86 protein-coding genes and 1 pseudogene (2 of these 87 running past the window's edge) are annotated in these 115,343 nt (G+C 56.3%); 42 read left to right on the forward strand and 45 right to left on the reverse strand.

Annotated features, from left to right (window positions below):
- A protein-coding gene (locus ACNO8S_RS17415; protein WP_420182994.1) for a universal stress protein crosses the window boundary here: on the reverse strand, nt 1-838 show its 5' portion. Its footprint begins 65 nt before the window's first position; only the first 838 of its 903 coding nucleotides appear in the window; the start codon lies at nt 836-838; its stop codon lies off the left edge, out of view.
- A 220-nt stretch (nt 839-1,058) separates the two neighbouring features.
- Complete coding sequence (locus ACNO8S_RS17420) at nt 1,059-1,541, reverse strand: DUF2267 domain-containing protein (RefSeq protein ID WP_014031044.1); 483 nt, start codon at nt 1,539-1,541, stop codon at nt 1,059-1,061.
- Nucleotides 1,542-1,764: 223 nt separating this feature from the next.
- Between ACNO8S_RS17420 and ACNO8S_RS17425 the strand changes: the two genes are divergently transcribed.
- From ACNO8S_RS17425 to ACNO8S_RS17445, 5 genes are all read left to right on the forward strand, one after another.
- Nucleotides 1,765-2,244, forward strand: a complete 480-nt coding sequence (locus ACNO8S_RS17425) for a pyridoxamine 5'-phosphate oxidase family protein (protein ID WP_014031043.1) — start codon at nt 1,765-1,767, stop codon at nt 2,242-2,244.
- Between the two features lie 170 nt (nt 2,245-2,414).
- On the forward strand, nt 2,415-2,837 hold the full coding sequence (locus ACNO8S_RS17430; protein ID WP_008311793.1) for a universal stress protein: 423 nt from the start codon (nt 2,415-2,417) through the stop codon (nt 2,835-2,837).
- Nucleotides 2,838-3,024: 187 nt separating this feature from the next.
- A complete protein-coding gene (locus tag ACNO8S_RS17435) occupies nt 3,025-3,300 on the forward strand; it encodes a DUF7471 family protein (protein WP_004595131.1) in 276 nt (91 codons plus the stop codon).
- Nucleotides 3,301-3,358: 58 nt separating this feature from the next.
- Complete coding sequence (locus ACNO8S_RS17440; protein WP_420182995.1) at nt 3,359-3,919, forward strand: nitrous oxide reductase accessory protein NosL; 561 nt, start codon at nt 3,359-3,361, stop codon at nt 3,917-3,919.
- A 70-nt stretch (nt 3,920-3,989) separates the two neighbouring features.
- Complete coding sequence (locus tag ACNO8S_RS17445; protein WP_050038369.1) at nt 3,990-4,517, forward strand: winged helix-turn-helix transcriptional regulator; 528 nt, start codon at nt 3,990-3,992, stop codon at nt 4,515-4,517.
- Nucleotides 4,518-4,519: 2 nt separating this feature from the next.
- Here ACNO8S_RS17445 and ACNO8S_RS17450 read toward each other — a convergent pair whose 3' ends face one another.
- Genes ACNO8S_RS17450 through ACNO8S_RS17460 form a run of 3 tightly spaced genes read right to left on the reverse strand, consistent with a single transcriptional unit; the run spans nt 4,520 to nt 7,964 of the window.
- Nucleotides 4,520-5,332 carry an ABC transporter permease gene (locus ACNO8S_RS17450; RefSeq protein ID WP_146417825.1) on the reverse strand — a complete coding sequence of 271 codons (813 nt, stop codon included), beginning with the start codon at nt 5,330-5,332 and terminating at the stop codon, nt 4,520-4,522.
- Complete coding sequence (locus tag ACNO8S_RS17455; RefSeq protein ID WP_014031038.1) at nt 5,329-6,054, reverse strand: ABC transporter ATP-binding protein; 726 nt, start codon at nt 6,052-6,054, stop codon at nt 5,329-5,331. Before ACNO8S_RS17455 ends, ACNO8S_RS17450 begins: the two co-directional genes overlap by 4 nt.
- On the reverse strand, nt 6,051-7,964 hold the full coding sequence (locus ACNO8S_RS17460) for a NosD domain-containing protein (protein WP_420182996.1): 1,914 nt from the start codon (nt 7,962-7,964) through the stop codon (nt 6,051-6,053). The genes ACNO8S_RS17455 and ACNO8S_RS17460 overlap by 4 nt, the downstream gene beginning before the upstream one ends.
- A gap of 204 nt (nt 7,965-8,168) precedes the next feature.
- Between ACNO8S_RS17460 and fdhF the strand changes: the two genes are divergently transcribed.
- Both fdhF and ACNO8S_RS17470 read left to right on the forward strand, forming a co-directional pair.
- Nucleotides 8,169-10,220, forward strand: coding sequence for a formate dehydrogenase subunit alpha (fdhF, locus tag ACNO8S_RS17465; protein ID WP_420182997.1), 2,052 nt, complete (start codon nt 8,169-8,171; stop codon nt 10,218-10,220).
- Nucleotides 10,221-10,374: 154 nt separating this feature from the next.
- Nucleotides 10,375-10,653, forward strand: coding sequence for a hypothetical protein (locus tag ACNO8S_RS17470; protein ID WP_420182998.1), 279 nt, complete (start codon nt 10,375-10,377; stop codon nt 10,651-10,653).
- Nucleotides 10,654-10,812: 159 nt separating this feature from the next.
- On the opposite strand, the gene ACNO8S_RS17475 is transcribed toward ACNO8S_RS17470, so the two are convergent.
- Nucleotides 10,813-12,198 carry a permease gene (locus tag ACNO8S_RS17475; RefSeq protein ID WP_050038375.1) on the reverse strand — a complete coding sequence of 462 codons (1,386 nt, stop codon included), beginning with the start codon at nt 12,196-12,198 and terminating at the stop codon, nt 10,813-10,815.
- Nucleotides 12,199-12,376: 178 nt separating this feature from the next.
- On the opposite strand from ACNO8S_RS17475, the gene ACNO8S_RS17480 reads away from it, so the two are divergent.
- Nucleotides 12,377-12,751: an SHOCT domain-containing protein gene (locus tag ACNO8S_RS17480; protein ID WP_007188436.1), complete on the forward strand. Its 375-nt coding sequence runs from the start codon at nt 12,377-12,379 to the stop codon at nt 12,749-12,751.
- Nucleotides 12,752-12,812: 61 nt separating this feature from the next.
- Here ACNO8S_RS17480 and ACNO8S_RS17485 read toward each other — a convergent pair whose 3' ends face one another.
- Entirely contained in the window at nt 12,813-13,922 is a 1,110-nt protein-coding gene (locus ACNO8S_RS17485; protein WP_420182999.1) for a guanosine monophosphate reductase, read from the reverse strand.
- A 159-nt stretch (nt 13,923-14,081) separates the two neighbouring features.
- Between ACNO8S_RS17485 and ACNO8S_RS17490 the strand changes: the two genes are divergently transcribed.
- Nucleotides 14,082-15,326, forward strand: a complete 1,245-nt coding sequence (locus ACNO8S_RS17490) for an ABC transporter substrate-binding protein (RefSeq protein ID WP_014031033.1) — start codon at nt 14,082-14,084, stop codon at nt 15,324-15,326.
- Nucleotides 15,327-16,258: 932 nt separating this feature from the next.
- The gene (locus tag ACNO8S_RS17495; protein WP_064289069.1) at nt 16,259-16,975 is read left to right on the forward strand and encodes an alpha/beta fold hydrolase; all 717 of its coding nucleotides are present in this window, start codon (nt 16,259-16,261) and stop codon (nt 16,973-16,975) included.
- Between the two features lie 167 nt (nt 16,976-17,142).
- Here ACNO8S_RS17495 and ACNO8S_RS17500 read toward each other — a convergent pair whose 3' ends face one another.
- Nucleotides 17,143-19,089 carry a response regulator gene (locus tag ACNO8S_RS17500; protein ID WP_050038458.1) on the reverse strand — a complete coding sequence of 649 codons (1,947 nt, stop codon included), beginning with the start codon at nt 19,087-19,089 and terminating at the stop codon, nt 17,143-17,145.
- A 241-nt stretch (nt 19,090-19,330) separates the two neighbouring features.
- Here ACNO8S_RS17500 and ACNO8S_RS17505 point away from each other — a divergent pair, with 241 nt between their 5' ends.
- Entirely contained in the window at nt 19,331-23,230 is a 3,900-nt protein-coding gene (locus tag ACNO8S_RS17505) for a PAS domain-containing protein (RefSeq protein WP_420183000.1), read from the forward strand.
- A 70-nt stretch (nt 23,231-23,300) separates the two neighbouring features.
- Here the strand turns inward: ACNO8S_RS17505 and gdhB are convergent, their stop codons facing one another.
- The 3 genes from gdhB to ACNO8S_RS17520 all read right to left on the reverse strand — a co-directional run bounded on the left by gdhB (nt 23,301) and on the right by ACNO8S_RS17520 (nt 27,736).
- A complete protein-coding gene (gene gdhB / locus ACNO8S_RS17510) occupies nt 23,301-24,596 on the reverse strand; it encodes a glutamate dehydrogenase GdhB (RefSeq protein ID WP_420183001.1) in 1,296 nt (431 codons plus the stop codon).
- A gap of 2 nt (nt 24,597-24,598) precedes the next feature.
- Complete coding sequence (locus ACNO8S_RS17515; RefSeq protein WP_014031028.1) at nt 24,599-24,742, reverse strand: rubrerythrin-like domain-containing protein; 144 nt, start codon at nt 24,740-24,742, stop codon at nt 24,599-24,601.
- A gap of 126 nt (nt 24,743-24,868) precedes the next feature.
- Entirely contained in the window at nt 24,869-27,736 is a 2,868-nt protein-coding gene (locus ACNO8S_RS17520) for a bacterio-opsin activator domain-containing protein (RefSeq protein ID WP_420183002.1), read from the reverse strand.
- Nucleotides 27,737-28,493: 757 nt separating this feature from the next.
- On the opposite strand from ACNO8S_RS17520, the gene ACNO8S_RS17525 reads away from it, so the two are divergent.
- From ACNO8S_RS17525 to ACNO8S_RS17545, 5 genes are all read left to right on the forward strand, one after another.
- Complete coding sequence (locus ACNO8S_RS17525) at nt 28,494-29,747, forward strand: Glu/Leu/Phe/Val family dehydrogenase (RefSeq protein WP_050038380.1); 1,254 nt, start codon at nt 28,494-28,496, stop codon at nt 29,745-29,747.
- Between the two features lie 101 nt (nt 29,748-29,848).
- Nucleotides 29,849-30,388: a ribbon-helix-helix protein, CopG family gene (locus ACNO8S_RS17530; RefSeq protein WP_014031024.1), complete on the forward strand. Its 540-nt coding sequence runs from the start codon at nt 29,849-29,851 to the stop codon at nt 30,386-30,388.
- Nucleotides 30,389-30,574: 186 nt separating this feature from the next.
- Nucleotides 30,575-31,783, forward strand: a complete 1,209-nt coding sequence (locus ACNO8S_RS17535) for an Nramp family divalent metal transporter (RefSeq protein WP_050038381.1) — start codon at nt 30,575-30,577, stop codon at nt 31,781-31,783.
- Complete coding sequence (locus ACNO8S_RS17540) at nt 31,784-33,778, forward strand: hydantoinase/oxoprolinase family protein (RefSeq protein ID WP_420182883.1); 1,995 nt, start codon at nt 31,784-31,786, stop codon at nt 33,776-33,778.
- Nucleotides 33,775-35,403, forward strand: coding sequence for a hydantoinase B/oxoprolinase family protein (locus ACNO8S_RS17545; RefSeq protein WP_420182884.1), 1,629 nt, complete (start codon nt 33,775-33,777; stop codon nt 35,401-35,403). The genes ACNO8S_RS17540 and ACNO8S_RS17545 overlap by 4 nt, the downstream gene beginning before the upstream one ends.
- A gap of 155 nt (nt 35,404-35,558) precedes the next feature.
- Here the strand turns inward: ACNO8S_RS17545 and ACNO8S_RS17550 are convergent, their stop codons facing one another.
- On the reverse strand, nt 35,559-36,086 hold the full coding sequence (locus ACNO8S_RS17550; RefSeq protein ID WP_420182885.1) for a PAS domain-containing protein: 528 nt from the start codon (nt 36,084-36,086) through the stop codon (nt 35,559-35,561).
- Nucleotides 36,087-36,248: 162 nt separating this feature from the next.
- On the opposite strand from ACNO8S_RS17550, the gene ACNO8S_RS17555 reads away from it, so the two are divergent.
- Nucleotides 36,249-36,653, forward strand: coding sequence for a DUF4864 domain-containing protein (locus ACNO8S_RS17555; RefSeq protein ID WP_014031018.1), 405 nt, complete (start codon nt 36,249-36,251; stop codon nt 36,651-36,653).
- Nucleotides 36,654-37,071: 418 nt separating this feature from the next.
- Here the strand turns inward: ACNO8S_RS17555 and nhaC are convergent, their stop codons facing one another.
- Nucleotides 37,072-38,538: a Na+/H+ antiporter NhaC gene (nhaC, locus tag ACNO8S_RS17560; RefSeq protein WP_014031017.1), complete on the reverse strand. Its 1,467-nt coding sequence runs from the start codon at nt 38,536-38,538 to the stop codon at nt 37,072-37,074.
- A 361-nt stretch (nt 38,539-38,899) separates the two neighbouring features.
- Here nhaC and ACNO8S_RS17565 point away from each other — a divergent pair, with 361 nt between their 5' ends.
- The gene (locus tag ACNO8S_RS17565) at nt 38,900-39,700 is read left to right on the forward strand and encodes an IclR family transcriptional regulator (protein ID WP_146417840.1); all 801 of its coding nucleotides are present in this window, start codon (nt 38,900-38,902) and stop codon (nt 39,698-39,700) included.
- A 2,001-nt stretch (nt 39,701-41,701) separates the two neighbouring features.
- Here the strand turns inward: ACNO8S_RS17565 and ACNO8S_RS17570 are convergent.
- The 8 genes from ACNO8S_RS17570 to ACNO8S_RS17605 form a co-directional block, all read right to left on the reverse strand.
- Nucleotides 41,702-42,085, reverse strand: a complete 384-nt coding sequence (locus ACNO8S_RS17570; protein ID WP_014031015.1) for a hypothetical protein — start codon at nt 42,083-42,085, stop codon at nt 41,702-41,704.
- A complete protein-coding gene (locus tag ACNO8S_RS17575) occupies nt 42,082-42,927 on the reverse strand; it encodes a ParA family protein (RefSeq protein ID WP_420182886.1) in 846 nt (281 codons plus the stop codon). The genes ACNO8S_RS17570 and ACNO8S_RS17575 overlap by 4 nt, the downstream gene beginning before the upstream one ends.
- Before the next feature lie 100 nt (nt 42,928-43,027).
- A complete protein-coding gene (locus ACNO8S_RS17580) occupies nt 43,028-44,239 on the reverse strand; it encodes a tyrosine-type recombinase/integrase (protein ID WP_014031013.1) in 1,212 nt (403 codons plus the stop codon).
- A gap of 571 nt (nt 44,240-44,810) precedes the next feature.
- Nucleotides 44,811-45,248 carry a chromosome partition protein gene (locus ACNO8S_RS17585; RefSeq protein WP_023842983.1) on the reverse strand — a complete coding sequence of 146 codons (438 nt, stop codon included), beginning with the start codon at nt 45,246-45,248 and terminating at the stop codon, nt 44,811-44,813.
- A 280-nt stretch (nt 45,249-45,528) separates the two neighbouring features.
- Nucleotides 45,529-46,227 (reverse strand): DUF2270 domain-containing protein, encoded by a 699-nt coding sequence (locus ACNO8S_RS17590; protein ID WP_014031012.1) that lies wholly within the window; start codon nt 46,225-46,227, stop codon nt 45,529-45,531.
- Complete coding sequence (locus tag ACNO8S_RS17595; RefSeq protein WP_023842982.1) at nt 46,224-46,514, reverse strand: sulfurtransferase TusA family protein; 291 nt, start codon at nt 46,512-46,514, stop codon at nt 46,224-46,226. Before ACNO8S_RS17595 ends, ACNO8S_RS17590 begins: the two co-directional genes overlap by 4 nt.
- 226 nt (nt 46,515-46,740) lie before the next feature.
- Entirely contained in the window at nt 46,741-48,390 is a 1,650-nt protein-coding gene (locus tag ACNO8S_RS17600; RefSeq protein ID WP_225308153.1) for a histidine kinase N-terminal 7TM domain-containing protein, read from the reverse strand.
- Between the two features lie 167 nt (nt 48,391-48,557).
- Nucleotides 48,558-49,499, reverse strand: a complete 942-nt coding sequence (locus ACNO8S_RS17605; protein ID WP_023842980.1) for a UbiA family prenyltransferase — start codon at nt 49,497-49,499, stop codon at nt 48,558-48,560.
- A gap of 517 nt (nt 49,500-50,016) precedes the next feature.
- On the opposite strand from ACNO8S_RS17605, the gene ACNO8S_RS17610 reads away from it, so the two are divergent.
- Entirely contained in the window at nt 50,017-50,973 is a 957-nt protein-coding gene (locus ACNO8S_RS17610) for a bile acid:sodium symporter family protein (protein WP_050038460.1), read from the forward strand.
- 216 nt (nt 50,974-51,189) lie between these two features.
- On the opposite strand, the gene ACNO8S_RS17615 is transcribed toward ACNO8S_RS17610, so the two are convergent.
- From ACNO8S_RS17615 to ACNO8S_RS17625, 3 genes are read right to left on the reverse strand one after another with little or no spacing between them, the layout of a single operon-like run.
- Nucleotides 51,190-52,149 carry an ABC transporter ATP-binding protein gene (locus ACNO8S_RS17615; RefSeq protein WP_014031007.1) on the reverse strand — a complete coding sequence of 320 codons (960 nt, stop codon included), beginning with the start codon at nt 52,147-52,149 and terminating at the stop codon, nt 51,190-51,192.
- On the reverse strand, nt 52,149-53,261 hold the full coding sequence (locus ACNO8S_RS17620; protein ID WP_014031006.1) for a FecCD family ABC transporter permease: 1,113 nt from the start codon (nt 53,259-53,261) through the stop codon (nt 52,149-52,151). The genes ACNO8S_RS17615 and ACNO8S_RS17620 overlap by 1 nt, the downstream gene beginning before the upstream one ends.
- A gap of 4 nt (nt 53,262-53,265) precedes the next feature.
- Nucleotides 53,266-54,477, reverse strand: a complete 1,212-nt coding sequence (locus ACNO8S_RS17625) for an ABC transporter substrate-binding protein (RefSeq protein ID WP_044952784.1) — start codon at nt 54,475-54,477, stop codon at nt 53,266-53,268.
- Between the two features lie 545 nt (nt 54,478-55,022).
- Here ACNO8S_RS17625 and ACNO8S_RS17630 point away from each other — a divergent pair.
- Nucleotides 55,023-55,679, forward strand: a complete 657-nt coding sequence (locus tag ACNO8S_RS17630) for a lactate utilization protein (RefSeq protein WP_008311726.1) — start codon at nt 55,023-55,025, stop codon at nt 55,677-55,679.
- A 265-nt stretch (nt 55,680-55,944) separates the two neighbouring features.
- Here ACNO8S_RS17630 and ACNO8S_RS17635 read toward each other — a convergent pair whose 3' ends face one another.
- The 3 genes from ACNO8S_RS17635 to ACNO8S_RS17645 all read right to left on the reverse strand — a co-directional run bounded on the left by ACNO8S_RS17635 (nt 55,945) and on the right by ACNO8S_RS17645 (nt 61,141).
- Nucleotides 55,945-56,541, reverse strand: coding sequence for a TetR/AcrR family transcriptional regulator (locus tag ACNO8S_RS17635; protein ID WP_014031003.1), 597 nt, complete (start codon nt 56,539-56,541; stop codon nt 55,945-55,947).
- Between the two features lie 145 nt (nt 56,542-56,686).
- Nucleotides 56,687-59,179 carry an efflux RND transporter permease subunit gene (locus tag ACNO8S_RS17640; protein WP_151104058.1) on the reverse strand — a complete coding sequence of 831 codons (2,493 nt, stop codon included), beginning with the start codon at nt 59,177-59,179 and terminating at the stop codon, nt 56,687-56,689.
- A 27-nt stretch (nt 59,180-59,206) separates the two neighbouring features.
- Complete coding sequence (locus tag ACNO8S_RS17645; protein WP_014031001.1) at nt 59,207-61,141, reverse strand: COG1361 S-layer family protein; 1,935 nt, start codon at nt 61,139-61,141, stop codon at nt 59,207-59,209.
- A 483-nt stretch (nt 61,142-61,624) separates the two neighbouring features.
- Between ACNO8S_RS17645 and ACNO8S_RS17650 the strand changes: the two genes are divergently transcribed.
- Entirely contained in the window at nt 61,625-62,224 is a 600-nt protein-coding gene (locus ACNO8S_RS17650) for a TetR/AcrR family transcriptional regulator (protein ID WP_008311719.1), read from the forward strand.
- Between the two features lie 28 nt (nt 62,225-62,252).
- On the opposite strand, the gene ACNO8S_RS17655 is transcribed toward ACNO8S_RS17650, so the two are convergent.
- Nucleotides 62,253-62,669, reverse strand: a complete 417-nt coding sequence (locus ACNO8S_RS17655) for a hypothetical protein (RefSeq protein WP_236627531.1) — start codon at nt 62,667-62,669, stop codon at nt 62,253-62,255.
- A 550-nt stretch (nt 62,670-63,219) separates the two neighbouring features.
- On the opposite strand from ACNO8S_RS17655, the gene ACNO8S_RS17660 reads away from it, so the two are divergent.
- A complete protein-coding gene (locus tag ACNO8S_RS17660; RefSeq protein WP_014030998.1) occupies nt 63,220-63,576 on the forward strand; it encodes a HalOD1 output domain-containing protein in 357 nt (118 codons plus the stop codon).
- A gap of 537 nt (nt 63,577-64,113) precedes the next feature.
- Here the strand turns inward: ACNO8S_RS17660 and ACNO8S_RS17665 are convergent.
- Nucleotides 64,114-65,358, reverse strand: a complete 1,245-nt coding sequence (locus ACNO8S_RS17665; RefSeq protein WP_004594978.1) for a Cdc6/Cdc18 family protein — start codon at nt 65,356-65,358, stop codon at nt 64,114-64,116.
- Between the two features lie 1,102 nt (nt 65,359-66,460).
- A complete protein-coding gene (locus tag ACNO8S_RS17670; RefSeq protein WP_420183004.1) occupies nt 66,461-67,066 on the reverse strand; it encodes a helix-turn-helix domain-containing protein in 606 nt (201 codons plus the stop codon).
- A 140-nt stretch (nt 67,067-67,206) separates the two neighbouring features.
- On the opposite strand from ACNO8S_RS17670, the gene ACNO8S_RS17675 reads away from it, so the two are divergent.
- On the forward strand, nt 67,207-67,893 hold the full coding sequence (locus ACNO8S_RS17675) for an NADH-quinone oxidoreductase subunit B (protein ID WP_420182887.1): 687 nt from the start codon (nt 67,207-67,209) through the stop codon (nt 67,891-67,893).
- A 32-nt stretch (nt 67,894-67,925) separates the two neighbouring features.
- Here the strand turns inward: ACNO8S_RS17675 and ACNO8S_RS17680 are convergent, their stop codons facing one another.
- Nucleotides 67,926-69,140 carry an ABC transporter substrate-binding protein gene (locus ACNO8S_RS17680; RefSeq protein ID WP_420182888.1) on the reverse strand — a complete coding sequence of 405 codons (1,215 nt, stop codon included), beginning with the start codon at nt 69,138-69,140 and terminating at the stop codon, nt 67,926-67,928.
- Nucleotides 69,141-69,982: 842 nt separating this feature from the next.
- On the opposite strand from ACNO8S_RS17680, the pseudogene ACNO8S_RS17685 reads away from it, so the two are divergent.
- A pseudogene (locus ACNO8S_RS17685) lies at nt 69,983-70,165 on the forward strand (IS5/IS1182 family transposase); the annotation flags it as partial.
- A 24-nt stretch (nt 70,166-70,189) separates the two neighbouring features.
- Here the strand turns inward: ACNO8S_RS17685 and ACNO8S_RS17690 are convergent.
- A complete protein-coding gene (locus ACNO8S_RS17690) occupies nt 70,190-71,419 on the reverse strand; it encodes an HAD-IIA family hydrolase (protein WP_050038462.1) in 1,230 nt (409 codons plus the stop codon).
- Nucleotides 71,420-71,811: 392 nt separating this feature from the next.
- A complete protein-coding gene (gfo6, locus tag ACNO8S_RS17695; protein WP_014031334.1) occupies nt 71,812-72,882 on the reverse strand; it encodes a D-xylose 1-dehydrogenase Gfo6 in 1,071 nt (356 codons plus the stop codon).
- Between the two features lie 622 nt (nt 72,883-73,504).
- Between gfo6 and ACNO8S_RS17700 the strand changes: the two genes are divergently transcribed.
- The gene (locus ACNO8S_RS17700; RefSeq protein ID WP_079980864.1) at nt 73,505-74,650 is read left to right on the forward strand and encodes an alpha-D-ribose 1-methylphosphonate 5-triphosphate diphosphatase; all 1,146 of its coding nucleotides are present in this window, start codon (nt 73,505-73,507) and stop codon (nt 74,648-74,650) included.
- Nucleotides 74,651-74,709: 59 nt separating this feature from the next.
- Here the strand turns inward: ACNO8S_RS17700 and ACNO8S_RS17705 are convergent, their stop codons facing one another.
- Nucleotides 74,710-75,345, reverse strand: a complete 636-nt coding sequence (locus ACNO8S_RS17705; protein WP_420182889.1) for a DUF7344 domain-containing protein — start codon at nt 75,343-75,345, stop codon at nt 74,710-74,712.
- 790 nt (nt 75,346-76,135) lie between these two features.
- On the opposite strand from ACNO8S_RS17705, the gene ACNO8S_RS17710 reads away from it, so the two are divergent.
- From ACNO8S_RS17710 to ACNO8S_RS17725, 4 genes are all read left to right on the forward strand, one after another.
- Nucleotides 76,136-76,417, forward strand: a complete 282-nt coding sequence (locus tag ACNO8S_RS17710; protein ID WP_004515801.1) for a winged helix-turn-helix domain-containing protein — start codon at nt 76,136-76,138, stop codon at nt 76,415-76,417.
- A 400-nt stretch (nt 76,418-76,817) separates the two neighbouring features.
- Nucleotides 76,818-78,659, forward strand: coding sequence for a CARDB domain-containing protein (locus ACNO8S_RS17715; protein WP_064289055.1), 1,842 nt, complete (start codon nt 76,818-76,820; stop codon nt 78,657-78,659).
- A gap of 334 nt (nt 78,660-78,993) precedes the next feature.
- The gene (locus ACNO8S_RS17720; protein WP_420182890.1) at nt 78,994-79,836 is read left to right on the forward strand and encodes a glycosyltransferase family 2 protein; all 843 of its coding nucleotides are present in this window, start codon (nt 78,994-78,996) and stop codon (nt 79,834-79,836) included.
- Nucleotides 79,837-79,938: 102 nt separating this feature from the next.
- On the forward strand, nt 79,939-80,874 hold the full coding sequence (locus ACNO8S_RS17725; protein ID WP_064289054.1) for a DUF1616 domain-containing protein: 936 nt from the start codon (nt 79,939-79,941) through the stop codon (nt 80,872-80,874).
- A 150-nt stretch (nt 80,875-81,024) separates the two neighbouring features.
- Here the strand turns inward: ACNO8S_RS17725 and ACNO8S_RS17730 are convergent, their stop codons facing one another.
- Nucleotides 81,025-82,194 (reverse strand): glycosyltransferase, encoded by a 1,170-nt coding sequence (locus tag ACNO8S_RS17730; protein WP_420182891.1) that lies wholly within the window; start codon nt 82,192-82,194, stop codon nt 81,025-81,027.
- Nucleotides 82,195-82,458: 264 nt separating this feature from the next.
- On the opposite strand from ACNO8S_RS17730, the gene asnB reads away from it, so the two are divergent.
- The 7 genes from asnB (at nt 82,459) to ACNO8S_RS17765 (ending at nt 92,648) form a co-directional block, all read left to right on the forward strand.
- Complete coding sequence (gene asnB / locus ACNO8S_RS17735; protein WP_191449581.1) at nt 82,459-84,348, forward strand: asparagine synthase (glutamine-hydrolyzing); 1,890 nt, start codon at nt 82,459-82,461, stop codon at nt 84,346-84,348.
- 130 nt (nt 84,349-84,478) lie between these two features.
- Nucleotides 84,479-85,669 carry a glycosyltransferase family 4 protein gene (locus tag ACNO8S_RS17740; RefSeq protein ID WP_420182892.1) on the forward strand — a complete coding sequence of 397 codons (1,191 nt, stop codon included), beginning with the start codon at nt 84,479-84,481 and terminating at the stop codon, nt 85,667-85,669.
- Nucleotides 85,670-85,904: 235 nt separating this feature from the next.
- Nucleotides 85,905-87,695 (forward strand): hypothetical protein, encoded by a 1,791-nt coding sequence (locus ACNO8S_RS17745; RefSeq protein ID WP_014031325.1) that lies wholly within the window; start codon nt 85,905-85,907, stop codon nt 87,693-87,695.
- Nucleotides 87,696-87,755: 60 nt separating this feature from the next.
- Nucleotides 87,756-88,712 carry a glycosyltransferase family 2 protein gene (locus ACNO8S_RS17750; protein ID WP_044952851.1) on the forward strand — a complete coding sequence of 319 codons (957 nt, stop codon included), beginning with the start codon at nt 87,756-87,758 and terminating at the stop codon, nt 88,710-88,712.
- Nucleotides 88,713-88,824: 112 nt separating this feature from the next.
- Nucleotides 88,825-90,021, forward strand: a complete 1,197-nt coding sequence (locus ACNO8S_RS17755) for a sulfatase-like hydrolase/transferase (protein ID WP_014031323.1) — start codon at nt 88,825-88,827, stop codon at nt 90,019-90,021.
- Between the two features lie 76 nt (nt 90,022-90,097).
- Nucleotides 90,098-91,279: a glycosyltransferase gene (locus tag ACNO8S_RS17760; RefSeq protein WP_014031322.1), complete on the forward strand. Its 1,182-nt coding sequence runs from the start codon at nt 90,098-90,100 to the stop codon at nt 91,277-91,279.
- 70 nt (nt 91,280-91,349) lie between these two features.
- The gene (locus tag ACNO8S_RS17765; RefSeq protein WP_014031321.1) at nt 91,350-92,648 is read left to right on the forward strand and encodes a hypothetical protein; all 1,299 of its coding nucleotides are present in this window, start codon (nt 91,350-91,352) and stop codon (nt 92,646-92,648) included.
- A 43-nt stretch (nt 92,649-92,691) separates the two neighbouring features.
- Here the strand turns inward: ACNO8S_RS17765 and ACNO8S_RS17770 are convergent, their stop codons facing one another.
- The 10 genes from ACNO8S_RS17770 to ACNO8S_RS17815 form a co-directional block, all read right to left on the reverse strand.
- Nucleotides 92,692-93,951, reverse strand: a complete 1,260-nt coding sequence (locus ACNO8S_RS17770) for a hypothetical protein (protein ID WP_014031320.1) — start codon at nt 93,949-93,951, stop codon at nt 92,692-92,694.
- 12 nt (nt 93,952-93,963) lie between these two features.
- Nucleotides 93,964-96,132 (reverse strand): carbohydrate-binding domain-containing protein, encoded by a 2,169-nt coding sequence (locus tag ACNO8S_RS17775; protein WP_420182893.1) that lies wholly within the window; start codon nt 96,130-96,132, stop codon nt 93,964-93,966.
- Nucleotides 96,133-96,821: 689 nt separating this feature from the next.
- Nucleotides 96,822-97,322 (reverse strand): hypothetical protein, encoded by a 501-nt coding sequence (locus tag ACNO8S_RS17780; protein ID WP_050038463.1) that lies wholly within the window; start codon nt 97,320-97,322, stop codon nt 96,822-96,824.
- Nucleotides 97,323-97,380: 58 nt separating this feature from the next.
- Nucleotides 97,381-98,886 carry a lipopolysaccharide biosynthesis protein gene (locus tag ACNO8S_RS17785; protein ID WP_014031317.1) on the reverse strand — a complete coding sequence of 502 codons (1,506 nt, stop codon included), beginning with the start codon at nt 98,884-98,886 and terminating at the stop codon, nt 97,381-97,383.
- 238 nt (nt 98,887-99,124) lie between these two features.
- Nucleotides 99,125-100,261: a Gfo/Idh/MocA family protein gene (locus tag ACNO8S_RS17790; protein WP_050038394.1), complete on the reverse strand. Its 1,137-nt coding sequence runs from the start codon at nt 100,259-100,261 to the stop codon at nt 99,125-99,127.
- A gap of 796 nt (nt 100,262-101,057) precedes the next feature.
- Complete coding sequence (locus tag ACNO8S_RS17795) at nt 101,058-101,864, reverse strand: glycosyltransferase family 2 protein (RefSeq protein WP_151104070.1); 807 nt, start codon at nt 101,862-101,864, stop codon at nt 101,058-101,060.
- Nucleotides 101,865-102,509: 645 nt separating this feature from the next.
- Nucleotides 102,510-103,238 carry a UTP--glucose-1-phosphate uridylyltransferase AglF gene (aglF, locus tag ACNO8S_RS17800; protein ID WP_064289048.1) on the reverse strand — a complete coding sequence of 243 codons (729 nt, stop codon included), beginning with the start codon at nt 103,236-103,238 and terminating at the stop codon, nt 102,510-102,512.
- Between the two features lie 1,791 nt (nt 103,239-105,029).
- On the reverse strand, nt 105,030-105,572 hold the full coding sequence (locus ACNO8S_RS17805; RefSeq protein ID WP_044952849.1) for a DUF7344 domain-containing protein: 543 nt from the start codon (nt 105,570-105,572) through the stop codon (nt 105,030-105,032).
- 535 nt (nt 105,573-106,107) lie between these two features.
- Nucleotides 106,108-106,371, reverse strand: a complete 264-nt coding sequence (locus ACNO8S_RS17810) for a HalOD1 output domain-containing protein (protein ID WP_014031309.1) — start codon at nt 106,369-106,371, stop codon at nt 106,108-106,110.
- A 70-nt stretch (nt 106,372-106,441) separates the two neighbouring features.
- Entirely contained in the window at nt 106,442-109,606 is a 3,165-nt protein-coding gene (locus tag ACNO8S_RS17815; RefSeq protein ID WP_146417856.1) for a GAF domain-containing protein, read from the reverse strand.
- A gap of 541 nt (nt 109,607-110,147) precedes the next feature.
- Here ACNO8S_RS17815 and rdfA point away from each other — a divergent pair.
- The 6 genes from rdfA to ACNO8S_RS17845 all read left to right on the forward strand — a co-directional run.
- On the forward strand, nt 110,148-110,795 hold the full coding sequence (rdfA, locus tag ACNO8S_RS17820) for a rod-determining factor RdfA (RefSeq protein ID WP_420182894.1): 648 nt from the start codon (nt 110,148-110,150) through the stop codon (nt 110,793-110,795).
- Complete coding sequence (locus tag ACNO8S_RS17825) at nt 110,792-112,582, forward strand: archaea-specific SMC-related protein (RefSeq protein ID WP_420182895.1); 1,791 nt, start codon at nt 110,792-110,794, stop codon at nt 112,580-112,582. Before rdfA ends, ACNO8S_RS17825 begins: the two co-directional genes overlap by 4 nt.
- 153 nt (nt 112,583-112,735) lie before the next feature.
- On the forward strand, nt 112,736-113,560 hold the full coding sequence (locus tag ACNO8S_RS17830) for a hypothetical protein (RefSeq protein ID WP_420182896.1): 825 nt from the start codon (nt 112,736-112,738) through the stop codon (nt 113,558-113,560).
- A gap of 409 nt (nt 113,561-113,969) precedes the next feature.
- Nucleotides 113,970-114,818 carry an NAD(+) synthase gene (gene nadE, locus ACNO8S_RS17835; RefSeq protein ID WP_420182897.1) on the forward strand — a complete coding sequence of 283 codons (849 nt, stop codon included), beginning with the start codon at nt 113,970-113,972 and terminating at the stop codon, nt 114,816-114,818.
- A 146-nt stretch (nt 114,819-114,964) separates the two neighbouring features.
- Nucleotides 114,965-115,162, forward strand: a complete 198-nt coding sequence (locus ACNO8S_RS17840) for a 30S ribosomal protein S17e (RefSeq protein ID WP_008312056.1) — start codon at nt 114,965-114,967, stop codon at nt 115,160-115,162.
- Between the two features lie 119 nt (nt 115,163-115,281).
- On the forward strand, nt 115,282-115,343 hold the 5' portion of the coding sequence (locus ACNO8S_RS17845) for a 5'-deoxyadenosine deaminase (protein WP_420182898.1). It continues 1,273 nt past the right edge of the window; 62 of the gene's 1,335 nt are visible here — the first part of the coding sequence; it begins with the start codon at nt 115,282-115,284; its stop codon lies beyond the right edge, outside the window.

Here is a 115,343-nt window from a genome sequence, read left to right on the forward strand (position 1 = left end):
TGATCCGTTCTGTCGTACTTCCCACGAGGAACCGATTGAGACCGGTCCGACCGGCCGTCCCCATGGCGATCAGATCGATGTCGTTCTCGTCAGCGTACTCAAGGATATCTGCCGCCGGGAATCCACTGACGACTCGTGTGACAGTTTCCACTCCGGATTCGCGTGCCCGTGCCGCAATCCGCTCTGTCACTTTCTCCCCTTGCGACTCCAGGGACTCGATCAGGTCTTTCGGTAGCGTGTATTCGGAGCCGGTTGCGATATTGCTGAGATTGACGACGTTCAGGGCATGAACGCGGGCATCGAACTGCGCCGCAATCTCGCATGCGGGCTCGATTGCGGCCGCTGCGGGCGCGCTTCCATCCGTCGGGACAAGGATATCGTCGTAGGGAGCGGTGTCGCGACTCCGGTCGGTTGCGCGCACGGTGAGAACAGGGACGTCAGCCTGCCGAACGACGCTCTCTGTCACGCTCCCGGCGAGATATCGCCCGACACCCGTGCGGCCGTGCGTGCCCATCACAATCAGTTCCACATCGTGGTCGTCGCGGTATGCGCAAATCTCGTCAACTGGATCTCCCTTGCGGATAGTCGTCTGTATCGCTCCGGCGGCGTCCACCGCGTCCGTGATAGCCGCGACTGTGTCTTCGGCGTCGGCCGTCATGCGGTCGAGTGTCTCGTCTTCGAGATCGTCGCCGCTGAACGGCCCGCCTGCTGTTCGCGTATCGATGACAGCGATGACGTGCAGGCTCGCGCCGAATGCACGAGCCAGCGCTGCCCCGTGCTCGGCGGCCCGGGTCGCGTGTTCGCTGCCGTCAGTCGGGACCAGTATTGAATCGAACATTGCTGTGTTTACGAATTGTTGCTGTCAGTAAATAAACTGTAGTCGCGATTCTCACACTATTAGAAATCCGGCGGTTGAGATCGGCGTCTCGAATAGTTAGACTGCGTTGCCAGCAGTCCTCGCCGGTACACCCCCAAAGTATGAGGGGAGGGCGTAACAATCGTACAGTTATTACCAGATTATGTCAAGGCATATTCGTTTGAAAACGACATGAGAGCTGCTACTGATTGTCCCACTGAGGGGCTTCAGCAGACTTTTGTGGACCACCACCGGTTTGCGCCTCTTCCGCCTCGCCCCAGCCACCGGCATCGACTATGCTGAAGAGTTCGCGCCAGTTTTCTTCGTCCGCACTTTCGGGGAGTTGGCCGCGGAGGTCCTGAAAATCGGCGGCCGGGACCGCCGTATGCATCAGGTCAACAACGACGCGTGCGTGGTACGCTGCGTCCGACGGTTCAACGCCTTCTATTTCGGCGACACGGTCGACGAACTCCGTCCAGTCAAACCGCTGCCCGTGGTCGCGGACGGCGCCGGTCATATACCACTTGATTTCCATCGGGAGGGAGGCAGCGAAGTCCGCGGCGTTCTCCGCGGGTATGCGCTGTCCCAGGGGTAGCAGTGTCGCGCGGGTCGCCCGAACGGCCTCACCAGTACCGGGTAGTTCAAGCCTGTGCTGTATCTCGCCGGTGAACTCATCGAAGTCCATGTACTCTTGTTGGCAGTGCAACAATATAGCGTCCGGTGGGACTTCTCACTGGCTGAAAACCAGCAGGCATACGTACTACCGTCCGACGAGTATCGGTCGATTTCATAGATATAACAGTATCTGTGCCGTATTGTGAACAGCCACACCCTCTGAGAAGTCCGCTCTACTTTTTTTAGCGTGGGGTTGCATTCGTGATACGTAACTGGATGATCAGACGCGACCTATGACACTCGACCAATTAGAAGAGTACGGACTCGAACAGATGGACGACGAAGCGATTCGGGAATTCCTCGCCACACACTCGACCGGAGTCTTGGGGCTGCCGACGACAGACGTCCCGTACCTGCTACCACTATCGTACGGCTTTGACGACGGAGCCTGCCTCTATTTCACCTACCTCCTCGGCGAATCGAGCCGGAAAGCGGAACTGACTGAGCGAGCCGGCCGTGGCCGGTTTCTCGTCTACGACATCGACACCGCGTTCGAGTGGCAGAGCGTGATGCTCGCCGGCGATATCAGCAGTGTGCCTGAGGACGACTGGTCGGATATCACGGCGATGACACAGAACGCCTGGCGACCCAACACGCTCCAGACTGCCACCACCTCCGGCGGAGTCGCACTCTACGAGTTCGAGATAACGGATCTTGCCGGGATCCGACAGACCGGACTGGCACCCGACTTCCGGGAGAACATCGAACCGTGATTGCCACCGACTTTGGACGGGAATGACGTTTTAGCCGTTGTAAATACGATACGCGACACCTCCAAAAATCGAACGGATCGATATGTGGACGGGTACCCAATACAACAATAGATTATTAGCTTTTGATAATGGTCAGCGGATTGAAATAGGAAGCGGTGCATTCTTTTAGTATGTACGACACGATTGTGGTCGCGACCGACGGCAGTGCTGACGCGAACCGCGCAGCGACACACGCGCTCGAACAGGCCGAGCAACACGGTGCCGAGCTTCACGCCGTCTTTGTTGTCGATACGGACCGACACGCCGAGCCAGCCCTCAGTAGTATGGAACTGGAGACCATCGAAATCGAGGAATGGGGGAACGATGAACTCGCAGAGGTCGCCGAGAGGGGTGACGCGCTCGGCGTCGAGGTCACCACTCGCTGCTGTCACGGGAAACCGTACGTGGAGATCATCAGCTATGCCGACGAGGTCGACGCCGACCTGATCGTGCTCGGATACCACGGCCATTCTCACACGAAAACTGGCCAAATGGGAAGCGTGACCGACCGAGTCGTCCAGAACGCGGGACGACCGGTGCTGGTGGCTACCTGAGAGAGTTACACAGAGACCCTTTCAAACGGTCATACACCGGCGGAACTGTCTCAGAGCACTCACCTCGGCGTCAGGTACGGGCACAGCTACGACTGCGACCGAAACCGATTCCAGTGTCACCGTCTGATCTATGATCTGAGCGATGCTCCAACCGACGGCTGACTGGATTAGTCCCGGTCAATCCGCAATGTTAATCGCCGTGCTGGGACTCGCTACGCTCGGAACGCTGGCGCTGTTTTTCGTCGCGGCGGCCAGTACACACCGACGCCGGTCGCGGCCGTACGTTCTGTTGACTGTCGCTATCGGGTTGCTGGTCCTTCGGTCCGTGGTCGGCATCGGGACTGTCCTCGGGGCTGTCCCGATGGTAGTACATCACCTCACCGAACACGGGTTCGACTTCCTCATCGCGCTGCTGGTGCTGAGTGCGATCTACTCGGTCGCGCCGCCGAGCGTCCCCGACTGACCGGCGTTTCGACGGTCGCACCACGAACCATTTGGTGTCGTCTAGTGTACTATCTAGTATGTCTGACTATGCACCAGCGCTGACACGCCGGCACTTCATCGTCGGGACCGCGACAGTCGTGTCGCTCTCGGGGTGTCTGGGGACCAGTGAAGAGCTGGAACCGGTCGTCATCGAGAGCGGACAGAACTGTGACCAGTGTGGGATGGTCATCGACCAGCACCCGGGTCCAGTCGGCCAAACGTACTATCAGGACAACACGCCCGAGGGGCACGACCCACCAGCACGGTTCTGCAGTACGACCTGCACGTATCGGCATCGGTTCGCCAAAGAACAGTCGGGGTGGACGCCTGCGGAGACGTTCCTGACCGACTACAGTGCAACCGACTACGATGTCCGGACTGATGGGGGCAAGACCATCATCTCCCGGCACTTGGAGTCAGAGGCGTTCGCTTCGACTGAAGAGCTCACAGTCGTCGCAAATTCGGAGATAGAGGGGGCAATGGGACCCGCTATCGTCCCGTTCAGCGACAGCACGGACGCCGAGTCGTTCGCCGAGGAGTACGGCGGCCAGACCCTCCCTGCCGAGGACATAACGCGAGAACTGGTGGGCGGGATGTAGGCGAGTTCCCGCGCAGTGAGAACGTCCGATACCCTGTTGTCCCGGAGGCTGGAAAGCCGTACTGAAGACTATGTCCACGGTTACTGAGCAAGTGCGTTCCCACGTCGAGTCCAAACCGGGGGTCCATTTCAACGCGCTTGCGGCAGATCTCGATATCGCGACTGGGCAGGCACAGTATCACCTGCGGAAACTGCGTCGTGCCGGCGACGTGGTTGCCGAGGAAATCCAGGGCAAGACGCACTATTACAGCCGGGAGTACGACCCCTGGGAGCGACGTGTGCTCGCGTTTGCCCGGCGCGAGACTGCGCGCACGATTCTCCTGCATCTGCTTGAAGCGGAGTCCCTGTCGGCAGACGAACTGACCGACCGGCTGGGAGTCGCCCGGAGTACGGTCTCCTGGCACGTTTCGGCACTGGCCGACGCGGGGATACTCGAAAAGTCGTACGGCGAACGGGGGCGTGTCGTCGTGGCCCTGACCGACCCTGACGAGACACGGCGGCTGCTCGCTGCAGTCCGTCCATCGCTCACGGACCGTCTCATCGACCGGTTCACGCGGCTGGTCGACGGCGGACTCGCGGCCGCAACGGACGACGGTTGAAATCAGGCCGCATCCGTCGCAAGCATCGCCCCCACGAACGTGAGTCCCCACCAGAACAGGAGCGAGAGGGCGGCGACCCACGTCGGGACGAACGCTGACCGGCCCGGAACAGCGACGTACAGGACCTGATCGAACACGAGGCCGCGGTACGCCCCGGCTGGCGTCATGGCGAGCGCGCCGCCGAGTGTGCCCGTCGTGACGCCGGTGTCGAGCGCTGCAAACACCGCGAGGTCACTGCCGACGGTGAGGACAAGCAGCCCGGCGAGTGCGAGCACGAGTGCTCGGCCCCGGCTTCGGGCGAGCGCCGACAGCAGGAACGCGATAGTCAGGGACGTGAGCGCGTACAGGACCGTCAACGCCACGAACCGGATGAACAGGAACGGCGAGTCGACGCCGCGATGGCTCGCAAACACCGTTGTCTCCGGTCCCGCGGTCGTCGCCACGTTGACGCCCAGCGCCAGCAGCGGGACGACAACAATAGTGAGCAACAGGAGGGCACGACCCGCGTACACCCCACCGACGTACGACCACGTCGAGAGTGGGTAGGTGTCGAGGATATCGAGTTCACCCCGGACGGCGGGGTCGGCTATCGCGCGATAGCCGACCGCGAAGGCAAGCGTCGGCACGAGTACTTCGACGGCGACGAGCGTATCGACGACGGTGGGAACGTAGCCGCCGGCGGGGCCGCCCCCGGCATAGGCGAGGCCGAACAGGGCAATCCCCGTGACTAGCCCGAGCGCGAGATAGGTCCGTGTCCTGACCGCGCTCCGGACCTCTCGCACGAAAACGGTCCAGAAGCGGTTACCGTCGATCATGGCTGTGTCCCCTCTGGTGCAGCGATAGTGGCTCTGTCCTGTTCCAGAAGCGCTGTGAACGTCTCGTGGAGCGGCCCGCCGGTCTGTTCTCGCAGAGAGTCAACCGACCCGGTCCGCACGAGGCGGCCGGATTCGAGCACTACCAGTCGATCAGCTGTCTCCTCGACGAGCGGCAGTTCGTGTGAGCAAAGAACCACGGCGCGACCGGCGTCGGCAATCGACTCGACGATGTCGAATATCAGCCGACTCATCGCCGGGTCGAGACCGCTTGCCGGTTCGTCGAGCATCACGATGGGTGGGTCACCGGCCAGTGCCTGTGCGATTCCCAGGAGGCGCGTCATCCCCCCGGAGAGCCCGGACACGGGACGGCCGGCCACTTCTTCGAGGCCGACACGTTCCAGGAGCCGGTCCGGGTCGTCGTCGACGAGGTCCGCGTAGAACGCGGCGGTCTCCCGGACGCTAAAGCCCGGCCGGAAGGTCGGCCGCTGGGGCAGGTAGCCCAACTGTCGTTCGGCCTCCGGCCCGCTGTACGAGACGGTGCCGCTGGTCGGTCGCTCGACGCCCAGAAGCACGCGCAGGAGCGTCGATTTCCCGGACCCGTTCGGGCCGATGAACCCAGTCACGGCGTCGGACGGCACGTCGAGTGACACCTCCGAGACGGCTGTGACATCGCCGTACTTCTTCGTGACCTCGTCCGCCGTGAGGTACGTCTCCCCGGTCATGCTGCCTCCTCCATCGAGGTCTCGTTTCGAAGATGCCTGACGGCCCCGGGGTTAGCAGGGTCTGTCAGGGGTGCCCTGTCGACGATGCTTCCCCGGCGAAAGCCGGGCGTGGTGCCGCGGAGCGCCCGGAGACCCCGGACACTCGGTGCCGACCTGAGGACGACCGCAGCGTCGGTCTGGTGGAGGCGACGGTCGACGGAATCGGTGGGCGAGTATGGCTGGGCCAACACGGGGCCACCTCCCCCTGTGAGGTCGTACGCACCGCTCCAGTAGTTCCCCCTGCCTTCGTGAGTATACACGCGTAGCGGCCCCGGTCCCGAGACGGCGTGGCGGTCGTTGGCGATGAAATCGTTCTCGGTGACGATGTTCGACGGGACGACCGTCGATGCTCGCACGCCGATGTCGTTCCCGTAGAGCACGTTGTGCTCGTACAGGGACCGGTCGGCGTTTGTCGACATCGCCTGATCGGTGTCGACTACCACGTTGTGCGCGATATAGCTCCGGGACCCAGCTAACATGACGCCGCTGCCGGAGTGGCGCACGTCGTTCCCGACGATGGCGTTTGCCACGGGATTCGTCATGACGACGACGCCGGCGTACTCCTGTCCCCGAGCGACGTTGTCCGCAACGAGCGACCGGGAGGTGTACATCAGGTGGACGCCAAAGCGGTTGTCCCGGAACGTGTTGTTCCGGACGGCGGTCCCGTCGGCCCGGTGGAGGTAGACGCCGTCACGTCCGCCGTTGAACACCGAATCCTGCACGACGATCGGCCCGTGCATCCCGATAACGCCCATGAACCCGTCCTGCCAGTCTGCCGTCCCGTTGACCGTGACATTCTCGACAACCGCACCGGGTGTCCGGCGCAACACGACGCCACTGGCGGGCGTCTCGACGCTGAGGTTCGCGACGTACAGTCCGGACGCGTTTCGACCGGTCACGGCGGCGTCGCTGTTTCCGTAGGCGGTCGTGACGGTGGCGTCCCAGGCGCTATTGTTGCTCTGCGTCGGGTCGCCGACCGTCGTGTTGCCGACGCCGACGATTTCGAAGCCGGTGACACCGACCCGGTCTGCGGTTACGGTGACGACGGTGCCGCTCCCACCCCCGTCGAGCGTCGCTCCGGGGCCGCTGAGGGTGAGTGGCTTGTCTATCGTCACCTGCTCGTCGTACGTACCGGCCGGGACGACGACCGTCGTGTTCGGCGGGGCCGCATCGACGGCCGCCTGAACCGTCGGAGCATCAGTTCCAACTTCGACCGAGACAGGCCGGTTTCGGCGTTCTCGCGCCGCCTGCACAGTGGCATCGGCATTGCTTCGGCGCGGGCCGACCTGCTTTCGGACCGCCGCCGCTTGCTTGAGGTCGAACGAACGAGTCTTGAGCGTCTCCCAGTCGATAATTCGTCCGCCGCACGTCTCCGCGAACGCCGCAGCGTCGTCCCGGTCAGCGAAGGGCACAACTGCCGGCCCGGACGGGACTCGCGCCGAGCCATCGACAACGTAGTGGGCCTGATTGGCTTCGACCCAGTCCGGCGGTGTGGCGGTCCGGAGCGAGCCGTCATCGCCACACCTGACCGGCCGGTCACTGTAGTCTGAAACGTACACCGCGAGTGGATAGCCGAACTGCTGCTCGTGTCCCGGCTCCGTGAGCGCTGTCACAGCCTGACTGAGGCCGACGTAGCCGACGACGTAGCGGTACTGCGAGTAGAAGACTTGCGCGCGCGGGACGCTGATACTCCGATTCCGGGCAATCTGTTCGTCGGCCGCCGTAACACCGCGTTGCACGGTGTTGTCGAACGCCACCGGTTCGGGGCGGGCGCTGGTGGTGTCGACGGCAAACGACGCAGCGAAAACCAGTGTACTGAGAACTACCGCGAGTAGCGCGAAGACTTGCACAGTCGTCAGGGCTGGTCGCATCTACTGATACTACGATCGACATCCCATTACAGTATGTGGTGTGGCTCTCGAAACTGGCGGCGCACCCGCAAGCACGGTCAGCCGCGACAGCCCGAAAACAGGTCTGGCACTGTTCCAAAAGTGAAGTTATTGACACACTAATAAACTCGCACAGGTTTTACCGGTCGGCTACTTGTATCTGCGTTCCGTTTGTTCGAAAGAGTAATGAGTGACAGTCAGGATCAAAACCCCCGGGCCGAGCAGACAGTCTGTCCGTACTGTGGCGTCGGCTGTACGATAGAATACGCGGGCAACGGGAAGGCGACCGGCACAGCGGGGCCAGTGAACACGAAAGGAGAGATCTGTCCCAAGGGCGGAGCCGCGTTCGACGTAGTCGAACACGAGGACCGACTGACCGAGCCACTGGTCCGTGAGAGCGGTCACTTCGTCACTGCTCCCTGGGAAACCGCCCTATCTCGCGTGGCCAACCGACTCGGGGAAATCATCGACCAGCACGGGCCAGACGCAGTCGAATTCTTCGCCTCGTCGAACTGCACGAACGAGGAGAACTACGTCTTTCAAAAGATTGCGCGGATGCTCGGCACCAACAACGTCGACAACTGTGCTCGCCTCTGTCATTCGTCGACGGTCGCCGCGATGAGCGGGCGCCTCGGTGCCGGGGCGATGACGAACACGCTCGATGATCTCGCAGAAACCGACTGTCTGCTCGTCACCGGCGCGAATCCGGCCGAACAGCACCCTGTCATTTTCCGTTCGTACTTTCTGCCGGCGATTCGCAACGGAGCTACGCTCATTCATATCGACCCGCGCGAGACGGACACGACCGATGCCGCCGACATCCACCTCGATGTCCGTCCCGGATACGACATCCAGCTCCTCAATTCGATGGCGAAAGTCGTCGTTGAGGAGGGACTCGTCGACGAGTCGTTCATCGAGGATCGAACGACCGGCTATACAGATCTGACAGCACATCTCGACGACGCCGACATCGAATCGGGTGCCGACGTAGTCGGTGTTGCCCCGGAAACCGTCCGAGAAGCGGCCCGAGCATACGCCGAGGCCGATACAGCGGCAATCGTCACCGGAATGGGGATGAGCCAGCACACGTGTGGGACCGACAACGTGCACGCGCTGTTGAACCTCGCGCTGTTGACCGGCAACGTCGGTCGCCCGGGCACGGGCGTGAACCCGCTCCGCGGCCAGAACAACGTCCAGGGAGCCGGCGACGTCGGCGCGCTTCCCAACGTGCTCCCCGGATACGAGCCCGTTACTGATGCGGATGCACGACAGCGGCTCGCCGACGAATGGGGCGTCGAGCCGCCGAACGAACCCGGCCTGACGGAGACCACTGCGACACACCAGTTCGGTGACGCCGTCAAGGCTGCGGTCGTGTTCGGCGAGAACCCAGCCGTCACGGAACCGAACGCCAGTTCTGTCAGGGCCGGCTTCGGTGAACTCGATTTCTGCGTCGTCATAGACCTCTTCGAAACGGCGACCGTCGACCACGCAGACGTCGTGCTTCCGGGGAGCAGTTGGGCGGAGAAAGCGGGGACCGTGACTAACACGGACCGGCGAGTGATGCGGATGCGACCGAACGCTGACCTGCCCGGGAACGCCCGCCGTGACCTCGATATCCTCACGGACCTCGGTCAGCGGTTGGTCGGCCAGTCGGACGCGTTCGACTACGATGGCCCGGAAGGGGTGTTCGAGGAGCTAACGCGGGTCAATCCGCTGTACGCCGGCATGAGTTACGACGGCATCGGAGACAGCTACCAGCGGTGGCCGTTCCCGGCGGACGCCGATTCCGGCACCGACGTTCTCCATGCGGAGACGTTCGCCTCTGGCGAGCAGACGGCACCGCTGCTTCCGGTCTCGCCGTCGCCACCGGCCGATGCCGTCGCCGAGGAACAACTCGTTCTCACGACGGGCCGCGCGCTCCAGCACTTCAACAGCGGCGCACTCACTCGCCGGTCTGAGACGCTCATGCGAATGCGCGGGGAGGACGTCCTCGAAATCCATCCGGACGATGCCGCCGCTCGGAATATCGAGGACGGCGATACTGTCGTCGTGGAGAACGACCGCGGAAGCGTGACAGTGTCGGCGGCCGTGACGGCGGCTATTCGGCCCGGGGTCGTGTTCTGCACCTTCCACTATCTGGACCCGCTCGCAAACGCCCTGACCGGCGATGCCCTCGACCCGGTCGCCGAGATTCCCGAGTACAAGCACTCGGCGGTGACGGTGCGGAAGGCAGGGTAGTGCACCGGTGAGAGACTGGTCGTACAGGTGGCCAATTCAAACGGCTTGCGGAGCGTGGTCGATGCGCTCTAGACACCAATAAAACAGTTTCTACGTTTCTCAATGGAGTGGATTAGTCGCAATAGTAATTCCTGTCGGACGCGCAGATGAACGTATGTTGGACTGTCAAAAGAGTCGCAAACTCGGTGCAGCAGTCGTGCTCTTCCAGGGCGTGGTGACTGCGCTCTTCCCGCAGATAAGTGTCAAATTCATCAAAGCCATGATCGGGAAGAACTTCGACAATGCGTCGGAGTTGCAGGTGAAGCCGGCGTATCGCCGGCAGTTGCGCGCGGTTGGCGTTGGTATGGTTGCCGCAGCCGGTACGGATCTCCTGTTGCAGAGCGCTGGAGAGACAGACGACGACCTGCCCGCGGCTGACGGGGGCGACGAGTAACACGGTCAACAATACGGTTAAATCTGGGTAGTCGAGGTCCTAAAGACAGCAATTCAAATCCGCCACACAGCCAGGCCTCGCAACTTCTGTCTAAAGGTACTGCTGTGTACACACTGGCCGTCGCCGAAGCAGGTGTTGGCGGCTGTGACGAAACAGCCGTCAGTGGTCGTGTCCCTCCATCACCATCGGGTGTCCGGTGGCGTACGCGCCCGGGTTCGAATCGAAGGCGTCTCTGCAGGTCTGTGAGCAGAAATAATACGTCGTCCCCTCGTGGGACGCGCTCGATCCCGCCTCGTCGGTCCGCATCCCACACACCGGGTCGCGGTACTGCCCGGGCGCACCGAGGCCGCGGCGGTACACGTACAGGAGAAACCCAGAGAGCGCGAAGGCGATGAGGTTAAGGTAGAACGTGTAGTTGAGCTGGAAGTACGTCTGCTCGGTCGCCGTCTCCCCGCCGGCCAGATCCGGGACGATGCCGAAGGCGTCGAACAGCAGTTCCATGAGGAAGCCGGTGAACGCCATCGTCACGAAGAAGACACAAAGGATGTACAGCATGACCTTCCAGCCGTAGTACTTCCGGTAGACGTTCAACACGGGGATCGTGATGAGGTCGGCGTAGACGAACGCGATGACGCCGGCGAAGCTGATGCCGCCGCCCCAGAGTGCGACGGCGAAGGGGACGTTACCCATACTGCCGACGAAGCTGACGACGGCGATGGCGACGCCCATGATCGCGTTCTCGGCGGTTACGAGCAGGCCATCACCCTGGACGAACAGCGTGTTCCACACCCACTGCGGGACGAAGACGATGACGAACCCGGAGACGAGAAAGCCCGCGATGACGTCCTTCCAGATCATCGACCACTCCTTGCGGTACTGGTTCCCGATCTTGTACCAGCCGCCCCAGGACAGCAACTCCTCGCGCCACCCGCCGCGACTGGACGTCGTCTGCAGGTAGGTCTCCATACAGCCCTCCGAGCAGAACTGCAGCGTCTCCCCGCCGTCGGTCGTGAGTGTGTACTCGTCTGTGCCCTCCATCCCGCATGTGGGGTCCTCAGTTGCGCCCGACGCTCGGTCACGCTCGTTGAGCGTCGTACGCACTTCGTCGAACAGGGTCTCGGGGAGTGTGAAGTGGACGATGACGGCCATGACAGCGATGAGGATGAGGCCGCCGAGGAGTTCGGCGACGAGGAACTCCCAGCCCAGCAGAATCAGTATCATCAACCCGAGTTCGACGATGAGGTTCGTCGACGCGAACATGAACGCCAGGAAGTTCACCGCGTGAGCACCTTTCTTGAACAACCCCTTCCCGATGGCGACGGCCCCGAAACTGCACCCACTGCTCGCTGCCCCGAACGCGGTCGCTTTGGTGAGGCCGGTCAGATCACCGTCGCCCAGCACGTCTGCCATTCGCTCTTTCGAGACGTAGACCTGAACGAGACTCGTAATCGTGAGGCCCATGATGATCGCCCACGCGGCTGTCCAGAGGAATCCGACACCGATACGGAGGGCTTCAACCACCCCGTCGATCATCGTGGCCTGCATAACGGTACTATCGTAGGGGTCGTCTTTTGCAGTTTCCCTTAAGATATCGTGCCCTATAGCCGGCTTCAGCTGTGGAAACAAGAATATAGGGGTTCGATTCACATGAATCTAAGGCGCAACCGCATTGAACTATGACCACGTACGTAACAGTAGAGGCGGACCCACGGAGTGAACATATATGCCTGAAACTACGGACGACACACGGCTGGTCACGATCCTGCTCCTCATCATTGGTGCCTTCGTCATCGTTCCGATGGTCTTCATGGGCTTCGGGATGATGGGGTTCGGGCCGATGATGGGCGGTATGTGGGGCAGTGGAATGTGGGGCGGCGGAACGATGCCGGGCTGGATGTTCGTCGTCGGAATCGTGATGCGACTCCTGTTCCTAGCCGCCATTATCGGCGGTGGTTACCTCGTTTACAGGGCCGTAGTCGGCAGTGAGAATGACTCGGACCAAGCGTTCGAAGAACTCAAGCTCGCCTACGCCCGCGGAGAGCTGACTGACGAGGAATACGAACAGCGACGGGCGACACTCGAACGCGATACGGAGTGATTTACCGTCTCTTTTTGATGCCCTCGATAGGCAGCTAGCCTGTCCAGTCGTTGCTATCAGTTCAGTCGTCACTGTCGACAGTTGCTTCGGTGCCGGCGTCGCGGACCTGTGTGGCTTCACTCTCCACGTTGACGCCTTCCCAGTCGTGGTCCGTGTGGAACCCCTCGCGTTCTTTCGCGCTCTGGGCGACACGGATGAACTCCGCCTTGTCGCGGGCCGCAGCGATGGTGTGCCCGCCACAGTAGGAGAGCCCGGAACGGATGCCGGCACAGAACTCCTCGGCCACGGCAGCCACAGAGCCTTTGTACGGGGTCAGTGCTTCGACTCCTTCGTCGGCGCTGACGTTGTTCTGTTTGTCATCACGGTCCTCGGCCGCGGCGGTGGTCGCCATCCCTCGTGATCGCTTGTACCGCGTGCCATCGACTTCGACGACTGCACCGGGGGCCTCCTCCGTACCGGCAAAGAGGCTCCCGAGCATCACGGTGTCTGCCCCAGCCATCAGGGCTTTCACCGCATCACCGGACGTGCGAATGCCGCCATCCGCGCAGATAGTGACGTCCAGATCCTCGGCGGCTGTAGCACAGTCATCGACAGCGGTCAGCTGGGGGACGCCGGCACCCGCCACTTTCCGGGTGGTGCAGTGCGACCCCGGCCCGATACCGACTTTGACACAGTCGGCCCCGGCGGCGGCGAGGTCTTCGACACCTGCGGGCGTCGCGACGTTGCCGGCGATGATGTTGGTGTCGGGGAATTCGTCGGCGAGGGTTTCGACGGCATTGAGCGTCCGGTCCAGGTGTCCGTGGGCCACGTCGACGACGAGCGCATCGACACCGGCCGCAATCACGGAAGCGCTCCGTGCGACGTAATCTTCGTTGATGCCGACGGCCGCACCGACCTGTTCGTCCGCTGCTTTCACCTGCTTTACTTGCTCGGCCTGTTCTTCGGGCGTAAGGAACCGGTGCAGCACCCCGAACCCACCTGAGCGCGCAAGCTCGGTTGCCAGTTCTGCCTCCGTGACGGTGTCCATCGCGGCGGAGACGAGCGGCGTGTCTAGCTCAACAGCGGGAGTAAGCGGCGTCGAAAGGTCGATGTCACTCCGACTGTCGACCGGTGATCGTTTCGGGACGAGAAGAACGTCGCCGTAACTCAACCCAGTACGTAAGTCGTTCATACCCCGCTAACGGAGCCCCTCCTAGCACAAAAGCATCTCGGATTGTAGATGCCCTGCACGTGCGCGGCCACGACTCGTTCCGCGTGGCTGGGTTGCCATTATTTTTAGGCTGGGCTAAAAATCGAAGGTTATTTGTTACTTTAGGCTGGGCTAAAATCTATGGCGAAGACAGATCCGGACGAAACGTGGTCGACACGGAGGGAGTGCGTAAAGTACGGGACCACGCTGCTGACCGCTGGCTCGCTCGCGGGTTGTTCTGGGGCTTCGAGTGAGGCCACCGAGTCAGGGGAAACCAAGGCAGGACCCGACCGGTCTTTTTCAGGGACGATGGCACCGGTCGGCGAACTCAGACTCGAGTCGAACCCGGAGACTATCGTCGGCGGGTGGGGATTCGAGGAGGACATCCTGACTGCACTGGGGGAGGCCGACAAACTCATCGCCGCCGAAGGCAACCAGTTCTGGTTTACCGGGTTTTACGACCAGCTTCCCGGCGTAGACGTGCCCGACCCCGAGTCACTGGAGTTGGTCCGGACAGACGACTGGTCGCTCCGAACGGAGATGCTCTACGAACTCGACCCGGACCTGTTCGCTACTGACCCGAACCGGTTCATTTCGTACTACGGTGCTGACGAGGGCGATATCTCCGAAATTACCGATTCGATTGGGCCGTTCTTTGGGAACGCCAGCCGCCGCAAGCGCGGCGACGACTGGCCCACATGGCCCAGTGGTGAGTCCTATCCCTACTACGATATCCCCGAATTCGTCAGCAGGTACGGGGCACTGCTCGGAAAGCCCGAGACAGCCGCTGCTATCAACACTCTCTACGAGCAGGCGCTACAGGAAATGCGGTCCCGGGTTCCACCGGAGTCCGACCGTCCGAGCGTCGGATTGCTCAACGCACAGATAAACCCCGACAACGAGGGGTTCTTCCGTGCCTACAACCCCAGAACCGAGATCGACAAGGCGTACGGGAAAAAACAGTACAGAGATCTCGGCGTTGTCGACGCGTTCGAGGGCGAGTACGGTGGCCAGTCCGGGATTCAGGTCGACTACGAGGCGCTACTCGACATCGATCCCGACGTGCTGGTGTTCCACTTCGGCGTCAATTACCGCGACTGGAACGGCGAGGATGCGCTGAGAAAGACGGTCGAGGGGATGCGTGATAGCTCGCTGGGGCAGGAACTCACCGCCGTTCAGGAGGACGAACTGTACGTCGGCGGGTCAGCCTATCAGGGCCCGATCATCAATCTCTTTCAGACGGAGATGCTTGGAAAACAGCTCTATCCCGACGAGTTCGGGGAGTGGCCGGGCGAGATCACCGCTGGCGAGCTCCCGGCCATTCCCGAGGACGAACAGCTGTTTGACCGCGATGAACTCGCCGACATCCTCGCCGAATCGAGCTGAGGTGCCGACTCACAGTGACGGAGTAACGTGTTGTACCGTTGCCGTCGGTGCTCAAAAACAGTGATCGAGGTACGCAACTGACGAGCGGGACGTTCCTGTTGAAGCTGTCACCACCTGCTCAGCGGTGCTGAAACGGTGCGCTGACTGACGCGGCACACGCTTCTGCGAGAAGTTACTTACCATCGGTAGCGGCCACGACAGAGACAGCAGTTTCACGCTTTCGTAAGCAAGTACGGCCAAACAGGTTTTGGGCTCCTGCGGGAAAGCGGACGGCGGGTGGCAATGGGCACCTTGTGTGCCACCCACTGCAGTCAGAGGCACGGTGGGTTCTGGACCCGAGGTATGGGTTGGAGGAAGTGGCTCAAAGGAGGAAGGGGCCCAAAACGGGGATCAGAACCCATGTCGGTGTAATGCGCCGTTTGTGATATTTTTGTGGTAACTCCTAACATAGTGAAAATTCCACGGAATACAGTCGTCAACGGGACGCACAACTCAGTCAATCACACGAAAGAATGGTACGTTGCTATGGGGGTGGGAGAAATGGGGTGCAACGTACCATCGGAAGTCGTCGATTTCGACGACGGATTCCAGCCCGAAGCAATCGTGTGGGCGAATCCAACGCGATTGGACAGGGCCCAGAACCCACCTAGCACCGATACGAGTGTATATAAAACGTTTGTGAAATCCCCACGCAGTCTGTTGGTTTTTATCGCAATCCACTCATTTTTCACTAACTACAGATCGGACCCGACAGGTAACCCACTGCTAGTCGGGCTGGCATTCGTACTGTCGGCTGTAAGTCTGTGAAGCATTTCGCCACCTCGGGGTGGCGAATATCTTGAAATAGTTACAATCGACAGTATCAGCTAAGCTCCGGATCATTCCGCTTTGCTACAACGGACTATATCACCTCTGCAATCCTACCGAGAGACATGGAACAACAGTTCGTTCTCGTCCCCGGAGCATGGCTCGGTGGATGGTGCTGGAAGTACCTTCACCCACTGCTCCGTGAGGAGGGACACGAAGTATATACACCGACACTCACTGGCCTTGGTGAGCGAGAACACCTTTCACACTGTGAGGTCGACTTAGAAACACATATTACGGACATTGTAAATGTCCTCGAATACAACGACCTCACAGATGTTGTCCTCCTCGGGCATAGCTATGCGGGCCTTGTTGTGACGGGAGTGGCAGAGCGAGTTCCCGAGCGGCTCAAACACATGGTCTACTTGGATGCGCTGATTCCAATGAACGACGATCCGGTTTCAGCAGCTGAATTCTATCCACTGGACGAGTGGAAAACGATGGAGGCAGCGGCCGAAGATCATGCTGGCGGCTGGCCTCTCCCAGATGACCATTCGGGCTGGGTGGGTATCTCGGACGAGGACACAGAGTGGATGCGAGAAAAAGCCGTCCCGCATCCACTGGATACGTTCAGACAGCAAGTGAACGTCGGTACCCCCAACGTATCGTTACCCACCAGCTATATACTTTGTACCCAGAGCGGGATGGACGGCTCCACCCTCGATATGATTCGGCAGTTGTGTGAGCAACGGGAGTGGCAACTCGGTGAACTGGACACGGGTCATTGGCCGATGGTGTCGATACCCCAGCAACTGTCTCATCAGCTTCTTGAGGTTCATTAGCGAGCAAAGAGGCCCACATATGTTCCTGTGTAAGGTAAGGGTAGATTCGTATCAGCATCGCATGGCAAAGAAATGAGGAATCGTACCCACCCTGGCCGAGCCAAGAAATCTCGTCGAGGCGGGTACTCCAAACTGCAAGGAGACCGGTGCCGATGCGAAACAGTGAGTCATTCGATGATTTCGAGGCCAGTAATCTCAAATCGTGTCCCACCCATCGAGCTCTCGGTTACGCGAATATCCCAGCCATGTGCGTCAGCGACTCGTTTGACGATATTGAGGCCCAGACCAGTCCCCGATTCGGAAGTCGAGTAGCCAGCCTCAAACACCTTTTCGCGGTCCTCGACGGGGATTCCAGGGCCGTCGTCTTCGATGTAGAATCCGTTGGTGTCATCGAAGATACCGCCGACAACGACAGTGACATCCAGCCCAGCGTGATCGATCGTGTTCCTGAACAGGTTTTCCAGCAGATGCCGGAATTGGTCGGTATCCGCTTTTATCAGTGGCTGGGTATCGGCCTCGCAATCGCAGTGCAGTTCGGCTTCATCTGCAGGATCGGATACAAGTTTCCACGCCGCCTCGGCAGCGACTTCGATCGCAACAGGTTCCAGTGACCCGATTTCCCGTTGCTCCCGCGCTAGCCAGAGGAGGTCCTCCACAATGCGTTCCATCCGTTCAGTCGCTGTCTCGATCACAGCAAGGTGATCGCTCGAATGCGTTTCCTGAACGAGATCCAGCCGACCTCGGATGACGTTTAGCGGGTTCCGAAGGTCGTGGCTGACAGTAGCGGCAAACTGCTCTAGCTGTTCTTTTTGATCCTGCAGTTCCCGTTCACGCTTTGTCCGTGCGGATATATTTCGACCGGTGCCGACAAGCCCTATCAGGTTACCGTCCTGATCAGTCAAGCGGTCACCGGTGAACTCGTGGGGAATACGCTTCCCCGCTCCGGTAAGGAACTCCGCTTCGATGGTCGAGTGGCCCGTTGTGAGCGCCTCCTCAATCGCCTCGGAGACTCCCTCTCGTTCTTCTTCCGGAAAAAGACTGAGTGCGTCGAGATCAGAGATCTCCTCGTCGGCGTACCCGGCCAGCCTTTCGAATTGTTCGTTACAGCGCTGGACGTTGCCTTCGGAATCGAGCACGTAGAATATGTCGGCAAGCGAATCGAGCGCCTGATCGATAAATGTCCGCTCTGCACGCAGTTCGTCTCGGATCTTCAGCGAGTGCATGGCGTGTGAGATGCTATCCCCGAGTTCGTCGAGTAACTCCTGTTCGTCCTCACTAAAGGCAAACGAACGGGACGAATAGACGCACAGGAGACCGTACAGAGTGCTATTGTATTCCAGCGGGACCGCAGCGGTGCTTCGATAGCCGCGGTCGAGTGCCTCCTCTCGCCAGACCTCGAACGCCGGGTCATCTTGAATATTCTGTGACGTCGCAATACGTCGTTCTCGAACGGCCGTGCCCGCGGGACCTCGTCCGGTCGGGGAGTCGTCCGCAGTGACAACGATAGTATCGAGGTACTCGTCCTCGACGCCGGCCCAGGCCTGTGGCTCGATTCGGTCTGTGTCAGGCTCCTGCTCGCCGATCCATGCGAACAGGTAGGGCTCAGAGTCGCTAATGATCTCACAGACACGAGTTTTGATCTCCGAGAGCGAACTCGCCCGGATGAGAGCCTGGTCGATACTGCTTACGAGGTCGCGAACCCGTTCAAGTTCAGCAGCGCGCTGATTGGTGCGGTATTGTTCGACGGCGTTTTCGACACGGTTTGCGAGGAGTTCGTATCGTTCCATGCCGTGCCCTTTCCGCAGATAATCGGTTGCACCGGCGGCGATGGCGTCGCTAGCGACCGCTTCGCTCCCCTCACCGGTAAAAAGAATAAACGGGAGATCAGGGTACTCCTCACGGACGGTTTTGAGGAGTTCAATACCGTCTTTCCCGGGCATTCGGTAGTCGCTGATAAGACAGTCAACGCGAGTTGTAGCAAGGCAGTCGAGCGCTTCAGTAGCACTTGCTGCAGTTATAACATTGAGTTTACTGGATTGCTGTTCGAGTATTTCGGTTGCTACATCTAGAAAATCCGGTTCGTCATCGACATGCAGCACAGCAATACTCGACATCTCTGGCACAATATCGGATCTACCTAATTTCGGTTCATAAAGTTGCGGACCCAAATCTCAGAATATATACTCCGATACCGGCGGTGCCTGATTTGTGGTACCCGATGAACGAATAGGTGGCATCTGTGCCATCTAAAATCTGATTGGATCTGCATCAGAAAGCCGGCTGTATCGTACTCGGGATATCACAGATAAGAACTGGTGCGCTCGATTCTTAAAAGCACGCTGCGTAGGTGTGATAATGACTTATACAGGTGGTGAGACGTCCGATTGTATTCACGTTCTGTATGTAAACGACGATAGTGACTTTGCTGAGTTGGCGGAGACGAAACTCGTGAATATCTCATCGGGCTTTGAAGTCACAGCTGTCGGGGCTGTGGAGGCTGCGCTCGACTTGCTTGTAACTTCGACTGTCGATTGTGTAGTCACGTCGTACTCGCTGCCGGACGGAACGGGAATTGATCTCTTAGATCGGCTCCAAGCTGAACAATACGAAATACCGACAATACTATTCACTGGCCGGGGAAGCGAGCGAATCGCGAGCGAGGCAACGCAGGCGGGCGTCTCCGATTACATTCCGATCCATGCGGGCGAGAACAGTTTCGAGTTGCTCGGGCGCCGCATACAGACGCTCGTCGAGGCCGCTCGCAAACAAGCGGTCGCCGAACGACTGTCCGACCGCTTCCAGCGAACGCTGGAACGGGCAACTGACGGGATCTACGCCGTCGGCGACGAGTGGCGTATCGAATACATAAACGAGAAGATGGCCAGGCGTGTCGACCGCGACCCCGATGCTATCATCGGTGCCAGTATCTGGGAAGAGTTCCCCTCGATTGTTGGGACGGAACTCGAAGACAAATACCGAACCGCGATGGAGACCGGGGAACCGGTGTCGTTCGAACAGTACCTTGGCGAGCCGTTCGATTATTGGGTCGAAGTGCGAGTGTTCCCGGACGATGACGGTCTCACCATTTTTTCACGCGAAACTACAGCCGAGCGGGAGCGAGAGCTGGAACTGGAGCGCAGTGAGACGATCCTCGAAAACATCCACGACGCCGTGTTCGTCCTCGACGATGAAGGGACGATCGAATTCGCGAATGCGGCTTCGAAACGGCTGATCGCCGGGGACCAGTCAACGCAGATCGCAGGGCAGCAGTTGGAGACAGTTGTGGGCAACCGTATTTCTACGTCTGATACAGAGCAGTTTACATCTGCGGTCCGTTCGACGCTCAATGACATAGAAGGCGACGGAGGCGTCACGGGATTGTACGACGCGGACCTGCAACTCGATATCACGGCCGAGGGCGATAAACGGACGTTTGATGTTCGAGTGACACCGTTTCAGAGCAACAAGAGCAATCAAGCGCTCGTCGTTGCTCGGGACATCACGGAACAAAGCGACGTCAAGCGACAGTTAGAGCGCGAGCGTGACGCGCTCCGGGAACTCCAGACTGTCATGGCAAAGAGTGATGTCTCGGCCGAGACACGGCTTCAGGAACTGCTTGAGCTGGGGTGTCGAATGCTCGATCTCGAGATCGGAATCGTCTCACGCGTTCAGGGCGACGATTACACGGTCAAGGCGGTGCACGCACCGGAGTCCGAAATCGAATCCGGTGATCAGTTCGATCTCGAATCGACGTACTGCGAGGCAGTTATCGGGACAGACTCGGTCTGTTCGTTCGCAGACGCAGTTGCCGATGGGAGAGAAACCCACCCGGCATATCGTGAGTTCGAGTTAGAGTCGTACATCGGCGTGCCACTCGTCGTCGACGGAACCCGGTACGGGACGGTCAATTTTTCGAGTCCGACGACGCGAGTCGATTCCTTTGGAGCGCTAGAGCGAACGTTCGTGAAACTACTCTCAGAGCTCGTGAGTGCCGAGATATCGCGGGGGCGGGACCACGCCGACCTCCAGCGCCAGGAGTTCCTGTTCGAACGCGTGCAGGACATCGCAGACATCGGCGTCTGGGAGTACTTCCCGTCGACCGGGGCCCTCGACTGGTCTGACGGGGTCCGCCGGATTCACGGTGTTGACGACGATTACGACCCGGTGCTCGACGACGCGATCGAGTTCTACCATCCTGACGACAGGGAGACGATTACGACTGCCGTCGAGCGGGCAATTGCGGACCGAGAACCGTACGATCTCGATCTCCGAATCGTCCGGACTGGCGGTGACGTGCGCGATGTTCGGGCGTGGGGGGAACGCGTTGACGAGCCGCAGGATGACGAGCCAGTGATTCGGGGCGTATTTCAGGATATCACCGAGCGAAAAGCCGAGGAGCGCGCACACCGAGAGCTCGCCGAGGAGTACGAGGCACTGCTCGACACCTCCGGTGACGCCATCTTCATGCTCGATGTCGATACAGCCGGTGACGAGCTAGCGTTCGAGTTTGCTCGGCTCAGTCCCGGCTACGAGTCACAGACCGGACTCACTACCGACGAAGTTCGTGGCCAGACGCCACGGGAAGTATTCGGTGCCGAGCGCGGGGCCGAACTCGCAGCGAACTACACTCGCTGTGTCGAACAGCGTGCGCCAATCTCGTATCAGGAAGAGTTGGACATCGCTCCCGACGCACGGTTCTGGGATACGAGCCTCGCGCCAGTTATGTTGGGTGACGAAATCGTCCGGATCGTCGGCATCGCCCGCAACGTAACTGAACAGGTCGAGCGGGAACGCGAACTCGAAACGACGAACCAGCGACTCGAATCACTCATCGAGGCGACGCCACTCACCGTCATGGAAATCGACACGGACGGAACCGTCATCCGCTGGAACGACGGGGCCGAGAACATGTTCGGCTGGTCTCGGGAGGAGGTACTCGGCGAGTTCAATCCGATGGTCCCGAACGATCAGCAGGCTGAATTCGAATCCCACCGCCAGCGCGCACTGAGCGGCGAGCCGATTCGCGGCAAGGAGATACGGCGGGAAACGAAAGGTGGTGAGGTACTGGATCTACTTCTGTCGGTTGCCCCAATCACTGCACCGGATGGGGAAATAACGAGCATACTGGCCGTTCTGGAGGATATCACTGACCAGAAGCAGTTAGAGTCGAAGCTCCGATCACTGCAGGCGACTGCACAGCGGCTCAGCGGCGCACAGTCGAGTGCCGAAATCGGCGACATCGCTGTCGAGGCTGCCGTCGATATTCTCGGGTTCGAGCTCACCGGGATCTGGGAGTCTGCCAACCAAGCCGACGAGCTCGTCCCGCTGACGGCGAGTGCGGCCACGAGAGAACTGCTCGGTGAGCTCCCGCGGCTGGAGTCCGGAGAGGCGCTTGCGTGGGAGGCGTTCGAGGCGTCGGAGTTGCGTAAATACGACGATCTCCAGTCCGAAGTAACACTCGGCAAGGCCGACGCACAACTCAGGAGCGGCCTGTTCGTTCCTCTGGGCGAGTTTGGGCTTATCGGCGTCGGAACGACACAGGAACAGACGTTCTCTGATACAGACGTGGACCTGTTCCAGATACTGGGTGCGACTGTCGAGGCGGCATTCACACGCGCAAGCCGGGAAACCGAACTGCAGCGGCAGAACGAGCGGCTCGACGAATTTGCCAGTGTCGTCGCCCACGACCTCCGGAACCCGCTGTCCATCGCCATCGGGTTTCTCGACATCGTCGAGGAGACGGGCGACCTCAGTTACCTAGAGCGGATCGAGGCGGCACACGACCGCATGGAGCAGTTGATCGACGACCTCCTGACGCTGGCACGCGGCGAGAGCACAGTTACGGACACGAAACAAATCGATCTCAAGACCGTGACGACGGAGGCGTGGGGGTACGTCGACACCGCTGACGCAACGCTGACAGTTGCTGAGGCGGTCCCGACAGTGGCTGGTGACGCCGGCCGGTTGACGCAACTGTTCGAGAACCTCTTCAGGAACGCTATCGAGCATGGTGGGGACGCCGTCACCGTAACCGTCGGGCAGCTAGACAGCCCTGACGGGTTCTACGTCGCGGACGACGGCGACGGGATTCCGCCGGCAAAGCGTGAGGAAGTACTGGAACACGGCGTGACGTCTACCAAAGGAGGGACTGGCTTCGGACTCTCAATCGTGGCGGACATCGCCAAAGCGCACGGCTGGACCGTCCGTGTGACGGAGAGCACTGCTGGCGGGGCACAGTTCGAGTTCCGCTACTGAGGGAAGCGGTGGTCGCGGTTTCTCGGCATCGACAGTGGTGGAACCCGTAATGGAACCGACAGAACCAGTGCTACGGCCAGAGCCCACGCGCTTCGTGGGCCTCCGCGATACGGGACAGGGCAACGATGTACGCCGCATCGCGCCACGTAATGTCGCGGTTTTCGAACTCCGTCCGGACGGCGTCCCAGGCCGCCCGCATCTCTTCGTCGAGTTCGTCGTTCACGCGCTCAAGTGACCACGACCGACGGTTGATGTCCTGTAGCCACTCGAAGTAGCTCACCGTGACGCCACCGGCGTTCGCCAGGATATCCGGAATCACCATGACATCTCGGTCAGCGAGGATCGAATCAGCGGTAGACGTAGTCGGGCCGTTCGCCCCTTCAACGACGTACTCCGCGGCGATATCGTCCGCGTTGGCCTCGGTGATGACGTTCCCGAGTGCGGCCGGGATGAGGACGTCGACGTCCAGCGTCAGCAGCTCGTCGTTCGAAATCACGGTGTCGGCGTACTCGGTGACCGCTTCCGGTTCCTCGTCGTGTGACGGCACTGACGCCGTATCGATTCCGGCGGGGTCGTACATCGCCCCGTTCACGTCGCTGATCGCGACGACAGTCGCGCCCCGTTCGTCGAGTAACCGTGCTGCGTTCGCACCGACACTGCCGTAGCCCTGTACTGCGACCGTGGTCTCTGACAGCGGCTGGTCGTAGTACTCACAGACCAACTGTGTGATAATCGCCACGCTCCGACCGGGCGCGTCCTCGCGTCCCTTGCTCCCACCGACAATCGGCGGCTTTCCGGTGACGACACCCGGAATCGTCTCGCCTTCTTGCATGGAGTAGGCGTCCATCAGCCAGGCCATCGTCTGTGGGTCTGTTCCCATGTCCGGGGCGGGAATGTCCAGGTTCGGGCCGATGACCTTGCGGAGTTCCTGTGTGAACCGGCGGGTGAGCCGTTCTTTCTCGTCTCGGCTCAACGTTTTCGGGTTGACGGCGATACCCCCTTTGGCGCCGCCGAATGGGAGGTCCATCACCGCGCATTTCCAGGTCATCCAGATCCCGAGGCCGACGCATTCGTCCCTCGTCACGTCGGGATGGTAGCGAAGCCCGCCTTTGTACGGCCCTCTGACGCTATCGTGCTGGGCTCGATACCCGGTGAACACTTCGACTGTGCCATCGTCCCGCTCAATCGGAACGGTGACTTCGTGGACGTTTCGCGGGTGGTTCAGTCGCTCGACGATGTTCGGGTCGATATCGAGGTGGTCCGCGGCTCGGTGGAGTTGTAGACGGGCTGTTTCCAGCGCTGATTCGGGCTCGGACGGCGTCGACGAGTCTTCCGAAGGAGAAGCGGGGCTCAGTTCCGATCCCATCGTTATTCCAACGGTGTCAGTCGGTTGCGCATTTCACCGCCACAGTCCTGACAGTTCTCCGGTTGGCTCTCTGCAGTGATGACTTTGCCACACGCAAAGCACTCGTACGGTGTCGCCTCGTCGTGGTCTTGCTCTACATCTCTCATGTGTATTCACGAGTGACGGTGTCCGACCGCCAGTACTCGATTAAGGAATAGAAGGACATCAAAGGAATATTCAGAGGTTAAACAAAGAAGCAGGAGTTGATTAGGTTGTTTATTATTGAACCCCGTTCACGACTCCAGACCCGAGACACTCCGGTCTTCGAACAGTGTGGTGAACAGCTTCCGCTGGACAGTCCGGACGTGCTGGTAGAACGCCGGCGGAGAGATTTCGAGCATCGTCGCGATGTCCTCGCCGGACTTCGTGCGCGGTGACTCGAAGTAGCCACTGTAGTAGGCGGTCTGAATCACTTCGAGCTGGCGCTCCGTGAGGTCCGTGAGGAACTCCGAACCCCGGTCCTGCTCGAGACCTCGTTCGAGCGTCTCCTTGCGCCTGAGTTCGACCCCGGAAAACGTGCTATCGACCAACTGTGCGATGTTTCGAACGTCGACGCTCTGTGGCACATCGACGACGAGTGTCGTCCCGTCCGGATCGGCGGTCGCTTCCCGGAAGATAGCACCGTGGTCGGCCAGTTCTAAGGCGAGGAACGGCTGTGACAACTCCAGCCGCAGGACGCCGCGCTCGGTGTCGTCGTTACTGATCTGTGTCACGTCGTCAATCGACGTCATGTCCGCCGCAGCCGCCGCGACCGTTTGCACGTCAGCGTCTTCGACCGTGACGAACACGCTGTTACCAGCCGGCGCGTGCTGGATGCCGCCCTCGTAGGAGAGGGTACACCCCGCCGACCGGGCGAGTCTCGACAGGAGGAATCGCTCGTCATCGATGTCGAACTCGACGCGGGTCACTGACGTCGTGAGCAGCGCGTGTTTCCGTTCGATAGCACTGAGCGCCGAGGCGATTGTCTCGCCGAGTTCGCGCAACACTGTGCGCGTTGTCTCGTCGAACGCGTCTTTCGTGTCCGCGTAGATGGTGAGGATGCCGTGCCTGAGATCGTTGTACACCAGCGGGATGCTCAGCACCGAGAGGAAGTCACGCGTGAGCGCGTCCGACCGCCACGGCGCGTTCCGGAGGTCAGCGGCGACGTTGGGGATCATCGTCACCTCGCCGGTCGCAGCCGTCCGGCCGGCGGGCTCGGTCTCGGAGTCCGCGACGGTGATTGGCTGACTGTCGAGATACCCCTGTTCGTTGCCTGCCCACGCCCGCGTTTCGACGGTATTACCGCCCGGATCGACGCTGCCGATCCACGCGAACTTGAATCGGTCCGTGTCAGTCAGCCGTTCGCAGACAGTGTGGTTGATCTCTTCCTGAGTTTCGGCGCTGACGATCGTCTGGTCGATCTCCCGAATCGTGTTGTTGATGTGATTCAGGGCGGTCAGTTGCTCGTTCTGTCGCTGGAGTTCACGGTCCTGTTCCCGGAGCTGAGATTCTCGGACGACTCGGTCGAGAGCAGCCTCGGCGGTCGCTGCGAGCAGGTCGGTGAGTTCCTGTGTCACGTCGTCGAACACCCCGACGGCTGGCGAGCCGCTGACGAACACGCCGTGGTTGCCCAGCGGAATGAACATGACGCTCCGGAGGTCGGTCGCCCGGTTTTCCAGTCGGTCCGACGTGTGGACGTCGTCGAACACGAGTGTCTCGTCGTTGACGAAGCTGTGGCTCGGAAGCGTGTCGTCGTTCGTGCGGACGGCCGGCAGCGGCCCGTGGTGGTCGGTCATCGCCTGTGACTGTGTGACAGGCTGGAGTTCGTTCGTCTCGACGTCGTGCAGGTAGATGGCACTCGCGGAGACGTCGAACACACTGAGCACGTCGTCGACGATGTGGTGGGCGATCTCCTGATCGGTCTCCGTGTAGAGGAACTTCCGTGCGGTTTCCTGCAGCGTCGCCAGCGCTTCCTCGCGCTGTTTCCGTTTCGTGATGTCCCGGCAGCTGTACAGCAGTGTTCCGCCCTGAATCGCGACTTCGCGGACGTTGACCAGCAGCGTGTGCTCGTGGCCCGCTTTGTCGGTGACGGTACACTCGATGTTCTTGAGAACGCCCTTCTCGGCGAGTTCAGCACGGTCGAACAGGTCCTCACCGAGGAGCGTGTCGATAGTTTCCTGCTCGCGGATCTCGTCGTCGGTGTAGCCGAAGATGAAGTGGACGTTCGGGCAGACGTAGGTGTACTCCCCGTCCTCGTTCGTCATGAGGACGGTGTCGGTCATGTTGCTGAGCGTGACCCGGTGGAGTTCCTCGGACTGGCGGAGGTCACGGTCGAGGGTGACCTGCTCCGTGATGTCTATCCCTTCGATCACGATCGAGGTGACGTCGCCGAAGTCGTTCTCGACCGGCCGAACCGAAAGCTCGATAACGCGGTCCGTGGCCGTGGTCGGCCGATGAACGACTGCGTTACCGAACTGCCCGTCGTGTGCGGCCTCCACGAGCTGCCGGATGTCGCGTTCGGTCGCCTCGGACTGTGCCCACCACGGCAGCGTCCAGAACAGGTCACCGATGACCGCGTCCACGTCCTCGTCGATCATCGCCCGTCCCGTCTGATTCACACGGGCGAGCGAGCCATCCGGGTCGAGGACCCAGGTGGCCGTCTGTGTGTCGTGAAAGACGGCGTCGAACTGCCGCGCCCGTTCGCGCTGTGTGATCGCTCGCCGAGCGGACTGGAACGCCTTCCCGGTTCGCTCAACCAACTCGTCTATCCGCAGGCCGTCTGCTCCGGTCAGTGGGACGTAGTCGGAAACGCCGGCCTGGATTGCCTCGCTCGCCAGGGCCTCGCCGCCGTCCGTGGTTCCGAGGACGACCGGGAGGTCCGGAGCCGAGTCCCGGAGCTGTCGGACCAGATCAGTGCCACTCCCGTCGTCGAGTGTCTCGCCCGTGACGAGACAGTCGACCGAGCGCGCCCGAACGGTATCCAGGGCTTCCGATGTCGTCGCAACGGTGCGAACAGCGGCCTCGGTGCTCGCGCTGAGAGCGTCTGAGAACGGCTCGGTCCAATTCGCCGAACCGACGACGAGAACCTGGGCCGTGTGGAGTGGACTCCCGACGTCGCTCATCTGATTCTCCCAGGCACAGAGCTATCACTGAGACCACTGGCGCTATGCGTGGACGCTCGTTCGAGTTGTCGCCACCCGTCGGGAACGGGGTGTTTCGGTTGCCGTGTTCTGTATGGAGGGTTCAATAGTAAACACCTGGTGTCTGGTGGACTTCGTTGCTAAACAATTTAGTATTTGCTCATTCCCGCGGTCGTTCCGATAGAGTGCCATCGGTCGACGGCCGGTACTCGGGGAGACACATGACGGACATCACACAGACGCCGACACGGTCGGTCCCTGCCCGTCATCCGGGCAGTCGCGAGCCAATAGCTCCCGCCGATTCAGCTCAGCTATGATGGACGTACAACGTCGCTTGACGGAGAAGAGAGCTATCAGGCGCGTCGAAGCGCCGACGTCGATGCCAGTGTTCCGTTCCGTGACGCGGGTCTGGCACTTCCCAAGCGGAGACGTCCTGCTCGAACGTGCCGAACGTCGTGACTGTCTGATCCCTGATGTCGACCGGGTCAACGTTCCAGTACGTGGAACGGAACAGGTTGCGGACGCTGTGGCACTCGATACGAACACCGCTGTTCGGGTGACGGACAATACAGGAAACGTAGTTGTGTCAGAATTTGATAAGAATGTGAAGATAGGATAAGTGATTCGGAGCCAAGCGCGGTTGTAAGCCCCTCTTTTAGTGTTTACTATATCGAGTGATATAGTAATTTTCCTGGTAGAAATAGATAGCTTTTGGTATCTCGATGAATCCCGTGGATATATGTCTGATGTAAATCCGTACCAGAGTCTACGGACACAGATAGATGCAGCAGCACAATATTTAGACATTTCAGAGGGACAGCTGGAACGGCTGAAAACTCCCGAGCGGATACTGGAGACGAACCTGTCTGTCGAGATGGACGACGGGTCGGTCGAGGTGTTCCGTGCGTACCGGTCACAGTTCAACGGTGACCGCGGCCCATACAAGGGCGGAATCCGCTATCACCCGCAGGTAGACCGGGACGAGGTCAAGGCGCTCTCCGGCTGGATGGTCTACAAGACGGCGACGGGCGATATCCCGCTCGGCGGCGGGAAAGGCGGCATCGTCATCGACCCGAGTGACTATTCCGAGAGCGAACTCGAACGGGTCACGCGCTCGTTCGCGAAGGAACTGACGCCGCTGATTGGGGCCGACCGCGACGTGCCCGCACCCGACGTCAACACGGGCCAGCGCGAGATGAACTGGATCAAGGACACCTACGAGACACTCGAAAACACGACCGAACCCGGCGTCATCACCGGGAAGGACCTCGCAAGCGGTGGCAGCGAAGGCCGCGTCGAAGCGACCGGGCGTTCGACGGTCGTCGCAGCGCGTGAAGCCTTCGAGTATCTCGACAAGGACCTCGAAGGCGCGACGGTCGCAGTCCAGGGCTACGGGAACGCCGGCTGGATCGCGGCGAAACTCATTCACCAGATGGGTGCCAACGTCGTCGCCGTGTCCGATTCGAGCGGGGCTATCTACAGCGAAGCGTCGTTCGACCCCGTCGCAGTCAAGGACTACAAACGCGAAACCGGGAGCGTCGTCGGATATCCGGACGCAGCGGAGGAACTCACGAACGAGGAACTGCTCACGCTTGATGTCGACTTGTTGATCCCGGCCGCACTCGAGAACGCCATCGACGAGTCCCTGGCACAGGACATCTCCGCCGACGTCATCTCTGAGGCCGCAAACGGCCCGATTACCCCCGCAGCGGACGACGTTCTCAGCGACCGCGAGACGCTGGTCATTCCGGATATCCTCGCGAACGCAGGCGGCGTCATCGTGTCGTACTTCGAGTGGGTCCAGAACCGACAGCGCTTCTACTGGTCCGAAGAGCGCGTGAACGAGGAACTGGACTCGATTATCGTCGACCAGTTCGGGAACCTCGTCGACGCCTACGAGGAGCGGAACCTCCCGTCGCTCCGAACCGCCGCGTACGTCGTCGCACTCCAGCGGGTCATGAACGCTGGCGAGCAGCGCGGCACCTGGCCATAGGCGAGTCCCAGACCACGGTCAGTCGCGCATCGCTGCCATGTTTGAGAGTCCTCTGTCACCAAACGACACGATATTAAGGCCGTCCAGCGACGAGGGGCACTATGCCAACCGACCGCGTCACCGTCTCTCTCGACGAGGAGACCAAGGAGACGTTAGAGGATCTGACCGACCGAACTGGGGAAAGTCAAAGCCAACTGATCCGCGAGGCAATCGCGTTCTACGCGGCGAACTTCGACTCGGCGCACGCGAGCGACAGCGACCACCTCCAGACGTACTACGAGATGCTCTCGACGGGCGAACATGTGCTTCTGGATATCGACTTGCTGCACGCACTCCTGAGCCAGTTTAGTGATCCAGCACAACGTGACGAGGGGGTTCTCGAAATGATCGATCAGGTAGCCCAATACCACGCACAGGAGTACGCCGAGCGGTTCGATTCACTCGAAGACGTTCTCGAATGGCTCTCGCTGTGTGGGTTCCTGACCGTTCGACGGGACGAAAAAGGGAGTTTCCACGTTGTTTTCCCATCCGAGTCGGTGCGATGGTTGATGATCCGGTTCATCCGCGGTAGCATCACCGACCTCCCGTTCGAAATCGAAATCGAAGAGAGCGTTTCGAAGGTGCTGTTGCGAGAACGCTAGCAGTGAATACCCCCGCCCGGGACGCAAACCGACTCGAATCCGGAGATAGGGTATTTCGTACTCGTTCACACATCTGGTGACACGTACACAGTGTTCATACGACCGATGTGCCGACTACACACAGGTCTTAACAATGTTTTTTATTACCTGCTGGGACCGTGACAGTGGCTATCAAAACTAACAATCATGAGCATTACAAAACGACTCAAAGCCGTCGGTCCAGGAGCGATGGTCGCGGCCGCGTTCATCGGCCCAGGCACGGTCACGACTGCGAGCGTCACCGGGGCGGAGTTCGGCTATGCGCTCCTGTGGACAATGGTCTTCTCGATTGGGGCAACGATCGTTCTCCAGGAGATGAGCGCGCGACTGGGCCTTGTCTCGGGCGAAGGACTTGGTGAAGCACTTCGAGAGCGGTTCGACAATCAGATCGTCGAGTACGTGAGTATATTCCTCGTTGTCGGCGCGATCGGCATCGGGACCGCCGCCTACGAGGCCGGGAACATCCTCGGCGGTGCCGCAGGGCTCGCAACGATCACGGGTATCGACTCCACGGTGTGGGGCGTCGTGATGGGGCTCGTCGCCGGACTCCTGCTCTACACTGGGCGCTACAAGCTGATCGAGAAAGCGCTCATTGGGCTGGTCGCCGTGATGGCGTTTTCATTCGTGGCGTCGGCGATCCTCATCGGTCCCGATCCCGGTTCGATTGCGATGGGGTTCATCCCCGGTATCCCCTCGGGGTCGCTGTACCTCATCACCGGCCTCATCGGCACGACCATCGTCGGGTACAACCTGTTCCTGCACGCGAGTAACGTTCAGGAGCGGTGGAGCGGTCCCGAGGATATCGGCCACTCGCGTATCGACACGGTGCTGTCTATCGTCGCAGGCGGCGTCATCACGATTACGATCATGGTGACCGCGGCCGCAGCGTTCGAGCCCGGAACGCAGATCAGCGATATCGGCCGGATGGCCGAACAGCTCCGACCCATCGCCGGGCCGTACGCCGAACTGTTCTTCAGCATCGGCATCTTCGCCGCTGGGTTCACGAGCGCAACGACAGCACCGCTTGCGGGCGCGTGGGCGACCACAGGTGCGTTAGGCTGGGATTCAGATATGCAGAGCACACAGTTCCGTGCCGTCTGGGGGACCATCCTCGGTGTCGGAGTGCTTTCGGTGTTGCTGGGTGGCAGTCCCGTCCAGATCATCGTGTTCGCACAGGTGGTCAACGGGATTTTATTGCCGATCGTCGCGGTGTTCCTGATATACGCGATGAACCAGCGGGACCTCCTCGGTGAGTACACGAACGGGTCGATAGCGAACGCCCTCGGCGCTATCGTGACGCTCATCGTCGTGTGGCTCGGGGTTCGGACGCTGCTCAGCGTCGCGGGGGTACTGTAGATGGGAGATCGGAGAATCGGTGTCGACGTCGGTGGAACCTTCACCGACGTGACGCTGTCGCTCGACGGCACGCTCATGACCGCGAAAGTCCCGAGCACCGAAGACCAGAGCGAGGGCGTAATCGCCGGGATCGAGAAGGCCTGCGAAGCGGCCGACATCGACCCGGAGAGCGTGACCGAGTTCTCTCACGCGATGACCGTCTCGGTCAACGCACTCCTCGAAGAGGACGGCGCAAAGACCGCGCTCGTCACGACCGAAGGGTTCCGGGACGTGCTGGAAATCGGCCGTCAGGACCGCCCGTCGCTGTACGACCTGTCCGCGGAAAAGCCGACACCGCTGGTTCCCAGACGCCGACGCTTCGAAGTGTCCGAACGGACGACCACCGACGGTATCGAACAGCCCGTCGACGAGGCCGAAGTCCGGGCAATCGCCGCGCAGTTACGCGAGATAGATGTCGAATCCGTCGCCGTCTCGCTGCTGCACGCGTACGCGCACCCCGAAAACGAACAGCACGTCGCAGACATCCTGCGGGACGAACTCGACGTTCCGGTCTCGGCTTCCCACGAAGTCCTCGCCGAGTTCCGCGAGTACGAACGAACCTCGACGACGGCCGTCGACGCGTACGTACGGCCGGCGATCGACCACTACGTCAGTCACCTCACCGACCGTACTCGGGAGCTTGGAGTCCCACAGCCCCGTATCATGCAGGCCAACGGCGGCATCACCGACGCCGATACCGTCAGGCGGAACGCCGTGACGACGGTTCTCTCGGGCCCTGCCGCCGGCGTCGTGGGGGCAGGGTCGATGGCGGCCGACGAACAGGACGGGCTGGTCACGTTCGATATGGGCGGGACCTCTAGCGACGTGAGTCTCGTCCGCGACGGCGAGGCCGAACGGACCACGGAGGGCGTCATCAACGAGCGGCCGATCAAGACGCCGATGGTCGACGTCGAGACAGTCGGCGCAGGTGGCGGGTCCACCGCCTGGGTCGACGCCGGGGGCGCACTCCGGATCGGACCACGTTCCGCCGGGGCCGACCCCGGCCCCGCCTGCTACGGGAAGGGCGGGACTGAGCCGACCGTCACCGACGCCAACCTCGTGCTGGGCTACATCGGTGCAAGCACCAGCCTGGGTGGGGAACTATCGCTCGACGAGGACGCGGCATACGATGCACTCGCGGACCTTGCCGACGAGGCAGGACTCGGCGGTCCACTGGAAGCCGCCCGGGGCGTCTATCGCGTCGCGAACGCGAACATGACCAGGGCCATCCGTTCTGTGACCGTCGAGCGTGGGTACGACCCGCGGAAGTTCGGCCTCGCCGCATTCGGGGGTGCCGGGCCGATGCACGCGGCGTCCATCGCGGACAGCCTCGATATCGACCGGGTCGTGATTCCGCGCGCCTCAGGCGTGTTGTCGGCATATGGCCTGCTCGCAGCCGACGAGAAGCGCGACGCAGTACGGACGTATCAGCGCTCGCTCGGCGCGGTCGACCCCGACGATGTCGACGCAGTCTACGAGGAGTTGTCCGAAGAGCTACTGGCTGAAGTCAGCGACCGCGAGGCGGCGACAGTGCGACACTCAGCCGACCTCCGGTATGCCGGCCAGAGCTTCGAACTCACCGTGGACGTCGACCGGCCGTTCGACACCGCAGACGCCCGCGAGCGGTTCGGAGCAGCCCACGAGTCCGCGTACGGGTATCGGGCAGACGAATCCGTCGAACTGGTGAACTGTCGCGTGACGACGACCGTCGAGCGGAGCGCACCGCCGGTCGAGTACGATGCCGATGGCGACCCACAGAAGGGCTCTCGCGAGGCGGTGTTCGCCGATGAGGTCCGCGAAACCCCGGTTTACGAGCGGCCGAAGTTGCCACCACGGGACGAAATCGACGGCCCCGCGATTGTCGAGGGCGATGAGAGCACAATCGTCATCCCACCGGCCTGGAATGTCCGGGTTCGCGATGACGGGACGCTGACAGCAGAGGTGAGCGACGAATGAATGACGAAGCCACCACATCGAGTGCCGAACAGGAGACGATCGACCCCGTAACGCTGGAGATCCTCAGGAACCAGCTAGAAAGCGTTGCAACCGAGATGGGACATGTGCTCATCCGGGGGGCGTACTCCCCGAACATCAAGGAGCGACAGGACTGTTCGACGGCGCTCTTCGACGCGTCGGGTCGGATGGTCGCACAGGCGGAACACATCCCGGTACACCTCGGTGCGATGCCCGACGCGGTGGATATCGTTCTCCAGAAGGACCCGAAGCCGGGCGACGTGTTCATCGTCAACGACCCGTTCGCCGGTGGGACACACCTCCCGGACATCACGCTGGTCTCGACGATAGCACCCAGCGACGAGGTGATCGGGTACGCCGTCTCGCGAGCCCATCACGCCGACGTGGGCGGGAGTTCACCGGGGAGCATGCCACCGGGCGCACAGGAGATTTACGAGGAAGGCCTCCGATTGCCGGCGGTTCGACTCGTCGACGGCGGCGAGCCCAACGAGGCGGTTCACGACCTCATCCGTGCCAACGTCCGGACGCCGGACGAGCGCGAGGCGGACCTCCGAGCCCAGCGCGCCGCGAACGCCCGGGCCGAGGAACGCATCGGTGAACTACTGGCAGAACACGGGCCGACCCTGCTCGACGCGTTCGATGCCGTCATCGAGTACTCCCGCGAGCGGGTCGAGGCTGAACTCGACGCGCGCCCGGACGGGACGTATCGAGCGCAGGATATCCTCGAAGGCGACGGCGTGACCGACGATGACATCCCGATCGAGGTGGCCGTCACCATCGATGGGGCCTCGATAGCTGTCGACTTCGCCGGGACTGCCGAGCAGGTGACAGGCAACCTGAACGCGCCGCTTTCGGTCGCGAAGAGCGCGGTCTACTTCGTCGTCCGAGCGATAACCGACCCGGAGATTCCGCCGAACCACGGCTGTTACGAGCCGGTGTCCGTGTCCGCACCCGAAGGGTCAGTGCTCAACCCGGACGCGCCAGCGGCGGTCGTCGGTGGCAACGTCGAGACGAGCCAGCGCGTCATGGATGTCACGCTGGCGGCGCTCGCCACGGCCGTCCCCGACAGGGTTCCCGCCGGTGGGCAGGGAACGATGAACAACCTCATCATCGGCGACCGAACCGGCGATTTCACGTATTACGAGACGATCGGCGGCGGGTTCGGTGCCCGGCCCGATAAGGACGGGATGGACGGCGTGCAGGTCGGAATGACGAACACGCTCAACACGCCCGTCGAAGCGATGGAGACCGAGTATCCGCTCCGGGTCGAGCGGTACGCGCTGCGTCCGTCGAGCGGCGGCGACGGCCGATACCGTGGCGGCCTGGGCCTCGAACGAACCGTCACCGTCGAGACAGACGCCACCGTGTCCCTACTGACGGAGCGCCGGCGGACGGCCCCCGCTGGAATCGACGGCGGCGAAGACGGCGCGACAGGGGAGAATCTGGTCGACGGCGAGCCGGTCCCTGCGAAGGCCTCCGTTGACGTCAAGGCTGGGACGACTGTCTCCGTCCGAACGCCCGGTGGCGGCGGGCACGGTGAGCCGGCAGAGCGGGACCCGGAAGCCAGGGACCGTGACCGACGCGACGGAAAGGTAGACGACGAGTGACGCTGGTTCGGTCGCTCCCTACCAGAACGCGACCGACCCGTGAAGTGGGTATTGCGAGTGCTACACTCATATGCGGGCGACACTGGTGTATCTCCCACAGTGCAAGCTGACCGTCCACTCGGTCTGAAACGCGTCGTGAACCGTGCCACCGACAGTTAGCTGTCTGCCGTGCCGATGGCTTTCTGTACACCGAGCCAGTTCGTGATGGAGCCGTCGGGACCGGTGAGTGGAACTATCGTCACTCGGTTTTTGAAGCGTGTGCCGTCCGCCCGGTAGTTCCATAGTTCGACGGTCCGCTGTTCCCAGATGTCGATACCCTCCTGAAGGGTTGCGACCGCCTCGAGGTCTGTTGCTGGCCCTTGCAGGAGGCGGAGATTCTTGCCGCGGAGTGCGGTCAGCGAGTAGCCCGTCATTTCTCTGAACGTCTGTGTCGCATATCTGAGCGGATTATCTTGGTACGCAGGTCCCGTGAGTGTCAGGCCCAGCGGTGCCGTCCCAAGTCGCACCATTTTCCTGATAATCTTTCGCTCGAAGGCAGTCACAGAGCCGAGCTTGAGCGCATCGAGGTTCTGAAAAATGTCTGCCGGCGACTCGTCGGCAGGGTGTGGATCGACAGTCCGGAGCTGGTGTGTTTCGACAAGACCCGGAAGCCGCTGGCGAAACCGCTCGTCGTCGAGCAACATGGTTTCGATAAGTGCGTCCCTCAGTTCGGCCCTGATCGCAGTCGCCAGTTCTAGCTGCCGGGAACACAAACTCCCGTCGATATCCGGGTTTGTAGCCGATCAGCCGTGCCATTCATGCTGGTATAGCCCCTGTTTCAGAGACACACGGCACCTACGAAATCAATGCCAGAACACGAGTACCCGGTGACCGGCCTTCCGACGCCCAGCGAGACATACAGCCCTGGTGATGCTGTTGCCCTCCAGCTCAATGCGCTAGAAACGAACGACGACCCGTTTGAAAACGCGGGTATCATGACAGCGTACAATTTCGCCTCCCCAGCCAACCGCCGCTCGACTGGGCCACTGGACCGATTTATAGCCATGGTCGAGTCACCGCAGTACCGCCCGATGATCGACTTCGGAGAGGCCGTGCGAGGCCCTGTCGAGCGAAACGAGAACTACGCTGAACAGCGGATAACGATCACAGGGCCGGACGGACGAACGACCACGTACGAGTTCGGTCTATCAGTGCAGTCCGTCGGCGAATTCCGAGGCTGCTGGCAGACCGACCGTGTGGTAGTGGTCTGAACTTCCCTAACGAGAGGCCCTAGCGTTACAGAACATCGTGAACTGCGCTTCAGTGGTTAATCGCTCCCAGTTCCGGGTGTTCAGCCGTTTCGATGTGACAGTCGTACGCCCCCATGCAGGGATTTTCGCATCCATGCCCCCCAGCGTCGACAAGAGTATGCACCCAGAATTGGGTTGAATAATCTTGTATTGATAGTTATTTCCATAGTTTTGTAGTATATGTATATAAACAGAGGTCCTTATATTTGAGTTCAGATTTTTAAAGGTACTTACCGCCTATTTCGGTTGAGATATCCGAAGACGTCGAGCTTTGTCACCAATGAGTGAGTATATCCGGTTCGGTGGACTCGAATGGTGCCTGTGATTCCGAATCGCAGTGAGGTCCGGGGTACTTACCCGCTATCGCCGGGCAGTGCGCTCAGTCACTATCTGCCGGCGCAGCCACATTACTCGGAGTCTGGCTGTCAGTCTCGGTCTCGGTATACGTGATTTGCCAGCCGGTAACTCCCATGAGAATGAGGATAAGCGGCGAAAGGAAGCCCAAGAAGTAGTAGGGGGCGTACTGGAACGTACTGACGCCAAGCGTTCCGGCCATGAACACCGCGCCGCTATTCCACGGAATGAGCGCGCTCGTGACGGTGCCAGAGGACTCAATTGCCCGGGAGAGGTTTTCGGTCTTGAGGCCCTTCTCTTCGTAGAGGCTCCCGAGCGTCACGCCGGGAACAACGATACTGATATACTGTTCTGCCGCAAGGACATTCATCGAGACTGATGACAGGACCGTGATTCCAGTGAGGCTACCGACGCTGTCACTGAGCTGGCCGAGGTGATGTGCCAGGACAGCGATAATCCCAGTGCATTCGAACAGACCACCCAGTGCGAGTGCGGCGATGGCAATTGTTACGGCCCATGCACCGCCGACCATCCCACCGCTTGCGAGGAGGCCGTTCACGAGCTCCATCCCCGTTTCCGGGCTTGTTCCGCTCTGTGCGACGGTCCAGACCGATGTGAACGAGTTCCCCTGAAGCACGGCCGATGTTATCGCACCGGCAAAGACACCAGCACCAAGAGCTGGAATAGCGGAGATACCGTATATCGCCAGCCCAAATGTAACGAGAAGCGGGAAGAAAGCGAGCGGAGAGATCGTGAACGAGCCCGTGAGCGCCGTCTGTATCTCGGCGATGCGGTCCACGGGAATCGCTCCTGACGCGCGGATGCCGAGACCGGCGTACAGGACAACAGCAATGGAGAAGGCAAGGAAAGTGCCTGCCCGCATTGCGTTAATGTGGTCGTACAGGTCAGTGTTTGTCACCGCCGAAGCGAGGTTTGTCGTGTCCGAGAGTGGTGACTGTTTGTCTCCCGTGTATGCACCTGTGAGGATTGCGCCCGCGGTCATCGGTTCAGGGAGTCCGAGTCCCGATCCGATGCCTATGAAGGCAACACCGAGCGTCCCCGCTGCGGTCCATGATGAGCCGATGGCAAACGTTATCGCTGCAGTAATGATCGCCGTGAGCGGCAGGAACACTATCGGGTGCAGCAGGTCAAGCCCGTAGTACATGAGCGTCGGAATCGTTCCGGCCTGTATCCAGGTCGAGATGAGAGCGTAGACGATAAACAGGATAAACACGACCTGAATGCCCATTAGCAGCGTATGTGTAATCCCGGAGTACATCTCGTCCCAGGATATATCGAACCGGTAGTAACTGAACAGCCCAGTGAATGCAATGCCCCAGAGGAGTGGGAACTGCGGGTCAAGTCCATAGATGCCGATACCAATGCCCAGCGCGGTTAGCATCCCGATAATCGGTATCAGCGCCTCTCCCAGAGAGGGTCGGTCTTCGGGATCAATATCGTCGTACAGCTTGATGTCGAATTCGGAGCTCATTCTTATTGGGTCGGTTACTTATTGTCTGTACCGTTTTCTTCCCAGCAGTGGGCGTGTGCATTCAGTTTTCCGACGTGTATGCTTTGAAGCGACTTCTCAGTCGGTATACGGCTAGCTTGGCGACTAAGCCGACTTGTCCAACAGCGCATATCGTTTGCTCCATTGACAGCGTCATTAATAAAAGTTCATGTAGAGAGCGGTCGCGAAACTGTTTCTGGGTCAGATTGTGCTGGACTGCGGAGTCCACCTTACCGAGCGATCATACCGGTCGGATCAGTATGTGCTGTCGAAAGCGGTCGCACCGACAAACTGTACGTTCGATATACCAAAATCATATAACCTGATAAACGAGACTCAACATATGACTGAACGCGAACCGCCGACTGCAACTCGACAGATCAAGTCGATTCAGACTGCGAGCGATATCCTGCGCGAGATTCAGTCACAGTCTGAAGTGACACTTGCGGACCTCTGTGATGACGTAGACGTTGCCAAAAGTACATTGCATACGTATCTACAGACACTTGTTGCAGAGGGTTTTATTGACAAATCAGACGGCGTATATCGGTTGGGGCTGCGGTTCGTCCCACTCGGTGAAAGCGTCCGGAATCGGGTCGACCTCTATCAAATCGGAAAGGAGGAAGTAGAACGGTTAGCCGAAGAGACCAGTGAATGGGTTCACCTCACAGTTGCGTACCGGAACAGGGAGGTAACACTGTACGAGCATAATGGAGGAGAAACAGTAGCCATGGATTATCAACGGCGTACCAGGGAGTCCCCACAATATCTCCACTGTACTGCGACGGGAAAAGCGCTGCTGGCACATTTCGATGAAGCCCAAGTCACTGATATACTGGCCAGTGAAGAACTCGTTCAGCAAACAGAAAAAACGATTACTGATCCAGACGAACTGCGCGAGAGACTCGCAGAAATTCGAAGGAAGGGGTACGCCATAAACGATGAGGAGGAAATCCGGGGTATGCGCTCCGTGGGCGCTCCGATACAGGACGTGGACGGAGCAGTTTGTGGTGCGATCAGTGTAACCGCACCGAAAATGCGACTGTCCGGTGAATACCTCAATAATGACCTTCCGGAGCTAGTGATGGAGGCAGCAAACATCATCGAGGTCAATTTAGAGTCTGCGGCCGCCCGGAGTAAATAGTGTTCACATATATCGAAGGCTACCATCGCTACTGCACTACGTCGTGAAGATATAGTTGAGTCCAGAAATGGCACAAGAAGGCATTAATCCGGAACTGTAGTTCAGATGCGCTCTATCTGAATACTCGAGCGGTGACGGGCATCCAGTCCTTCTCAGGGACACCCTGTGATACGCTCCCTTCTGTAGCAATCTGAATGGCTGGATAGCTTGACGCTCGTGTCGAGTTCGCCTATCAGATTCCGTTATTAGAGTGGCTAATGCATCGGTTTGAGGCCCCTTCGATCAGCGGTCCTTCTCCGCTTGTGAACCATACGCCCAGTTTCAATCGCTGTTGTACCGTCTTGGAGCGTTTTAGTCGGCTCGAATTCCAGTCTTATTTGTTTATTCCGAACTAAGTCTGCTTGCTGACGCCAGAGGCGCTACATCGCCGTCGGCAAACTTTGTCTCCTCTGTGTGTACGCTTCGGCCACGCATCAACCAGTGCAGCGGGAGAGTAAGGCAACTGAGGTTCCATTCGGTATAGTCAAAGTATCGCCAGGGCTCAGGAGGCAACCAGATCTGCTGCATGGGCTGTATATTCACTTCCATTCCCAGCCAGCGGGTCAGACGGTCATGACCTGATCGGTCAGCCGAGACTCACACGCCGAGATCGTCATTGTTTGTCAGCAGTCCCGATCCTACTCATCAAATGCTACACCCTGACTCAGGGGAGCCGATGTATGCGGTCAAATTGATAGAGTGACGTGATGCGTGGCTAAGCATTCGGAACGGTCAGAGGTACCCGTTCCTGAGCACAATAACACGGGTACAATCGTTATATATTCTCACACGACACGCGGAATTTGATTAACGGGGTTCGACCCTCTTGTTATTAATTAACACTATTAACTATATCTTAGTTAACTATATCTTAGATAGCCGAACACCAATACAAGTGTGGATTGACAAATTGAAAGTCAAAATGTGCAATTATACAAATGGTTTGGAGAGTGTACAATGACTTTTTTAAATTTGATGGGGATAATTGACTTTAGTGGCTATATAAGCCCTTTTCTATAGATAGAACGTCGCTTCTTGAACAATATCTGTTTAATCTACTTAGAGTAATCGGAAAGACGACGCTGAATCACCAATCTGGAGTCACGGCCGGTCCACATCGCCGGTGATGCCATCGGACTGGCGAACCCCTGACTGGCTTCGGAATGGGACACGCGGCGCGGTCCGGCCGAGCGGCCGTAACGCCTTCGTACAGCAGGAGTCGTATAGACGCAGGTTGTTGTGCCAGAACTTCTGGACGAAAGCTGTCACTGGTGTGGCCTCACCCATTCATGACACATCGGACTGGAGGGAATAGCCAGTCTATCGAAGGTGGACATCGAGTATCAGGAGAGTTTCGAACCGCAGCAGCCCGGGGATATCGTAAGCGCTGTTCGGGCATTACTAGCGGACTGAGCCAGGTATAGACGCATTTGGGTGGACACACCTGTTCGATTCGGAAACCGCTAGTGCCGGTTTGACCTATCGGTGGTAACTCTCGAAAGCACTTGACGCCCGCCACCGGCAGATCTATAATTGTCTTTGGGAGAAGGGGCGAACCGTCCGACAGGTATCGGCCACAGCGATTGTTGTCGTAGGAACAGTCGAGATATCTCGAAGAGAGAACTATACGTATTAGCTCGCCTCAGTACGTACAGCCGCTAATCGAACTCCTCAGCTATTCGACCTATCGACACCCCATAGCCATTCCGCATGGCTAATCGAATTGGCCATACTGTATACTCACACAATATGGCTAATCGGTATAGTTATACGGTATAGCCCTTCCGCATATTCAAAAGAGATAGTTAGTTGGGATAGTTATACGAGCTAGCGGGTGAAGGTAGGCAGTTGACACAGTTAGCAGTCCAGTTTCGTTCGGTTAGGTATCGAGAAAGGACTGCAAAAGCAAAAGACAAAGCCGGGACAGAACGCGATGGTATGCGCTCAATAGCTATTGTGGACTTAGCGAGACGCGGCCGACTGCTCCCAGTCGTACCCCCACTCACGGAGCTTTTCAGCGACAAGGTCCGGATTGTCCATGGCAACGACGAGAGCCGCTTCCAGCGCGTCGGTCTTGTACACATCCTCACCGACTGCGTCTTCTAGATTACGGAGGAAAGTGGATTCGCGCTCCTCGACCTCGGGGCGAATGAAGATCGGCCGTTGCTTGCGGTCTTGCTTGACTGAGTCACGCCGGAATTTGTATGGGATGTCTGGTTGGGTCGCCGTTTCTACGTCGGCGGGTTCAGTTTCAACATCCATCACCTCATCCTGCTGCTCGTCCGATTCTGGCCCTGGATCCGAATCGGTCTCCGCAAACGGATCGTCGCCGGAGCCGGATTTCATGCTGTTGCCTCCTGTTCGCGAGTCTGTCGGAGATGCGCAGCTAGCTCTTCGAACTGCTCCAGCGTTTCGATTTCGTAGTCACGTTCCCGACTCCGGTGTTCTTCAATGTATTTGAACGCTGAACACTGTTTGCGCCAACAGCCTTCAAGCAAGGACGTCCGCTCCCGGAACACGACAGGTATATCGTACGACTCCGCACGGAGCCGTTTGAGCATCTCCTCTTGATCGTTGGTCCCTTTGAACCGATTCGGTACAGCAGCTAACACGCCCACGTTGATATCTAGCGTGTCTTCAAGCCCGGTCACGAGGTCTGCGAGGCCCTCGACGGACTGTTGGCCTTTCCCGCTGGGTTCAAACGGGATAACGAGGTTCCGCGTCGCGTGCAATGCGTTGTACAGTTTCACGTCCGCGGTCGCAGGCGGGTCGATGATGACAGTGTCGTACTCAGACGGAACGTCCGCGTCCTTTAGCACACGAAGGAGCTGGACGTTCGGGTTCCAGTTCTCACCGAAGTCCGCCGCTTCCTCCTCACGACGCCGCAGATGTTTCGAAAGGACCTCCAGAGAGTTGTGTGCGGGAAGGACATCGACACCCTCTGAGGTCTCAATGAGGTCAGTGAACGGCCCGCGTGGCCGTTCGACGAGGTGTCGTACTAAACTGTCGGCCTCCGAGTCCGTTCGGCGGTCCGCGACGTCGAACAGGAACGAGAGGCTCCCCTCCTGTGGATCCATATCGATTGCCAGTACGTCGTGACCAGCACGGGCGTCGGCGACGGCGAGGTTCGCCGCCATCGTTGTCTTGCCGACACCGCCGGCCTCACTGTACACGGTGTAGGTCAGCATACCGTATCGGATTCACCGCACAGATATAAAGATTAGTCAGACGGTATAGCTATACGGTATAGCCAGCTGGCATCTCTACAGCGGTCTCGCAAAACGCGGGCTACTCGACGAACAGCCCTGCGAGCGTCTCGCGCATCTCCGCCCGCCGGTGAGACCGGGCTTCAGACTCCGAGAGGTAGTTATCGAGTACGACTTGTGCAGACGCCGAGCCCTGCTCCGCTGCGACGTCTTCGAACCGTTCCGCAACCCGCCTGACAGCAGCGCCGTACGTAGTGTACCAGAATCGACGGCCGGTTTTTGGCGTTGGCGTGTCGCCGTCGACAGTGACATCTGCGGCCTCAGCCACTGATTTGAACCGTCGTCGGACGGTTTCGGCGGTTAGATGGCCAGTGGCTGCGGACGGAGAGGGCAAGAGGTAGCCACTCCACTCTGGATCGGCAAGCGTCTCTATACGGCGTTCTACCGTCTCCAGACCGGCCAGGAGAGCCACGGTCCCAGGACCATTTTTCCGCTCGCCGTCACCGAACTCTATGTACGGATGCGAGTCATCGTCCGGATCGAGGTTGAGCTGTCGAATATGTAGCGATGCGACTTCACTCGGGCGAAGCCCCCAACCGCAGCATGCGACCACGATGAATCGATCCCGTAGCTCACTCGCTGCTCCATACAAGCGTTGGACGGCGGTTCTATCGAGTGCTTTGTTGTCCCAGGACGGGGTTCTATCCCATCCAAACCGGATTTCGAGGTCAGCCAGTGGATTGTACGCGGCGTTTCCGAACATCACCAGGTGTTTGTAGAACTGCCGCGTGTCCTGAACGTATTTACGCCGTGACGCAAGCGTCGTCAGGGCATCGTCCAGTTGGTCCAGCGCATCAAACGTCGCCGCTACCCGATCCATCTCTGCAACGCGTTCGTCGGGATTCTCCAGCGGTGCGAGCAAATCTTTCGTATCGTGGATATTGGTATATACTTTCGCGTAGCGTCGTAGAATCGACCGCCGTGTGTCGATTGTCGCGTCAGCACGCCCACGTCGAGTCGAAAGTTCCTCGAGGTACCCCTCGATGGCCCGCTGGGTGTTGACAGAGAGGAAGTCAAATGATCCTGATGTCGTCGTGGCTTCTGGGACTCCGATCTCGTCGTAGAACTGCCCCGGGGACAGGTCGAATCGCCGTTGGAGATGCTTTACGAATCCCGGGAACTGTCCGTTCAGCCAGGTGTACGTGGGGGTTTCAGCGGTCGGGTCCAGCCCGTCGGTTTCCATCGTCGGTACGACGGTTTCGTGATAGAAAGACTCGCAGTCGGCTAAGTCCATCGTTGAGTAGCGAGTTTCAGTCATTGGATTTTGGGTGTGAACTGCAGTAACCGACGAACTGCTCTAGCTGGTTCGTCTGAATCACCGAGTTTTCGTATGTAGCGTATTTCCATCGTACGACTAATAGTTTGTCTTGTATTGTTTTCTCATGCAGAAACCCATAACAAGACAGATACAGATGGTCGCATTACCGCAGAACATAAACTATATAACGCTATATCAAATTCTGTGCTGTACAGGCTCGGTAGAAGTGTTCCACTGCGGTTTTATGCGGTTTAGGGCTCATCTCCACTCAAATTCCGTATACTCTGTGGCGGAGTCAAGCACAGGTTTCTCGTCTGTACTGAGAACAACCCCTTCATCGCTCTTCCAAAAGCACCAATGAGCAGGTAAGACCGACTACAGGATAGGGTATTCCGAGCGTGCGGTAGCTCCCGTAACTGTCACCGTCGGCTATTTGTGAAGGATTTCACCACACGGGATGGGATATCGTGCAATGGCCAAGCCAACAGTATAGAACAGACCCAGCGGTTCTGAAATGTGGCTTACGCAAGGACCAAGCTCTCAGTTGTCACTCATCGGGACCGAACTCCTGGCAACCAAATCGGTCAATGTTCTCTGGCTGTGCACAGAGATAATCGAGCCGTTTTTCCATTTCGGACCGTGACATGCCCGCTTGGTTTTCTCGGGATTCCGCGAGCCGGGCTTGGCTGGCATTTAACATCTTTTCTTTCCTTTCTAGTTCCGAAAGAAGTGTGTCTACGTCCTCGTTGCGTGTTTCTAACTGTTTGTTGAGGTTTTCAGCACGGGATTTTTCCGCTTTTCGGTCTTCCCGGGTCTCGTTCAGTTGTTCACGCAATTCCTCGTTTTCAGCGTGGAGGGCTTCGTTCTCTGTTTGTATGTCCTGTGCAGAATCCTGAAATGCAACTGTTGTCCCGACTGTCCCACTGGTGGCCACCACAGTAGCGACGAGTAGCCAGGAACTGATATTGCGTGCAAGCGTAGTCACCGGTGAACCACCTCTGCTGTAGCCTGAATACTGTACTGGCGCCTCTCCCGGTGCAGCAGTAAAGGTTGAGTCATCATGTCCCAGCCTGATTGGTATGTGCTACTAATCGTAGTTCCCAGTTGGTTACATTTGGATAGCGATGAATCTCCAATAGTGCATCGACACTGGTGTAGAACCTAGACGAACTGACCGATTATTTCGTGTCCGTGATCGATGTGACCCACAGCATGCACCATCGCTACATAATTTCCGTGGGACTTCGGTGAATTCCAGTCAATACCTATTGGCGGAGATCTTCGGACCGAAGCTCTCCTTTTGCGTGCCATGTTCTGGGGCGGACGGCGACTACGATTGCAGCGGCGTATAGTAGTCCGACAGTGCCGATGACGACGACGCCGGGAAGCATACCGATAGCAGCGCTATCTGTCCACGAACCGGAACTGAACACGGTAATTCGTATGAGCCAGGCGGTTAGTAAGACAGTGAAAAGCGGGAGGTACACTCGTCGGAGTCGGTGCGCGATAGCTTCTTCCGTGCTGATTTTGATCGTCGGCTGTCGGTAATCGGCACTCAGTGACTTGCGCCAGTCCGGATCGGCCACGCCTGCAGCGGGGTCTAACCCGTAGGCAAAGACGTTTGCTTGCAGTGTTCTGACTCGGCTTCGCCAGATATCGTAACCTCGGTATCGCCTGGCCTCGATGAACAGAAACACTGCAAGTGTGGCCGTTCCGATCAAGAGGATGTAATGCGGAATGTCCGGCCGCGAAAAGGCCCACGTAAGGATTGCAGAGATTACCAACACTGCCCAGTTGGTTGTCCGGTCGAGGCGCTCGCGCCAGAACTTCATCCGATGGATCTCGCCGCGGTAAAGATGGGCCATGGCTGAACTCGGACCCATATCCTCTTCTAGCAGGCCCTCGCCGACTTCCCGATGTGTCGAGTCGGTCGCGTCGACGTCCTTGTTTGAGACCCGTGTCATGAGTGGAAGATGAGCGACTGGAGATTCGAGTCGGTCGTGTGCTGGGCGGCCAGCGCCGAGTCGACACTATTGTCAGAATTTCTCCAGTCATAGTCAGGTAGTATATCTGCCGTAGCCGCCTGTTGAGGTCCCGTAGTCATCGTTGTGCGGACGTAGTGCTTGAGAACGTCCGTGCTCGCTTTTTCACCCGACGATAGCTCGTCAATGGTTTGTTTCGCCTTGACGACCGGCATCGGACAGTTCTCCCCGGTGACACCCAGCATCTGAGTAGGTTCGTGGTTGGCCATAGTATTGTTTCTTACTCTCAATACTACAGCCACATATAAAAACACAACGGTAGTGTCTCAGAAGGATATATACAATATACAAGCTTCCTTGGAGGGGGTTGCGGGATAGGTTTTGAAGTTTTGGAACGATAGAATTGTGCAATAATGGAAAGATACTGAATACTGTAGAGCGGTGCTCACTCAGGCACAGAGGAAGAACCGTCCACCTTCTCAACGTCCCGGTTACTTATTTTGATGAGAGAATCGGAATCCGTAGGATGACAGTCGTTCCCGTCGTCTCACTCGACTCGATATCGACGGTCCCACCTGCGATATCAGTTCCCCACACAACCAGTGCAAGCCCGAATCCGCTCCCGTGCTTTAGCGGCGTTTCCGAGCCATGTTCTACGAGAGCGAGCTCGTTGGAGTCAATACCGGGCCCGTTGTCCTGGACAGTGACCTGAACGTATTCGCCGTCCCGTTCGACCTCGATTGACACAACAGGGTCGGGAGAGGTATTGTGTTGAGCGGCGTTTTGAATGATATTCAGACAGACGACATCAAACAGGCAATCCACCGCGAAATCGGCCTGCCCGGAAGCATACTCGAACGTGACCTCGGGATACGCTTCGCTGGTCGAGTCGAGACACTCGTCGAGAATAGAGTTCAGGCTGAGAGTATCTCGTTCCTCCCGGCTTTGTTCAAAGATATCGATAACCGAACGGACTTTTTCCCCGAGTTCATTGATTTCGACGGCGTGTTCTTGCAGGGTTGCGGCCTTCGACTCACTATTGTGCGTGGCTAGATACGCAGCGTTACCGAGGATGACTTGCACGTTCGTTCGGATGTTGTGCCGGAAGACCCGGTGGAGAACCTCTAGCCGTTGCTGGTCACGGAGAAGGTTACTCACATCGTGTAAGGTAATGACCCGGCCGATAGTCCGATCATGGATATCTGTTACGAGACTTTCGGAGACGTCGTACGACTGGGACACCCCATTGGGACGGTAAATCGTTTGCCCGGCCTGTGTTGCGCTACCGAGCGCCGATAGATCCGGACTGATTTGTTCAAGTGGTCGGCCGAGGGCTTCGTTGGGCGTCGTCTGCAGGGCAGTGGTAGCTTGGTCATTCATATCGACGATATGGTCGTGCGTATCCAACACGAGAGCCCCTTGCTGCATCTGCTGAAACAGCGAATTGCGAGCATGGCGTATCGGCGTCGGATTTGCACCGAAGAGCTGGAACCTGGTGAGTGCGCCCAGATACGCGAGACCGGACACGGCAAAGGCAATCGGTGTCGGATCGACACCGGCAGATGGGAGTGAGCCCATCAAAAAGAGGACGTTCGTCACCCAGGGTGCCAGAAGACCGAGAAGGAGCGCTAAGCTCTGGCCGCGGAACGGGTCCACTTGACTCGTAACGAGTTTCAACAGCGGAAGTGCCCCGAGAAGGCCCAGCAGATACGTATAGCCGGCTATAATCCAAAACCAGACACCCGGCGTTCTGTTCAACGTCGCAATTCCGTGTTCCTGAATGATGACCGAATTAGTGTACAGTAACTGGTGGGAGTGGCTCGTGAGTCCCAGAAAGACGGTAATTGCAGGGACGATCGAGTAGAGCAGGATGTGCTTGCGGGCCGTATACTCGGTATAGCCAGCATATTCGAGCGAAAAAAGCAGCCACGCTATCGGAATGATTGCAACACCGATCCAAGAGACATCGACCCAGAAAACCTTCGAGCTCAGCGTCGCTGCATCAATCCGGAAGATCAACGTGGCCGACCACCAGCACTGGCCTGCCAGGAGCAGAATAAGTGGGTCAGCGCCGGGTTCTGGGCGCTCTTTCCAGGCAAGGAGGCCGCCCGTAACGCCGACCGCAATCGTGGCGACCAACACCATCTTCATCAGCGTCAGTGAGAACACAACTATGTTGAAGATTAATCGGGCGCCATCGTTATAACCTATTTGCCTTCGAAAGTATCTAAGGTTGACAGAATCGCCATCAGAGGGCCGAATACTTGCGGAAGAGAGTTGCTTTACAAATAAAGGTAATTTATATGATAGTGCTACTGGCCGAGCAGTGGGAAGACCACAACAACAAACGCTGGTAAGCGAGTACACTCTGCTGCGACCGCAAGTGCACTGTCGTTTTCGGTTCGGTTAAGACAGAAGATGACGCCATTCAGGAAGAGCAAACTAACTAAGAGAACGACCGCTTCCCTGAGATTAATGATGTTTGCAACAAACGCAACACCGAGCAGAACCGCTGTTAGACCCGTGATTCCGTAGAGGATATACTTAGTCCAGCGAACACCGACCACAACCGGGAGCGTCCGGACGCCGATTTCGCTGTCACCCTCCTTATCGCGCACATTCGGGATTTCTGTATTGACGAACGTCGCCAATACGAAAAACAGGAACACGACACCGACCGCCGGAGAAGCGGGCGCACCAACGTACGTTAGCGGCAGACACACAATGACGAGCGCCCAGACTACAGCGACGAGAGTTGAATTGAGAAGGAAGACCTCTTTCAGTCGCTGGGTACCGCTCGGAAGGGTAGGGATCCAGTCACAGGCGTAGAGAATCCAGCACATACCCGGTAACAGCGATAGACCAAAGCTGATGGGCCCACCCAATGCAGACAGGGCCACAGCAAGGCCGTATGCGATAGCCGCCAGAACGTAGAAGCCGTTCTGATATCGGCGCACGAAGGCAGTCCGTGCGGGGGACGTTTTCGCATCAGTTTCTAAGTCTGCCAACCGGTCGTTGCCATACACTGCGAACGTGAGCAGTCCTGCCACAATCGGAGCCGGCGTTAGAGGGAGCGCCAGTAGTTCACTCACAAGGACTGCTTCCGCCATCGCAATAACTGCGAGATACACGGAACTGTAGAGAAATATATTCCTGACTGGTCTCGTCAGCGTAGCTAGTTTTGTAATCAAAGAGCGATTCCTCACGGACTCTATGTCAGGCTGCTTGCCTGGGTTTTGTGCATCAGTCGGCATAGCTGCAGTAGAATATCGGCGAACTATACAGTAAAGTCCTACCCTATATTAAATATCTTCAAAAGTCGAAGTAAGTTTGGTTTGGCTTCGTCGTGGATGAGAATATAGTCAAACGTGCGGAACATCTTCGTATCTATCCAAGCGCTGTCTGAGCAAGCGACCATGGAATAGATTGAGTGTAGACGGGTTGGACGATACTATCAATGGCCAGGTGGATACCACTCCGTGAGCAGTTCACCACGGGAGGCTCTGTTCGCTCTCGGACAGACTCACTGCGCGTCGATATCAATCTCGATCCCAACAATAGCGATAGTAGCCATTGAAAATCAATGCACACCTGATCGCACGATTGTAGTGCGATCAGTGTGTAACTCGTTTCAATTGTTACTATAGTCCAGAGAACCAGCGGCCGTCCCACATTGTGTGTTCGTCGTCCGACAGTACAGAGATCCAAAGTAAGCTTTTTCTACATTGTTCATCATCCAGATATGTGACTTCGACATCGACGCTTCGAGCGGTGAGTCGGGCTGCGAGCAAGTACTTCGTTGTCTGGGTAATCCTTCTGGCAGGGATCGCTCTCGTCAGGCCGGACCCGTTCGTCCCAGTGTTGGACTACGTGTCCCCACTGCTCGGGCTAATCATGCTCGGGATGGGGTTGACGCTCCAACCGGCGGACTTTCACCGGCTAATCGAGGAACCGGTCGATATCGGTATCGGCGCTGTCACGCAGTGGCTGGTGATGCCTGCCGCTGCGTACGGGCTGTATGTCCTCCTTGATCTTCCGGACGCTGTCGGTATCGGTCTCATTCTGGTCGGTGCCGCTCCCGGTGGGACCGCGTCGAACGTGATGGCGTATCTCGGTCGGGGTGACGTGGCGCTGTCCGTCGCGATCACGACGCTTACCACCCTTGCAGCGCCGATCGTGATGCCGGCCTGGGTAGTGTTTACCCTCGGCGAACAGATCAACGTCACCTTTGCGGAGATGTTTCAGAGCATCATTCAGATCGTCATCATTCCGGTGTTGCTCGGGTTCACAATCCGGTATTTGCTGGACCGCTATTCGCCCAAAGCCGCTGAAATCGGCACCGACGTGTTCCCAGTTATCAGTGTCGCCGCGATTGTTGCGATTGTCGCTGGCGTCGTTGGCGCGAACGTGGACAACATCCTCACGGCTGGTCTGCTTGTGCTCGTGGCGGTCGTCGCCCACAACGCGATCGGGCTTGGCTCGGGATACGGTGTCGGGCGGGCAACTGGAATGCCGAAAGACCGCGTTCGGACCTGTACATTCGAAGTGGGGCTGCAAAACAGCGGTCTAGCCGTCGCGCTGGCGACAACGCTATTCGAGCCTGCAGCCGCACTCATTCCGGCGCTGTTCAGCGTCTGGCACAACATCACCGGGCCGGCGCTGGCAAGCTTCTTTAGCTGGCAGGACGACGGACAGAAATCCGTCGAGGCTGTGCCAAGCGACGACTGAGGCTCGCTCCCCACGGTAACCCGATTTTCGGTGGTATCAAATCCGCTCATCCAGTGGTGAGCGACCGGGCCGTACGGACATGGAGGAGCCGGAAAGCGGGGGACCCGTTCGGCTCTCTCAACAAACAGAGTAATCGTACCCCCCGAACCGTCTGACGACAAGATCAGTGATGTCGATTCTGACGAATTCTGGATGTCTGAGTGGTGCTGCCACCGGTCACGGTTCCCGATCAGTATCCGGAACGTCCTCGGGAACAGGACCAACAGTGGTGTGTGCCGCCTGCGCGTCGGTGACCGGGTCAATTGGAATCACCTGAAGCCCGTACTCGGTTTCCAGAACCGCCGCTTCGATCTCGAAGACGTCAGCAAGCAACTGTTTCGTGACCACCTCCTCTGGCGGGCCGCGGGCGTACATCGAGCCGTCCTTGAGTGCGACGATGTTGTCGGCGTACCGCGCTGCCTGTGCGATATCGTGGAGTACGAGGACGACCGTTATCTGACTCTCATCCCGGAGCGTTTCGACTATCTGCATCACTTCCAGCTGGTGCTGTGGGTCGAGGAACGTCGTCGGCTCGTCCAACAGCAACACGTCCGTGTCCTGAGCGATTGCCATCGCAATCCAGACGAGTTGCTTCTGGCCGCCGCTCAGGCTGTCGACATCGCGGTCACGGAGGTTCTCAATGCCGGCAAGTTGAATCGCGTCGTCGACGGCGGCTCGGTCCTCGTCGGACAGCGACTCGAAGAACCCAGTATGTGGGTACCGTCCGCGCTCGACCAGATCACCCACCGAGATACCGGTCGGAACGACGTTCTCCTGGGAGAGCAAGCCGAGTTTGCGTGCGAGTTCCTTGGACCCGAACTCGTCGATCGTCTGGCCATCGACAAAGACGGTTCCGTCGTCGGGCGAAATCTTGTCCGCCATCGCTTTCAGGAGCGTGCTCTTCCCGCTCCCGTTGGGGCCGATGAGCGCGGTCACTTCGTCCGGTGGGACGGCGATCGACTCGCCGTCGATGACAGGCTCGTCCCGTCCAGAGTACCCGACAACGAGATCGGTCCCGTCGATTTCTGCGGCCGACTCCGATGTCGTTTCACCGGCGCTATCGACGGCTCGTGTTCCGGCCTCGGACCTGTGTTCGACTGTCTCTCCGTCCATCTGTGAGGGCCGACCGTCAGCCATCAGACTTCACCCAGGTCGGTTTTCTTCCGCATCAGGTAGAGGAAGTACGGGCCGCCCACGATGCCGGTGATGACGCCCACCGGCAACTGGACGGGGCTCAAGGCGAGCCGTGCACCCACGTCTGCACTGACCAGCAGCGCCGGTCCGAGGAACAGACACCCCGCAAGCAGCAGCTTCGAATCGCTACCGACGAGATTACGGACCATATGGGGAACAATGAGCCCAACGAACCCGATGAGGCCGGCGACAGCGATGGCAGCCGCCGTCGAGAGAACGCCGATCCCCGCGATAGCGAACCGGACTTTCTCGACCGGCATCCCCAGTGAGTCCGCTCGGTCCTCGCCGAGTGCCAGTACATCCAGTTCCTGCGTAACGGCGAACGCGAGCGCCATCGCAAGGACGGTGAACGGCAACGCGATTCGTACCTCGGCCCACCCAGCGTTCATCAGAGTCCCGGAGAGCCACGCCTGCGCGGACATCGCAACGCCGAGATCGTCGATGAAGAAAAACAGCGCACGCTGGACGGACCCGAAGACGGTGCCTACCACAACACCTGCAAGCACCAGTCGGACGGGACTGGTACCGTTCTTCCACGCGATAGCATACACGAGCAGGAACGCGAGTCCGCCACCGGCAGCCGCAAATATCGGTAGGAACGGCACCAGTCCGGTGAGGAGTGTTAGCGTGAGCAACACGACTAATCCAGCCCCGTCGCTGACGCCGAGGATGTACGGGCTCGCGAGTTCGTTGCGCGTAATTATCTGAAAAAGCGCTCCCGATACTGCGAGGTTTGCGCCGACCAGGACGCCGACGAGGATACGGGGCAGCCTGAGGTTCCAGACGATGAGTTGCTGGCGGGTCAACCACTCCGGGACCGCTGCACCGAGAAACGCCCACCGCCAGACTTCGAGGCTGGACAGTACCGTCGGGTCGAAGACCGTCTGCCACGCCTCGACCAGCGTCAACGGGTACGCGCCGAAGCTCACCTGCAGTATCGTCGACCCGAGCAGGACGGCGAGGCTGCCGGCGATAATGAGGGCGAGCTTTGAGACCTCGTACCTGTCGGTAGTTCCTGCGCGTAGGTTCGTGAGTCGGTCGAATACCTTCGCCATCGCGTTAGATGTTTCCGTTGATGATGTCACTGACCGCCTGGCGATCGAACAGTTTCTCTTCGTCAGGGACGTCGCGGACAGGACCTGGCCACTCGCCGAAGCGATCGGGCCAGACTTGCTTGGCGGCGGCCTCCGTGGCGAAAAGATCGACGATAGGACCCTGGTATTGGCCGCCGATGCGGATGATGTTACCTTCCTGAACGGCGGTGAGGTCCTGACCGTTCGGGTTGTTTTCGAACGGCTCGACGACGTTGGTCACGAACTCGTCGTGAGTTGCGGTTGTGAGCCGGCCCACGGCAGCGATGTAATCTGGATCGTGGTTGAGGAGTTCCTCGTAACCGACGGTACCACCGCCAGGGATCTCAGCATCGTAACCGTCCCTGAGCCCGAGCCGTGAGAGGGGCTTGGTCTGATTGTGGTATTTGTGGATATCAGAGAGATAGAACTGGCCGGAAGTCGGGTCTACGCCGCGCCACACCGCAATGACGGAGGGGCGTTCGTCTTCAGGGGGGAGATCAGACCTGATGTTCGCCATGAACTCGTCGTGCAGCGACTCCCAGGCCCGGTACCGGGCCTGGCACTGGAAGACCGCCGCCATCTTCTCGAAAACGTCGTAGAGTTCGTGGTAGGTTTCCTGCTCGTACCCAAAGGGATGTTCGGGGCCGAAGCGGATCGAGGAGGCGACGAACGGACCGGTGGCCTCCTCGATCTCCTGAATATCGGAGTCCGCCCAGTCGGTGAAACGTCGTAATCCCCGAGGGTCGATGAGATTGACAGCGGGGCCGGCAGCGTAGAAGTTCTCCTTGTCGTAGCCGGACTCGGAGCCGGCCGCCAGCGCCATGATGTCGTCCTCGTTGAACGTAACGTCGGGGAGGATGTCGTAGAACTTCCGTGGCGCCCGTGCCATGTCGGTCGCGGCGGTAGGCTGGATGCCGAGCGCCATCCCGATATCGAGGTAGACACTGGGAATGACCGAGTACGACTCGGGAACTTCTTCGAACGTGAACTCGCCGTGGGGCTCAATTTCGACGGTGTACGGCGTTGAATTTTCCGGAGTCGATTGCTCGGTATCTGCCGTGGCTTCGGCCTGGTCTGTTTGGGCACTCGCGGCCCCATCCCCGGTGGTTCCTCCATCATCGGAGCTCCCACTGGAACAACCGGCGAGGGAAGCCACCAATCCGACACTACCTGCAAGTACTTCGCGTCTACGTGTCATCGCTTTTCAGGTGGGCCTAAAACAGATTAGTGATTCCTCCCTTTCGACGTAACACGGTGTGTACGATGTTCAGACCGTGAAATATCGAGCCGCTATGCATCGCCCGTACTGCTCAGGCGTCACCGGCGATTGGAAACGCTGAACGAGTGCTGGCACTGCGGGCAGTGATAGCTTGTCGCATATCCGGTGCTCGAAACGTCCCAGTCGCCCCCGATCATACCACTCTCAAAATCACAGTCCGGACAGAACAGTACCATTTTCGAGGGTGTCCCGATAGTGTCTGTAGTTTCCTTACGAGCCATTTGCATTGATAGCATAACATGATGAATGGAGGGCAATATATGCTACCCCCCGGTTTTCAGCATTTGATATCGCAGTCAGCAATCAGAGACCTCGTGCTGTTTCCGGACAAAGTACAGCCGTGTGTCACACCCAGTCAGGTGATCGGGGTATCACCGATGTAACTACCAGACATCGGTGTCCGCGAGCACTTTTGTACTAGCTACGCCTTCATGTTGACGCTGATACACCTACCGCGAAACAATATGTCTCAACAGAAATCAGAGTACGCAGACGACGCCGATATTGACGAATCACTGGACGAACTGGCCTCGGAAGAGACCATTGAGCAGACCGTCGAGAACCTCGAGGCAAACGGGTTCGATGTCATCGTCGTTGACTCGACTGATGATGCGCTCGCAGAACTTCAGTCACTCATCCCTACAGAGGCGTCTGTGATGAACGGCCACTCGACGACGCTCGAAGAGATCGGGTTCGTCGAGTACCTGAGTGACGGGGACCACGAGTGGGAGAGCCTCCCCGACGAGATCTGGAGTATCGACGACGACGCAGAGCGGCAGGCCGCCCGCCGGAAGTCGCAAACGGCCGACTACTTCCTCGGTGGCATCAACGGTATTTCCCAGACCGGCGAACTCGTCGCGGCAGACCGCTCGGGGAGCCGTATCGGTGCGTATCCGTTCGCTGCCAGTAACGTGGTCATCGTCAGCGGCGTGAACAAGATCGTGCCGACACTCGAAGACGCGCTCGACCGACTGGAAAACGTCGCGTACCCACTCGAAAACGAGCGCGCGAAGGAGGCCTACGGCGTCGACTCCGCGATTGCCAAACAGCTCATCCTCCGCCAGGAGCTCGAAGAGGATCGCACTACCGTTGTGCTCATCCGCGAGCACCTCGGCTACTGACTGCAGTACAACAGAGGGTGGTAATCGGTCCCGCCGCCTTGCGTTGCCGATCTAAGCACAGTATCGGAGAACTATAGTAACCATTGAAAATCAATGCATACCTGATCGCACGACGGCAGTCCGATCAGTGTGTAACTCGTTTCAATTGTACTATAGCAGCCCGGGGTACGTTTCTGTGCTCCGCACTCCGCCGGAAAGAGCTATTGACCGGCTTGGTCCAAGCCGTGTGAGAGAGGAAATTCGGCGACGACCATGGCGACAGGCGCTACGAAATCAAATGCGAATCGATATACGAAAATAGGGAGGCTTTCGCTGCTCCTGTTGCGGCTTCGCGATTGGTCGTGAGGCGGCTATACATCGTTCCTTTAATCATTGCTAGAATGTGCTCGGCCATGTGTGTCGGATCCACATCGCGAAACACATCAGCCTCTATCCCTCGACGAACAGTTTTCTCGATGATTGCAGTAAGTCGAATATCAATCTCGGTGAACTGTTCGCGAAACACCTCCTGATCCAGCGCTTGCGGGGAGAGCGTAACTAAAACGCTGTGAAGCTGCCGTTTCTCCTCGGTTAGCTGGCACGGGAGGAGTGTCGTAATGATGTGATGGAGGTCCTCTTTCGGGTGGTCACCGATGGTCGTGTTGATTGTCGCCTCGAATCGGTCAACAGTGAATCTGAGAAACCGGATTAGCAGGTCGTCTTTCGAGTCGTAATAGTGGTATATCGTCGATTTGGCCTTGTCGAGTTCGTCTGCAATAAGCGAGATGGAGAGTTCAGCGTATCCACTGTTTACCAGCGCTCGATGGGTTGCGTGCATAATCTCTTTTTCAGTTGCACCCAGAGCGTCACCATCTGTAGTCATACAGACAGTCCTCCGCTCTGATCGTAGATAGCTTGACAGCACGGTGCCAATTCCTCAGGCTCTGCCTCGGAGCGATCTTTCTCAAGCCGCTCAATTTGCTCATCATGTGCCACAGGTGGGCGGAAACCGAAACGAGCGGGCCGCATTAGTTCACACTCCGTGTCGAGCGCGATGAGAGCAGTGTCTCAAGCGTTCCGCGACCGTGGTCCCAGATGACGATTGACGTCGGGAGGACCAGTATGGACGCCACGAACGAATAGAGAACGCTGACTGCAATTAACAATCCAAACTGGCCCAAGATCGGGACAACCGCGAGGACGAGCACGCCGGTTCCAGATGTGGTGGTGACCATACTACCCGCCAGCGCACCACCTGTTCCCCGGACACTAATGTCGAGTGCTTCGAGCAAGCCAGTATCGCCACGGTACTCCTCCGAGAACCGATGCACGAGGTGAGCGGAGTAATCGATACCAAGCCCGATTCCGATTGATAACGTCGTTCCGGTGAGGACGTTGAACGGGATATCCAGATACCGCATTGTCGCGGCCAAGGCGGCAATAGTGAGCAGTATCGGCACGAGGTTCGCAGCGCCCAGCCCGGGACGCCGTTCAAGTAGCCAGTAGGCGAAAAACAGGAACGCTGCAGACGCGAGAATTGCGAGAGCCAGACTTATGTACGCAGATTCAGCGATTACGTCCGAGACAGCTTTCAATACCACAACACTGCCGGTTGCGGTCGCTTCCATCCGGAACTCATCCGCAACGGCTCTCGTATCATCTGTCACTTCCTGCTGACTCGCATCAGACTCGACGGAATACACGATGCGCGTTCGCGCGTAGTCATCAGTCATGTACGACTCCGCCCGGTCGCCGTACGGCGAATCATACAGCGCGTTGTAGATGGTCGGGAGATTCTGGTCGGGGACACCGTTACCGTTTTGATCGTTCTGTTCGACGAGCTGGCGGAACTCGGGTGAAGCACGCTTGTAGCGGTTAATCACCGTAAGTATGCTTGTGGTATCTGCACTCCCGCCGGCTGTAACGAAGGAGTCGGGTGGGTCCTGGTTCGCCCGGTGGATCTCCTCGAGCGCCGTTCCGTCCTGTAACGACCCTTCGACGTATATCGTTACGGTGTCACTCTCACCGCTCTCGAACGTGTCTTCAAGGTAATTTATCTGCTTCGTGACTGTGTACTCGCTCGGAGCCACAGCTTCCGGCAGAACCTCGACGTATCCGGGGTTCTCCTCCGGTGGGAGGAAGTCTTCAGTGGTGAACCGGGTATCAATCCCAGTTCCATACGCCCCCATGGCCGCCGTAGACACCAGGACGAGGGCAAAGAATATGTACGGGGCTCGGCGGGCGATTGTCACGCCGACAGTTAGCGACTTGCCGACTGCGGAGTCCTCAGAGCCGATCGGCGCGATACTGAATTCGGGGAGGTCGTATCGCACACGCTGCCGGTCCATGAAGTGCTTGAACGACGGGAGGAAGATACCGAAAATGAGGAAGGTGAATATGATCCCGACGCTGGCCACGAACCCGAGGTCACGGATCGGACCGAGCTGGCTAGTCCCGTTTGCGGCGAATCCCAGCACTGTCGTTCCTGTCACAATAAAGAACGCTGGGAGCAACTGGTCAGTTGCGGTCCGCATCGCGGGTGTTGGTTCGACGTCCTCGATCCGTTCTTCGCGGTATCGGTTCACAGCGTGAATCCCGAAGTCAATCCCGATGGCAAGGAGCAACGGCGGGACCGTGATCAGCATCTGCGTGAAGGGGATACTGGCCCATCCCATGAACCCGAATGTCCAGATAATCGCCATCGCAAGGGAGACGAGGCCAATCAGCAGATCAAACGGATCCCTGTATGCGATAATAAGGAAGAACAGAATCAGGACAACAGCGGCTGGGACGACGAGTCCCAACGAATCGGAGATAACACTGTTCAGCTCTGCGGAGATGAGTCCACTGCCGAAGACAGAGATATCACCGTCAACCGAGCTGACAATGAACTCCGCTTCCTGCTGAATGGGCGTCAGTGGTGATGACCCCTCTGTCCCAGCACTGCTTGAGACACCTGAAACCTCGTGTGTGACAGTCGTCAGTGTTGCAGATGCCGACGGCTCCTCTCGGTTTAGATCGTTGCTGAGTAGCCCTGCAACTGCCGGCTGGCGCTCAAGTGTGGTTCGGGTGGCGGACTTAATCTCCGTCTGTGAGGCCGCTTCTACGGTATCGATCTGTTCGGGCAGTGTCTCTGCGTCCGGGTTGAGCGTCTGGGCGACGGCCTGTGCGACACTCGTCGTGCCAACGACGTCCTGTGATTCGCGCTGTTCGAGCCGGTGCTGTGCTTTCAGCATGTTGAGGATAGCCGGCTTCGACAGGACGTTCTGGTCCTTCTGGATAAGCGTCGTAGAGCCAGTACCTTCGCCGAACGGTTCGCGCTCGAAGTTGTCGTTGACCTCGTCGAACGCTTCCTGTGCGGGAACGCCGTCAGTGAACTGTGATGTCCCTGAGTCGGTCGCAGTCATGCCGAAACCCGCCGACAGAATGAGCGTTGTGACGATGAACACAGCGACGACTGTCTTGTCACGGTTGACAATCCAATCGTCTAATACGTCGATGTATTTCTGATACTCTAGCATTGTGACATAGATGTTAGCTTCAGACGGTTACTGCCGCCTGTACCAGACGACGCCGCCAACAACGGCAAGGAGTCCAATGCCACCAACCAGCCACAGTGGCGTCCCACCGTCCCCGGACTGGTCCGTGACTTCTATCGGGAGACTGTAGGTATCCGAAACCCGTTTTTCGCCGTCAGGCGTCTCATACTGGAAGTCCAGATTGAGCGGATAGGTCTTGTCTAGCGCGTCGCTGCCCGCCGAGAGTTGGACTGAGACCGTTTCTGACGCTCCGGGAGCCAGTTCAGCGATGAACGTTTCATCGTCACTGCTACTGAGCGGATCATTGACGAACGCCTTCCCCTCAATGCTGGTCAGTGTTTTGTTCTTTGTGTTGGTTATTGTAAACGTAATTGACCGGTCCTGGCCCACACCGAGCGTTGAATTTTCCACTTCGATGTCGAATTCGTCCTGACTGCCAGCCACTTGTGAGCGAACTTCGAGTGTATCTGCTTCAACCCTGTCGCCGTTATCGTCGCGGTAGCTCACTCCGAAGTCAAACTGCCGAGCGCCTGCCTCCGCGCTGTTGGACACGTCAACGCCGAAGTTGAAGTTGGCCGTTTCGCCTGCATCGAGATCTCCAACAGCGTACTGTGATTCTTTTGGCGACAGTGTCGACTGCTGGCTTTCCCATGCGATGACGACGTTCTCGACGTCACGCGTTCCAGTGTTTGTGAGGGTTGCACTGAGTGAGCCGTCTTCGCCAGCCTGGAGTGACGTTTCGACGTTAGACACGTCGAAGTTCTGCTCAGGCGCAGGACTGAGGCTTAGCCGGACATCGTCATAGGTACTGGTATCGCCCTCTTGATCCTCATACTGTACGTTAGCCGACAGCGCGTAGCTTCGGTCCTCGGCATCGGGGCTCGCTGTTGTATCGACGCGAACAGTCCGAACTGCTCCGGGTTCCCATTCCCCCACATAGGCGGTTGTTGAGGAGCTCTTTCCAAACGTTATATCCGCGTTCTCTGAGACAAACGTAACCGAGGAGTCATTCACGGTCAACGGGCCTGTGTTGCGGAGTTGAACCTCGTACGTTCCTGTGTTACTAACGGCGACAGAACTGCTTGAATTGACAACCGAGAACTGCTGTTCCGGGTCAGGTGTGACTGCGACGGACTGTCCCACGGATTGTGTCCGGAGGCCATCCTCGTTATCAAATGCAACCGACAGCTCAAATCCGTACGACTCCGGTTCCGCGGCTTCGGCAGAACTCACACGGTAGTTGAACGTCCGGACTTCTCCCGGTTCCCACTCATCAACGAATCGTGAGGTGGCATCGCCGCCACTGACAGCGAGGTCCTGATTCTGTGATTGGAGCGTTACCGCGGCATCCCGTGCGGCGCTATCTCCGGTATTTTCGACGCTAACTGCCACCGTACCTGTTGAGGCAACGCGTGCATTGGAGTCAATATCAGTCACATTGAAGGTGGCATCATCGGTGACGTCGATTTCAATATCAACGGTGCGAGTTTTTCTGTCTTCGTCTCGTGCCCCTGTTCCCTCGGAAATGTAGCTTGTATGCTTATAGTTTAGTCTCAGTTGTGCGTCGTACGTACCGGAACTAGCGTCTTCGTCCACGCTGATCTCGAACGGCACTGTCGTCTTCGGCCCCGCCTGTAGCGTGCCGAGGCTTCGTTTCGAATTTTTCACTGAAATGGGTGCGTCACCAGAACCGAGTGACACAGTAAGCCCCTTTGCCGTTGTTACCTCGTTGTTCAACGCCGGATTTCGAGTGGAGCCACTATCGAGTTCCCCGCTGTTGACCAGTGAAATTTCTATGGTCTTTTGTTCACCCGGAGCGACGGTATCATCTTCAAGCGTTGCCGCAATATCGGGGCTCCCAACGACCGCAGCGGTTGCCGTTCCGCTGGTGACGGTAATCCCGATTACAGCCAGAAGTAGCAGTTTATACTTTGTAGAGGCCATGTTACTTGAGGATTTGTTCAAACCGTGTCTCGTTGCTAGCGACACTCCGTCTCGGAATTCTTCGTTTGTGAGTAGCCATTTGGTGGTGTTGACTAAACGTTCAATCACATATAGTGCTTTCGTATCTTTCGGGGCCAGAGGGAAAACTGGTGTTCAGTCAAAGCCACCATTACCTCGCCATCCACCGATGTCAACACAGGGTCTACAGATCTTATGGGGTGTTAGGAGGTGAGGCAGCGGAGGAATGTATGTACGAGTACAGTGAGCTTGAGGACAGTCCAGTGCGCTCCGTTGAGACAGCGGACCACAATACGCTTAAGGTTATTGAATATATAGTCAATCATATAGTTATCTACAACCGTACCCGTTACTCAGTTCAATGATAGAAAATACAACCCAGATTGGTCTAGTACTCTACAGAGAGTGGTGAAACCGTGAGCCATTTGAACCGTAGTAGACAAGCAGGAAACGGTCGACGTAAAGATGACTAACGAGATATCCTTTTTCCAGAACCCGGATGGAACCCGCGAGGAGATACTTGAAGCTACATTCTATGCGTTACGTCAGCACGGGTACGCGGATCTTACTATTTCAAAGATAGGTGACGAGTTTGGGAAGAGCCAATCGCTCATATACCATCATTACGACAATAAGGACGAGTTGTTGGTAGACCTCCTAGATTATATGCTGGAACAGGTCGAGAATCAGGTCCCGCTGCCCAACCAATCCCCTGAAGAGTATATCGAGATAATCGTTGACGAAATATTTGGCACCAGCAGCAACAGTGATGTCGAGTTTTCGCAGGCTGTAATTGAACTGCGAGCGCAAGCGGCACACGACGACGATTACAATCGCCTCTTTCGCAGAAGTGATGACTTTATTCGAAAACAAATCGCCCGTGTCATCCGGGCGGGTGTTGATGCAGGCGCATTTGATGTCGAAGACCCATCTCAGACAGCCGCGCTGTTCCACACGGTTTTAGTCGGCATTCAGGCGGAACGGATTACCAGTGACGAGGAGACTATCGACGATGTGAGAGCCGAATTTCGGCGGTATGTCGAGAACTGTTTACTTTCTGAATAGCCGGTCAAAGTCAGGTCCTGCTGAGCGATTAGCTGCCCCCGTCAGCCGTCATGCCGCCGCCGGGCATCGACTGGCAGTCTCCTTCGGGTTTCCGGATCGGCTCGACCGAACCCCACGAGTGGAAGTCCCACCGCATTGACTCGGCTTCGATGCGTCGCGGGTACCCGGAGTCCGCGAGGATGTAGTATGTGACCGGCTCCTGAGAGCCGTCCTGAGAGAGTTCATACACCAACACTTCCTCGCCATCGATGGTATCCCGGCCGACCGGCGTGATGTCTGGGTTTTCCTCCGGCTGGTCGGAGAACTGACCCGGATCAACCTCGTCACGGTCCATCCCCTGTTGCATCGTTCCCCGGAGACACTGCCCTCCAGTAACGGTGTACGTGCTGTTCCCGATACGGTACATTTCCATCTGTTGTCCCTGCTGGTCAAACGACCAGTACATATCCCCTTGATAGAAACGACCAGTCATCTCGACGGTCTGCCCTCCGGACTGCATTGTAGCTGTCATCGCGTACGATTCTGGGAACCGCGTGACCTGTCCGAACTGTGCTGACCTGTCGTCGGCTCCGCTGACCGCCGATGTATCCGTACCGGTTGTCTCACCGGGTTCAGGCGACGGTTCGGCTCCGCCGCCACTCTCTGTTTCATCTGATCCACTATTTTGCTCGCCGCTGCAACCGGCGAGTACGATCAATCCCGAACACATGGCTCCGAGTAACTTCCGTCTGGGTAGTTGATGCATGGGGGCGGATATCCTCAACGGGCAGATACTACCGACCAGTTCATGACAATTGTTATCACATATATCCCACTCTGATCACGAATGGATTCATTGAGTGTGTATAGACTGATAAATGCAGTGTAATATAGCTATACCGTATAGCTCAGCAAAATGGCTATTAGCGCATTCAAGATTGGATTGAAGAGAGTAGTTATTATGCCCGAATATTCATACATGTATTATATGTACGTTCCAGTTGTTTACTAGGTGGATGACTGACGACAGCCAGAGCGACGAGGCTGATGGGGATGAGGGACTATTTGTGGGAGCGAACGGCACTCTAACTGAAGTTCAGTACGATCCAACCAGCGACCAGGAGCTTGCTACGGTCATTGTTCAGGCCGTTGCCGATCAGTCGGGAACAGAACCATATCGTGAGTCGCCGTTGCACGACTACATCGATGTCGATGCCATTGAGACACTACTATTCGGTACACAGCCAGACCAGTCAATCGGCTCAGCGAGCCAGAACATCACCTTTCGATACCGCAACATTATCGTCACAGTTCGCGCTGACGGTGTGATCCAGCTGTCGGCCGCTGACGCCAGCCGTGCAAGAAAGAACTAATCGCGAGGGTACAGGACATCTCGTCTGGGTTGGTAGCCTCCTTGCATATGCACTCCACTGCCGATATATCCCAAAAGGTCCACCGCCTGAATTGCATACTTCTTACCACCGGAGGCCCAGACCACGACAGTCTACAATAATCGGTCCGATTGGGCTGTGCCGGGAGGGGATTACGAGATAGGTTAAATGAGAGATTCGTTCCCAGTGATGGACGAGAGAGTCCCCGATTTTCGAACAAGCTATCGTTTGACCCGGAAAACTAGTATCCAGTATGGCTCTCCTGAAAGAGGGGGGTAGCTGCAAACATATTCTACAAATTTGATTCTCAAAAGATATATCGGTAGCTTCCGCGGTAGTGATTATGGCATCAAAGGTAGCGTCGGTACCATTAGACACCACCGTGTCCGTAGTTCTACACGCTCTTGAAGTGAAGATAGAAGCTTCCAATCACCGGCGGCAACACCACCATGTCCGCTGTTCTATCTCCTGAAAACCGCTACGTATCAATCGGTTTCGACACCACCATGTCCGCCGTTCCTAAGTGGACTGGAAGTCCGAAAGCGTCGCTTCGCTATCAACGAGGTTAGTGACGGATTTGTGGATTCCAACATCGTCGACAGTCTTCTCAAGCGCTGCGAGAATCATCTCCGGGTCCATTTCGAGAGAGTACTCGCGATAGGTTCCCCCACGTCGTCCCTCGTTCCGCTCGATCGCCGAGATTATACCTAACATCGACAGCTCGCCGAGGTGATCACGCATCCGGCGTGGGACAAGCGGATCGATCCCTGCCTTTTCGGCGAAGTTCGTGTATCGAGGTCTGATATCCCGTGTCCGGGCCGGCGTCTTCCCTTCCTGGTCGAGCGTAACCATTGCGTACACGACCAGATGACCGTGTTGGGTCAGTCCCGAAATACCTTCCTGAATCCGGCCTCGTTCCAGAACGTCGCGGGCCTCTCTAACAAGATCTTCCGAAATCGTATCCGTATCCTTGTCGCGGGCCAGGTCGCCCGTTTTCATGAGCAAGTCGAGGGACTGCCGCGCGTCACCGGCGTCTTTCGCTCCGTACGCAGCGCACAGCTCGATGACGCCGTCTTCGAGGACGCCGTCGTGAAACGCTACATCAGCGCGCTGTTGCAGGATCTGGATCAGCTCCTTCGCGTCGTATGCGGGGAACTGGATCTCCTCTTCACAGAGTGAACTCTTGACTTTCGGGGAGAGGTCATCGCGAAAAGAGAAATCGTTCGAGATACCGATGATACCGATCTTCGCTGAACTTAGGTTGTCGTTCGCTCGCGCACGCGGGAGTTGATAGAGAATACTATCGTCTTCGATGTGGTCGACTTCGTCGAGCACGATGTAGATCGTCCCCCCACAGGAGTCGAGTTCGGTCCACAGCATGTCATACACTGTTGCACGAGGATACCCTGTCGTACTGATCTGGCTCGTTTCGTCCCTGAATTCGTTGACGAGTCGGGTCGCGATTTGATAACTACTGGAGAGGCCATCACAGTTTAGCATCTTTACCGTGAGATCGATATCCTCGTATTTCGCTGCGTCTTCTTCGAGATGGTCAATTAGATACCGCGTACCAGCAGTCTTGCCGACCCCCGTTTTACCGTACAAGAAGATGTTGTTGGGCTGTTCACCGTTGATTACGGGTTGGAGAGCCGCTCGATACCGGTTTAGTTCAGTGTCACGCCCGACGAGGTTCTCAGGCTGATAGTCTTCCCGGAGGGCATCCCGGTCCAAGTAGATCTCGGTGTCGCGTTCGAACATCCCCATAGTCGTTGCCTGATGTATTGGAAGGAACATACATAAAACCACCCCTGTCCGCAGTGTCCGGAGTGTCCGCTGTTCTATTGCTTATAAAAGAATGGCGGGACCCTCCCACCCCACTATGTCCGCAGTAACTAGAAAACGGTAGGTGGGGGTAACTCAGAAAAACTATTCATTAAGGAAAAGTTTATAATACTATGCTGAGAGCTAGACCGTAGTGCAGTTTAATAGCTATAGAGAAAGACGCTATAGCAATACTTGACGCTCTCACTAGTCTAGATAAGATTTGGGTAGTATCTAGACACAATCTAGTTGAGACTAAGTAAAATCTAAACTGTCTAGATTCTATCTAGATGAAGTTCAGATAGTATCCAGGCTGTTCTAAATTGACTACCCTTCGAATCAAATGAGGCTGTTTCCTTCCCCCCTCCCTCTCTTTTGAAGAACAGCGGACAAAGTGGGGTGGGAGTGTTCTCTCCCATTCCTCGCCTAATTTACGGTCTTCAGACTCTCTGTGGCCAATTTATAGCGCTTCTATTGTTCAAGCACACACCGCCGTGTCCGCTGTTCTCGTGTCCACCCCCACTAGAACAGCGGACATCGTGGTGTGGCCCAGGCGAAGCAACACCACAATGTCCGCAGTAATCGGCGCATGATTTCTCAACTGTCCCACTAGAACAGCGGACATCGTGGTGTCTATTCACGATTATGCACCAGACCTCCCCGTCAGACGCCACAATGTCCGCAGTAATATGGGTTTAGAATACCTCTAACGAAGTGTTACTGCAGACACTGTGGTGTTCTCTGTTTCATCCTGCCCGCTCAACGATTCGGGTTCTGCTTCTGGTCCGGGATTCACTGTTCGCGCCGCATTGGTCACGTTAGTCGTCGCAGCGCTCCTGCTCATCTGCCGCGACAGTTACTGTACTCAACCGATCACTGAATACTACTTGCCCACGTTCAGCGACAGCCCAGTCTGCCAGCTATCGCGATAACCAACAATCCACCCGCTGGGTTCTGCTGTTCCCTTCCCTCTTGTTCTGCTGTTTCCTCCTATTCGAGCGGTTCAAACACAGTCGTGGTGCATCGATACCTTCTACGCTAGCTGTCATCTGAATACGCGTTCAACAAGCCGTGCCTGCGCCTTTCTGAGATGATTCGATGCGGTACTCGGAGCACAACCGAGCTCCTCGGCGACGTCCTTGACGCTCCCATTTCGCGGGACGTCGAAGTAACCGACTTCCCGTCCTGCGGCGAGTGCTTCGCGCTGACGTGAAGTGAGGCCGATGGCGAATGTTCCAGGGCTGGCATCGTATTCGCCGATCTTCTGGACGTTTACCGTGATTCCGTCGGGAAGTGCATCCCGGACCTGTTCGAGAGTGGCGGGTTCGCCGACGACATCGAACAACACGACTCCGTGCGGTCGGTAGGCAACCGGTGGGACCACCATTAGCGTCGGCTGTTCGAACGCCGCGTAGAACTGTCGTGATTGTTCAGTCTCCCGGCCACGGACGAACGCGTAGAACGCCTGGTCCCGAACGGGTGTAATATCGTAGCTTTCCATGGTTTCGACCGCAGAAAGCGCCGATTCGTAGGGTTCGCGATCGCCGACGATATAAAACAACGTATAGGCGATCTCGTCCTCGACCCCGACTTTCCACGTAACGAGCCACTCGCGTTTGATTGCGTCGCTTTCGGTCATAAAGCGGTGCATCGGACGCTGATACTCCGGTGCATACTGGATCTCTAAGCGGAGATATCTCACGGACGAGCCCTGGTGGCGGCTCCCATATAAAGACACTAGTGTGTACGACAGTTCGCGTATCCGATCCCACTATCTATCCGTAGCTGTTCATGAGCAGTGATCGGCGGAATGTGGACGACGCACAGTCTGATGAACGGATATGCTGTGGTAGAAACCCGGATGCCCGATTTAATTCTACACTTCGGGAGGTGCTTGGTTCGTCCCCGTTCATCCTGACCAAATTCGACGCGTTCATGAACTGGGTCCGGGGGTCCTCGATGTTTGTGCTGCAGTTCGGCATCGCCTGTTGTACCATCGAGATGATGGGCACTCTCGCTACGAAACACGACCTCGACCGCTTTGCTGCCGGAGTCCCTCGGGCATCACCGCGGCAGGCAGATCTGATTATCGTCCCGGGGACCATCGTTTCGAAGTTCGCGCCGCGGATGAAGCGCGTGTACGACCAGATGCCCGAGCCGAAGTTCGTCGTCTCGATGGGGTCGTGTACTATTTCCGGTGGGCCGTTTCAGGAAGGATACAACGTCATCAAAGGTGCGGAGCAAGTCATTCCGGTTGACATTCACGTCCCGGGGTGTCCGCCCCGCCCCGAAGCGCTGATCTACGGCGTCGCCAAGCTGCAGGAGCGCATCGCCGAGGGCGAGTCCTCGCCGGTGACGGTCAAGCCGTACGAACTGGAGCAGTTTGACGACCTCGAACGGGACGAACTCGTGGACAAACTCGCCAGCGAGATCGACGATGACGACCTCGTCATGCGGTACGACTGGAGTACGCTATAACGGCTGTACGATCCCGGAACCGTCTCGACTAATTACCCGTCCGTAACGATCTGGGCAACGCGGTCGCGGCTGAAAAGCTGCTCATCCGATGGAATCTCTGGATAGTGATCCCCGTTCTCGTAGGTTGGCCACTCGCCAAAGATATCCGGGTAGAGCTGTTTCGCGGTCATTTCGATCTGGAAGAGATTCATGATCGGACCGTGGTATCGCATTCCGTGTGCGTATACGCGGTCGTCTTTGACCGCTGCGAGTTCTTTTCCAACGCTGTGTGACGCGACCCTCTCGCGGACATCGTCCATGTCGTAGCGCGGTGTCATCCCCCAGAGGTGGAGGATTACGTCAGGGTCCGCGTCCAGCATCGTTTCATAGCCGACCGAACCCCAGAGACCTTCCCACGTTTCGTCCCCGAAGGCGTCGTTGGCTGCGAGCGGACGCGTGTCCGCGAGCCAGAACCCCGGTCGGTTCAGGTGATACGTCCAGAATTGGCCGTCGCCAAGTGTAACCCGAACCGCGGTCGGTCGATCTTCTTCGGGTGGAAGCTCCGTCTGGATGGTCTCGATGAGTTCTTGGTGAACGGCTCTGAGTTGCTCGTAACGCTTTCGTTCCTGAAACACGGTGGCGACACGACCGAACAGCTCCCACAGCGTGTAATAGTGGTAGTTCTCACTGTAGGGTTCTTGCGGGTCACCGTGTGTTCCGCTGTAGAAATTCCCGAAAAAGGGGCCGACATTGTCGACAATTTCCTCGATATCGCCCATATCCCAGTTCTCCTGGGTAATCGCCCATGCGGGGTCAAGGAAGTGAACGTCGCTACCGAGGCTGTAGAAGAACTCCTTGCTGAAATTGTCGTAGGGGTTCGGAAGGTCCTCCCACTCAAAAGAGACACCAGAGAGCCGTTCGTAGTAGTGGTTCATCGATGGCCCAGCCATCTCTGGAACAAACATCGAATTGACCGCGTCACCGTGGTTAAGCGCGACTAACATATCTGCATACTGATTGTACATCGTGAAGACCTTCTCCGGTACGGAGTCGAACTTGACCTCTCCGACAGGAGAAAGCGAGGCAACGTAGGAGCCGTCATCTGACGGGGTTGATGTGCCCGTTTCCTTGTCACTCGCTGTTGCTGTACTGGGCGGTTCCCCACCGTTACTGGAGCAGCCGGCTACGATTGACGTGCCGAGCAGCAGACCACCGCCGGAGAGGTAGTCTCGTCTGGTGAGACTACCTGTACCGTCTGTCTCGTCCATGTTTTAGGTTGGCCTAATGTGACGTATATGGCTTTCGGATTAACCAGTGTACTTCGCTTGCAGGACGAAGGACTGACCACTCTATCACCGCCGTGAACCTCGACCAACTTTGTTCTATGACAGATTCTTCGGAGTTGTCTGTGAATCTCACCTATATGATACAATTGACTATAGATCTACTACTATACACTCACAGTTGGTCGAATATGACAAGTATGAATGTACCGGTAATATATTTAGACATCGAAACCGAGATTGTAACTCAGGAAACTCGGTCTTATCTCTGAGATCAATATACAAGTGTGAAAACGTACTTCTACGACTATATTGTTCTACATTGTGGCTGATATCTCTTGGATAATAACACGTACTCAATTTTAATCCGGATATGATATCCGCGACATCCAATCAGATAGTTGCTATTCAAAACACGATTTTTTGATACCAGCGGCCGCTGAGAGCCTGTCGAGTTCGCCGGCGTCAAATAATAACACCTGTACGGATGTTATAACACCTACTTGCTTCAGCTCTGAGGCACAGCCATTTTAAGTGATACCTGGTGCGATACACTGTAAATCTTCGCACGACTATCATCTAATATGATTTCTAGTTCCGGATTGGGTAGCGGAGGGCAGGGATCTATCGGAACTTCGACCGGCTACAGACGGTGACCGCTGAGGAAGGTATGATTGAGACGATCCCGGAAGAACTTCTGGAGCCCCACGTTGGGCCAGTGAACAAACACCGAGAGTTCTCCCCGCTATAGTAACAATTGAAACGATGTACACACTGATCGCACTGCTGTCGTGCGATCAGGAGTGCATTGATTTTCAATGGCTACTATAGATATGGCGCGTACCGCTCGCCATGACGACGATACCGATCATCGACGGTCACTCGTCGAGGCTGTGGTTTTCTCGCTCAAGCAGCGGTACGGCGACACGCTTCGGACACGGACGTGGTTCGCCCAGATCCGTGAACTCGTTCTGAGAGCGACTCTGAGAAATATCGAACTTGCTCCGTAACTTCAGTCGGTACAGCCTGTGAATTTATCGAATTGCAGGTGAGCCATCTGCGTCATTTGCATCGGCTATCCACTGCGGTTGCATCGGAAGGATATCCGACGGTAAATCGTTCATGTCGAAGAATCCGACCTCGAGGGCTTCATCTTCGTCGGCCTCGGGTGTACCCCCCTCGATGGAACACCGAAAGCAATTGGTGACGAAGTGAACTGCCTTGCCTGAGGGATACGAAAACACTTGCTGTTCCGGGTGTGAATAGACGCCTATCAGCCGCTCAACCGCTATTTGCAGTCCCGTTTCCTCGTCAACCTCCCGTGTGACAGCGTCCCCGACTGGTTCGCACCGTTCGACCGTGCCCGTCGGGAGCGCCCACTGCTCTTTGTCGGCGCGTTTCAGCAACAGCACCTCATCTGCGTCATTCACTACGACAGCAGCGACGCCCGGACGTATCTCATCCGGCCACGAATAGGGTGGTGCCTCCCATGTGTCGGTTGTGTCTGTGAAGAGGTGTGCAAGCGACGAGATCGTCAAATCTGGTTGCTGAAGATCACGAGCAGATGCGGCAGTCGGTTTGTCCTCGGCCACCAGAATCCCGGTGAGCCCCGCACGGTGGGCGCCGAGAATGTCCGTGGCAGGATTATCGCCAATCGCGGCCGCTTGCACGTCGTCAGCCAGCCCGTCGAGAGCCATCTCGAACATAAGCGGCTCGGGTTTGCCAACGACCGTTGGCTCTGTTCCCGCCGCAGCTTCGACTGCTCGGACAATGGCCCCGGCCCCGGGTACAGGCCCGTCTGGGGTCGGGAACGACCCATCCGGGTTCGTCCCCACGAACGTCGCTCCCCGCTGGATGTGTCTCGCCGCCCGCTGGATGTCTTGATATGACGTCTTCTCGTCCGCGCCGATGACCATCGCATTTGGATCGTCGTCCGTGATCTCGATGCCTTCTTCTTGGAGTTCGATTTCCAGCCCTCCGCTACCGACAACAGCAGCGGTGGTCATATCCTGTTGGGAGAGGTAGTGGGCGGTCGCCCAGCCTGACGTGATGATCTCGCCTTTTTCCGCGTCGATCCCCAGCTTGCGAAGCCTGTTCGCGATCGTCTCACGCTGGAAGCGTGGGTCGTTCGTCAGGAATCGCAGTTCCTTGTCCCGCTCATCAAGACGATTCACCGACTCGACCGCCTCCGGTAGGGCCTCGTCCCCGAGATACACTACCCCGTCGAGGTCAAGCAAGAACGCGTCGAATTGTTCAGAAATCATACCGTCTTGTAGCACCATCAGCCACTTGTATCCTTTTGTCGGGGTGTATATGTAATTTAACTGAGTGGCTGATTTATAGCGTCATTAACGAAACGAACTCGCTGTTACTCTGCGTCTAGACAAAGCCGACCAGTTCAAATGTGGTTTCGTCACGTCTACCCAAACAAATCAATCGGACGGCTGATAGCATTTGCCGCCGTTGATCATTGATCACCCAATACAGTGAGTGTAAAACCAATGTCAGGGTCGCTTCTGTTCACTGATCTTGAGTATTATACTGCGATCACGCTGTACTCCGTTTTGACTGGGATAACGCGATAGCCGTGATCGTCACATGAATAAATCTAAGACAATCTGACAGCGATGGGGCCAGCTAAATTCGAACGAATCAGTTACAATTTGACGACGTCGCCGCTCTCCGCGGCTTTGTGAATTGCCCGGATGATTCGCATATCCTGGAGGCCGTGGCGGCCGTCCGGGCCAATGTCAGTACCAGTCAAAACACGGTCAGCGAAGTAATCGAACTCCTCCCGCATTTCGTCCTCCGCGTCAAAACTCTCGTGTTCGACAGTTACTGTCGTCTCGTTTCGGGACAGGTGGAGTTTTGCTTTCCCATGGAACGCTGGACGGAGTTCGATCTGTCCGTCCGTCCCAGTTATTTTCAGTTGCGTATCACTGTGAGCGTTCTGGCTATCAGTCGTGACCATTTTGATACCGTCTTCCAGCGCTAGCAAGGCCCCGGAGCGCTCATCAGGTACGTCGACGAAGGCCTCCCCATGAGAATCCATCTGTGACTGCACTGCCAGTGGTTCCCTGTCGAGCAGAAACCGAGTCGTGTTGATCGAGTAAATCCCCAAATCCATCACTGAGGTGCCATAACCTGAGAGTTCCGGATCGAGCCGCCACTGGTCCGTGTCCGGATTCATCTCGAGCAGCGGCTGACTATTGTTTCCGTATACGGATACTGGCTCACCGATGAATCCGTCTTCGATGAGTTCTTTTGCACGCCTAACAGCGGGGTCAGTCTGCATCCGGTAGGCAATCATCAACGGCACAGCGGCGTCCGCACAGACCTCAACCATTTTCTGAGCCCGTTCGACTGTTGCCTCCATCGGTTTCTCGCACAGGATCGCTTTGTCTAACTCTGCGGCTGTCTCGGCGTATTCCAGATGCAAGGCGTTCGGTGTCCCGATGTAGATGGCATCAAACCTGTCGGCTGCATCCCCGTCGTGGAACTCCTCGTAACTGATCCCGTGGTCCACACCGTTCTCGTCGGCGAGACGTTTCGCTTTCTCCGAAGAACTGCTGACGAGCGTTGTAACTTCACCCAGATCAGAATCCTGAATCGCGGGAAGTGCTAGGTCGATTGTCCACCAGCCAAGTCCTAACAGCGCGTATCGAACCGTTCCGTCCGTGGTGGTTTGCCAGTCACGCTCGTTATACGTATCAATCCAGTCTTTCATACAAATATGTTTTAAACCTTGACGCTAAAAACTTCGGTTTCTGAACACGCAAACACCATGCTGGTGGGTGGGGTGACGTCGCCGGAGTATGTCACTGTACTATGCTGTAATCTTGTTACTACTGGCTCTCTTCTTCAGCTATTGCTATTATACTCTTTCTCACTATGGAAAAAATAGAAAGATATTACTGCTCAAACGCACTCGTTCAAACAGTTAATACGGTATTATGTGGGTAGGTGTATCCTAATGGATATGAATCCGCCAGAATTACCCGCAAATTGTCCACTCTATGAAGGTATTATATAATCATAACTTAGAAATTAAGTTAGGCTGATATTTGTATGTACTATTTGAAACACTGCGAAGGTTTAAATCCCCTGGATTGGGGCTCTATTCAAACCCTGAGAATTGTTGGAGTGTCCTAGGTCCGTCTTTAGCAACTGATAGTGACGATTGACGGCCTCGTCTCCCATTATCTCATTAAGCACAACAGCTACGGCTGTCAATTACACATAAATATGCACTCTATATCCGACTGTAGCATAGCCGTAGTAAGCGCATATTCATGTTTTGGGAAGTCGATTGTAAACACATTGGAAAATCTTACAGGGTGCCAAGCTGAATGAAAAATAATGCAAATCGAACATTAATCTCGGGAGGAACTGTTGTTACGCCGACCAGCGAAATTGAGAACGGGACAATAGTATTCTCTGATGGAAAAATAGTCTCGGTGGAAGCAGAATCTCATGACTCCCCGGACATTGATGCGACGGGGAAGTATGTCCTACCTGGATTGGTTGATCTTCACGGTGATGATATCGAACGGCACCTCTTTCCGAGAGCTGGTGAGCGCGTCAACACGACTGTCGCTCTGGACCGATGTGATATTGCCAATGCCAGCGCGGGAGTTACGACAAAGTATCATGCCATTGCGTTCGAAGACGTCCCAGATGATAACCGGAGTATCGAATTAGCCCGTCGCTTGGCCGAGCATATCCGGGATTTCAACTGCGAAACCGGCGCCAGGGTCGATAACAGACTCCATATGCGGTGTGAACTCACCAACGAAACGGCTGTCGACGCCGTCTCGCAAGAAATCCAATCAGGGGGAGATCTCGTCTCCCTTGTCTCACACATTCCCGGAACGGGCCAGTTCGCTGGCGAAAATACACTTACACAACGCTATAATCTTCCGGACGGGGTCTCAGAGTCAAGCCTTCAGACCCTCGAAACACGCCGCAATGGTGTCTCCGAAACAGAAGTAATCTCGCGCGCACGAGAGATTACAGAGCTAGCAAGCAATAGAAATATCCCAGTCGCCTCACACGACGATGAAACCGTTTCGAGCGTGGACAACGCCGCTGCTATCGGGGTAGACATAAGTGAGTATCCGCTCTCCCACCGTGTTGCGCAGCGTGCAACCGAGTTAAACTTGGCCGTTGCGATGGGTGCGCCGAATGTGGTTCGCGGTGGGAGTCTGTGGGACGGGCCCGATGCGTCTCAGGCAATCAAAGACGGTGTTGTCGACATTCTCTGTAGCGACTTTCGTCCGCAATCACTGCTTAGCTCTGTTTTCATCGAAAACGGTGACCCTCTCAAAGACCGGGTGTTACGTGTCTCTACTGCACCAGCTGCCGCTGCCGGCCTGTACGACCGTGGCCGATTGGAGTGTGGAGCAAGGGCCGATCTGATTATCGTCGATCCAGACCCGGTTCCATCGATAGCACGAACATATGTTGCCGGCGACGAAGTGTATCGCTCTGGATAGCCTACTCGTGACGCGTACTGTGTAAAAACTGCGCGCGGAACCAAACCGTTCTTATCGGGCTACTCGCTGTCCAGCTCTTCGCGCTCAACTGACCAGTGATACATCGAACATGCGCCTGCAACACCCACTACCAGGGAGAACAAACCTAAAACTATGCTCCCGGGAAGTGAGAAGGCGACAGAGGCGGCTAGGACCATCGCACCGAGCACCGTGACGGCCGCGTAATACTGATACCACTGTCGGCCCTCCGCCTCTTCTTCAGTGCGGTTGAGGTACTTTTCGAAGTCGTCAGCCTTCTCGGTAAGGGTTATATGCCCTCGGTCTTGGTTAAAATCGACGACACCGATGTCGTCCATCTTCGGGAGATGGCACTGGTACAGTCCTACATACACGCGCTTGCGCTCACTTGATGTCAACGCATCAGTTGTGGTCTCGTTCTCGATGGCCGCGACGTGTTCTGCGAGTTCTCCAAGAGAGACCTGTTCGCCTCGTTCTCGAAGAAAGTGGAGGACCTCTCTGCGGCGGCTGTTTTTCAGTATTTCAAAAATAACGTCTAGAGATGCACCTGAGTCGTCCTGCTCCTGTGACGTCGCTTGGTCCGCACTGCTTTCTTTCCCTTTTGGCGATGGGACAGATTCGTCGCTTAGTTTATTATTCGGTTCTGCTTTCGTTTGTGCGGTGTCTTTGACTCCCATATTTACCCACTTCCTGTGTGCTGCGACATCGTCCACCCGTCTGGAATCGTGCTCACACAGCCCCCCGGCTGTATCGACGGAGCGTTACGCTGTCAGCCAGCATTTCAAATCAACATCACCTTGCCACTTAATACTTTGTTATGTAATCGATTAGATAATTTTCCTTTGATTACCGCCGGGGTAGTCAGTAGTTGTTTGGGTATTCCGGGAGTAACAGCGTTCTTTGAATCAATTTTCGGTGATCCATAATAAATGTCCGCGACAGTGTGTGTTGAGATACGCAAAATACGTAGACTTCCCGTAAAAACGCTGAGACGGCCCCCTGTTACGGTTACACGTTACTCACCTTCTCGAAATCGCCCAGGGTAAATCGTAGCGTATATCGGCCGTTTCTATCGGTCATGCAAGTAACGCAATCTTATCAGTGTCAATTGAACAGCTATCTGGACCGCAGAGAGGTCCCTGCAGGAACGCAGTCCCCGATAAGATGCCCTTCTGGGTTCCCGTCGGGAATTGGAGCCTTACGATCTCCACGGTATCTGTTGTTGATCGGTTGTCGCCTGATTGCCAAACACGTAGATGAAATGCGTGTTATTTGAATTGAGCGGAAGAACGATATTACTCACCACATACTCAGTATGCAGGGTACTCAACCGGAATCGTGTATGGCTACGAAGCGAGACCAAGAGACACGAGCGAAACAATTAACCACAGGCACATGGAATATCACTGTACACGAGTTTGTGTCCAAAGAAGGTAGCTGGTACACTCGTGCATACGAATAGATACGATGGCAGACTTTGATCAGTGGGACGAAGTGAGCTACGTAATCAGTTCACGGTATCGAGTCGAGACTCTCCGCCGGTTGTCAGAAGGCCCTGCGACACCGTCGTTAATTGCGGACGACAGGGAAATGAGCATTGCTCACGTATCGCGCGCCCTGCAGGAACTCCGTGAGTCGGAACTGGTCGACCTATTAGTTTCGGAAGATCGGAAGAAAGGCCGCGTGTACGACATCACTGAGAAGGGTGTCGATATTTGGGAAACAATCGAACGGAAGAACATGGCGTAACTGTCGCGTCTCGGCCGCGAACTGATAGGATTGCACAAGCGCGTGGACTTAGAACTATCTCTCTCCCTGTTTTCGATTCGAATTGAACTTGTAATTTGATGTGGGTATCTCGCGTATAACCTATTCCATTACACCAACTCCGGTATTAGATCACAAGATGGTGTGTTTTCCATAGATTCAGCTAACGGTAGTCGCATAATTGAGACGCCGACGAACGGTATCGACTCACTACGACTATGGCTGAAAGCTCCACTTTGGGGAACGTGTCTGGTGGTAAACGTCTGCTACCCATTCTGAAACCTACCTGTAGAAACCCGCTTTTCGATATTGAATGCAAAGAGTGTCTACCGGTGGGTATAGCAGCCGTAACAATAATGATTTGTAACATACCTGCGTACGCATGTTGTCCATAGGCTACGGAAAGTTACTGATTGGGTGCGTCGCTGGACTGTTACTCATTGGAGGTGCTACGTTAGGGCTTGGAATCGGTGGTTTCGCCGATGGACCGGCCGATACGGAGACCACTGTGAGCGAGGACGAACTGGAGATACGCACTGTGCAGTCTCCGACCGAAATTCGGCCGAATGAGCCGTTGCGTGTGGAACTTCAAATCACAAACGCGGGGTCGGAAACGACAACACAACAAGTAGCGCTACGATTGAACAGGGACGGACAGTCTCCTGAAACGGTAGCAACAAAACAAGTCAAGGTTTCGGCTGCAGAACCGGCGGACGTGACGTTCGCTGTCGAACCTGATCAAATCAGTCCCGGGGAATACACGTACGCCGTTGCCGTCGGTGAGTCATCGGCCCCGGAGTCAACTGGGAATGTGGCTGTCCTCACCCCGCCTACGTTTGTCCTCGCTGATACCACTGAAAACGCTACAATCGTCCGTGGAACCAACGCCTCCATCCGAGCAAACCTGACCAATGTCGGTGCATATCGTGGCGTCCAGACAGTGCAAATCGCTGTCGATGCAGACCAAAACGGCCAGTACTCCGATGCTGAAACGCTGAATGAGAGCGTCCACTCGCTTGCGGGCGGCCAGAGCCAGATGAGCACTGCCACGGTCCGAACTGCTGATCTGGAGCCTGGCGGATACCAATACAGGGTCGCCACCGAAAACACGACAACGACCGGAACACTCCACGTCCAGCAACCGGCGACGTTCCGTGTGCAGAATACGACTGCACCGGCCAACGTAACGAGGGGGGAAACTGCCAATGTCTCAGCAGTCGTCGAGAACGTTGGTGACGTGGACGGGCTCGACAACGTCACGCTCCGGAGTGATTCCATGAACACTACCTATTCGCGCACCGTTTCACTTGCTGCCAACGAAACGACAACGGTGTCTATTGATGTGAATACGACGAATTTGAGCCGCGGGACACACAACCATTCGCTTGGAACTGCTGACGACATAGATACCGTCTCGATGACGGTACAGGATAGTCATTTCGAGGTGTCGGATTTGGCTGGACCGAATGTCCTGTATGTCGGTGATACGGCTGTGTTCTCCGCGGACGTAACGAACACCGGTGAAACCACCGGAACTCAATCGATCCAGCATCGTATCGACAGCGATGACGATGATCGGCCGGAAGCCTATGGAGTCGACAGAAATGTCACGCTCGCACCCGGCGAGTCGACTCGCGTTCGGTTCGAGGTTGAATACACGGTAACCGACTCGACGGATTACCCCGTAGAACCACTGAGTCTGCAGACGTACGTCTATGGCGTCTACTCAAAAGACGCGCGTGCGTCAACAGCTATGTCGGTCAAGCCGTCATGGGCAAAAGACGGCGGGTCCAGCGGTTCCGGCGGAAGTACCAGTGTCTCTGATGGTGACCGCGCTTCGCTTGATGAAATAACCCAGGACAAGTACGGACTCTACTATGATGAGGTGAGCGGTGAAACGAAGCGCCAGATCGAAGAGATTCACGAACGCCAACCGTTCGCGGACGGCCTTGCAGCCGTAGAGGTGCGGACGCGTGAGGAAATCGCCCGGCAAGAGTACGGTGCCGATGTGAAACCTGGGGAGAAGTTTAATTTCACAGGACTAGAAATCGAAACCCAACAGAAGGTCGAAGCGGACTTCGATGCACAGTTCCAGACTGACTCCGGTGACCGAATCGAATCTTGGGACGAACTGGCCAACGACACGTACGGGAAGTCGTACGAGAACCTAACCGCTAGTCGCCAGGCGGACATCAGGACGACGTATCAGGATCAATTCGAATAACCACTCCCTCTAACAGTAGTAATCGCCGTACGTGGGCGCTTTTCCGAATCGGTCTAACGAGATATTTATCGATCCGACAGTCCACTGTATATGACCGCTAACCCTGGAAAGTAAGGAATAACAATAGACCGATTTGCCCAACATGGCGACAGAGAGGGCCCTATTGGTGGCCGGTGAGCGGCCCTACGACCTACCATGACTATCACTGAATCAGAGGTTGCTATTGGCGCGTGGGTCTGGCATGAAAGCCGACCCGGGATGAGTAGCTCCCTTTTCGGTAACTCTGTGCGTACCGTAGCGGACTCACTCCACTCACCAACAGGGGGGACATAGAGTGTATAAAGGCTCTACCGTCGGTGTCGTCGTTCCGGCACACAACGAAGAGGGGTTCATCGGTGAGGTCATCGACTCACTTCCGGAGTACGTCGATCAGGTGTTCGTTATCGACGACTGCTCGACAGATGGCACATGGACCGAAATCAAGGAATACGTGGATACTGAGGTGAAACCCGCAAGTGTGACCGGGGACTCCGCACAACAAATAGTTGTCGCCGACGGGGCCGGGACAATGGTATCTGAAAGCCAGACGTTTCTCGATAAGCGGATCGTCCCAGTCCGTCATCAGACTAACGGCGGTCGCGGGGGTGCCGTACAAACCGGATACGAGCTAGCGCTTATGAGCGGCATGGATACGGTTGCAGTCCTTGATGGCGACGGCCAGATGGACCCGAACATCCTTGATGAGATACTCGACCCAGTCGTTGAGGGGGATGCGGATTACGCGAAAGGCAACCGCCTCATATCGCGACGCCACTGTACTCAGATGTCCAACTGGCGGCTGTTCGGGAATGCGCTCCTCACGATGCTGACCAAGATCGCGAGCGGACACTGGCAAATGCGCGACCCACAGAACGGATACACCGCGATTTCCGCGACGGCGCTTGACCAGCTCTCGCTGAACGATCTGTTTGACGACTACGGATTTCTGAACGATATGCTAATTCACTTAGATGCGAATGGGATGACTGTTCAGGACGTACCGATGGAAGCACTCTACGGCGACGAGTCGAGCGGGATTCGATATGGCTCGTTCATTCCGAAGCTATCGATTCTGTTACTTCGTGGGTACGTCTGGCGGTTACAGCAAAAGTATCTCTCCCGAACAGAATCAGAGTGATCACTCCGAATGGTTGGATATCGTTCTTTGACACCACATTCGACACCGTCAATGACCGTTATGAAGTTTTTACTTATCATGGCGTAGGCGTGAGCGGAACTTATGGGCAGGTGGTCGGATACTTCGCCAGCGACTGTCGATTTGCTTGTTACCGTGGGGTACACAGCGGTTGTACTCTTCGCAACGCTGTCGTCTCTTGAAGGGGTGCTCCTCACGGCCATCGCGTTACCCTTCTTGCTGTTCGTCCCGGGCTATGCTGTAGTCGCGGCCCTTTTTCCAATTCGGAACCCGGAGGATGAACACCACCGGCTGATTACCACAGAACGGATGCTGTACTCGGTTGTAGCAAGTATCTGTTTGGCAATTATCGTCGGAGTCAATCTTGAGTTCACGCCCTGGCCGATTCGCCCGACTCCGGTTGTCACTGCCCTTGCTATCGTAACTGTTGTGGCAACCGGAATCGCGTGGTATCGGCGCTACAAAAGGACACAGACGGGCCTGAGCCAGACCTCGATGCCCTTCGGAAACTCACGAGCGGCCAGCGGTGGTTCCGATGGGGAGGGAGTCCAGCTGGGGACCGTAGTTGTCGGTGTGGCGATCCTCGTGACGTTTGCCAGCGTGGCGCTGGTCGCGGCTCAGCCACAGCGCGGCGAAGCGTACACAGAATTCGGGCTGCTGACCGAGAATGAGACAGGCGATCTGGAGGCAAGCGACTATCCGGAGCAGATTGCGTTGGGCGAGCCCGAACAGATGTACTTCACCGTCACGAATCACGAGATGGAGACAACCGAGTACGTCGTCGTCGTGCAGATGGCCAGAACCGCGCCGACAGGCGAGGTCATCGAGCGCATACGTCTCGATACTTACAGCAACCGGACAGCGGCTGGAGACCGCTGGCTGCAGCGTCACACGGTGACGCCGGTACTGGAGGGCGAGCGCCTGCGGTTGACGTATTTGTTGTACAGGGGAAGTCAGCCGGATCAACCCACAGCTGAGAACGCGTACCGCGAGGCTCACATTTGGGTCGACGTAACGTGAGCTAACAACGACAGGAGTCTGGGAGTAGGTTTTGGACAGTTCTGATGGATGGTATCGACTGGAGCTATAGTAACAATTGAAACGATGTACACACTGATCGCACTGCCGTCGTCCGATCAGGTGTGCATTGATTTTCAATGGCTACTATAGTCACGAGGGGGTGAGCGGCTCGGATCGTTTATCGACACTATCGGTGGTCTCCACCGATACGAAATTTCGAATAAACGCTTCGTACTGGTCGATCACAGCCGCCGGCGCGAAATCGTTCGCACGCTCGATCAGTACGTCGCTCGGGAGTGGCTCGTCGAGCGTTGTCCGGATGGCCGCTGCGAGTCCCTCGTCGTCATCGACATCGACGAGCGGGCCGTACTCACCATCTTTGAGGATCTCTGCCGGGCCGCTGGGACAATCGGTCGAGACGACCGGACATCCGCAGGCAAGGGCCTCGATGAGCACGGTCGGCAGTCCCTCGTGGACCGAAGACATCGCGAGGACGTCCGAACCCGCCATGTAGCCGTAAGGGTTGTCGACAAAGCCGGGAAACGAAACCGCGGCGTCGATACCTAACTCGGCCGCGAGGGTTTCGAGTTCGCCTCGCTTCGACCCGCGGCCGACAATAATCGCACGCGTGTCCGGTCGAGCGGCATGGACCTGTTCGAAAGCGCGGAGGAACGATCCAAAGTTCTTCGCTCTCTCCAGGCGTCCGACACCGAGAACGACGTCAATGTTTGCCGATTCGATCCATGGATGATCCACCGGCTTCCCTGCCCGCTCTTGGACCTCATCGACAGGGATCGGATTGTGGAGGACAGACACCTTCTCGCGGTCGACACCGACGTGTTCCACGATGCTCTTAGCGACACCTTCTGAAACGGCGACGAACTGGTCCGACTGACCGGCGAGGCGACGCTGCAGCCACTGGACGAGTTTCTCTTTCGATTCCTCTTGCATCCCGAGCGTGTTGTGGATCGTCGAGATGGCGGTAGTGTCAGCGCCCGATAGAATCTGCGAAATCATGTGCATATCGTTGGCATACGTCATCTGTGAGAAGAGTATCTGGGGAGATCGTCGCCGCAGATATCGTACGAGAGCGGGAACGCTCGCACCGATTCCTATCCCTGGTATCCTCTGTGTTCCGAGGTCGACGACGTTTACGCTTCCGGCGACATCGGTCCGGAAATCCCCCTCGTTGTACGACACGACAAGGTCTACGTCATATCCGCGCTTAGAGAGCCCGTTCGCGACAGAAACTGTCACACGCTCGGCACCACCGACTGTCAGAGAGGGAACGAAGAATGCTATCGGTCCAGTGTTTTCCATTAGTTCACAGTCTGTGTGAAAGGGCTTGTTTATACTCACCCTACGCCGATTCTCGGGACACGTTTCTGACTTTCCTGCAATGCTTTGGTCGATTCGAATAGCTTAAATTGTTCATTCAGGCAGCGTAAGGGACAGAACTGCCCCGGGGACGTTCCACAGCGGACTGACAGACCCATATAGGCAGCGTTGGGCGGAAGATAGCCCGTCTGACTCGCCCGTGTAGGGAGGGTATAATTTTGAGCATCGATGTAGATTACGCGAACAATGTGTGGAATCTGTGGTCAGTATGTTCGATCTGGCTCTCCTGAAACCGACGTTCTTGAACGTATGAACGACTGCCAGTGTCACCGAGGTCCTGACGACGATGGGGTTTTCAGAGATGGAAGTGTTGGACTTGCACACCGCCGGCTCAGCATTATAGACCCCGAGAACGGGGGACAGCCGATCCACAACGAGGACGGTACCGTAACCGTCATCTTCAACGGAGAGATCTATAATTACGGGGCTCTCAAGGAACGACTCACGTCCGCAGGACATCGATTTACCACTCAAACCGACACCGAAGTACTGGTCCATCTCTATGAGGAAGAAGGTCCAAGTTTCGTCGACGAACTCGACGGAATGTTCGCGTTCGCTCTGTGGGACAGTGAGCGAGAACGTCTATTACTGGCCCGTGACCCGATGGGTATCAAACCTCTCGTTCTCGCCGAAACGGACGACAAGCTCGCGTTCGCCTCCGAGCTCCCATCGCTGTTCGAGAGCGACATTGACCTCGGCGGCATAGATCGGGACGCACTGGCTCAGTACTTCGCATTCGGATATATTCCGGCACCGAAAACGGCCTTCCGTAACGTCTCGAAGGTCAGACCCGGCGAGCGGATACTCATATCGGACGACGGTATCGACCGCGACAAATACCACGAGCCATCGATCACGCCTCGTGATCCCGACATTGATACCGCTGCCTCTCACCTACGCTCGCTCGTCGAATCGGCGGTCGAAAAACGCCTGATGGCCGACGTTGACCTCGGAGCGTTCCTCAGCGGGGGGATCGATTCGACGATAATCGTCGGGACGATGGCACAGTTACTCGATGATCCCGTGAAGACGTTTACCGTCGGTTTCAATCAGGATCGATTCGACGAATCCTGGGCGGCACGAGAAGTGGCGTCTTTCCACAACACCGACCATCACGAGATCACGCTCACAGCGAATGACGTACGCGAGTCCGTACCGGACGTACTGAATAAATTGGGGGAGCCCTTCGCCGACCCGGCACTGATGCCGAGTTACGCTGTGTCTCGAGCCACGAGAAATAACGTCAAGGTCGCACTCTCTGGTGACGGTGCTGACGAACTGTTCGCCGGCTACGATAAGTACCGAGTCGAGTCCCTGTCAAAGTACTATCGAGCGCTTCCGGCCCAGATACGGAAATACGCCGTCGAGCCGGCTGTGAATGCACTACCCGCCTCACGAGGGACTGCGGTCGGCGACGCCGTTTACAAAGGACAGTGGTTCATAAATCGGAGCGGAGAACGATCAGTTCCGGAGCGTCACTTCGATTTAATGCGTGTCTCCGACGACCAAGCTATCCAGTCCGTGACGAACGTTGACCCAATCGAAGCTGGGCAGACCGCCCTCCGGACACAGCACGCCGCGATATCCCCAGAACTGGCCGATAGAGAGAGCTTGGCACGGATACAGGCTGTCGATACCCGCTTATCGCTCCCAGATCAGATGCTCACGAAAGTCGACCAGGCCAGTATGTACAACTCACTCGAGGTACGCGTTCCGTTCCTCGATACTGATGTCGTTGAGTACGCACTCAGTCTCCCAACAGACCACAAACTAACTGGCCGCGATCGAAAACGTGTGCTGAAACGAGCCTTCGATGATGTACTGCCGGAGTCTATCTTACAGCGAAACAAACACGGGTTCGATATGCCGATCGGTGAGTGGTTTAAACACGAGCTTGCTGACGAGTTCGTCTCGATGGTCCGTGCTACTGATCTGGGGATTCTCGATACCGCGGCGATTTTAGAACTATTCGATGAACACCTCGATGGAAACCACGATCACTCGCGGTTCCTCTGGACCGTCTACGTCTTCAAGCACTGGGCTGTGCGTATGCAAGAGCAGGGGGTCCTCGAATAGGAATACGGTAGCAGGATTTAGTGTGACTACATACCACCATCTGGTGTCTTGTACTGGCTATAGAGGCCTATTACTCAAAAAATCGGACTATTAACTATACCCCTCTACCTGTAAGAGTCGGGCGAAATAAATGCACATACTCCGGGTCGCCCAAGATATCTTCCCTGAAACTGTCGGTGGTGCGCCATATCACATACATGCTCTGAGCCGTGATCAGGCTACGATGGGGCACGAGGTCACCGTCTTGACTGTCTCGGAAGAGGTGGAAGAGCGAGAGGTTACCGATCAAGACGGGTATACGTTGATCAAACAACCGCCGAAGCTAGAGTTCCTCGGGAATCAGATCTTCGCCAACACTGTCGGTGATCTACGTGGTCTGGAAGACTTCGACGTGGTTCACACCCACTCTCACCTGTTCTTCTCGAGTAACGTGGCCGCGCTGTACTGCCGAATGGCCAACATCCCGATTGCAATCACATGTCACGGCCTCAACTCACAACGAGGTCCGTTCTGGTTCTCGCGTGCACACCTTCGTACGCTGGGTAAGTGGACGTATGACTCGGCCGACGTCACGCTTTGCTACACCGATGTCGAGCAATCCAAACTTCGTGACCTCGGTGTCGACGCTGACATCGCGGTTGTAAACAACGGGATCGATACCAACCGCTTCTCCCCTGCTGGACAGACCCATCCCGATATCGCGAGCCAGGGCGGCCAGGCAATCGTGTTTGTCGGCCGCTTAGTCGACGGAAAGCGACCTCAGGACGTGTTAGCTGCATTCGATACGGTACGAGAGCGCTGTCCGGACGCATCGCTGTTTTTCTGTGGCGACGGCCCGCTTCGAGACAGTCTCGAATCGACGGTCGCTGACGAGGGACTTACAGATGCTGTAGAATTCCTGGGGCGGGTCCCCTATCAGAAAATGCCCTCGGTGTTCAGAGCAGCGGACCTGTTCGTCCTTCCGAGTCGGACTGAAGGCTTTCCACGGACAGTTATCGAAGCTTTAGCCTGTGAAACACCAGTTGTTGCCAGCGATCTCGAACAGACCTCGAAAATAGTCAACCAAACGGGAGAGACAGTCCAAGTTGGCAACGTCGAGGGATTCGCGACGGCGATTTCTGATTTGCTCAGCGATCAGCGCGGCCTCTCAGAACTGGGAAAACACGGCCGAGCAATCGTCACGACGCGTTACAACTGGGAAGAGACAGTGCAAGAGACAACGGAAATACTGGGCCAAGTGGCTGAAATCGGTGACTCCGTGATTCGAGACAAGACGGAATCGACCAGCAGTCCCACACCTGTGGTCAAGGACGAGATCTGAACGAATGGCGAATCGAGCCTCGACTGATTCCGGTTGCACAGTTCCATACCACTGTCGCGTCTTCGTGGCCCAATCGATATTGCGGTTCAGGTGGTCTATTGAAGCTGGTCGAGGCCTGACTTTGGTGAGGGCGTGTATCCACTGCGCGTTAGTCGCTGATTACTTAATATCTACCGTATGCAAGGCAGGGAAAGACGTGGACCTCACACTGCATCGCGAGCCAGAAGGGTAATAAATGAGTCACGAGACAAATCTCGACCGGGAGTCGTTCGACAGCTTCGAGTTCGCCAACCGTGACATACAGGAATATCTGGTCATACTCCTAGCCGGTATCCTTATCCTCGAGAGTGCGCTCTTCCTGTCCATTCAACCGGTAACCGGATATGAAACTTCGCTGGCAGATGGACTGTCCCAGCTGTTCTGGTTCACTTTCTATTCGGTCATGATCGGTGGAATATTGACGCTGATAGCAGCGGCTATTACGCAAACGAGGTACTGGCGACATGGTCTTGGCCTCGTCCTTTCAAACTACGCGCTGTACTTCTTCCTCCCAAAAGCTCGCGGCTATCGGTTTTACGGACAAGGAACGGCAGATGCACTGCAACACTTCGGCGATGTTAGGGCGATTCTCGAAACGGGAACACTTCCCGGAATCTGGTATCCAGGTGAACATGTGCTGATGGCCGAGATGGCGATGCTAGGTGTCCCGATTGACGCGATGCCATACTTGGTAGCGTTGTTGTTTACGACGCTTCAGATAATCGGAATCGGAGTCCTTGTGAAGACGCTCTCGGGTAAACGGGGAAGTCTCGCGGCCGGATTAGCAGCCGGTAGCACTCTCATTTATACGACCTTCCATCTCTCAAACCACCCGGCGATGAACTCATTCATGGTCGTTCCGGTCCTGCTCACGCTCACAGAACTGTACCGACGGAGTAACGACAACGAGTACCTGCTCTTGATTCTCCTGGTTGGCCTGTTCATCATCTACTCACACCCGATGACAACCCTGTTTATGCTAGGTATATTACTGTTAACCTCGGTGTATTCCGGGCTGTTCGGACGGCTTTCCCTATCGTCCACTCCGCAACTCAGTCCGCGGCTTGGTGTGGCCTTTCTTCCGCTCCTATTCGCCTGGCTCACCAATTTCGGTCAGACACGCCAGGCCATAATAAAAGTCGTTGCGGCACAGGATGATATGAACCCAGCAGCCAGAGAGGTACAGCGAGCCGGCTCAGTCCAGTTTTCACCTCTACAGCTCGCCGAGAAATTCATCACTCTGTACGGCTCGACCACAATTTACTTCACTATCGCCGGGACGTTCGTCCTTTTGACCCTATACTGGTTTCTCTCCGAACGGATGCGGTACGACTGGGGCTTCGGTTCGGTTCACTTCGTTGCAGGACTGGGTATCGCAGCGATCTTCCTCCTTAGCAATCTCATCGTGAAAGGCATAATAAGAGTAAACAGATACGCACTCCTGTTCGCTGCAGTCCTCGTGGGGATGGCACTCATCCATAGCGCCACCAAGCGCAACTCGGTAACCACCGTTGCTTTGACCGTACTCGTACTCCTAGGTGCCTGTCTCGCTGCAAGTGCTGCCTACGAGCCAAACCGTCACATGACCTACGCAGAGTACGATGGGTCTCAATTCATGGCAGCGAATATTGACGAAGGGGTTCCGATCCATGCAATGGATACGTCACATAAGATGGAAGCGTTCGTCTTAGGCACAAACCATCCCCGCTACTACCCACAGAGTTTCGGTATGAACAATAACTTGCCTCGGAACCTCGGCTATTTCAGCCAGGATGTTATCGCCTCTGATACGTTTGGCCGAAGTTACGTTGTCACGAAGACACACGATGTCAAACAGCACACTGCCTCCTATTATACAAAAGACCAACAGGAATATCTATTCCGATACGGTGAAGACAGTCTGACGAGAATGCACAATGATCCAACGGCAAACAAGGTTTATACCAACGGTGGGTTCACTGGGTGGTCCGTAGCGCCCCAAAATTAGCCAGCAGAGCCACGCATAGCCAGACACTAACTTTAGATGCCGCAAACCACCACCAGCCATATGCCAAATCCGCTCGTCAGCGTTGTCCTCCCGACATACAAACGACCGGACAGACTTCGGAGTGCAGCACGGAGTGTCGCAGAGCAGACGTACCCAAACATCGAACTCATCGTCATCGACGATCACTCCCCGCAGCCGGCAGCCGATACACTTGCCGGAGAGCCGCTACGAGGTATCGAAGTCAACTGTGTCCGTCACCAAGAGAACAGAGGAGCGAACCAGGCAAGGAACACGGGCATTGAGCGGGCAGAAGGCGAGTACATCGCGTTGTTAGATGACGACGACGCCTGGGACTCCGAAAAGATTGCTCGACAGGTTACTGAGATGGCAGAGAGCGCTGACAGCGTCGGCGTAGTCTACACCGGCTGTGAGTACGATTACGGGGACTACACACGGGACGTTATCTTCACGGCGGAAGGGGATGTTACCAAAGACCTCCTTCTGGGGGAGTCGTTCGGTGAATTCTCGACACTGATGGTTTCGGCTGATATCATCCCACAGGCCGGGCTCCCTGACGACCGGTTTCCCAGCTGGCAAGATAGAGAGTGGCTGATACGACTCTCGCTACATAGCGAGTTTCGCGTGATCCCCGAAGTACTGACATATCGGAACTGTCCCGAGGGAGCGGACCGAATCAGCAATAACTACGCTGAGAAGCGGGATATCTCCTACCCATTAATGGTAGAGAAACACCGAGAACTCGCTGCAGGGTACGGACGTCGGTACGAACGGGCCTTCCTCGCGTCACTGCTGTTCATTCTTGGACAAGAAGCGTTACGTTCCAAAGCATACTCTGATGCGAGAACGCAACTACTTAAGTCAGTGTATTATTGGCCGTTTCGAACCGACAGGTGGCTGTTTGCACTCGCTGCGCTTGGGGGCAGATTTAGCTACAAGCCGGCGAAAAACGCCATGAAGACCCTCAACTCGATTAAAACTGAAACAATTACGAAATGAGATGTTTTCGGTAGATATCCCGTCCCGTCACCGGGTACTGTTTTTTATGTGCTGTTTCATACCTCGTAGGTGTGTCTTTACTATATTGTTGTAGTAGCCACCCTCTGGTAGCATGGAGATCGACGTAGAGAACGTCCTCATATACGTTGACGACGCTGTCAGATATAACGCAATTAACGATGATCTCGCGGAACTCGGGCAGACCCACAAGACGATTGCAGCATCAACACACACGCCCACGTCGTTCGGGAGTTTGTTGACCGGGCTGTTACCACCGAACAGCAACATCCACAGCTTCAAGCATTCTGTCCCTGCGAACGTCCGCTCAGTATTCGATATTGAGAGTCACGAGGTTTCGATAGCTGCTCAGGGCGGCATGAACCACAGTATTGCGGAGATGTTTGCTAATCCCCCACGGAAACCGATTGACGATGTCGAGCCACCATTCGTCCACGTTGCGCGCCGGCCCGGTGGCCACGCGCCGTACGACGGATTCGACTGGGACGACTACGAATATCGCAACGAGACCGCTCTCGAATATCTCTGGCGCGTATCGTCGGACCCGGAAACGGCGAGAAAAGACTACTACAATGGTGTAGACCGCTCGTTCGAAGAGTTCAAGCGCGTCCTCCAGACGCTTGAACGCAGAGGCCTTCGGGAAGATACCCTCGTCATCTATACCAGTGACCACGGTGAGGTCCTCGGAGAGTACGGGTACTTCGGACACACACACCTCGCGACGCCTGAGGTCGTATACGTTCCGACGTCGTTCATTCATCCGGAGCTGGACTCCTCCGGCGAGAACGGGCTCTTACACCATGTGGACATCTTACCGACGGTCGCCAGTGCGATGTCCTCGCGACCTGATTTCGGTAGGGTGGATGGGAACGCAGAGGGAGAGGGTCGGGCGACCGGCTATACGCACCTGAACCACATTCGATACGGCTCGTTACCGGGACCCGCCGAGACGTTCGTCAGTCTCACTGGCGGGTTTGAGCGGACAATCAGGAGCCTCTGGGACGAACACGGTGGCCACACGTTCGTGGACGGACACAAAACGACATCATCGATTGTCTTTCTGGCGTTGCTACTGCAGAAGCCCTTCGGTCGACAGGTCTTGCACAACAGGAAGCTTCGAGATTCATACTGTCGGTTCCTGCCGGGACATCAGGCGTATGGGGCCCCGCAGTTTACTGAGGACGAAGCGCGGGCGGAGATTGCGGATATCCTCTCCGGGGAGAGTGAGGAGACAGTACGCGACATCGACGAGGAGACGACAGAACAGCTCGAAAACATGGGTTACCTTTGAGCATGACCGTTCCCGTGATCACGGAGTCCACACCTCATCTTACAAATAGCAGACAGCCCTATGGAGTGATTCAAGAATGACAGCGGAGCGGAAGACTCTTTGGTACTTTATCGGTGCACTTGTCGTCGGTGGTGCCGAGCGCACACTCATCGACCTGGCGAACGAAGTCAACGGCGAGGAGTACGACGTCACCATCTGGACAATATTCTCTACGAACCCGCTCGAAACAGAACTCTCACCGGAGGTCACCGTTCGGTCGCTTACGGACGCTGGTCGTGTTGCGAACGGGGCGATAGAGGGCGTCGAAAGCCCGCTCGTCTATCTGCTCGCCCCGCTCAAGTTCTGTCTTACCGCCCGCCGTGAACAGCCCGATCTCATACAGTCGTTCCTTTTTTACGACAACGTAATTGCCAGGCTTGCCGGCGTGTTCTGTTCTGCAACCATTATTACCGGCATTCGTGAAGTACCTAACGAGGAACCGTTCGTACGCCGCGTTATCGATCGGATGACGATCTCACTCTCGGATGTGATCGTTTCGAACTCCACAGCGGGCCGGGACTACGCTGTTAAACGCGGTGCAGAGGAAGAAAACGTGGCGGTGGTCTACAATGGCCGGAACATCGAACAGTACCGAACGACAGACTCGGCGGAGCTGCGATCAGAGCTAGACATCCCGACGGGGGCCACTGTAGTCGGCACCGTCGGTCGTCTCGTCGAGCGGAAAGGCCACTTCGATCTGCTCGATGCGTGGCCGACTATCGTCTCCGAGATACCCGATGCACATCTCGTATTCGTCGGTGATGGTGCCGATCGGGAGCGGCTGACGGAACGGGTCGACTCACTCGGATGTGCTGATTCGGTTCATTTCCTCGGAACGCGACAGGATGTCCCAGCGCTTCTCGGTGCGATGGATGTCTTCGCCTTCCCATCTCATTACGAGGGGCTCCCAGGTGCAGTGATCGAAGCGATGGCCGCGGAGCTTCCGATCGTCGCGACACCTGTGGATGGTACTAGCGATCTGTTGGAGAATTACCGGACGGGGTTGTTCGTCGACGTGCAGGCACCCGACGAAATTGCGTGGGCCACCATCCGTCTACATCAGCACCAGCCACTCGCTGAAACGCTTGGAACCGCCGCAGGACAGCGGGCGGCAAGCGAGTTTACGATCGAATCGATGGTAGACGGGTTCGAGCGATTGTATCAGGAAATCGAGACAGAGCCCGAAGAGACCCCCTACGTACAGCCGCTGACCGGGTAACGGCTCCCCCGCAAGCTTACCGGGAGAGTAACAACAGTATATTTTACTTGGTTTGTGTAAATTGGCAGATATGGCTGAAGAGACGCCGAATCATAGCTACCAGCGTCCGGATCGCGGAACACAGGATTGGCATATCCCGTTGAACGAGAATTTCTCTCGTATCGATACTGAGGTCGAGATCAAGGATGCTGCCGAAAATCTGGATCAGTATCAACCAAAAGAGGGGGCCAAGTTCCTCGCGACAGATTCGCGACGTATCTTTATGGGAAACGGAGAAGAGTGGCTGGAGTTCGGAAGCACGGCAGGCCGCGCACGTTCCGTCTCGCTTGGTGAGACCAGTGAGAGAGCCACGGTAATGAGTGACGGAACGTTCATCGCCCAACCAGGACAACTACAGGACGTTATCGATACCGCATCTACTGGATCTGAGTTCGGACAGGCTCCTGCACAGACAGTCAAGATGGTCTCCGGTGAGACGTACGAAGTATCCGAGACTGTCCGGCTCAAGAGAGGTGTTAGACTGGAGTGTAATGGGGCTAGAGTCGTCCCGACTGGCGATTTTGATGTTTTCGAACTCGTCCGTGATACCGTTCTGCTTGACCCGTTTGTCGATACTCGCGGCAAAAACTGGAGTTCGACACAGATTGTTATTGGTCCGGAAGACGCACAGAAGTTAGATACGGCCAACCGCGCCTGGGTAAAGGACGCGTATCTCCTCGGAGACACAGGCAAGGGTATCGGCATTCAGTTCCGTGGCGGCTCGAAACCCTGCTCGATGCAGGTCGCTAATGGGACCCTCGACGGGTTTGATCGAGCAGTAGATTTCTACGCTGCTGGGGAGAACCGCGATCCGCAAGGCGACTGGTCGAACGGGAATCAGTTCTGGGGGCGGATACAGGACTTCCGGATCGGGATTAGTATGCGGTCGGACGGTGCGGAGGTGAGCGGGAATACCGTCCGCGTACAGACTCAGCCTGACCCAGAAGTAAGTGAATGGCTCTGGAAAATGAAGGACGACCCCCGAGAGTCTCGCGGTGATAACAAATTCGTGATGAAAGGCAATACGGTAATGGCTTATCCGTGGGACGTATCGTCATTCAAGCAGAACAACTCATATTATTCAGAGAGTGATCGAGATGCGCCATTCTGGTTTATCGGACGTGGTCGTCGGTACGGAAATTCACTCGTGGATCTGAGCGGGGTACGAGGAAACCAGTACGTACTCAACGATTCAGATACGCCCGACCGAAACGGCATCTTCACTGCACACGGTGGCTTCGTCGTTGGTACAACAGAGTTTGAGACAAATCCGGCATATCAGCGAAACGATAGCCGACATTGGCACCCGCAGTCGCGCAATGCGGAGTAGATAGTTACTCCCACGCTATTATCGCCTAAGGACCGCTCAGATCTTAGTTCTTTGAGTCTTCGTGCCACATACGACTTTCGCTATTCCGCTGGTACGCAGGCGGGTGTGAGAACTGCCTGGTGCCGGTGACTTCGCCACCATGATAGGTGAAAATCCCGTTCCGATCTGGGTAATCCGAATTGTTAACGATATACTGGTTTCCGAGCTTTCCGGACTGGTCAACGAGTGAATTACCGTAGTTTATTCCCTCGCCGATATACCACACCGGCGGCTTACGGTCGCTACTCTCAGCGAAGGGATTATTGTCCATATAATTGTTGTTGTCCCACGGATACACCATCATGGTGTTCCCAGACTTCCGGTACATATTGTCGTCTCGGTCGCTTTCGGATCGGGGGTCGTCCTCCATGTACCAGAGCCATTCGCTCACGTCGTTGTCAGGCTGGACCATCAACTTGAAGACGTTCCCGGAGACTTCGGCGCCCTCAGAGCGCTGGTTGACGCCAACACGGAAGGCTTCCAGTGAGCCGTAGAATTGGTTCCCGTTCGACCAGTCGCCCTGTCCGCTGTAATCGTCACCGCTGGCATAGAGGTCGATCGCGATATCGAATCCGTGTATTGTTCCGCTGGCGACCTGCATCGAGCAGGGTTTCGAGCCGCCCAAGAACTGGAGTCCGATGCCCTCTCCGGGGGTTCCCCAGAGATAGGCATTTTCGACGGTTGCGCGGTTCGCCAGTTCGATTTTGTCTGCGTCCGGTGCGCCGACGACGACCTGCGTCGAATTCCAATTGACCGATCGGGTGTCAATGAACGGGTCGATGAGCTGCGTCCCGCGGTACATCTCGATGACGTTGAAGTCACCTTCCGGAATGATCCGAGCGCCGTTACATTCGAGTCGGATGTTCCGTTTCAGTTTGATAGTATCCGACGGGAAGTAGTTCTCCCCGGAGACGAGCTTTACAGTTCGGCTCGGTCCCTGTGCCCATGTGTGTGACTTGGACGCTTGATCGATCACGGACTGTACTTCGCCCGGCGGTGCGATGAGCGAACCGTCGTCGGCCTCGGAAACTGAGTCGTCGGACGCACTGAGGCTCCCGACGCGGTTCCAGTTGCTGCCGTCGCCAATGTATACCGTGCCGGTATCGGTCGCTAGGAACTTCGACCCTGTCTTCGGTTCGTACTGGCTGATGTTGGACTCAGCGTCCCGGAGCTCGACGTGGCTGTCGAGCTTTTCGAAGTTTTCGTTAAGTGGTACGTGCCAATCGAGCGTGCCCTCCGCGGGTGTGTTGTATCGTTCTGCCATTGTTCTGTTGTATTACTGGGTACCCCCGTACCCACCCATTCCGTAGCCGTCGCTGCCGAAGTTGTCAGTGCTTGACTCCGTCATGATCTCAGTTTCGGTCGCTGTCTCGGTTTCTGTCGACGTCTCCGTTTCGGTCGATGTCTGTGTCGCCGTCTCAGTTTCAGTCGATGTTTCCGTCTCGGCCGCTTCGCGGAATTCGAACCAGTTGAAATCAATGCCGGAGCCAACTGCTTTCACCTGAATGACGTGCTCGCCACCATCCTGGACCGTTACGTCAGGAAGCGTTGCCGTTTCCCAAGTCGTCCAGCCGCCGGTGTTCGGTACATCCACTGTCCCGAGTTGCTCGCCGTCGAGGCTAAACTGCAGTTGCCTGTTGTCTCGTGTCGTCGCGACGCGAACGTCGATGTCGTATGTTCCGGCCGGCACCTCCGCGGTGTATTCGAGCCATTCGCCGTCCTCGAAATACCCAACGTTGTACTTCCCGGAATTGTCCTGCGTTTCCCGGATATCGACGTCGGAGTCCCGATAACCGAGATCGTACTCACTGCCGGCAGTAGTGTCGTGATACGACACGCCCTCGCCGCCCAGGTCGAATGCTTGTGACTGTATCCTGCCGGGAAGCGTCGGGGCGCCGTCGAACGGCTGATTCCCGGCGACCTCGAACCCGGCCCAGTTGAAATCGATGCCGGACCCGATAGCTTCGACCCGGAGCACTTGCTGTCCATCGGCATCGATGGTCACGTCCTCAGCTACTGCCGTCTCCCAGGTCGTCCAGCCGCCGGTGTTCGGCACGTCTACCGTTCCAAGTTCTCGGTCGCCCAAGTGGAACCGGAGCTGTCTGTCGTCCTGTGTCGTGGCGACACGGACTTTTAGATCATACTGGCCTGGCGAAACATCAGCCGAGTATTCGAGCCATTCGCCGTCTTCGAAGTAACCGATGTTGTACTCCCCAGAGTCGTCTTGGGTCTGCCGGATGTCGACATCGGTGTCACGGTAACTGGTGTCGTATTCGTTCCCAGCGGTCGTATCGGAGTACGATACTCCTTCGCCACCCGTGTCGTAGTTTTGTGCCTCGATGCGCCCGGGAATCGTTGCTAGAGTCCCATTGTACGGTTTCTGCGCATCGACTCTATCGAATTCGAGCCAATTGAATTCTACACCGGAATCCAGTGCTTCGACGCGAAGCGTCGATTGCTGCTCGGACTCGACTTCGATGTCTTCTACTGTGACTGTCTCCCACGAGGTCCAGTCGCCCGTATTAGGGACAGTGACCCTTGTGAGGGTCCGATCTCCAAGAGACAGTTCGAGTCGCCCATCAGAGAGTGCTGACGCCACTCGGACTCTAATATCGTACGTTCCCGGCGAGACATCGGTTGTGTATTCGAGCCACTCTCCGGCCTGAAAGTAGCCGATATTGTACTTTCCTGACTCGTCCTCTGTTGGTCGGATATCAACGTCAGTATCTCGGTTAGCGGAACCGTAGATATTTCCGCTAGACGTGTCGTGATACGCCTCGCCTTCGCCACCGATGTCGAAGTTCTGGGCCTGAATACGCCCGGGAATTGTCCTGACTGTCCCTTCATACGGTGATTGAGACTGCGTCGTACTATCCGTCGAAATGGTGAGTGAGTAATCGCCACCGCTCCGACTGACGTCCATGACTTGCAGGTAGTGTGTGCCGCCGGCCGAGAGAGATTCCGGCAGATACACCGGGACATCTGAACTCGCGTACGCTTGGGAGAGTAATTCACCGTCGGGATTGAACAGCCCGACCGCAGCAGCACCTGTGTCTGACCCCGGCGTGAATTTAACCGCTACATTTTCGCTGTCGGGCCTGAACGCAAAGAGATCAGAGGAGCTTGGAGACAGTGTTGTTGAGAGCGGAGAATCGATGCTGAGGCTGCTGACCGAACTTGCTATACTGGTGTCTCCGGCCACCTTCGAAACATCGACTGCGCTGAGTTGTGTTGTAACTGCAGGCTCACCACCGTATCCGAATTTTGCTGCCGATCCTCCCGCGGTAGGATCACCTTTACCGGCACATCCTGCCAAGGACGCAGCGGCAACACCTACTAATTTCATGCACGTGCGGCGGTCTATGACGGTTGTTCCCGTCGTACTACTTTTATCTCGCGACACCTCACCACTGTCGTGCGAGCGATTCTGTTCTTCGTTGGTCACACTCCGGTAATCCCTATTTACTATTTTATTCGTTGTTACCGGTTGGGTCTTGTTTGCATAACTTGCTGACCATGCGATACTTTCTTGCATACCACGTTTAGAGCAAATATTATAATCGAAAATGGCAGTTGAGAAACTAATACTCGTTTAGTATAGTCGAATTACGGTATCTTTGTAATGTTAGGGAGGTACTACCATCTGATATCACTCCACTTCGTGACCAGCAGATCCGCTCGATCTGAAAGTCAATCGGCCTATGTCACCGAGTCCTGTTTCAGAGACCACGATCCCGTCGCTCAAATTCTCTTGTGGTGGCAAGATGTTCAAGCCGTTTGCGAGTAATTTCGTGGTCTCTATCAGTCCTGTCCGATTTACATGCTATTCTCAGCAGTGAGTCCAAGATGGCTGTCACTCCCGTCTTTAGCTGTGAACCATTACAGCCTCTCGGAGTATATTCGGTTCAGCAGCCGTACTATTGGACTGTTAATATGATGCGGATTGACTTTTGTGAACCACTTCGTGCAATACTTGGGTATCCGGGATTTTCGATTGCGATGAATTCACTCGAAAACAAACCTTGTTGCTGGATCTAACGCAGCAGTGTATTCAAAGGCGATATTCTCTGGGAACATGCGTCCCACGCTCTACGCGATATTTCTGAATGAGGCTCTACTTTGGAGCGGTCTATCTCATTCCGCGGTCGGGTCCTCGACTCCGACTCGACACCGGCGTTGTAGGGACTCCTTCTCGTTTGCTAGGCACGACAGCGAAATGATGCTGTTAGCGTTCAGGAGAGATGTCTGAAACGAAATGTGGTCGCCCACTGCAATCCCGCTGTAGAGCGTTCTAGACGTCTGATATTCTATCGTCCCGGTCCGACCGAACACTTTGGGACTGTCGTTGTGGTGGTTTACTGTGACGTGGAACCGTATCGAGTCGTACCTTTCCCGCAGGGAGGTTGCAACCTCAGGTGATATCTCTGCTGGTGACTGCCCAAGCTGTCCCTCGTGTTCGGATGAAACAGTTGTCCCGTCATCGTCAGTGACGGTGATCTCAGTCGTCTCCCCCTCGGCGATGCCGACGAACCGCTTTTGAACTATCTCACCTTGATTCACGAGCAGCAGCTGATCTAACCACCGCCCGACCTGTAAGAACGGGACGACGCCAGCAAGCACTGTTCGTCGCTTCATCGCGCTGTGCTCCTCTTTTCGCCGGATCGATTGATTTGGATTGTCTGTCTCATTTTGATCACGCCAACGCATCGAATATTGATTCGAGGTTCTGCTTGACTTCCCAATTGAAACTAAACATGAGCGCCAGGGCCAGGGCCACATAGACTCCAATACCAACGAGGACCAACAGGATAAACTCCAACACCGGCCCAGTGAGAGTCACCGTCTGATAGACGTAGGTCACTGCGGCTGCCATCCCAAGACTCGCCACCAGGGGATACGATACCTCCCTGAAAACTCGAACTGGAGACACATTGATGGTCCGGGCGATAAGATAGGTGTCAATCGGCATCATCGGGAAAATGTAAATACCCGTAATGAGAGCTGCAGTGCCTTCGATTCCATACATCATCGTGACCGGATAGATGAATACAGCAATGAGGGCCACACGTACAGCAGAGAGTTTAGCAATATAGTCCGGTCGCCCGACTGCTTTCCAGACCGGTCCCATCGTCGCACCCATCGAACGCAACAGTCCGTAGATAGCCAACAACTGCATCACTGGTATCATCGGCTGCCACTCGGGGGTAAAAAACGCCTCGACAAACGCGGGTGCGACTGCCGCGATACCCATTGCCGCTGGGAACGAAGCCAATGTGGTCATTCTGAGCGTCTGGAAGTATCCGGACCGCAGCTTCTCGACGTCGTTCTGCACTTTCGAATACGCCGAGAACGTCACACTGGAGATTGTCTGTGTGATTTCGGTCGCCGGCGCGTTCGAGAGCCGGTAGGCGAGCTGGTAAAATCCCAGTGCACTTGCCATGAGCGCCCAGCCGACAAACGCGTCGTCTCCTCTACTGTACAGGAAATACAGGATTGAATTGGCCGTAACCCACTTTCCGAAACTGTAGCGCTTCTTCGCCACATCGATATCGAACGAAGGCCACGGACGGTACCCGTCCGCCAGATACGAGACGAGGAACCGGGCGGCGTCGCCGGCGATGTATCCGATTGCCAGTGCATAGACAGTTGGGTCATACAGAGCTATGCCTACGGTGACGACGAAGTATGCCACCGCGCCGCTGACCCTATACACGAACTCTTTGTGGAAATCTAGACTCTTCTGGAAATAGACGACAGCAGGGTTTCGTAACCCAACAATAAACGGTGAGAGGGCGATGACCCGAAACAGATCGGTCGCTGCAGGTTCGTTGAACAACGACGCAATAAACGGGGCCCCGAGGAACAGAATAACGGCAATTACAGTCCCTCTGGCTGTCTCGATTGTCCAAGCAGTGTTGAGCTCGTCGTCGACGTTGTCCTCCTCGGCCTGTATCAGAGCGGACTTGATTCCCAACTCGGAGAACTTCTTGAGTGAAGAGAGCGTCAACAGCGCTATCCCCATCAACCCGACTGCACGCGGGGACAACAGTGAGGCAACGATGACCAGCAACAACAGTTCTAGTCCCCGTTCTGTGACGTTCATCACACCGACCCACACGCCACTCTTTACGGTTTGCTCCATCACGTCATCACTGGCCGGGAGCAGCCGCTTTATCAACCGTTTCAGTTTATCTAGCATCGTCGTTCGAACTCCCTGTTGCGTGTGTGACGAGCCACAACACTAGGCCGATTGACGGACACCAGTGTGTTCTTCCGACTCAGTACTCGATATTGCTGTGCCTGCATAGACTCTCCGTTGCTACATACTTCGGATACCATCTGTTTGTTATGGGCGGGGTAACTGTGACGCAGCCGCATTATCAGGGCGTATCTTGCCACTCCGTCTCAGTGTGCAACTGTTCGGGGTGTACTGGAATTTATCGATTGTCAGCAGTGAGTACTTGCCCGTTTTCGACCATCGATTCCAGCGGGTTGTCGTCGATTTCTAGTGGGAAATCGACTCGCCCGCACCGCCGAGCGGACTCCCAGCACCCGAATATAAGTTCCGTTGCCTGCAGAGCGTTGTCAGCTGAAAGTTCAGGTTCACGACCCGTGTCCAGTGCGTCGACGGTGTCCGCTATGGCACGGTCAATATAGGTTTCAGGTCTCGCGTTTTCTACAGTGGCTCCCGGTATACGAGCGCTGATCTTCTGTTTTGCAGCGTCGAATATTGTTTCGTTGGGACCGTGTACGTCCTCTCCCCCAGTGTCGACCGTTGTCCAGTTTTTCCCGGTCCGGACCCGTAGCGGAACCTCACCACCTATTTCTATCATTCCGTCTGAGCCCAGCAGCCGCATATGACAGTCGACAATGCCACCGTCCCCTGTCGATGCGAGCCCGTTGACACCGTTCGTATACCGCCATTGCGCGATGGCCTGATTCTCGTTGTGGGCCCCAAACTGTACGTTTTCCTCGCTGTATTCGATCCCAGCCATCACCCATTTCGACATCGCTTGGTCAGTGAAGTACCCACAGAGGTCAAACAGGTGCGACCCGTAATCAAATAGATTTTTTCCACCGAGTTCGATTCGCTCTAACGAGCCTATTTTTCCGTTTTCAAGCAGCGACTTGGCTTTCCGGAACGGCTTTCCGAACCGTCGTTGGTGGTTGAACGTAAGCTGGATTCCGGCCCGCTTACAGGCCGATGCCATTTTCTGACAGTCCTCCCATCTCGTTGCCATCGGCTTTTCACAGTGGATCGCGTCCATTACCCCACTCTCAGCACACGTCATCACGACAGGTGCGTGGATATGGGGCGGAACGCAGACACTGACAATGTCGGGCTCGACAGCAGTGAGCATCTTCTCAGTGTCCGTGTAGACGTTTCTGTCCGGGAGGTTCCATTGTTCTCCGAAACTTCTCGCATTCTCAGGGACGACGTCGGCACAGGCGGTAAGTTCACACGAGTCTAACCGCCTGTACGCGCCTGCGTGCCTATATGCCATTGCGAACCCGTCGGTATCCGGGTCGTCCGGATCTGCACCAGTCCCAATGACTGCGACAGTGTAAGTCATCGATGGAAGGTGGGATAGTAGCCTCAATAGTAGTAACCTCGTACCGATTCACTCAGACAGTCCACACTGACTGGCTGGTCTACCAATGCTACCGTGACAATATATCTGAAACTCTGGGCTCCTTCTATCAGAGAGGGTGTACGCAGCCATCTCGTGTAGTTTTAGAACACGCACAGTGTATTATATGACTCTTAACTACTGCGATCTTGGCGGATTCCAACCAGGACAATCAGACCACCAGCTAAGCATTTGTTCACTCGTGAACTGACCACGGTCGCTTCTTGATCGAATATATGAAGCCAGCTAAACCAGTTGGCGTTTAATCCCGGGATGCCCCTATTTGTATAGTAGCCGGGTCCCTGTCCAAATCATATGTGATCAATGATAGGATACGCTGCAGCATGGCTGCCGGTATGGCCTGTTTACTAAAACGGTCTCCGTCGTTGGATTCTTGATAACGATGGACCACATTCGTCGCCGACAAAGCGTAGCTACGGTCGCGAGGGGGACTATCTCACCGTACTGATGTCTTCAGATGAAGAGACTAGGACCGTGGAGTCGGAGCAGGCGACCCGACGGACCATTCTATCCCTTGTTGCGACTGGACTCTCGTTCGGAGTTGCAGTGCTTTTGAAGCGGGAGATATTGTATCGTGGGTACGGCGAAGATGGGTATGGTGAACAGGGGTTCGGCGAGTAACTAGTACGGCATATATCACGACTCTCTCTGAGGAAAGAGTTGGGCCAGCAGCTGCTAGTTTGCCTAAATTCAGAACACCGAAGAGACCCAGAGACAGTTAGTCTGACGGTCCCGCGGATTCCGAGGGTCGGTCAATATTAGCTACTTCGCCTCTGTCCTCTTCGTAGTGGGTGTGGTTGAGGAATCCTCGAATACGTCCAGCTGTCTTTGCAACAGTACTGCCCGCTTCTATAACGGTAGCTACCGGCGTTATTCTGACATAATTCAGCGGGTCAAGTGCCTCACAGAAAATATTCTTGAGTTGATCTGCTCGCGAGACGTTACATTTTGACCAGTAGTACGGACTCTTTGTTTCGAGCTTATACTGTTTCTTCCAGTATTCAGTAATAGACGACGCGTACGGATGGTCAACGATGAGTTCGGGATCGTACCGAATATCAAACTCGGCTCTAACTCGCCTGGCGAGTTCCTTTTCCTCGTGACCCCACCCCATCTGTTCGTCCCACCCACCGACCGCCTTGAACACGTCCCTGTGAACGCCCATGTTACAGCCCCAGAAGTGGTTGACATAGCAAGGATCGTCCCCCCAGTCGTAATGGGTGGTGAAATGGCGAGCAAACACATCATCGACTGGGTGGATGGTTCGACCGGCGTATGCCGCCTCTGTTTCGAGGAGTTCATCCGCTTTTTGAAGATATTCTGGGCGAGGTCGGGAATCATCATCCAGAAATACGATCTTGTCGGTTGAGGCTTGTTTGATCCCCTCATTTCGGGCTCTAGTCACAGGGCTCTCATCACACACGATAACCTCAAAGTCGTCGAACGCGTGCTCTTTGAGGCACTGTATTGCTTCAATCTCATCCCGCGGCTTCAATGTCGCGATAACAACGCTGACCGATACCATTAATTCTTCTACGAAGTAGAACTCCCCTTCAAGACATTAGTATAGGCATCCTGTCATTAGTAGGCAACGCATTCACCTGTCCTACCCTGGCATGGTTGCAATGACTGCCTGTACCCACGATACAACTCCATAGATGAACACCACAAACCCACCCAGGGAAACCCAGCGTAGTCGTTTGTGATTTTTTGGGCGGACACCGTCTGGGTTACTGAGTTCGACCGCAAACAGAAAGCCTGCGTAGCTGAGCAGGTAATACAACAACGGGTTCCAACGGCCGATAAATATCATCCCCCCCAACGTCGCCGAGAGCCAGATGATGAAGACTCCCACGAACTGTCGAACCCATCCAGCGCACATAGCCAATCAATACATGCTCTTCCTGTTTTGTTATGCTACTACTAGCGCGTACTATTGGTAGGTGGTTTGGATCTACTTACAGCGGCAGCCACCGTGTGGTAACTGCCGGCGCACAATATCTGCCATAGAAAACTGGCAATGAAATAGACAGTATTTCGAAGCCAATGATGTAACTGGCGTTGGGATCCGCGATCAACTCACGGTACATAATATAGCTAATTGATAGGAACTCCCAGTGTCACATCGTCGTGATCCTAGTGGACCGGTCTTTTGAGTGAACCTTCGATGTCAGGTTAGTGTAGCCGCTTCTTCTGAAAGGCGCTGTTCTGCAGTCTCCTTGTCTTCAGGATACCCAACGTCGACACGCCACCCGTTGAGACGAACAGCGTCGATCGTTCTTCCGCTGTCCATCAGTAAATCAATGGCATCGCTAAGTTCGTATTCGCCACGGTCAGAGGGCTGAACCTGACTACATGCTTGGAATATTGCTGGCGAAAACGTGTAAAAGCCGGTCATGACTAGGTTTGACGGAGGGTCGTCCGGCTTCTCGACTACATCGGTTATTTCACCATATTTATTCGTCACGCAAACGCCATATCTAGACGCTTCGTCTTCCGGAACCTCCTCTACCAGAAATGCGCAGTCGACACGCTGTTCTCGTTGTCGTTGTACGACTGTGTCGAGGTTTCCTCGAAACACATTGTCTCCCAGCATCAACATAAAATCGTCCTCGATTTCCGGTTCGGCCTGTAACAAGGCGTGTGCTAGCCCAGCAGGTTCCTCCTGATGGACGTACGTTATCGGGACGCCGTTATACGAGTTTCCGTAATAGTCGATAATCTGCTCTTTTCGGTATCCGACGACGATAACAAACTCGTCTGCATCAAGTGAAACGAGCTCGTCAAGACAGTGGGTCAGAAGCGGTTTTTCGTCTACCTCAACTAACGCTTTCGGGAGGTCATCAGTCAGCGGCTGAAGTCGTGTGCCCTTCCCGGCCGCGAGAACTACTGCTTTCATCACTCACACGCTTTCCCAGATACCACATTGTAATGCTGCTACTAATCGGCCCTGTCATCGGTGGGTAAACCACCATTCTTTCCGCTGGTAACGTTGTTCAGCTATCGGCGTAGATCTCGCAGCGAATCCGAGTGGATAACGATGAACTCTTCTTCACCGAGTTGTGACTCATGCTCTGGCAAAAATATCAACTGTGAATCAGTCGAAGATTTGACAACGGTTAGTTCTTCCATCTCGTAGCCAAGGTCCGATTCCCAGTCTGGATCTGTCGGTACGTCTTCCCACTCCTCTGAGGACATCATTCAGCCGCCACTCCATTCAAATTTCCCGGTCTTGACAAATTCAATCGCTTGTGTGTAAACCGCGCACTCTGACCCTGGCCCCATAGCCCTACTCTTAGATTAAGACAATCTTTAAATTGTCTCTCTACTGCACTTACATCGAGCATATCTCGGAAAGGTGTAATTACTATATTAAAGATTGCGTCCTTATATCTAGCATCTACGCATCATTTATAGTCCATTTACTTACCAATTCATCCTACCGTCTCCTCCCCCAATAATACGGTGAAAACAGACTAATCTCCAATGGTAGGATAAAATTACTCCGACATTCGATGAACTACACTGGGACATATCACTGTTTTGTGGCATAGCGCGGAGGAAGAGATGAACTGGGTACAGCCTTCGAATTTACTATCGGATCAAGTTCATTCGGAGATTTTTGAGTGTCCCCGTATCAGTATCTCTCCTGTATATGAAACTCAATTTATCTATGTTACTCCTTACTCTCTTATAGGTGTGATCGTTACGCTTGAAGCTCTAAACCGAAAATGCCTCTCAAATGGCGCCACCACGTACTTCAACCCGCATTCAACACTTGAGTAAAAGGCTCAGCTACAGCTGCTCCACATACCTTTGGAGTGGTAAGCTCCGCTATGGCGGAATAACACGACTATAACAATACACCCCTGCACATAAGATACTGGTGGAGAGGGCAGTTACCCGACACCCACAACACCGGCCCAATCCTTACCACCCCCCTCAGGGACGCTCGTGCCCTGTATAGTCGCTGTCGACTCGGATCGCTCTCTCCACTTTGATAGTGAGCCGGAACGGCTTCGGTCACACCGTCCTTTCCGGCTCACTCCGGTCTTGATTTTTTAGCTATGACGTGGATTCTAATCCTTTGCTAAGGCTTCGCCGATTCTCCTAACTAATTATGGATACACTCCAGACGTCCATAACTTAAACTTAGGTCATCAGAAGTCATTGATGCCCAGCAGACACAGCGAAACTGCATACCAGAACTTGTGACCGAGTAACGGATGTTATGATTGCATTCAGAATCCCCGATAAACACTCCTATAGCCGATATCTGGGTGAGTACTTCTGATAGTCGCAATACCCGGAGGGGTTTTACAACAAAATTCCTAAAGATCAACACTAGTATACCCCGGATATCTACAACTGGCAAGCGTCTATAGTAGCGATTGGAAATCAATGCACACCTGCTCGCACGACGGCAGTGTGATCAGTGTGTAAATCGTTTCAATTGTTACTATAGAAGTAGCCGACTACCTCAAATATGAACTCAATTACTAAACTGTAACAGTTACACGTAGCGGTGTATGCCGGAACATATCTCCGACAGCGAAATGGAACGGATTTCGGAATTCGCGAGCACTCCGATGTACAAACGGTCGCCCGATCAGTTACTGCCGGACGGTGCGGCCGACGACGAAGAATAACATACCCTTGGGGGGTATTTTCAGTCAGCGCATAGTTCAGCTCACGGCTCGCCGATATCGAAGGTCTTGTCATTTTCCCCTCGCCGCCTGGAGACTGCGTGAGCAATGGACAGCACGAGAAATGAACTAATGACGACTAGTCCGATAACTAATGGACTGATTGCACTGAGCGGCGACACACCGACAATTGCTGCGAGGAGTAAAATGGCGTTCAACAGGGCTACGGCCCCATAGTACTGATACCATTTAGAATCATCATCACTATTGCTAATGAACGGTTCAACCTCCGGAGCATCCTCTCGAAGAGCTATCTCGCCCGTATCGGCGTCGTACGTTATTAGCCCTGCCTCTTGAAGCTTCGGAGCATGGGTCTGATACAGCGAGACGTACACCCGCTTTCGCGCCTGCGAGGAGAGTTCTTCGACGGTTGTGTCGTTCTCCCACGCAGCCAACTCCTCAGCTAAGTCGGTTAGCTGGACTGGCTCCTTTTGTTGGCGTAGATAGTAAAGCGTATATCGACGCCTCGAACTGCTGAGGATGTCGAACATTTGGTCGCGTGAGAGCTCTGGTTCTTCCTCTACCATCGGTTCACTCATGACCTCGATTGCTGCATTGGTTTGTGTTCAGGCCGCGAGAGCCACATATATACACGAAACCCGGGGTACCGTTTTGTTACACCCCCGTTACCTTCTAATTCCTGAGTAAGAAATAGCTACTTGTATCGCACGTCGTACTCCCGTTCTTCACCGACTGACCACAGTCTGTATATAATCCTTCAGTTTGTGACATCCGGAATCATTTGGCGTACTACATGACTCAATCACAACGACCTCCAATAAATAAAATAAATCTGCATGTGAAAACGCAGTACGGTGTGTTATTGTTCGGCTCGGTACAAGTCTCTGTTTCATTACTGCGAACCTCCGAACCTTTTCATATTGGTATAAATACATATATTAGTACTACGCTATCGAATTCCAGTGAGGATAGACAGAAACTACATAGCATCCTATTAATAATACATCGTGAACTCTCCTGCATCTTCTCCATGGCATACTCTCTTACCGGAGGTTCCTCGTTATCCGCTCAGTCAAGAACCAGGAGGAAAGTTCTAGCCGATTACGTCGGCGTGATCTCGATGGTCTCGCTGTCTCGAATCCGAACGGTGTACCCACTGTATGTGAAACTAATCTGAATGTCGTCGTTGGTCTGCCCTGCGACAAGGGTATCAAGGGCGTCCGGGTCGATTCGGTTGTACAACGGTGGGAGACTGGTTTCCGTTACGGATTCTTTAGCTGCTATAGCGGTCACAATCGCTTCACTCGGTGATTCGTACTGGTTTGTCCAAAAGACAGTTTCTGTCTCGTTCCACTCCAGACTCATTGTTCTTTGTATGAACACACTCCCGTATCAGCATATACTCTATCAGACTAGCAAACTCAGACAACAGGCGCTATCTATCTAGATGCTGGGTCGTTCCCCCTTCGCTAAACAACTGTTCTAGGAGCTTCCGAACAGCTACCCGGAGGTGGTGGCTGAACGTCGGCTGTGATATATCGAGTGTATCGGCGATCTCCTGACCGGTCTTGTCACGGGGTGATTGATAGAATCCGCTATAAAAGGCTGCAAGCAGGACCTCGAATTGGCGGGGGGTTAGCTGTGCTGTCAATTCTGAATGGAACGACTCACGGGTTTGGACACCACGTTCCCGCTTGTGGCGGCCCACGAGTTCGATGTCCGGACATGAACGCCGTAATTCAGCTATGAGCTGGCGAATGTCGACCGTCTGTGGGACCTCAAGCTGAATCTCCAGAGTCTTCCCATCAGATTGGATTAATTGCGGGGCTCCTCCTTGTTCGGCGACTGTCAGTGCGAGCTGTGTACCCGATACTGTTGCTTCGAACAAGCTCGTGTCTTCTGTGTCAGTTAAACACTCTAATCGCTCAATTCGGGGAAGAATGTCCAAACACGCTTGTAGGTCATCTGGTGGAGCGTCAGTGCTGAAAAACACGATACAGCTGGTATCTCCCTGTGGGACGATACCCTCGAATGTGATTTCTGTATCGGCGACGCCCGCAATCCGATGAATGATATCGTCGGATTCCGTTGCTTCTAGCTGGAGTTCGACAGCCCGATCTGCGACGAGCCCCTGCTTCGTCTCAATGCTGTTGATGGCGTATCCGACCGTTTCACTCACCTCCTCGAGTACTGACTGTGTCGGCAGATCGAAAACGTCCGGCGTTTTCGCGTACACAGTCAGGATGCCGTAGGAGAGTTGCTGATAGCTGAGCGGAATGCTGACGACTGACTGGAACCCACGTTCCAGTAGTCGCCGTTGCCACCCTTTTCCCCTGAGTCCGTCCGCGATATTGTTGTTCAGCGTCTGTTCGTTAGTCCGGGCTGTCTGGACTGCTGGTGGAGGCGGTGTCTCATTGGAGGGCGTGCGCGATTCCTCCAGAAAGCCACGGTCGGTCCCTGCCCACGTCCGTGGCGTGACTCGGTCGGTATCGGATTCGTATTCCCCGATCCACGCAAACGAACAGATGTCGGACGCGACCAACTGGTCACACACCGCTTGCTCTATTTCTGAGCGACTGTCTGCCCTGAGCACTCGCTCGTGAATTTTCTGACTCAGCTCTGTCAACCGATTCATCTGCTCGAGCTGAACCGTCTGTTGCTCCAGATCGCGCTGCCTGTCTTCGAGTTCTGTCTCGTATGTCAGCCTATCGAACGCCGTTCGAATCGTCGCCCCCAGGAGTTCGGTAATTCGACGGGTCTGGGTATCGAACTCGCCGCCGATCGTGTCGCCCGCTCGAAGCACTCCATGGTCGCCCAGCGGGACAAACACGGCCTTTCCGTCAGTCATCGTGTCCTCGCCCGCTTTCGAGGTCGAGTTTCCGTCGCAAACGATAGTTTCCTCGGTGAAAAAGGCCGAACTCACGAAGCTATCACCGTCTGCTGGGATAGCTTGTTGCTCCTCGGTCTCCGTGGTCGAAAGCGGGCGAAAGGTGTTCGTATCGCTGTCGAACGCGTACAGCACGACCTCAGGGAGACCGATGATATCACGGGTCCGCGAGACGACAATTTGAGCGGCTTCCTCCTCTGAAGTCACACCCAAGAGATCTGTCGCCGTTTCGTACAACTGTGTAAAACCCATCTCAGCCCGCTGCGTCTGTAGTTCGTTTCCGATCCACTTGCTCAGAAGGTCTACGAGTGTCACGTCCCAGTCTGAGAACTCTGATCCGCCCGTTCCGGACCCATAGAAACAGAGCGTCCCGTATATGCTCCCACCCACAGTGAGTGGCGTTCCGAGATACCGATTGACTTCGTCGCCCCATATCTGATCTCGGTCAGCGTCGCCGCATTCGGCATCGACGTCTGTCATCACGATTGTCTCCTCGTTCCCGATAGCTTTCGCACAGGGGGTTTCCGACAACGGAATCGTTCCGCCTGAAAAAATCGTTTCGTCGGGTGTCTGGAGCACTTCGAAATCGTATTCCATCCCGTTGACGCGAGAGAGCGTCGCGTACTCGGTTCCAAGCACGCTACGACCGACTTGCATGAGATCCGCTATCTGTTCCCGGAGCGCCCCGTCCCGCGATGTGAACACTTCGGTAATTGTTCGCAGGACTTCTTCCCGCATTTCGAGTTCGGCACGCGTTGCGGTTGAATGGAGGCCATCGGCGACAATCTCCGCAAGCTCTGTCAGCACTGCCTGCTCCGCTTCGTCAAACGCGAAAGGCGTGTCCGCGTATATCGAAATCACACTCTGTACTGATCCAGTGTACTGGATCGGGAGAACGATCATCGACCGGAACCCGTACTCCGATGCGAGCTCGTGCCAGGGCTGGACAGACGATTCAGTCCGGATATCTGACGCTACTTGATGTTCGCCGGTTTCGATCGCGTGGCCGAACGGCCCGTCATCGAAAACTGAGCGGCCATAGCGGGAGACCATCGCTTCGACGTATTCGAGTGCGTCGCCACCGCCCGCGGTGGGGACGATATCACCTGCCTCGTTTTTTTCGCCGATCCAGGCGAACTGGTAGGCATCCGAACTGGTCAGAATTTCACAGACAGCCTCTTGGATCTCTTCGGCTGTTGACGCCCTCAGCACTTGGCGATTTATTTCCCTGAATAGTGAATTAATCCGCGATAGTCGCGCTGTTTCTCGGCGGAATCGGTATGATTCCACCGCGTTCTCTATCCTGTTTGTGAGCACCGCGTACTGCTCTGGCCCGCCGCCCTTGACGAAGTAATCGGTGACGCCGGCTGAAACCGCTTCGCTGGCGAGTTTTTCGCTTCCTTGGCCTGTCAACAGGATAAATGGGAGGTCGCCGTTAGACTGTCGCACCGTTTCTACGAATTCAATCCCGTCTGCTTCGGGCATCTCGTAGTCACTGACGATACAGTCGATCGACTCGGAACCGAAGTAGCTGAGCGCATCCTCGACGCTTGCGGCTTCGATAACCTCGATACGGTCGTTCTCGTGTTCCAGCAGTTCCGCCGTTGTCCGCCGGAACTCTCCGTAGTCATCGACTAACAACACCTTGATTTTCGAGGCTGCCGTTCCACTATCCGTTGGTGCCGGTCCAGTCTCACCGGCCAACTTCCGCATACTACACTACTTACGCAACAGTCCGTATAAACGTTTGACTTGGTTGCAACGCTGCACGGTTCTACGTCTGGTAACAGTAACCATCTCTCGCGAGGAATCCGGTCTGCCCTCCAAATGCGTAGGAAACTCATATTTTGGAATGTATACGGATACTGCGATCTACCCTAGTTCCCCTCCAAATTTTATTGGGAGGTTGTATATCTTGGAACTTTGTATGTTCTAAAATACACTTTTTGCTTATACTATTATACAGATGTGAAACATCCTGAAACGCCCATAATCGAAGGAATAGATGGGAAATCGACTTTAGTTCTGCGTGAAATTATAGTATAATAACGTTCTTTAATTATCAGATTTCAGTATAAACACCCCAAATTCAGAAAATTTGATAGTATCCTCGATTCATAAATACACACTCTGTTCAACCCTGTATTCCATCTCTAAAATACACACTAAGGGTGTGTTTTCTGCAGGATATACCTACACTGTGCGTACACCGACTGTCAAAAACTATTACTGAGCAGGCAGAAAAAGCTGAACAATGGCTGTTAACTCCGGTTGCAAAGTAGACGCGGTTATCGACAAGTACGGGTTGGCATCAACAGACCCAGTCTACGACACCCTTGATGATGGCCTGCTCGCACGCTGGACGGGCGCTGATGACCGAACCGAAATGGGGTATCGGTCGCTGACAGCGTGGTTCAACAAACGGCTGCTTAAACAAGTCTATACCGAACACGGGCGTGAAACCCTTGACACGCGTGTAGACAGCGATTACGACACGTTGCGTGGTGACGACGACTTGCGACGGGACGAACTCATCGAACGACTGCAAGCTACGGGTATCCCGGGAGCGTCGCTTCACGACGATATGGTGTCGTGGGGAACGATGCGAACGCACCTCAACGACTGTTTAGACGGTGAAAAAGAGCCCAGGAAGGCGACAACTAACTGGGAGCAGGAGAGCGTGGCAACGGCCAAAACGGTCGTCGAACGGAAGGCCGAAACGGCACTGTCCTCGCTCGCGAAAAAGGGTGATATCGAGGGCGGTGACACCGCGGAGATAGAGGCCCAGATACAACTCGGATGCCCGGACTGTCCGACCCGTGTTCCGTTCGATGTTGCACTCGAACGTGGGTACGTTTGCAAGCAACACCGGAGCGCGAACTTGTCAACACACGATTTATGACCTGGAACATCGAAATCGAACGAATCGCGGGTATACTTGACGGATCGGCGACAGTAGAGCCGGGAGTGAACGTCGTCCGTGGCTCGAACTGGCAGGGGAAATCGAGCTTCATCGAATCTGTCAAGACGGCCCTTGGCACCTCCACTGAACTGACCGAAGGCGCAGACAGCGGTGCGGTGCACCTCGAAACGCCAACCGGTGTCTACGACGTGACGCTTACCCGAGAGAACGGTACCGTAGTCCGGCACGGCGAGCCGTACCTCAGCGACGAGTACGACGTGATCCGCGCTGAACTGTTCGCGTGTCTGGACGAGCGTAACGAAGTCCGTCGCGCTGTCCGGACAGGAGAAAACCTCGAGGACGTGCTGTTACGGCCGCTGGACTTCCAGAACATCGACTCGCAGATCGAGACGTTACAACGGGAACGCGAACAGATCGAAACGGAACTCACGCAGGCACGCGAGGCCAAAAAGCGGCTCCCCAGCGTGCAAGAGAAAGTGACACGGCTGGAAAACGAGATCGAAGACCTGCGGGCCAAACGCGAGACGATCGACAGTGAGGCAGGAAGCGACGACAGTCCGGAGTCGGTCCGCCGCCAACTCAGCCAAGCTCGGACTGAACAGAACCAGGCGAAAAACCGCGTCGAACGACTCGAACAAAGTATCGAGCGGACGGAACAGCGTCTCTCGGAGCGCCAGGACGCTCTCGACGCTCTCGAAATACCGGAGTACAATGACGTCGCGGACAAACTCTCGGAGGCGCGCGAGAGCCTCTCGCAAGTGGAGCGAGACGCCGAGGTACTCCAGTCCGTGTACTCGGCCACTGAGATGGTACTCAGCGAGGACCGGGTTGACCTGCTTACCGAGGTGGAGCGCGATATCGACGGTGACACCGTCGCCTGTTGGACGTGCGGCAGTGAGACGACACGGGCGGACTTGGCTGACCAACTGGACGCGCTCGGAAACGAACTCACGGCGCTCCGGGCCCAGAAAGAGACCTACCGAGATACTGTCGAGGAACTGGAAACACAGCGCGAGGAGATCAGCCAGGCCCGCCGTCGAAAGGCCGATCTAGAGGAAGACATCGCTGAGCTAGAGGCGACGCTGGCCGACCGGAAACAGAGCCTCGACGCAGCCAGAAACAGGCTCGAACAGGCTCAGTCGGACGTGGAGCAGCTTTCGGACCACGTTGATGCGGCCGTGGCGGAGCTTTCGGACGTCGAAAGTGAGATCAAGTACCGCGAGGCCGAACTCGAAGACACCGCCGACGAACTGGCGCAACTCGAAACGAGGGCGGCCCGTGTCGACACGCTCGAAACCGACCTCGAAACCGTCCGTGACGACCTCGCGGAACTTCGAAACCGGAAAGACCGAATCAAGCGTGAGGCACGGGAAGCGTTTGACACCGCGATGAAGGATATCCTCTCCCGATTCGGGACAGGGTTCGAAACGGCTCGACTCACCGCTGACTTCGATATTGTGGTCGCCCGCGACGGCCAGGAAGCGAGCTTAGATGCCCTCAGCGAGGGTGAACTCGAACTCATCGGCTTTGTGGCAGCGCTGGCCGGTCGGCAGTCGTTCGATGTCGACGACGCTGTCCCGCTCTTGCTCGTCGACGGCCTAGGCGGCCTCGACGACGACAACCTCCACACCCTCATCGAGTACCTGCAGCAGGGAACGGAGTATCTGGTGTTTACTGCGTACCCGGAATACACCGCGTTTGACGGACGCGAGATCGACCCGACCCAGTGGACCGTTGCGAACGAGAAAGAGGCCTCGGCTGACTGATAGCGACTGAACTTGAGTGTCCCCGTCACTGACGCCGATACGCTTAGCTGCAGGTCTCTGGTGTCTGATAATGGAACAATCGGATAGGTATAAGTTCACTTTTAGGACAATAATACAGAAATACTATTAGCAAAGCCGGCTTTTTCAAATCAGATGGCAAATATCCGGGTCAAGGATTGGACGAAAGATAAATTGAGGAAAATACGGGATGCCGAGTCACACTCATCGTATGATTCAGTCGTCAAAACACTACTAAAAGACCGTAAAATTGCGAAGTACGCGGACGACGCCTCCGATACCGTGACTGGCGAGTCCGTCCAGTCACAGGACGCTGACATCGACAAGCCGTTCAACGATATGACTGTGCTGGCAGAACTGACTGGTAGCCACGACGACGTGTTGTTCCTGTGGTGTCCGAACTGCGGGAACGAACTCGTCCACCTCACGGTCGAGCGGCCGCTTGGTTGCTCCGTATTTGAGATGGAGTGCCAGCGGTGTCTTACGCATCTCGACAGCTGGGCCATCGTCGCTATCGAACTGCAGTATCCAATCGAACAGAAGATGATTGAGGGACAGCTTCAGGCAGATCTCAAAGCCTGTGTGATAGACTACTGGGACCGGACATTGCAGGCGGCGGCTAACGATACTCTCGACACAGAGGCCCCTGCCGACCGTCTCGTGTGGCAGTTCGATCAGTACCACAAGCAGTTCACCTGGGACTGGCCGACTGATGTCCCGACTGTCAGTTTTGTCCCCGGCGTCACGTATCGCAACACCGTGACTGATGAGCGAATCGAAGTCGTCGAAGCTGTCACCGAGAACCGGAACGCAATAGATGCGTACACAGTCAGACGCTACGCTGCAGACGGCGATGTCGTCTCGGACCAGCTAGACAGCAGTGCAATCGTCGACCGGATCGTCAACCGGGAACTTGTCGTCGCCGAGCAGGCCGTGGGAACGACCAAACCCACGACCTGATGAATCACGATGCCAACCGTCTTGGCTTATTGCTGGTGTACGCGGTCTGCCTTTCAGAACACGGTTTGGCGGGGCCGAGATGAGCGGGGAGTACAACTTTCGCTCTGAAAGCGCCCGTTTCCCCTCAGCAAAGGGTTAAAGATAAAACGATATACTGGATATAGTGAAGCGCACATCCGATTATAGTCACAAGAATATTTTGATATTGGGAAGATGACCGCATATACTTTTTATAACTATTGGTAATGTATAAGGTGTATCGAGGCTACCGAAGACACTCATGACGTTTGTCGACAACAGTTATACGACACCAGTGGCCTACGTTGTAGTATGATTAGGCTGGTTGGATGCACGCGTTCGGTAGTCGCATCTCCGAGTGTGCCTTGGGTAGTGGGGGAGGAGAAAGTCCGTGAGTAAAGCGACGCACCCTCACACGCTCAAACTCCCGCGTGAGGACCACGGATTGGCGACGTCGAAGGCAGCGACCAGACGGATACAGGGAATCCTTCCGGTGTTCCTGGAGAACAAGATCACGGAGGCGGAGGCTAACGGACTGGTCGTTCCGCTCGACGGCAGCATCGAATCGACAGTTGCGGCGGCGCTGGCTGTCGACGGCATCGGGGCCGACTACGTGACTGGACTGGTGATGCCGGTACAGCTAAGCGACGAGGGGCCTGCTCGGACGGCTGAAACCGTCGCGTCGCTGCTTGACATCGACTGTCACCGGCTCAATCTGCAGCCAGTGCTGACGGCGTTCCAGCGAGTTGTCGGTGAGACCGGGGGGCCGACCGACGACCTCGTGGCGATGCAAAACGCTGGCGAACGCTTCCGGATGGCGTGTAAGTACTACGTCGCAAACACCAGGAACGAACTCGTTGTAGGGACTGTCTCCCGGACTGACCGACTGCTGGGCTCCGTTGCGAAACACGGCGAGAACGGCGTGGACCTGTCGCTGTTTGGCGACCTCTATAGAACTGAGATCGAGGCCCTGGCTGCTGCACTTGCGGTTCCATCGGACCTCCTCGACCAGTCACCCCATCCAATGGAGCACACTGGGGCAACTGATGCGGCGGAACTGGGTATCGACCAGCGAGACCTCGACAGCGTCCTCCACTTCGCGATTGATAGAGGCTGTTCCGCGTCGGCGGTGGCTGACAAGGTCGGTGTCAGCGAATCTGTCGTTGAGCGTACGGTTCAGTGGTGTGCCAGTACCCGCCACAAGCGACACACGCCACCAAAGCCATCGATGGATAACTGACACTGTCGGCTGTTCGTCTGTGGCGTATTTCGCCACCCCCGGGGAGTCACAAATCTCTCGCAAGAGGGACAGCCAACAGTACGAGCCAAACGTGGTATTTCTGTGAGCAAAGCAGTTAACAGCCACACTCCGCGATTCTCACACCCATGCAGGCCGACCCCCAGGAGATAATCGATATCGGCGACAGGCTACTGTCGGAGTACCCCGAACTGTTTACTGAGCAGTACGAGACAAACACTCGTCTCGTTCAGCGACTTGCCAGCGTGGATTCGTTTCGTACCCAAACCAGACTCACTAGATACATCACCCGTCAAAAACGGACACGGAACGGCTCGCAAAGATGAGGCCACTGCGAAGCACACGCGACACACGGAATGCCACACGTCTGTGGCCGGGTTGTCTGCACTCGGCGGTCGTCCCGATATGAGGACCTTCTTTATGTAGAGACCCTCTTGCAGGACGTATGCTACTCACTGGGACTGTCGTTGCGGATTCTGAGACCGTCCTGCAGGACGGGGCGGTCGT

Source organism: Haloarcula sp. KBTZ06, from assembly GCF_048595605.1.
GTDB classification, from domain to species: Archaea; Halobacteriota; Halobacteria; order Halobacteriales; family Haloarculaceae; genus Haloarcula; species Haloarcula hispanica.

Bases quoted from the DNA above. Each gene is read 5' to 3' on its own strand.
- ACNO8S_RS17575 (WP_420182886.1), bottom strand. From the start codon at position 42,927: ATGCTGACCTACACCGTGTACAGTGAGGCCGGCGGTGTCGGCAAGACA.
- ACNO8S_RS17420 (WP_014031044.1), bottom strand. From the start codon at position 1,541: ATGGACTTCGATGAGTTCACCGGCGAGATACAGCACAGGCTTGAACTA.
- ACNO8S_RS17445 (WP_050038369.1), top strand. From the start codon at position 3,990: ATGTCCACGGTTACTGAGCAAGTGCGTTCCCACGTCGAGTCCAAACCG.
- ACNO8S_RS17600 (WP_225308153.1), bottom strand. From the start codon at position 48,390: ATGGTGTTGGTCGCCACGATTGCGGTCGGCGTTACGGGCGGCCTCCTT.
- ACNO8S_RS17615 (WP_014031007.1), bottom strand. From the start codon at position 52,149: ATGGCTGACGGTCGGCCCTCACAGATGGACGGAGAGACAGTCGAACAC.
- ACNO8S_RS17770 (WP_014031320.1), bottom strand. From the start codon at position 93,951: ATGGCAGAACGATACAACACACCCGCGGAGGGCACGCTCGATTGGCAC.
- ACNO8S_RS17555 (WP_014031018.1), top strand. From the start codon at position 36,249: ATGCCAGAACACGAGTACCCGGTGACCGGCCTTCCGACGCCCAGCGAG.
- ACNO8S_RS17710 (WP_004515801.1), top strand. From the start codon at position 76,136: ATGGCAGACTTTGATCAGTGGGACGAAGTGAGCTACGTAATCAGTTCA.
- ACNO8S_RS17480 (WP_007188436.1), top strand. From the start codon at position 12,377: ATGCCTGAAACTACGGACGACACACGGCTGGTCACGATCCTGCTCCTC.
- ACNO8S_RS17790 (WP_050038394.1), bottom strand. From the start codon at position 100,261: ATGACTTACACTGTCGCAGTCATTGGGACTGGTGCAGATCCGGACGAC.
- ACNO8S_RS17675 (WP_420182887.1), top strand. From the start codon at position 67,207: ATGAGCAGTGATCGGCGGAATGTGGACGACGCACAGTCTGATGAACGG.
- ACNO8S_RS17785 (WP_014031317.1), bottom strand. From the start codon at position 98,886: ATGCTAGATAAACTGAAACGGTTGATAAAGCGGCTGCTCCCGGCCAGT.
- ACNO8S_RS17635 (WP_014031003.1), bottom strand. From the start codon at position 56,541: ATGACTACAGATGGTGACGCTCTGGGTGCAACTGAAAAAGAGATTATG.
- ACNO8S_RS17690 (WP_050038462.1), bottom strand. From the start codon at position 71,419: ATGATTTCTGAACAATTCGACGCGTTCTTGCTTGACCTCGACGGGGTA.
- ACNO8S_RS17455 (WP_014031038.1), bottom strand. From the start codon at position 6,054: ATGACCGGGGAGACGTACCTCACGGCGGACGAGGTCACGAAGAAGTAC.
- ACNO8S_RS17630 (WP_008311726.1), top strand. From the start codon at position 55,023: ATGTCTCAACAGAAATCAGAGTACGCAGACGACGCCGATATTGACGAA.
- ACNO8S_RS17825 (WP_420182895.1), top strand. From the start codon at position 110,792: ATGACCTGGAACATCGAAATCGAACGAATCGCGGGTATACTTGACGGA.
- ACNO8S_RS17435 (WP_004595131.1), top strand. From the start codon at position 3,025: ATGTTAATCGCCGTGCTGGGACTCGCTACGCTCGGAACGCTGGCGCTG.
- gdhB (WP_420183001.1), bottom strand. From the start codon at position 24,596: ATGGGATCGGAACTGAGCCCCGCTTCTCCTTCGGAAGACTCGTCGACG.
- ACNO8S_RS17765 (WP_014031321.1), top strand. From the start codon at position 91,350: ATGGCTGAAGAGACGCCGAATCATAGCTACCAGCGTCCGGATCGCGGA.
- ACNO8S_RS17490 (WP_014031033.1), top strand. From the start codon at position 14,082: ATGGCGAAGACAGATCCGGACGAAACGTGGTCGACACGGAGGGAGTGC.
- ACNO8S_RS17430 (WP_008311793.1), top strand. From the start codon at position 2,415: ATGTACGACACGATTGTGGTCGCGACCGACGGCAGTGCTGACGCGAAC.
- ACNO8S_RS17485 (WP_420182999.1), bottom strand. From the start codon at position 13,922: ATGAACGACTTACGTACTGGGTTGAGTTACGGCGACGTTCTTCTCGTC.
- ACNO8S_RS17755 (WP_014031323.1), top strand. From the start codon at position 88,825: ATGGAGATCGACGTAGAGAACGTCCTCATATACGTTGACGACGCTGTC.
- nhaC (WP_014031017.1), bottom strand. From the start codon at position 38,538: ATGAGCTCCGAATTCGACATCAAGCTGTACGACGATATTGATCCCGAA.
- gfo6 (WP_014031334.1), bottom strand. From the start codon at position 72,882: ATGAAAGACTGGATTGATACGTATAACGAGCGTGACTGGCAAACCACC.
- ACNO8S_RS17805 (WP_044952849.1), bottom strand. From the start codon at position 105,572: ATGGTAGAGGAAGAACCAGAGCTCTCACGCGACCAAATGTTCGACATC.
- fdhF (WP_420182997.1), top strand. From the start codon at position 8,169: ATGAGTGACAGTCAGGATCAAAACCCCCGGGCCGAGCAGACAGTCTGT.
- ACNO8S_RS17640 (WP_151104058.1), bottom strand. From the start codon at position 59,179: ATGCTAGAGTATCAGAAATACATCGACGTATTAGACGATTGGATTGTC.
- ACNO8S_RS17535 (WP_050038381.1), top strand. From the start codon at position 30,575: ATGAGCATTACAAAACGACTCAAAGCCGTCGGTCCAGGAGCGATGGTC.
- ACNO8S_RS17475 (WP_050038375.1), bottom strand. From the start codon at position 12,198: ATGCAGGCCACGATGATCGACGGGGTGGTTGAAGCCCTCCGTATCGGT.
- ACNO8S_RS17425 (WP_014031043.1), top strand. From the start codon at position 1,765: ATGACACTCGACCAATTAGAAGAGTACGGACTCGAACAGATGGACGAC.
- ACNO8S_RS17795 (WP_151104070.1), bottom strand. From the start codon at position 101,864: ATGGTATCGGTCAGCGTTGTTATCGCGACATTGAAGCCGCGGGATGAG.
- ACNO8S_RS17625 (WP_044952784.1), bottom strand. From the start codon at position 54,477: ATGACACGTAGACGCGAAGTACTTGCAGGTAGTGTCGGATTGGTGGCT.
- ACNO8S_RS17750 (WP_044952851.1), top strand. From the start codon at position 87,756: ATGCCAAATCCGCTCGTCAGCGTTGTCCTCCCGACATACAAACGACCG.
- ACNO8S_RS17525 (WP_050038380.1), top strand. From the start codon at position 28,494: ATGTCTGATGTAAATCCGTACCAGAGTCTACGGACACAGATAGATGCA.
- ACNO8S_RS17565 (WP_146417840.1), top strand. From the start codon at position 38,900: ATGACTGAACGCGAACCGCCGACTGCAACTCGACAGATCAAGTCGATT.
- ACNO8S_RS17780 (WP_050038463.1), bottom strand. From the start codon at position 97,322: ATGAAGCGACGAACAGTGCTTGCTGGCGTCGTCCCGTTCTTACAGGTC.
- ACNO8S_RS17830 (WP_420182896.1), top strand. From the start codon at position 112,736: ATGGCAAATATCCGGGTCAAGGATTGGACGAAAGATAAATTGAGGAAA.
- ACNO8S_RS17545 (WP_420182884.1), top strand. From the start codon at position 33,775: ATGAATGACGAAGCCACCACATCGAGTGCCGAACAGGAGACGATCGAC.
- rdfA (WP_420182894.1), top strand. From the start codon at position 110,148: ATGGCTGTTAACTCCGGTTGCAAAGTAGACGCGGTTATCGACAAGTAC.
- asnB (WP_191449581.1), top strand. From the start codon at position 82,459: ATGTGTGGAATCTGTGGTCAGTATGTTCGATCTGGCTCTCCTGAAACC.
- ACNO8S_RS17520 (WP_420183002.1), bottom strand. From the start codon at position 27,736: ATGAGCGACGTCGGGAGTCCACTCCACACGGCCCAGGTTCTCGTCGTC.
- ACNO8S_RS17580 (WP_014031013.1), bottom strand. From the start codon at position 44,239: ATGGACTTAGCCGACTGCGAGTCTTTCTATCACGAAACCGTCGTACCG.
- ACNO8S_RS17505 (WP_420183000.1), top strand. From the start codon at position 19,331: ATGACTTATACAGGTGGTGAGACGTCCGATTGTATTCACGTTCTGTAT.
- ACNO8S_RS17530 (WP_014031024.1), top strand. From the start codon at position 29,849: ATGCCAACCGACCGCGTCACCGTCTCTCTCGACGAGGAGACCAAGGAG.
- ACNO8S_RS17595 (WP_023842982.1), bottom strand. From the start codon at position 46,514: ATGGCCAACCACGAACCTACTCAGATGCTGGGTGTCACCGGGGAGAAC.
- ACNO8S_RS17495 (WP_064289069.1), top strand. From the start codon at position 16,259: ATGGAACAACAGTTCGTTCTCGTCCCCGGAGCATGGCTCGGTGGATGG.
- ACNO8S_RS17550 (WP_420182885.1), bottom strand. From the start codon at position 36,086: ATGTTGCTCGACGACGAGCGGTTTCGCCAGCGGCTTCCGGGTCTTGTC.
- ACNO8S_RS17440 (WP_420182995.1), top strand. From the start codon at position 3,359: ATGTCTGACTATGCACCAGCGCTGACACGCCGGCACTTCATCGTCGGG.
- ACNO8S_RS17840 (WP_008312056.1), top strand. From the start codon at position 114,965: ATGCAGGCCGACCCCCAGGAGATAATCGATATCGGCGACAGGCTACTG.
- ACNO8S_RS17725 (WP_064289054.1), top strand. From the start codon at position 79,939: ATGGGCAGGTGGTCGGATACTTCGCCAGCGACTGTCGATTTGCTTGTT.
- ACNO8S_RS17570 (WP_014031015.1), bottom strand. From the start codon at position 42,085: ATGAAATCCGGCTCCGGCGACGATCCGTTTGCGGAGACCGATTCGGAT.
- ACNO8S_RS17590 (WP_014031012.1), bottom strand. From the start codon at position 46,227: ATGACACGGGTCTCAAACAAGGACGTCGACGCGACCGACTCGACACAT.
- ACNO8S_RS17515 (WP_014031028.1), bottom strand. From the start codon at position 24,742: ATGAGAGATGTAGAGCAAGACCACGACGAGGCGACACCGTACGAGTGC.
- ACNO8S_RS17645 (WP_014031001.1), bottom strand. From the start codon at position 61,141: ATGGCCTCTACAAAGTATAAACTGCTACTTCTGGCTGTAATCGGGATT.
- ACNO8S_RS17730 (WP_420182891.1), bottom strand. From the start codon at position 82,194: ATGGAAAACACTGGACCGATAGCATTCTTCGTTCCCTCTCTGACAGTC.
- ACNO8S_RS17670 (WP_420183004.1), bottom strand. From the start codon at position 67,066: ATGCACCGCTTTATGACCGAAAGCGACGCAATCAAACGCGAGTGGCTC.
- ACNO8S_RS17760 (WP_014031322.1), top strand. From the start codon at position 90,098: ATGACAGCGGAGCGGAAGACTCTTTGGTACTTTATCGGTGCACTTGTC.
- ACNO8S_RS17470 (WP_420182998.1), top strand. From the start codon at position 10,375: ATGTTGGACTGTCAAAAGAGTCGCAAACTCGGTGCAGCAGTCGTGCTC.
- ACNO8S_RS17650 (WP_008311719.1), top strand. From the start codon at position 61,625: ATGACTAACGAGATATCCTTTTTCCAGAACCCGGATGGAACCCGCGAG.
- ACNO8S_RS17500 (WP_050038458.1), bottom strand. From the start codon at position 19,089: ATGTCGAGTATTGCTGTGCTGCATGTCGATGACGAACCGGATTTTCTA.
- ACNO8S_RS17540 (WP_420182883.1), top strand. From the start codon at position 31,784: ATGGGAGATCGGAGAATCGGTGTCGACGTCGGTGGAACCTTCACCGAC.
- ACNO8S_RS17605 (WP_023842980.1), bottom strand. From the start codon at position 49,499: ATGCCGACTGATGCACAAAACCCAGGCAAGCAGCCTGACATAGAGTCC.
- ACNO8S_RS17655 (WP_236627531.1), bottom strand. From the start codon at position 62,669: ATGTACTGGTCGTTTGACCAGCAGGGACAACAGATGGAAATGTACCGT.
- aglF (WP_064289048.1), bottom strand. From the start codon at position 103,238: ATGAAAGCAGTAGTTCTCGCGGCCGGGAAGGGCACACGACTTCAGCCG.
- ACNO8S_RS17815 (WP_146417856.1), bottom strand. From the start codon at position 109,606: ATGCGGAAGTTGGCCGGTGAGACTGGACCGGCACCAACGGATAGTGGA.
- ACNO8S_RS17715 (WP_064289055.1), top strand. From the start codon at position 76,818: ATGTTGTCCATAGGCTACGGAAAGTTACTGATTGGGTGCGTCGCTGGA.
- ACNO8S_RS17620 (WP_014031006.1), bottom strand. From the start codon at position 53,261: ATGGCGAAGGTATTCGACCGACTCACGAACCTACGCGCAGGAACTACC.
- ACNO8S_RS17745 (WP_014031325.1), top strand. From the start codon at position 85,905: ATGAGTCACGAGACAAATCTCGACCGGGAGTCGTTCGACAGCTTCGAG.
- ACNO8S_RS17810 (WP_014031309.1), bottom strand. From the start codon at position 106,371: ATGAGTCTGGAGTGGAACGAGACAGAAACTGTCTTTTGGACAAACCAG.
- ACNO8S_RS17680 (WP_420182888.1), bottom strand. From the start codon at position 69,140: ATGGACGAGACAGACGGTACAGGTAGTCTCACCAGACGAGACTACCTC.
- ACNO8S_RS17660 (WP_014030998.1), top strand. From the start codon at position 63,220: ATGACTGACGACAGCCAGAGCGACGAGGCTGATGGGGATGAGGGACTA.
- ACNO8S_RS17700 (WP_079980864.1), top strand. From the start codon at position 73,505: ATGAAAAATAATGCAAATCGAACATTAATCTCGGGAGGAACTGTTGTT.
- ACNO8S_RS17450 (WP_146417825.1), bottom strand. From the start codon at position 5,332: ATGATCGACGGTAACCGCTTCTGGACCGTTTTCGTGCGAGAGGTCCGG.
- ACNO8S_RS17740 (WP_420182892.1), top strand. From the start codon at position 84,479: ATGCACATACTCCGGGTCGCCCAAGATATCTTCCCTGAAACTGTCGGT.
- ACNO8S_RS17460 (WP_420182996.1), bottom strand. From the start codon at position 7,964: ATGCGACCAGCCCTGACGACTGTGCAAGTCTTCGCGCTACTCGCGGTA.
- ACNO8S_RS17665 (WP_004594978.1), bottom strand. From the start codon at position 65,358: ATGGGGATGTTCGAACGCGACACCGAGATCTACTTGGACCGGGATGCC.
- ACNO8S_RS17705 (WP_420182889.1), bottom strand. From the start codon at position 75,345: ATGGGAGTCAAAGACACCGCACAAACGAAAGCAGAACCGAATAATAAA.